100 protein-coding genes, 3 tRNA genes and 1 pseudogene (1 of these 104 running past the window's edge) are annotated in these 115,343 nt (G+C 66.4%); 44 read left to right on the plus strand and 60 right to left on the minus strand.

All coding sequences use genetic code 11. The annotated features are described in order from the left end of the window. Window positions 1–41 precede the first annotated feature (41 nt). The 3 genes and pseudogenes from KDW55_RS14930 to KDW55_RS14940 form a co-directional block, all read right to left on the minus strand. A pseudogene (locus KDW55_RS14930) lies at window positions 42–434 on the minus strand (anti-sigma factor); the annotation flags it as partial. Then, window positions 424–1,065: an RNA polymerase sigma factor gene (locus KDW55_RS14935; protein WP_212160133.1), complete on the minus strand. Its 642-nt coding sequence runs from the start codon at window positions 1,063–1,065 to the stop codon at window positions 424–426. The pseudogene KDW55_RS14930 and the gene KDW55_RS14935, both read right to left, overlap by 11 nt. Before the next feature lie 199 nt (window positions 1,066–1,264). After that, a complete protein-coding gene (locus tag KDW55_RS14940) occupies window positions 1,265–2,176 on the minus strand; it encodes a substrate binding domain-containing protein (protein ID WP_212160134.1) in 912 nt (303 codons plus the stop codon). Window positions 2,177–2,345: 169 nt separating this feature from the next. Between KDW55_RS14940 and gcl the strand changes: the two genes are divergently transcribed. The 4 genes from gcl to lysM all read left to right on the plus strand — a co-directional run bounded on the left by gcl (window position 2,346) and on the right by lysM (window position 6,851). Beyond that, entirely contained in the window at window positions 2,346–4,121 is a 1,776-nt protein-coding gene (gcl, locus tag KDW55_RS14945; protein WP_069241464.1) for a glyoxylate carboligase, read from the plus strand. Between the two features lie 44 nt (window positions 4,122–4,165). Further along, the gene (gene hyi, locus KDW55_RS14950) at window positions 4,166–4,975 is read left to right on the plus strand and encodes a hydroxypyruvate isomerase (protein ID WP_212147849.1); all 810 of its coding nucleotides are present in this window, start codon (window positions 4,166–4,168) and stop codon (window positions 4,973–4,975) included. 25 nt (window positions 4,976–5,000) lie between these two features. Then, the gene (locus tag KDW55_RS14955) at window positions 5,001–5,921 is read left to right on the plus strand and encodes a 2-hydroxy-3-oxopropionate reductase (protein WP_331458411.1); all 921 of its coding nucleotides are present in this window, start codon (window positions 5,001–5,003) and stop codon (window positions 5,919–5,921) included. Window positions 5,922–6,380: 459 nt separating this feature from the next. Beyond that, window positions 6,381–6,851 (plus strand): peptidoglycan-binding protein LysM, encoded by a 471-nt coding sequence (gene lysM, locus KDW55_RS14960; RefSeq protein ID WP_040144340.1) that lies wholly within the window; start codon window positions 6,381–6,383, stop codon window positions 6,849–6,851. Window positions 6,852–6,938: 87 nt separating this feature from the next. Here the strand turns inward: lysM and KDW55_RS14965 are convergent, their stop codons facing one another. Beyond that, window positions 6,939–7,961, minus strand: a complete 1,023-nt coding sequence (locus KDW55_RS14965; RefSeq protein WP_059547629.1) for an asparaginase — start codon at window positions 7,959–7,961, stop codon at window positions 6,939–6,941. A gap of 271 nt (window positions 7,962–8,232) precedes the next feature. On the opposite strand from KDW55_RS14965, the gene KDW55_RS14970 reads away from it, so the two are divergent. From KDW55_RS14970 to KDW55_RS14980, 3 genes are all read left to right on the plus strand, one after another. After that, on the plus strand, window positions 8,233–8,523 hold the full coding sequence (locus KDW55_RS14970; RefSeq protein WP_040144342.1) for a PsiF family protein: 291 nt from the start codon (window positions 8,233–8,235) through the stop codon (window positions 8,521–8,523). 326 nt (window positions 8,524–8,849) lie between these two features. After that, the gene (locus KDW55_RS14975; protein ID WP_059547630.1) at window positions 8,850–9,308 is read left to right on the plus strand and encodes a hypothetical protein; all 459 of its coding nucleotides are present in this window, start codon (window positions 8,850–8,852) and stop codon (window positions 9,306–9,308) included. A gap of 225 nt (window positions 9,309–9,533) precedes the next feature. Continuing rightward, window positions 9,534–10,121 (plus strand): YSC84-related protein, encoded by a 588-nt coding sequence (locus KDW55_RS14980; protein ID WP_040144344.1) that lies wholly within the window; start codon window positions 9,534–9,536, stop codon window positions 10,119–10,121. Between the two features lie 115 nt (window positions 10,122–10,236). Here KDW55_RS14980 and KDW55_RS14985 read toward each other — a convergent pair whose 3' ends face one another. The 9 genes from KDW55_RS14985 to mltG all read right to left on the minus strand — a co-directional run bounded on the left by KDW55_RS14985 (window position 10,237) and on the right by mltG (window position 18,829). After that, a complete protein-coding gene (locus tag KDW55_RS14985; RefSeq protein WP_040144345.1) occupies window positions 10,237–11,301 on the minus strand; it encodes a glycosyltransferase family 4 protein in 1,065 nt (354 codons plus the stop codon). A gap of 258 nt (window positions 11,302–11,559) precedes the next feature. Then, on the minus strand, window positions 11,560–12,738 hold the full coding sequence (locus KDW55_RS14990; RefSeq protein WP_212160136.1) for an AAA family ATPase: 1,179 nt from the start codon (window positions 12,736–12,738) through the stop codon (window positions 11,560–11,562). A gap of 32 nt (window positions 12,739–12,770) precedes the next feature. Next, entirely contained in the window at window positions 12,771–13,943 is a 1,173-nt protein-coding gene (locus KDW55_RS14995) for a mechanosensitive ion channel domain-containing protein (RefSeq protein WP_040144347.1), read from the minus strand. A 96-nt stretch (window positions 13,944–14,039) separates the two neighbouring features. Beyond that, the gene (locus tag KDW55_RS15000) at window positions 14,040–14,396 is read right to left on the minus strand and encodes a Rap1a/Tai family immunity protein (protein WP_006755340.1); all 357 of its coding nucleotides are present in this window, start codon (window positions 14,394–14,396) and stop codon (window positions 14,040–14,042) included. 121 nt (window positions 14,397–14,517) lie between these two features. Next, complete coding sequence (locus tag KDW55_RS15005; protein WP_212160137.1) at window positions 14,518–15,228, minus strand: ankyrin repeat domain-containing protein; 711 nt, start codon at window positions 15,226–15,228, stop codon at window positions 14,518–14,520. A gap of 43 nt (window positions 15,229–15,271) precedes the next feature. Then, window positions 15,272–16,051, minus strand: coding sequence for a TatD family hydrolase (locus KDW55_RS15010; protein ID WP_212160138.1), 780 nt, complete (start codon window positions 16,049–16,051; stop codon window positions 15,272–15,274). Window positions 16,052–16,129: 78 nt separating this feature from the next. Further along, window positions 16,130–17,158, minus strand: coding sequence for a DNA polymerase III subunit delta' (locus KDW55_RS15015; RefSeq protein WP_212160139.1), 1,029 nt, complete (start codon window positions 17,156–17,158; stop codon window positions 16,130–16,132). 31 nt (window positions 17,159–17,189) lie between these two features. Continuing rightward, window positions 17,190–17,810, minus strand: coding sequence for a dTMP kinase (gene tmk / locus KDW55_RS15020; protein ID WP_209824353.1), 621 nt, complete (start codon window positions 17,808–17,810; stop codon window positions 17,190–17,192). After that, on the minus strand, window positions 17,810–18,829 hold the full coding sequence (gene mltG / locus KDW55_RS15025; protein WP_040144352.1) for an endolytic transglycosylase MltG: 1,020 nt from the start codon (window positions 18,827–18,829) through the stop codon (window positions 17,810–17,812). Before mltG ends, tmk begins: the two co-directional genes overlap by 1 nt. Before the next feature lie 77 nt (window positions 18,830–18,906). Here mltG and KDW55_RS15030 point away from each other — a divergent pair, with 77 nt between their 5' ends. Both KDW55_RS15030 and KDW55_RS15035 read left to right on the plus strand, forming a co-directional pair. Further along, complete coding sequence (locus KDW55_RS15030; RefSeq protein ID WP_069241471.1) at window positions 18,907–19,941, plus strand: folate-binding protein YgfZ; 1,035 nt, start codon at window positions 18,907–18,909, stop codon at window positions 19,939–19,941. Window positions 19,942–20,021: 80 nt separating this feature from the next. Beyond that, complete coding sequence (locus KDW55_RS15035) at window positions 20,022–20,867, plus strand: NRDE family protein (protein ID WP_069241472.1); 846 nt, start codon at window positions 20,022–20,024, stop codon at window positions 20,865–20,867. A 24-nt stretch (window positions 20,868–20,891) separates the two neighbouring features. Here KDW55_RS15035 and KDW55_RS15040 read toward each other — a convergent pair whose 3' ends face one another. The 5 genes from KDW55_RS15040 to KDW55_RS15060 all read right to left on the minus strand — a co-directional run bounded on the left by KDW55_RS15040 (window position 20,892) and on the right by KDW55_RS15060 (window position 24,560). Then, complete coding sequence (locus KDW55_RS15040; RefSeq protein ID WP_069241966.1) at window positions 20,892–21,332, minus strand: GNAT family N-acetyltransferase; 441 nt, start codon at window positions 21,330–21,332, stop codon at window positions 20,892–20,894. Window positions 21,333–21,376: 44 nt separating this feature from the next. Continuing rightward, complete coding sequence (locus tag KDW55_RS15045) at window positions 21,377–22,336, minus strand: alpha/beta hydrolase (RefSeq protein ID WP_069241473.1); 960 nt, start codon at window positions 22,334–22,336, stop codon at window positions 21,377–21,379. Window positions 22,337–22,742: 406 nt separating this feature from the next. Next, the gene (locus KDW55_RS15050; RefSeq protein ID WP_069241474.1) at window positions 22,743–23,222 is read right to left on the minus strand and encodes a PaaI family thioesterase; all 480 of its coding nucleotides are present in this window, start codon (window positions 23,220–23,222) and stop codon (window positions 22,743–22,745) included. Next, window positions 23,219–23,533: a Dabb family protein gene (locus tag KDW55_RS15055; RefSeq protein ID WP_040144358.1), complete on the minus strand. Its 315-nt coding sequence runs from the start codon at window positions 23,531–23,533 to the stop codon at window positions 23,219–23,221. Before KDW55_RS15055 ends, KDW55_RS15050 begins: the two co-directional genes overlap by 4 nt. A 472-nt stretch (window positions 23,534–24,005) precedes the next feature. Beyond that, the gene (locus tag KDW55_RS15060; protein ID WP_069241475.1) at window positions 24,006–24,560 is read right to left on the minus strand and encodes a TetR/AcrR family transcriptional regulator; all 555 of its coding nucleotides are present in this window, start codon (window positions 24,558–24,560) and stop codon (window positions 24,006–24,008) included. A 212-nt stretch (window positions 24,561–24,772) separates the two neighbouring features. On the opposite strand from KDW55_RS15060, the gene KDW55_RS15065 reads away from it, so the two are divergent. Continuing rightward, on the plus strand, window positions 24,773–25,636 hold the full coding sequence (locus KDW55_RS15065; protein WP_212160141.1) for an NmrA family NAD(P)-binding protein: 864 nt from the start codon (window positions 24,773–24,775) through the stop codon (window positions 25,634–25,636). A gap of 129 nt (window positions 25,637–25,765) precedes the next feature. Here the strand turns inward: KDW55_RS15065 and KDW55_RS15070 are convergent, their stop codons facing one another. Beyond that, window positions 25,766–26,686, minus strand: a complete 921-nt coding sequence (locus KDW55_RS15070) for a LysR substrate-binding domain-containing protein (RefSeq protein WP_040144361.1) — start codon at window positions 26,684–26,686, stop codon at window positions 25,766–25,768. A gap of 328 nt (window positions 26,687–27,014) precedes the next feature. Between KDW55_RS15070 and KDW55_RS15075 the strand changes: the two genes are divergently transcribed. The 3 genes from KDW55_RS15075 (at window position 27,015) to KDW55_RS15085 (ending at window position 32,303) form a co-directional block, all read left to right on the plus strand. Further along, window positions 27,015–27,854, plus strand: a complete 840-nt coding sequence (locus KDW55_RS15075; protein ID WP_212160143.1) for an AraC family transcriptional regulator — start codon at window positions 27,015–27,017, stop codon at window positions 27,852–27,854. Between the two features lie 255 nt (window positions 27,855–28,109). Continuing rightward, window positions 28,110–29,405 (plus strand): amino acid permease, encoded by a 1,296-nt coding sequence (locus KDW55_RS15080; RefSeq protein WP_212160144.1) that lies wholly within the window; start codon window positions 28,110–28,112, stop codon window positions 29,403–29,405. 756 nt (window positions 29,406–30,161) lie between these two features. After that, window positions 30,162–32,303: a hypothetical protein gene (locus KDW55_RS15085; protein ID WP_212160310.1), complete on the plus strand. Its 2,142-nt coding sequence runs from the start codon at window positions 30,162–30,164 to the stop codon at window positions 32,301–32,303. Window positions 32,304–32,450: 147 nt separating this feature from the next. Here the strand turns inward: KDW55_RS15085 and KDW55_RS15090 are convergent, their stop codons facing one another. From KDW55_RS15090 to KDW55_RS15110, 5 genes are all read right to left on the minus strand, one after another. After that, window positions 32,451–33,851 (minus strand): sensor domain-containing diguanylate cyclase, encoded by a 1,401-nt coding sequence (locus KDW55_RS15090; protein ID WP_212147832.1) that lies wholly within the window; start codon window positions 33,849–33,851, stop codon window positions 32,451–32,453. A gap of 316 nt (window positions 33,852–34,167) precedes the next feature. Next, window positions 34,168–35,346 carry an acetyl-CoA C-acyltransferase gene (locus KDW55_RS15095; protein ID WP_212197988.1) on the minus strand — a complete coding sequence of 393 codons (1,179 nt, stop codon included), beginning with the start codon at window positions 35,344–35,346 and terminating at the stop codon, window positions 34,168–34,170. A gap of 42 nt (window positions 35,347–35,388) precedes the next feature. After that, on the minus strand, window positions 35,389–36,021 hold the full coding sequence (gene pncA / locus KDW55_RS15100) for a bifunctional nicotinamidase/pyrazinamidase (RefSeq protein ID WP_212147831.1): 633 nt from the start codon (window positions 36,019–36,021) through the stop codon (window positions 35,389–35,391). Between the two features lie 41 nt (window positions 36,022–36,062). Beyond that, window positions 36,063–38,147 (minus strand): 3-hydroxyacyl-CoA dehydrogenase NAD-binding domain-containing protein, encoded by a 2,085-nt coding sequence (locus KDW55_RS15105; protein WP_212197989.1) that lies wholly within the window; start codon window positions 38,145–38,147, stop codon window positions 36,063–36,065. A gap of 192 nt (window positions 38,148–38,339) precedes the next feature. Continuing rightward, window positions 38,340–39,983, minus strand: a complete 1,644-nt coding sequence (locus tag KDW55_RS15110; RefSeq protein WP_212197990.1) for a 3-(methylthio)propionyl-CoA ligase — start codon at window positions 39,981–39,983, stop codon at window positions 38,340–38,342. Window positions 39,984–40,147: 164 nt separating this feature from the next. On the opposite strand from KDW55_RS15110, the gene KDW55_RS15115 reads away from it, so the two are divergent. From KDW55_RS15115 to KDW55_RS15135, 5 genes are all read left to right on the plus strand, one after another. Next, on the plus strand, window positions 40,148–41,716 hold the full coding sequence (locus tag KDW55_RS15115) for a protein adenylyltransferase SelO (protein WP_059547650.1): 1,569 nt from the start codon (window positions 40,148–40,150) through the stop codon (window positions 41,714–41,716). 46 nt (window positions 41,717–41,762) lie between these two features. Continuing rightward, window positions 41,763–42,194, plus strand: a complete 432-nt coding sequence (gene msrB, locus KDW55_RS15120) for a peptide-methionine (R)-S-oxide reductase MsrB (protein WP_040144369.1) — start codon at window positions 41,763–41,765, stop codon at window positions 42,192–42,194. A gap of 124 nt (window positions 42,195–42,318) precedes the next feature. Next, on the plus strand, window positions 42,319–42,849 hold the full coding sequence (locus KDW55_RS15125; protein ID WP_011352350.1) for a septation protein A: 531 nt from the start codon (window positions 42,319–42,321) through the stop codon (window positions 42,847–42,849). A 1-nt stretch (window position 42,850) separates the two neighbouring features. Next, a complete protein-coding gene (locus KDW55_RS15130; RefSeq protein ID WP_040144370.1) occupies window positions 42,851–43,159 on the plus strand; it encodes a BolA family protein in 309 nt (102 codons plus the stop codon). Between the two features lie 18 nt (window positions 43,160–43,177). Then, window positions 43,178–43,960 (plus strand): peptidylprolyl isomerase, encoded by a 783-nt coding sequence (locus KDW55_RS15135; RefSeq protein WP_059547654.1) that lies wholly within the window; start codon window positions 43,178–43,180, stop codon window positions 43,958–43,960. A 214-nt stretch (window positions 43,961–44,174) separates the two neighbouring features. Here KDW55_RS15135 and KDW55_RS15140 read toward each other — a convergent pair whose 3' ends face one another. Both KDW55_RS15140 and purL read right to left on the minus strand, forming a co-directional pair. Then, the gene (locus KDW55_RS15140; RefSeq protein WP_040144372.1) at window positions 44,175–44,717 is read right to left on the minus strand and encodes an N-acetyltransferase; all 543 of its coding nucleotides are present in this window, start codon (window positions 44,715–44,717) and stop codon (window positions 44,175–44,177) included. Further along, entirely contained in the window at window positions 44,717–48,781 is a 4,065-nt protein-coding gene (gene purL / locus KDW55_RS15145; protein WP_069241482.1) for a phosphoribosylformylglycinamidine synthase, read from the minus strand. The genes KDW55_RS15140 and purL overlap by 1 nt, the downstream gene beginning before the upstream one ends. A gap of 362 nt (window positions 48,782–49,143) precedes the next feature. Here purL and KDW55_RS15150 point away from each other — a divergent pair, with 362 nt between their 5' ends. The 3 genes from KDW55_RS15150 to pgi all read left to right on the plus strand — a co-directional run bounded on the left by KDW55_RS15150 (window position 49,144) and on the right by pgi (window position 53,784). Beyond that, window positions 49,144–50,448, plus strand: a complete 1,305-nt coding sequence (locus KDW55_RS15150; RefSeq protein WP_069241483.1) for an FAD-dependent oxidoreductase — start codon at window positions 49,144–49,146, stop codon at window positions 50,446–50,448. Between the two features lie 54 nt (window positions 50,449–50,502). Further along, complete coding sequence (locus KDW55_RS15155) at window positions 50,503–52,050, plus strand: NAD(P)H-hydrate dehydratase (protein WP_069241484.1); 1,548 nt, start codon at window positions 50,503–50,505, stop codon at window positions 52,048–52,050. 111 nt (window positions 52,051–52,161) lie between these two features. Continuing rightward, complete coding sequence (gene pgi / locus KDW55_RS15160; protein ID WP_059547663.1) at window positions 52,162–53,784, plus strand: glucose-6-phosphate isomerase; 1,623 nt, start codon at window positions 52,162–52,164, stop codon at window positions 53,782–53,784. An 83-nt stretch (window positions 53,785–53,867) separates the two neighbouring features. Here pgi and KDW55_RS15165 read toward each other — a convergent pair whose 3' ends face one another. Next, window positions 53,868–54,569: an ABC transporter ATP-binding protein gene (locus tag KDW55_RS15165; RefSeq protein WP_069241485.1), complete on the minus strand. Its 702-nt coding sequence runs from the start codon at window positions 54,567–54,569 to the stop codon at window positions 53,868–53,870. On the opposite strand from KDW55_RS15165, the gene KDW55_RS15170 reads away from it, so the two are divergent. Then, complete coding sequence (locus tag KDW55_RS15170) at window positions 54,568–55,233, plus strand: arylesterase (protein ID WP_040144378.1); 666 nt, start codon at window positions 54,568–54,570, stop codon at window positions 55,231–55,233. The two genes, KDW55_RS15165 and KDW55_RS15170, sit on opposite strands and share 2 nt — an antisense overlap. Window positions 55,234–55,324: 91 nt before the next feature. On the opposite strand, the gene KDW55_RS15175 is transcribed toward KDW55_RS15170, so the two are convergent. From KDW55_RS15175 to tig, 7 genes are all read right to left on the minus strand, one after another. Further along, entirely contained in the window at window positions 55,325–57,259 is a 1,935-nt protein-coding gene (locus KDW55_RS15175; protein WP_212160152.1) for a SurA N-terminal domain-containing protein, read from the minus strand. A gap of 307 nt (window positions 57,260–57,566) precedes the next feature. Further along, window positions 57,567–57,643, minus strand: a tRNA-Asp gene (locus tag KDW55_RS15180). Between the two features lie 23 nt (window positions 57,644–57,666). Further along, window positions 57,667–57,742 (minus strand) — tRNA-Val (locus tag KDW55_RS15185). A gap of 216 nt (window positions 57,743–57,958) precedes the next feature. Next, window positions 57,959–60,382 carry an endopeptidase La gene (gene lon / locus KDW55_RS15190; protein WP_040144380.1) on the minus strand — a complete coding sequence of 808 codons (2,424 nt, stop codon included), beginning with the start codon at window positions 60,380–60,382 and terminating at the stop codon, window positions 57,959–57,961. Window positions 60,383–60,579: 197 nt separating this feature from the next. After that, a complete protein-coding gene (clpX, locus tag KDW55_RS15195) occupies window positions 60,580–61,851 on the minus strand; it encodes an ATP-dependent Clp protease ATP-binding subunit ClpX (RefSeq protein ID WP_006489345.1) in 1,272 nt (423 codons plus the stop codon). Window positions 61,852–62,015: 164 nt separating this feature from the next. Continuing rightward, the gene (gene clpP, locus KDW55_RS15200) at window positions 62,016–62,669 is read right to left on the minus strand and encodes an ATP-dependent Clp endopeptidase proteolytic subunit ClpP (protein WP_006496351.1); all 654 of its coding nucleotides are present in this window, start codon (window positions 62,667–62,669) and stop codon (window positions 62,016–62,018) included. A 140-nt stretch (window positions 62,670–62,809) separates the two neighbouring features. Further along, the gene (tig, locus tag KDW55_RS15205) at window positions 62,810–64,156 is read right to left on the minus strand and encodes a trigger factor (protein ID WP_040144381.1); all 1,347 of its coding nucleotides are present in this window, start codon (window positions 64,154–64,156) and stop codon (window positions 62,810–62,812) included. A 390-nt stretch (window positions 64,157–64,546) separates the two neighbouring features. Here tig and KDW55_RS15210 point away from each other — a divergent pair, with 390 nt between their 5' ends. From KDW55_RS15210 to KDW55_RS15220, 3 genes are all read left to right on the plus strand, one after another. Then, window positions 64,547–65,692 carry a glycerate kinase gene (locus tag KDW55_RS15210; protein ID WP_069241487.1) on the plus strand — a complete coding sequence of 382 codons (1,146 nt, stop codon included), beginning with the start codon at window positions 64,547–64,549 and terminating at the stop codon, window positions 65,690–65,692. Window positions 65,693–65,754: 62 nt separating this feature from the next. Continuing rightward, window positions 65,755–66,204, plus strand: a complete 450-nt coding sequence (locus KDW55_RS15215; RefSeq protein ID WP_040144383.1) for a MarR family transcriptional regulator — start codon at window positions 65,755–65,757, stop codon at window positions 66,202–66,204. A 44-nt stretch (window positions 66,205–66,248) separates the two neighbouring features. After that, complete coding sequence (locus KDW55_RS15220) at window positions 66,249–66,473, plus strand: hypothetical protein (RefSeq protein ID WP_156789023.1); 225 nt, start codon at window positions 66,249–66,251, stop codon at window positions 66,471–66,473. Here KDW55_RS15220 and KDW55_RS15225 read toward each other — a convergent pair. Next, window positions 66,446–67,444: a 2-dehydropantoate 2-reductase gene (locus tag KDW55_RS15225; RefSeq protein ID WP_069241969.1), complete on the minus strand. Its 999-nt coding sequence runs from the start codon at window positions 67,442–67,444 to the stop codon at window positions 66,446–66,448. The genes KDW55_RS15220 and KDW55_RS15225 overlap by 28 nt on opposite strands. 585 nt (window positions 67,445–68,029) lie before the next feature. Between KDW55_RS15225 and KDW55_RS15230 the strand changes: the two genes are divergently transcribed. The 3 genes from KDW55_RS15230 (at window position 68,030) to KDW55_RS15240 (ending at window position 70,695) form a co-directional block, all read left to right on the plus strand. Beyond that, window positions 68,030–68,260, plus strand: a complete 231-nt coding sequence (locus KDW55_RS15230; RefSeq protein ID WP_040144385.1) for a hypothetical protein — start codon at window positions 68,030–68,032, stop codon at window positions 68,258–68,260. Window positions 68,261–68,430: 170 nt separating this feature from the next. Then, window positions 68,431–68,718: a hypothetical protein gene (locus KDW55_RS15235; protein WP_040144386.1), complete on the plus strand. Its 288-nt coding sequence runs from the start codon at window positions 68,431–68,433 to the stop codon at window positions 68,716–68,718. 756 nt (window positions 68,719–69,474) lie between these two features. Continuing rightward, window positions 69,475–70,695 carry an acyltransferase gene (locus KDW55_RS15240; protein WP_212197991.1) on the plus strand — a complete coding sequence of 407 codons (1,221 nt, stop codon included), beginning with the start codon at window positions 69,475–69,477 and terminating at the stop codon, window positions 70,693–70,695. A gap of 1,047 nt (window positions 70,696–71,742) precedes the next feature. Here the strand turns inward: KDW55_RS15240 and KDW55_RS15245 are convergent. Beyond that, window positions 71,743–71,829, minus strand: a tRNA-Leu gene (locus KDW55_RS15245). A gap of 233 nt (window positions 71,830–72,062) precedes the next feature. Here KDW55_RS15245 and hpnD point away from each other — a divergent pair. Continuing rightward, window positions 72,063–72,896: a presqualene diphosphate synthase HpnD gene (hpnD, locus tag KDW55_RS15250; protein ID WP_040144431.1), complete on the plus strand. Its 834-nt coding sequence runs from the start codon at window positions 72,063–72,065 to the stop codon at window positions 72,894–72,896. Window positions 72,897–72,929: 33 nt separating this feature from the next. On the opposite strand, the gene KDW55_RS15255 is transcribed toward hpnD, so the two are convergent. The 3 genes from KDW55_RS15255 to KDW55_RS15265 all read right to left on the minus strand — a co-directional run bounded on the left by KDW55_RS15255 (window position 72,930) and on the right by KDW55_RS15265 (window position 76,137). After that, window positions 72,930–74,153, minus strand: coding sequence for a DUF1501 domain-containing protein (locus KDW55_RS15255; RefSeq protein ID WP_069241490.1), 1,224 nt, complete (start codon window positions 74,151–74,153; stop codon window positions 72,930–72,932). Between the two features lie 67 nt (window positions 74,154–74,220). Continuing rightward, window positions 74,221–75,738: a DUF1800 domain-containing protein gene (locus KDW55_RS15260; RefSeq protein WP_212160203.1), complete on the minus strand. Its 1,518-nt coding sequence runs from the start codon at window positions 75,736–75,738 to the stop codon at window positions 74,221–74,223. A 120-nt stretch (window positions 75,739–75,858) separates the two neighbouring features. Continuing rightward, entirely contained in the window at window positions 75,859–76,137 is a 279-nt protein-coding gene (locus KDW55_RS15265; protein ID WP_040144434.1) for a hypothetical protein, read from the minus strand. Window positions 76,138–76,404: 267 nt separating this feature from the next. On the opposite strand from KDW55_RS15265, the gene ompR reads away from it, so the two are divergent. The 4 genes from ompR to KDW55_RS15285 all read left to right on the plus strand — a co-directional run bounded on the left by ompR (window position 76,405) and on the right by KDW55_RS15285 (window position 79,874). Beyond that, the gene (gene ompR / locus KDW55_RS15270; RefSeq protein WP_004199523.1) at window positions 76,405–77,130 is read left to right on the plus strand and encodes a two-component system response regulator OmpR; all 726 of its coding nucleotides are present in this window, start codon (window positions 76,405–76,407) and stop codon (window positions 77,128–77,130) included. Between the two features lie 40 nt (window positions 77,131–77,170). Continuing rightward, complete coding sequence (locus KDW55_RS15275) at window positions 77,171–78,532, plus strand: ATP-binding protein (protein WP_040144435.1); 1,362 nt, start codon at window positions 77,171–77,173, stop codon at window positions 78,530–78,532. 189 nt (window positions 78,533–78,721) lie between these two features. Next, window positions 78,722–79,270: a peroxiredoxin gene (locus KDW55_RS15280; RefSeq protein WP_009691824.1), complete on the plus strand. Its 549-nt coding sequence runs from the start codon at window positions 78,722–78,724 to the stop codon at window positions 79,268–79,270. A gap of 76 nt (window positions 79,271–79,346) precedes the next feature. Then, window positions 79,347–79,874, plus strand: a complete 528-nt coding sequence (locus tag KDW55_RS15285) for a carboxymuconolactone decarboxylase family protein (protein WP_040144436.1) — start codon at window positions 79,347–79,349, stop codon at window positions 79,872–79,874. Between the two features lie 137 nt (window positions 79,875–80,011). Here the strand turns inward: KDW55_RS15285 and ispF are convergent, their stop codons facing one another. Both ispF and ispD read right to left on the minus strand, forming a co-directional pair. After that, complete coding sequence (gene ispF, locus KDW55_RS15290; protein ID WP_040144437.1) at window positions 80,012–80,497, minus strand: 2-C-methyl-D-erythritol 2,4-cyclodiphosphate synthase; 486 nt, start codon at window positions 80,495–80,497, stop codon at window positions 80,012–80,014. 28 nt (window positions 80,498–80,525) lie between these two features. Then, entirely contained in the window at window positions 80,526–81,236 is a 711-nt protein-coding gene (gene ispD, locus KDW55_RS15295) for a 2-C-methyl-D-erythritol 4-phosphate cytidylyltransferase (RefSeq protein WP_059547692.1), read from the minus strand. A gap of 19 nt (window positions 81,237–81,255) precedes the next feature. Between ispD and mfd the strand changes: the two genes are divergently transcribed. From mfd to KDW55_RS15310, 3 genes are all read left to right on the plus strand, one after another. Continuing rightward, complete coding sequence (gene mfd / locus KDW55_RS15300; protein ID WP_209820959.1) at window positions 81,256–84,813, plus strand: transcription-repair coupling factor; 3,558 nt, start codon at window positions 81,256–81,258, stop codon at window positions 84,811–84,813. Window positions 84,814–84,909: 96 nt separating this feature from the next. Beyond that, window positions 84,910–86,130, plus strand: coding sequence for an acetylornithine deacetylase (argE, locus tag KDW55_RS15305; RefSeq protein ID WP_040144440.1), 1,221 nt, complete (start codon window positions 84,910–84,912; stop codon window positions 86,128–86,130). A gap of 64 nt (window positions 86,131–86,194) precedes the next feature. Beyond that, complete coding sequence (locus KDW55_RS15310) at window positions 86,195–87,214, plus strand: threonine/serine dehydratase (protein ID WP_040144441.1); 1,020 nt, start codon at window positions 86,195–86,197, stop codon at window positions 87,212–87,214. Window positions 87,215–87,561: 347 nt separating this feature from the next. Here the strand turns inward: KDW55_RS15310 and KDW55_RS15315 are convergent, their stop codons facing one another. After that, window positions 87,562–90,081, minus strand: a complete 2,520-nt coding sequence (locus KDW55_RS15315; protein WP_212160204.1) for a penicillin-binding protein 1A — start codon at window positions 90,079–90,081, stop codon at window positions 87,562–87,564. A 437-nt stretch (window positions 90,082–90,518) separates the two neighbouring features. On the opposite strand from KDW55_RS15315, the gene KDW55_RS15320 reads away from it, so the two are divergent. The 4 genes from KDW55_RS15320 (at window position 90,519) to KDW55_RS15335 (ending at window position 93,926) form a co-directional block, all read left to right on the plus strand. After that, window positions 90,519–91,199 (plus strand): PspA/IM30 family protein, encoded by a 681-nt coding sequence (locus KDW55_RS15320; protein ID WP_212160205.1) that lies wholly within the window; start codon window positions 90,519–90,521, stop codon window positions 91,197–91,199. A 78-nt stretch (window positions 91,200–91,277) separates the two neighbouring features. Next, complete coding sequence (locus KDW55_RS15325; RefSeq protein WP_059547699.1) at window positions 91,278–92,462, plus strand: tetratricopeptide repeat protein; 1,185 nt, start codon at window positions 91,278–91,280, stop codon at window positions 92,460–92,462. A gap of 238 nt (window positions 92,463–92,700) precedes the next feature. After that, window positions 92,701–93,132 (plus strand): large conductance mechanosensitive channel protein MscL, encoded by a 432-nt coding sequence (gene mscL / locus KDW55_RS15330; protein WP_040144445.1) that lies wholly within the window; start codon window positions 92,701–92,703, stop codon window positions 93,130–93,132. A gap of 347 nt (window positions 93,133–93,479) precedes the next feature. Continuing rightward, window positions 93,480–93,926 carry a hypothetical protein gene (locus KDW55_RS15335; protein WP_175684806.1) on the plus strand — a complete coding sequence of 149 codons (447 nt, stop codon included), beginning with the start codon at window positions 93,480–93,482 and terminating at the stop codon, window positions 93,924–93,926. Window positions 93,927–94,002: 76 nt separating this feature from the next. On the opposite strand, the gene KDW55_RS15340 is transcribed toward KDW55_RS15335, so the two are convergent. Beyond that, complete coding sequence (locus tag KDW55_RS15340) at window positions 94,003–94,893, minus strand: NAD(P)-dependent oxidoreductase (RefSeq protein ID WP_212160206.1); 891 nt, start codon at window positions 94,891–94,893, stop codon at window positions 94,003–94,005. 145 nt (window positions 94,894–95,038) lie between these two features. On the opposite strand from KDW55_RS15340, the gene KDW55_RS15345 reads away from it, so the two are divergent. Further along, window positions 95,039–95,248, plus strand: a complete 210-nt coding sequence (locus tag KDW55_RS15345; RefSeq protein WP_006755984.1) for a dodecin — start codon at window positions 95,039–95,041, stop codon at window positions 95,246–95,248. A 223-nt stretch (window positions 95,249–95,471) separates the two neighbouring features. Continuing rightward, on the plus strand, window positions 95,472–96,401 hold the full coding sequence (locus KDW55_RS15350; RefSeq protein WP_040144447.1) for a LysR substrate-binding domain-containing protein: 930 nt from the start codon (window positions 95,472–95,474) through the stop codon (window positions 96,399–96,401). 141 nt (window positions 96,402–96,542) lie between these two features. Here the strand turns inward: KDW55_RS15350 and KDW55_RS15355 are convergent, their stop codons facing one another. Then, window positions 96,543–97,955 carry an 8-oxoguanine deaminase gene (locus KDW55_RS15355; protein ID WP_040144448.1) on the minus strand — a complete coding sequence of 471 codons (1,413 nt, stop codon included), beginning with the start codon at window positions 97,953–97,955 and terminating at the stop codon, window positions 96,543–96,545. Window positions 97,956–98,477: 522 nt separating this feature from the next. Between KDW55_RS15355 and uraH the strand changes: the two genes are divergently transcribed. Then, a complete protein-coding gene (uraH, locus tag KDW55_RS15360) occupies window positions 98,478–98,831 on the plus strand; it encodes a hydroxyisourate hydrolase (RefSeq protein ID WP_011657188.1) in 354 nt (117 codons plus the stop codon). 54 nt (window positions 98,832–98,885) lie between these two features. Further along, window positions 98,886–100,079 carry a urate hydroxylase PuuD gene (locus KDW55_RS15365; RefSeq protein WP_040144449.1) on the plus strand — a complete coding sequence of 398 codons (1,194 nt, stop codon included), beginning with the start codon at window positions 98,886–98,888 and terminating at the stop codon, window positions 100,077–100,079. Between the two features lie 99 nt (window positions 100,080–100,178). On the opposite strand, the gene KDW55_RS15370 is transcribed toward KDW55_RS15365, so the two are convergent. From KDW55_RS15370 to guaB, 16 genes are all read right to left on the minus strand, one after another. Then, complete coding sequence (locus KDW55_RS15370; RefSeq protein WP_212160208.1) at window positions 100,179–101,546, minus strand: hypothetical protein; 1,368 nt, start codon at window positions 101,544–101,546, stop codon at window positions 100,179–100,181. 201 nt (window positions 101,547–101,747) lie between these two features. Further along, a complete protein-coding gene (locus KDW55_RS15375) occupies window positions 101,748–102,260 on the minus strand; it encodes an ureidoglycolate lyase (protein ID WP_040144451.1) in 513 nt (170 codons plus the stop codon). After that, a complete protein-coding gene (gene alc, locus KDW55_RS15380; protein ID WP_069241499.1) occupies window positions 102,257–103,270 on the minus strand; it encodes an allantoicase in 1,014 nt (337 codons plus the stop codon). Before alc ends, KDW55_RS15375 begins: the two co-directional genes overlap by 4 nt. Before the next feature lie 62 nt (window positions 103,271–103,332). After that, window positions 103,333–103,854, minus strand: coding sequence for a 2-oxo-4-hydroxy-4-carboxy-5-ureidoimidazoline decarboxylase (gene uraD, locus KDW55_RS15385; RefSeq protein ID WP_040144453.1), 522 nt, complete (start codon window positions 103,852–103,854; stop codon window positions 103,333–103,335). Continuing rightward, complete coding sequence (gene puuE, locus KDW55_RS15390) at window positions 103,851–104,804, minus strand: allantoinase PuuE (protein WP_040144454.1); 954 nt, start codon at window positions 104,802–104,804, stop codon at window positions 103,851–103,853. The genes uraD and puuE overlap by 4 nt, the downstream gene beginning before the upstream one ends. A gap of 150 nt (window positions 104,805–104,954) precedes the next feature. Further along, a complete protein-coding gene (locus KDW55_RS15395; RefSeq protein WP_212160209.1) occupies window positions 104,955–105,791 on the minus strand; it encodes an aspartate/glutamate racemase family protein in 837 nt (278 codons plus the stop codon). 10 nt (window positions 105,792–105,801) lie between these two features. Next, window positions 105,802–107,286, minus strand: a complete 1,485-nt coding sequence (locus KDW55_RS15400; protein ID WP_212160210.1) for an NCS1 family nucleobase:cation symporter-1 — start codon at window positions 107,284–107,286, stop codon at window positions 105,802–105,804. Window positions 107,287–107,434: 148 nt separating this feature from the next. Further along, entirely contained in the window at window positions 107,435–108,130 is a 696-nt protein-coding gene (locus tag KDW55_RS15405; RefSeq protein ID WP_212160211.1) for a GntR family transcriptional regulator, read from the minus strand. Window positions 108,131–108,449: 319 nt separating this feature from the next. Further along, entirely contained in the window at window positions 108,450–109,388 is a 939-nt protein-coding gene (ldcA, locus tag KDW55_RS15410) for a muramoyltetrapeptide carboxypeptidase (protein ID WP_040144458.1), read from the minus strand. A gap of 107 nt (window positions 109,389–109,495) precedes the next feature. After that, window positions 109,496–110,077 carry a tRNA adenosine(34) deaminase TadA gene (tadA, locus tag KDW55_RS15415; RefSeq protein ID WP_212160212.1) on the minus strand — a complete coding sequence of 194 codons (582 nt, stop codon included), beginning with the start codon at window positions 110,075–110,077 and terminating at the stop codon, window positions 109,496–109,498. Then, window positions 110,074–110,475, minus strand: a complete 402-nt coding sequence (locus tag KDW55_RS15420; RefSeq protein WP_040144459.1) for a DnaJ family domain-containing protein — start codon at window positions 110,473–110,475, stop codon at window positions 110,074–110,076. Before KDW55_RS15420 ends, tadA begins: the two co-directional genes overlap by 4 nt. A 272-nt stretch (window positions 110,476–110,747) precedes the next feature. Beyond that, window positions 110,748–111,965 carry an MFS transporter gene (locus tag KDW55_RS15425; RefSeq protein ID WP_212160213.1) on the minus strand — a complete coding sequence of 406 codons (1,218 nt, stop codon included), beginning with the start codon at window positions 111,963–111,965 and terminating at the stop codon, window positions 110,748–110,750. A 252-nt stretch (window positions 111,966–112,217) separates the two neighbouring features. Next, the gene (locus tag KDW55_RS15430; RefSeq protein ID WP_212160214.1) at window positions 112,218–112,826 is read right to left on the minus strand and encodes a 2'-5' RNA ligase family protein; all 609 of its coding nucleotides are present in this window, start codon (window positions 112,824–112,826) and stop codon (window positions 112,218–112,220) included. 154 nt (window positions 112,827–112,980) lie between these two features. Continuing rightward, window positions 112,981–114,600, minus strand: a complete 1,620-nt coding sequence (gene guaA, locus KDW55_RS15435) for a glutamine-hydrolyzing GMP synthase (protein WP_212160215.1) — start codon at window positions 114,598–114,600, stop codon at window positions 112,981–112,983. A gap of 106 nt (window positions 114,601–114,706) precedes the next feature. Then, the gene (locus tag KDW55_RS15440; RefSeq protein WP_069241502.1) at window positions 114,707–115,312 is read right to left on the minus strand and encodes a hypothetical protein; all 606 of its coding nucleotides are present in this window, start codon (window positions 115,310–115,312) and stop codon (window positions 114,707–114,709) included. 6 nt (window positions 115,313–115,318) lie between these two features. Further along, a protein-coding gene (gene guaB / locus KDW55_RS15445) for an IMP dehydrogenase (protein WP_034207642.1) crosses the window boundary here: on the minus strand, window positions 115,319–115,343 show its 3' end. 1,436 nt of this gene lie beyond the right edge of the window; 25 of the gene's 1,461 nt are visible here — the last part of the coding sequence; the start codon falls outside the window, past its right edge — the gene reads right to left on this strand; the stop codon is at window positions 115,319–115,321.

Genomic DNA, 115,343 nt, shown 5'->3' on the forward strand with positions numbered 1-115,343 from the left:
ATACGAGATTAGGAACCGGGTCTCGTGGGCTCGGAGATGTGTATAAGAGACAGGCGCGGCCCGGGGCCGGCAACGGCCGGGCGAGCCGACGCGCCGCGCCCGGCCGGCCATGCAAACCAGCGGCGGGCACCCGGTCGCGGCCGCGATGACGCCGCGGCGCCCTCCGCCGCGGGTTCCGCCCGGGAAGCTCCGGGCGCCCGTTGCCGCTCTCCGCCCATCGCCGGCAGGCCCGCGAGAATGCCCGCACGCAGCGCGTCCGGCGCGCGGTGATAGTCGGCCTGCCGCACCGCGCGCGATAGCGCAACGATCCGCTCGCGTTCACGGCGGCAGGCGTCGCACCCTTCCACATGCCGCTGGACGCGCAACGCATCGGGCGCCGACAGCTCGCGGTCGACGTCCGCGTCCAGCAATGCGCGCGCTTCGTTACAGTCCATCGATCGCCTCCGATGCGGTTCCGCCCGCCGACGCTCGTCCCGGCGCGCTCGCGCGGGCCGGCGCCGCCGTGCCGGCCAGCAGCGCGGCGAGCCTGCGGCGGCCGCGCGCGAGCCGCGACATCACGGTGCCGACCGGCACGTCGGCAATCGCCGCGATGTCGCGGTAGCTCAAGTCCTCCATCTCGCGCAGCACCAGCACCTCGCGGTATTCCGGCGGCAGCTTCGCGAGTGCCGCGTTCACCAATCGCACGTTCTCGCCGCGCAGCAACTGCGCGAGCGGATCTTCCGTCGCCGGTTGCCAGTCGTCGGGCACGTCGGTGTCATCGAGCGTGTCGGGCAGCGCGACCTCGTGCGCGTGCGTGCGGCGGCGCCATTCCGTGTACCAGGTGCGGCGCACGATCGTCAGCAGCCACGGCCGTGCGTTATCGCCGCGGCATGAGTCGACGAACCGCAGCGCGCGCATGCACGCGTCCTGGACGACGTCGTCCGCGTCGCCCGCGTTGCCGCTCAGCCAGCGCGCGAGGTTGTACGCGGCGTCGAGGTGCGGCAGCACCAGCGCGCGAAACCGCTCGCCGCGCGCGAGCGCGTCGTTTTCCGCCTGCTCGTCGAACGCCTGTCCGGCTTGCCCCACATCACCTCCCTGGTCCCCGGCGGCCGCAACCGCACCCGTGTCGCATCGTTCTCGCGTCCGCAACCGCGCCCGATTTCACGCCTGGCGCCCGGACGGACCGCAGCGCGCGCCCTCGATGACCTTACCGCCGCTGCGTCGAGTTTATTCCCGCGTGATGCCGGTGAACTGCAAAAAATTCGGGCCGATACCGTCGCGCCCGTTACGGCGCGCTGCTCCAGTAGCCGGGGCGTGCATACGCTTCGCGCAAGTAGTCAATGAAATAGCGCACGCGCGCGGGCACATAGCGCTGCTGCGGATAGACCGCGAGGATGTCGTAGTCGGGCAGCGCGTATTCGTCGAGTACCGTCTCGAGTTCGCCGGTTTCGAGCTGCGCGGCAATTTCCCAGGTCGAGCGCCAGCCGAGCCCGATGCTTTCGGCGACCCAGCGGTGCAGCAGTTCGCCGTCGTTGCAGTCGAGATTGCCGGTCACGCGCATCGTCACGATCTTGCCGTGGCGCTGAAAATACCAGCCGCGGTTCTGGCCGCCCTGCAGGTTGAACGCGAGACAGTTGTGCTTCAGCAGGTCGTCGAGCGATTTCGGCCGGCCGTGCTTGCGGAAATACTCGGGCGTGCCGCACACGACGCGCCGGTTCGACGCGAGCTTCACCGCGACAAAGTTCGGATCGACCGAGCCGCCGATCCGGATCGACAGGTCGTACCCTTCCCGCACGAGATCGACGACGCGGTCGGTCAGATTGAACGACAACTGCATTTCCGGCTTGTCGACGAGGAAGCCGGGCGCATGCGGCGCGACGTGCTTGCGGCCGAATGCGGCCGGCGCGGACACGATCAGGTGGCCGCTCACCGCGCGCCGCCCGGCGGCCAGCTCGTTCTCGGCCTGGTCCCATTCGGACAGCAGCCCGCGGCAGCGTTCGAGGAACGCGGCGCCCTCCTCGCTGACCACCAGCCGCCGCGTCGAACGGTACATCAGCTTCACGCCGAGGCGCTTCTCGAGCGCATCGATGCGCCGCCCGAGGATCACCGGCGACACGCCTTCCTCGAGCGCGGCCGCCGCGAGGCTGCCCGCATCCGCGACCCGCACGAACGTCTCGATCTGCTTGAAACGGTCCATCTGTCGTCTCCACCGGCTCCGACGCCGGCGGAAAGCCCCGTCCGGCCGTCATTCCATACTTTTAGTTTCGAAATAAGCGACTTCGGCTGATCTTATCAAACCTTTCCCGCATCCCTAAAGTGTCCCCAACAGACCGATTCGCAAGATCCGACTATCCAAGGAGACATTCATGGCCAAGATGAGAGCCGTCGACGCAGCCGTACTCGTGCTCGAGAAGGAAGGCATCCAGACCGCGTTCGGCGTGCCGGGCGCCGCAATCAACCCGTTCTATTCCGCGATGCGCAAGTCGGGCGGCATCAGCCACGTGCTCGCGCGTCACGTCGAAGGCGCGTCGCACATGGCCGAAGGTTTCACGCGTGCCGCGCCCGGCAACATCGGTGTGTGCATCGGCACGTCGGGCCCCGCCGGCACCGACATGATCACCGGCCTCTACTCCGCGTCGGCCGATTCGATTCCGATTCTCGCGATCACCGGCCAGGCGCCGCGCGCGCGACTCTACAAGGAAGACTTCCAGGCCGTCGACATCGAGTCGATCGCGAAGCCGGTCACCAAGTGGGCCGTCACCGTGCGCGAGCCGGCGCTCGTGCCGCGCGTGTTCCAGCAGGCGTTCCATCTGATGCGTTCGGGCCGCCCGGGCCCCGTGCTGGTCGACCTGCCGATCGACGTGCAGCTTGCCGAAATCGAATTCGATATCGACACGTACGAACCGCTGCCGGTCTACAAGCCGGCGGCCACCCGCGCGCAGATCGAGAAGGCGCTCGCGATGCTCAACGACGCCGACAAGCCGCTGATCGTGTCGGGCGGCGGTGTGCTCAACGCGGCCGCTGAGGATCTGCTCGTGCAGTTCGCCGAAACGATCGGCGTGCCGGTGATCCCGACGCTGATGTCGTGGGGCGCGATTCCGGACGACCACCCGCTGATGGCCGGCATGGTCGGGCTGCAGACGTCGCATCGCTACGGCAACGCGACGATGCTCGCATCCGACTTCGTGCTCGGCATCGGCAATCGCTGGGCGAACCGCCACACGGGCAGCATCGACGTCTACACGAAGGGCCGCAAGTTCGTGCACGTCGACATCGAACCGACGCAGATCGGCCGCGTGTTCGGCCCGGATCTCGGCATCGTGTCCGACGCGAAGGCCGCGCTCGAACTGTTCGTCGCGGTCGCACGGGAATGGAAGACCGCCGGCAAGCTGAAGGACCGCAGCGCGTGGGTTGCCGAATGCCAGGAGCGCAAGCGCACGCTGCAGCGCAAGACCCATTTCGACAATGTGCCGGTCAAGCCGCAGCGCGTGTACGAAGAGATGAACAAGGTGTTCGGCCGCGATACCTGCTACGTGAGCACGATCGGCCTGTCGCAGATCGCCGCCGCGCAGTTCCTGCACGTGTTCAAGGCGCGCAACTGGATCAACTGCGGGCAGGCAGGTCCGCTCGGCTGGACGATTCCCGCCGCGCTCGGCGTGCGCGCGGCCGATCCGAGCCGACCGATCGTCGCGCTGTCCGGCGACTACGACTTCCAGTTCATGATCGAGGAGCTCGCCGCCGGCGCGCAATTCAAGCTGCCGTACGTGCACGTCGTCGTGAACAACTCGTACCTCGGGCTGATCCGTCAGGCGCAGCGCGCATTCGACATGGACTACTGCGTGCAGCTCGCGTTCGACAACGTCAACGCACCGGAGCTGAACGGCTATGGCGTCGATCACGTGGCGGTCGCCGAAGGCCTCGGCTGCAAGGCGCTGCGCGTGTTCAAGCCGGAAGAGATCGAGCCGGCGCTGCGCCAGGCGCAAACGCTCGCCGAACAGTTCAGCGTGCCGGTGGTCGTCGAAGTGATCCTCGAGCGCGTGACGAACATCTCGATGGGCACCGAGATCGACGCGATCAACGAGTTCGAGGAACTCGCCGAGAAAGCCGAGCACGCGCCGACCGCGATTTCGATGCTCGACTGATCCACACGCCATTTTTTGACTGACCGACCGAAGAGGCTTAGCTCATGCCGAAGTTCGCTGCAAACCTGACCATGCTGTTCAACGAAGTGCCGTTCCTCGATCGCTTCAAGGCGGCCGCGGACGCCGGCTTCGACGCCGTCGAGTTCCTGTTCCCGTACCCGTATGCGAAAGAGGAACTCGCCGAGCGCCTCGAGACCCACCGCCTGCGCCTCGTGCTGCACAACCTGCCCGCCGGCAACTGGGACCAGGGAGAGCGCGGGATCGCGTGCCTGCCCGATCGTGTCGGCGAATTCCAGGAAGGCGTCGGCCGTGCGATCGAGTACGCGAAGGCGCTGAAGGTGCCGCAGCTGAACTGCCTGGTCGGCATCCCGTCGGCGAGCACCGCGCGCGACAAGACCTTCGTCACGATCGTCGACAACCTGCGCTTCGCCGCCGATGCGCTCAAGCGCGAAGGCATCCGCCTGCTCGTCGAGCCGTGCAACAGCTTCGACATCCCGGGCTTCGCGCTGAACCGCTCGTCCGAAGGGCTCGACGTGATCCGCGCGGTCGGCTCGGACAACCTGTTCCTGCAGTACGACATCTATCACATGCAGCGGATGGAGGGCGAACTCGCCGCGACGATCGAACGCAATCTCGCGTCGATCGGCCACGTTCAGCTCGCAGACAACCCGGGCCGCAACGAGCCTGGCACGGGCGAGATCAACTACGCGTTCCTGTTCGCACTGCTCGACCGGCTCGGCTACGCCGGCTACGTCGGCTGCGAATACAAGCCGCGCACCACCACGATCGAAGGACTCGGCTGGCTCGAGAGCGTCGCCGGCCGCGCAGCGGGCTCGGCGCGCCGCGCAGCCTGACGTCCGCCCTTCCAACGGTTTCCCCATACACGCCCCTACAGGAGACTTCCACATGGCAACCATCGGTTTCATCGGCCTCGGCATCATGGGCGCGCACATGGCGCGCAACCTGCTCAAGGGCGATCATCAGCTCGTCGTGAACGGTGCGTTCCCGATCCCCGACGACCTGCGCGCAAGCGCGAAGGTCGTCGCCAACTCGACCGAAGTCGCGCAGCACGCGGACGTCATCATCTCGATGGTGCCCGACACGCCGGACGTGCGTAACGTGCTGTTCGCCGACGACGGCGTCGCGAAGGGCCTCACGGCCGGCAAGCTCGTGATCGACATGAGCTCGATCTCGCCGCTCGACACGCAGGAATTCGCGAAGCAGATCAACGCGCTCGGCTGCGACTATCTCGACGCGCCGGTGTCCGGCGGCGAAGTGGGTGCGCGCGAGGCGACGCTGACGATCATGGTCGGCGGCCCGGAGAAGGCGTTCGAACGCGCGAAGCCGCTGTTCGAAAAGATGGGCAAGAACATCACGCTCGTCGGCGACAACGGCGCAGGTCAGACCTGCAAGGTCGCGAACCAGATCATCGTCGCGCTGAACATCGAGGCCGTCGGCGAAGCATTGCTGTTCGCCGCCCGCTCGGGCGCCGACCCGGAGCGCGTGCGCCAGGCGCTGATGGGCGGCTTCGCCGCGTCGCGCATCCTCGAAGTGCACGGTGCACGCATGACGAAGCGCACGTTCGACCCGGGCTTCCGCATCGAGCTGCACCAGAAGGACCTGAATCTCGCGCTCGACGGCGCGCGCAAGCTTGGCCTCGCACTGCCGCACACGGCCAGCGCGCAGCAGCTGTTCAGCGTGTGCGCATCGCACGGCGGCAAGGCATGGGATCACTCGGCGCTCGTGCGTGCGCTGGAGATCATGTCGAACTTCGAGATCGGCCAGACGCCGGCCGCGTAACGCGGCTGCGGCAGCGCGCGTTTCGCTGCAACGGCAAACGCGCGCGACCAATAAACGCGAGCCGGCCGCGGCCGGTCGCATCGATGCGCGAGCACACGCGCATCACGTTGGGGCGCTCTGCCGCGTATCGCTGAAATGCGTGCGCGACGGGGCGAAAAAACGCCGCTCTGGGCTGAGAGCGGCGTGGTGGGGTCCGCAGCGGCACCCGGCGGCGCCGGGGAAGCCTTGGTCGGTCAGACGTCGTCGTCGGGTGTCCGCCTGTCGGATTTCGCGTATTACATTTCTTTACGTTCGTGCGCACGATTTTTCATGCAATCGTCGCGACGAACGCCTACACTTTCGCCACGCCTTTCGAGAAATCCGCCGCGCCAGCGCTCACTCCGGTGACCGCGCCCAGCGCGGTGTTTTTTTCGCCACTTCACGGCGCGTTTTCTTTTCAACCACCTAGGGAGTGCAGCGATGGGTCTTCTTTCGTTTATCAAAGAGGCGGGTGAAAAACTGCTGGGTCACGCTGACGCGCAAGCAGCGGAAGATCCGAATGCCGCAAACCAGACCGCGGCCGATGCGATCAAGAACTACATCAACACGCAAGGGCTCGATACGTCGAACCTGACCGTCGCATTCGACGGCGCATCGCGCACCGTCACGCTGTCGGGCAGCGTCGCCGATCTCGACACGAAGGCGAAGGTCAAGGTCGCGGCCGGCAACGTGCAGGGCGTCGCGGCCGTCAACGACGACGATCTGCAGCCGGACGATCCGGAAGTTCAGTACCACGACGTGAAGCCGGGCGACACACTGTCGGCGATCGCCAAGGAAGTGTATGGCGACGCGAACAAGTACCCGGTGATCTTCGAGGCGAACAAGCCGATGCTGTCGAGCCCGGACCGGATTTACCCGGGCCAGAAGCTGGTGATTCCGCCGCAGTCCTGAGCATTTGCGCAGTACTGACGCAAAAGGCAGGCCCGTGGCCTGCCTTTTTTCATGGGCGCCGCATGCCGCCCGCTCGGCGGCCGCCGTTCACAGCGTGTCGAATGCGCGCTGCAGCGCGTCGCGTTCGCGAATGCCGTTCGCGAGCGCGAGCATCAGCAGCACGCGCGCCTTGAACGGGCTGAGCGACCCGGCGCTCACGAAGCCGAGCGCATCGTCGTTGGCCGCACCGTTGCGCATCACGTGACCCGAGCCGACGCGCGACGCGCGCACCACGGCAACGCCCGCCTTCACCGCATCGGCAAGCGCCGCCTGCAGCGTCGCGTGGATCGACCCGTTGCCGGTGCCCGCAACGACCAGACCGCGCACGCCGGCCGCGACGAGCGCGTCGACGGCCGTGCGCGTGACACCTGCATAGCTCGCAACGACTTCGACCGGCGGCCACTCGGCCGCGATCGCGAGTTGCCCGTCGCGCGCACGCGTGACGCGGCGCGCGAATTCGACGCGGCCGTCCTGCACCCAGCCGAGCGCGCCCAGTTCCGGCGACTGGAATGCGTCGACGGCGTAGGTACTCGTTTTCACGACGTCGCGCGCGCCGTGGATCCGGTTGTTGAACGCGATGAGCACGCCCTGCCCGCGCGCGGCCGGGTGCGCGGCGACGCTCACCGCGTTCAGCAGGTTCAACGGCCCGTCGGACGACAACGCGGTGGCCGGCCGCATCGCGGCCGTCAGCACGACCGGCTTGTCGCCCTTCACGACCAGATGCAACGCATATGCGGTTTCCTCGAGCGTATCGGTGCCGTGAGTGATCACGATGCCGTCGATCGCCGGATCGGACATCAGGGCGTCGATGCGTGCTGCGAGCGTATTCCACAACGACAAGGCGAGATCCTTGCTGTCGATGCTCGCGACCTGCTCGGCGTCGACGCGCGCAACCGACGCGAGCGCCGGCACCGCGTCGAGCAGGAAATTGACGCCGAGCGCGCCGGCCTGATAACCGGCCGTGCTGGCGGCGTCCGGTGCGGCGCCGGCGATCGTGCCGCCGGTGGCAAGTACGGCGATGCGCGGCAGAGCCGGCGCGGGCGAAGGGGATGCGGAGTTCGGAGTATTCATGGCCGCGATTGTAATGGCTTGCGCCCGGCATCCGGTAGGTGCGGCACGAATGATCGCGGCTAGCGCCCCATGTCATGGTTTGTCCCGATCGCCGCCGCGCGCGCGCCGTCAACGGCCATGCGGGCCGCCGCGTTATTGAAATGCCGTTTTGGTGTTTTCACATTGATTTGCCATAATCGGAACGCGCGTCGCGATGCGACCCTGTTCGCGTCGTGCCGGGCTTCGTGACGGCGTCGATATAAAACGCAATTCACCCCATGGGAGTGTCGAAATGAAGATCCAATCGCTCGTAGCCGCACTGCTTCTCGGCGGCATGCTGGCTTCCCCCGCTTTCGCGGCGAACAGCCAGCAGGACAAGATGAAGGCCTGTAACACGCAGGCAGCCGGCAAGACGGGCGATGAACGCAAGGCGTTCATGAAGGACTGCCTGTCGGCCAAGCCCGCGAAGAAAATGACGCAGCAGGAAAAGATGAAGGCCTGCAACACGCAGGCTGCCGACAAGAAGGGCGACGATCGCAAGGCGTTCATGAAGAGCTGCCTGAGCAGCCAGCCGGCCGCCTGAGTTTCGGCGCTGCCGTCGCAGATGCCGCGCACCGCTTCGGCGGGCGCGGCATTTTTGTTTTCGTTGCACGCGCATCGACGTTTGCGGATGGCAGGCATGCCGTCGGCGCCGGCGCGCTTGCCGCGCTCCGCTGCCGAGCGCCGATACGAAGCCGCCCCCCCATCCCGGCTCGCCGCCACGGGCGCGCCGTCCGAATGCCGCCACATGGTGCGGCAATTCGCCGCGATTTCTTCTATGATGGCTGCAACGCGGCCCCTCCAAGTACAAGAAGCGCCATCGGGCCGCCCTCGACACGGACGCGCACGCCGCGTCAAACGGAGGCATGGATGGCATGGAGACAACACCGCTGGTTCCGCCGCTGGCTGATCGTGATCGTGTTCTGGGCCGTGCCCGTCGCGATCGTCGCCGTGCGCGAGATCCGCGAGGAAATGGCGTACAACAAGGCCGACCTGCAACTCGCGCTGACCACGTGGCAACTCACCGATGCGCAGCAGGCGGCCGGCGCAGCCGCGAAATGTCACGGCGATCCTGACACGGCGCGTGCGGCCGGCTGCCCGGCCGACGTGCTGGCCGCGAACGCGCCGCGCCAACAGGCGGCCCGCGATGAATACGTGGTGCGCCGCAATACGTTGGCTGGCTACCTGTGGCATGCATTCGTCGGCTACTGGGTCGTACCGGCCGCCTTCCTGTTCGGATGCGGCGTCGTGATCGCCCTCATCCGCCGCGCGCTGCGGCGGCCGCCGATCAAACCGCCCGCCCCGCCCGCGCCACCCGTCGCGCACTGACGCGCCATTCCCTCAATCCGTGGTTGCCTGCGTCGCCGCGCGAGCGCGCGACGCGGTCCCGCGCACGCGTCAATCCGTCCGTTGGTGCGCCGCGACAGCCCAAAACGATTTGACGCTTTTTCACGTACGAATGAAAAGGGGTTGTAATCCACTGTGATATAACTGCCGACGTGATCCGCTCCGTGAGCGAGACTCACTCCGAACGTCATCCGATGGAGAAGAACGATGCAAAAACGGACTCTTGTGCTCAAAGCCGCCGCTGCGCTGATCGTCGGTAGCCTCGCGCTCACCGGTTGCACCACCACCCCCGACAAGCCCGATAACGCCGCGACGAATGCGTCGAAGCGCCAGGCGATCGATTCGAGCGTCGACGCGACGCTGTCGCGGATGTATTCGACGGTCAAGGGTTCGCGCGAACTCGTCGCGAAGTCGCGCGGCGTGCTCGTATTCCCGGAAGTGCTCCAGGCGGGCTTCATCGTCGGCGGCCAGACCGGCAACGGCGCGCTGCGCGTCGGCGGCAGCACGGTCGGCTACTACAACACGTCGTCGCTGTCGGTCGGCCTGCAGGCCGGCGCGCAGTCGAAGGCGATCGTGTTCCTGTTCATGACGCAGCAGGCACTCGACGAATTCCGCAACTCGGACGGCTGGGCTGCCGGCGCCGGTGCATCGGTCGCGCTGGTGAAGATGGGCGCGAACGGCGCGGTCGACTCGAATACGGCCACCGCGCCGATCCAGGTCATCGTGCTGACCAACGCCGGCTTGATGGGCGACGTGTCGATCAACGGCACGAAGGTCACGAAGCTGAAGATCTGACGCCGCGGCGTCCTCGCCCGTGCGCACCGCGCGGGCAACGTGCAAACGGCGATGTCCTCGCGGGCATCGCCGTTTTTTCATCCGCGCGCGTCGGTGCATCGGCGCGTCGGTCAATTCAGGTCGTCGAATCGATCACCTTGAAGCGTGCGCGCTTCTGCGCGCGAATCAGCGACTGATACACGTCGACGTACTGCTGCGCCATCCGGCGCGACGTAAAGCGCTCCTCGAAGCGCTGGCGCACGCGCGCTCGCGGCAGCAGGTGCAGCCGGTTCACGGCGGCCACCGCGCTGATCTCGTCCTCGACGATGAAACCCGACACGCCCTCGTCCACCACTTCCGGCACCGCGCCGCGATTGAACGCGATCACCGGCGTGCCGCACGACATCGCCTCGATCATCACCAGCCCGAACGGTTCCGGCCAGTCGATCGGAAACAGGAGCGCATGCGCGCCCGACAGGAATTCGGCCTTCTGGTGATCGGCGATCTCGCCGATGAACTCGACGTGCGGCAGCGCGAACAGCGGCTTGATCTCGCGCTCGAAGTACTCCTCGTCGGCCGCGTCGATCTTCGCGGCGATCCGGATCGGCAACCCGCATTGGCGTGCGATGCGGATCGCGGTGTCGACACGCTTTTCCGGCGAGATTCGGCCGAGAAACGCAAGATAGCGCGGCTCCACCGGCTGCGGCATGTACATCGTGTCGGGCAGCCCGTGATAGACGGTCGTCTGCCATTTCGCCTGCGGCAGCGGCTGGCGCTGTGAATTCGAGATCGAGATCACCGGCGCGGTATTGAACGTATCGAACACCGGCTGCTGCTCGGGCAGGTCGAGCCGGCCGTGCAACGTCGTCACGAACGGCGTTTCCTGGCGGCCGAACACCGAAAACGAGTAGTAGTCCATGTGGAAATGGAGCACGTCGAAATCCTTCGCGCGGCGCGCGACAGTCTCCATCAGCAGCATGTGCGGCGCGACCCGGTCGCGGATCGACGAGTCGAGGCGCAGTGCGCGCGGCCATACCGGCTCGAGCTTCGCGCGGGTAGTCGAATCGCCGCTCGCGAACAGCGTCACGTCATGGCCGAGATCGACGAGCGCCTCGGTGATGTAGGAGACGACGCGTTCCGTGCCGCCGTACAGCTTCGGCGGCACGGATTCGGTCAGCGGGGCGATCTGCGCAATTCTCATGATCCACGTCTCCTGTGTCCTCGGGTGGCCGCCCGGGCGCGCGGGCGCCGTGCGCCCCGTTGCAGCACGCGGCCGGCGCCGCACCGGCCCGATATCTCATTATTATTCGCGATCCCGATGTCCGGAAGCGCCGGTCTTTCATTTTATGGAAGTTGTTACAGACAGGATACATTCGGCGCGGCGGCAACCCGCATCGGCCGATGCCGGGTCACGCGTCGTTGCCTGCTGTGGCAGGCACCTCATGCGCCGCGCCGCGTATCAGCGCGACGGCCATTTCCACGGCGGCAGGTCGCGCGCGTCCGCATCGACGAGCACAGTCGCGCCCAATTGCTTGTCGAGCACCAGCGACTCGCAGCCGGCCTCGCGTTCGAGCGTCGCGATGAGCCGGGCCGCATGCGACACGACCAGCACCTGCGAACGCCGGGCCGCCTGCGCGACGAGCCGGCCGAGCGCCGGCAGCAGATCCGGATGCAGGCTCGTTTCCGGTTCGTTCAGCACCATCAGCGCGGGGGGCCGCGGCGTCAGCAGCGCGGCCGCAAGCAGCAGGTAGCGCAGCGTGCCGTCCGACAACTCGGCGGCCGACAGCGGCCGCAACAGCCCCGGCTGCCGCATCAGCACGTCGAGGCGGCCGCGCCCGCCCGGATTGTCGATGTCGATCGATGCACCGGGGAACGCGTCGTCGATCGCCGCGTCGAGCGCGCCGGCGTCGCCGATCTCGCGGATCGTCTGCAGCGCGGCAGCCAGGTCCGCGCCGTCGTCCGCAAGCACGGGCGTATGCGTGCCGATGTGCGACTGCCTGGCCGGCGCTTGCGCGTCGGTCCGGAAATGATCGTAGAAGCGCCACGAACGGATCCGCTCGCGCACCGCGATCATCTCCGGCGCGCCGACCGGGTCGGCGAATTCCGTCATCATGCTGTCGAAGCTGGCGACCGGCTGCGGCACCGTATGCCACTCGCTGGAGCCGGTACGCGCGCGAATCTGCGCGCCGTGGCGGTCGACCAGCAGCGTCGACGGCCGCAGCAGCGCGCCGCTCCAGATGCATTCGCGCTTCACGACGGGGTCCAGACAAAACATCGATGCACCGTTCTTCACCGGCAGACCGAGATCGATCGCGTAGCCGAAATCGTCGCCCGCGAAACCCAGCTTCAGGCTCACGGGCCCGTTGCGCACGGTGCCGGTCACCGGCACGTCGCCGCTCAGCATCGCACGTGAAAAGCGCTCGGGGCCGGCCCATAGCGTCGACGGCAGCCCGCCTTCGCGCGCGAGCGACGGAATCACGCGGCCCTGCGCGGTGTCGGCGAGCAGCCGCAGTGCGCGATACACGCTCGACTTGCCGCTGCCGTTCGGCCCGGTGACGACGGTCAGCGCCGCGAGCGGCACGATGAGCTCGCGCAGCGAGCGGTAATTGGCGATGGCAAGCGTCTTCAGCGCGGTCATGAATTGGAATGGCGGCGGGTACCGGCTCGCGCTCAGCGGCCTTCGGTGACTTTCGGATCGGCCGCCGTGTTGGCCGCGGTGCTGGCGGCCGGCTGCCGCGCATGCGGGCGTTCAGGATTCGGTTCGCCGGGCGCCGACTCATGCGGATACAGCTCCATGCGGCTGCGCGGCAGGCATTGCGGATAGCGCGTTTGCAGGTACGCGATCAAGCCTTCGCGCACGCGGCAGCGCAAGTCCCAGCATGACGACGAATCGGCCGCGCTGACCAGCGCGCGCAGCTGCATCGTGCGCTCGGTCGCGTCGGTCACCTGCAGCACCTGCACGCGGCCGTCCCATTCGGGCGCCGCGTGGACGAGCCGCGCGAGCTCCTCGCGCAGCGGCGCGAGCGGCGTGCGGTAGTCGACCGACAGGAATACCGTGCCGATGATCTCCGAACTGTTGCGGGTCCAGTTCGCGAACGGGTTCTCGATGATCCACTGCAGCGGGACGACGAGCCGGCGCTGATCCCACAGCCGTACCGACACGAACGAACCGGTGATTTCTTCGATACGGCCCCACTCGCCCTGGATCACGACGACGTCGTCGATCCGGATCGGCTGGGTGAGCGCGATCTGCAGCCCCGCGATCAGGTTGCCGAGCACCGGCCGCGCGGCGATACCGGCGACAAGACCGGCAACGCCGGCCGACGCCAGCAGGCTCGCGCCGATCTGACGCACGTTCGGAAACGTCATCAGCGCGCCGCCCGTGCCGATGATCACGATCAGCACCATCACCGTGCGCACGAGCACCTTCGCCTGCGTGTGGATGCGCCGCGCGTGGAGATTGTTGGCCGTATCCATCGGATGGGCCTGGATGATCGCGTCGCCGACGCCGGCCACGAGCCGCACCAGCAGCCAGGTCAGCGACACGATCGAGCCGACCGCGGCCGCGCTGCGCATCCCGCGCACGAACGACATGCCTTCGTCCGCCTGAGTCCACAGGAACTCGAGGGCGAGCAGCGCGAGCGTGACGAGCGACGGTTTGTCGATGTAGCGCAGGATCACGCTCATCAACGGATACGGCTGCGCGATGCGCTTGACGATCCGTGCGCCGAGCCGATGCACGAGCACGACCGCAAGCACCACAAGAATCGACACGACGAGCGTGCCGAGCCACGTATGCAACGGCGCATCGGCGATGCGCTGGAATTCCTCGATTGAAATCATCGGCGCCCGGGATCCTTCGGTTATGACGCGCGGCGGCGTCGTCCTGGATGCGTCGGCGATGTCCGGGCGATGCGCGCGCCCGAACGCGGCGTCAAATCAGCTGCCGCCCCTGCATGGAAACGCCTTGCCGAGACCGAGCGACACCGCGGTGCTCGCGTTGTAGTCGGCCAGCTTCGGGTTCTCCGCGATGTACTTGCGCACCGCGTCGGTCATCTGCTGCGCCCGGATGTCGGGCGGCAGGCAGAAATACTGCCCGACGCGCGGCCCGGTGGTACCGCCGATCGCGTCGATGGTGTTGTAGACGCCATCGGCGGCGCCTTCGATGTAGGCCGCGCACGACGCCCGCGACTTGACGTCCGTCTTCGCGCACAGCCGGTCGAGATCCGCGCCCGTGAAAGCCGCTGCCGACAACGGCACGGCAAACGCCGCGGCACAAAACATAGCCCGCAACATGGTGTTCCTTATGTCAATGCGGCGCGAGGCCGCTCACTGCACTGACCGGCGCGGCGGCAACCCTCGCGCGGCCGGCCGGATTCCAGCCGGTCGCGCGTGTTTCGCCCCCGCGCCGAAACCGTCATTTTGCACTCTTTTGGGCATCTGCCGGCGCAGATGCACCGATGCGCACCGTCCGCTTGCTCAGGATGTCGATCGCATCGGGCGCCTTGTAGTGCTTCGCGAACTCGAGCGCGGTGATCCCGAGCTGGTTCTTCACCTGCGGATCGGCACCCTGGTCAAGCAGCAGATTGACCGTCGACGCATGGTTGCCGCGCGCGGCCATCATCAGCGGCGTCGTGCCGTTCGGCGACGCGGTGTCGATATACGCGTCGTGGTCGAGCAGGATCTTGACGACCTCGTCCTGACCATTGGTGGCCGCGTAGTGCAGCGGCGCCCAGCCCTTCTTGCTGACTTCCGCGCCCTTGTCGATCAGCAGTTTCACGAGCCCGACGTCGCCGTTCAGCGACGCGAGCATCAGTGCGTTCTCGCCGGCCTTGTCTTCCATCTCGAGATCGACGTTCGGCGTCGTCGCGAGCGCGGCGGCAACCTTGTCGGACTTCTCGCGCGCGGCGATCACGAGCAACGGATCGCCGTTCGGCGCGAGCGTGTTCGGGTCGAGCTTGCCGCTCTTGAGCTGCTTGCCGATGTCGTCGATGTCGTCGAACTTGACCGCCTTCACGATCGCGTCGAGCGACTCGGCATGCGCGCCGGCGGCGGCAAACAGGCCGCTCGCGACGAGGGCGGCGGCAACGAGTGCGCGCTTGGGCAGGGTTGTGGTCGGCTTCGTCATTGTTGTGGGCTCCTTCCCTGGGTTGTCGGCTGGCCGCGCGTCGTCAGCGGGCGATCTTGAACAGCCGGAAAAAGTTCTGTGTCGTCGCATCGGCGAGCGCCTCGACGGCGATCCCGCGCTCGGATGCGATAAAGCGTCCGACATGGCTCACGTACGCAGGTTCATTCGGCTTGCCGCGATACGGCACCGGCGCCAGGTATGGCGAGTCGGTCTCGATCAGCAAACGGTCAAGCGGCACGCGCCGCGCGACGTCCTGCACGTCGGTCGCGTTCTTGAACGTGACGATGCCGGACAGCGAGATGTGGAAGTTCTGCGCGAGCGCCCGTTCGGCGACCGGCCATGGCTCGGTGAAGCAGTGCATCACGCCGCCCGGCACGTCCGCGCGCTCCTCGGCCATGATCCGCAGCGTATCTTCCGACGACGACCGCGTATGGACGATCAGCGGCTTCATCGTCGCCGTCGCCGCGCGGATATGCGTGCGGAAGCGGTCGCGCTGCCACTCCATGTCGGCGATCGAGCGGCCTTCGAGGCGGTAGTAGTCGAGGCCCGTCTCGCCGATCGCGACGACCTTCGGGTGCGCCGCGAGCTCGATCAGCTCCGCGAGCGTCGGCTCGCGCGCGTCCTCGTGATCGGGATGCACGCCGACCGACGCATACACGTTGTCGTGCGCCTGCGCGATCGCGAGCACGTCGGGGAGCGTCTCGAAGTCGACCGACACGCACAGCGCGTGCGTGACGTCGTGCTCGCGCATGTTTTCCAGCACGGCCGGCAGCCGGTCGGCAAGACCCTTGAAATTGATGTGACAGTGAGAATCGACGAACATCGTGTTTCCTGAATTCGTAAGGCAGGCGCTACACGCACGCCGCCATTCGTTTCCGCACTCGCAGGAAGCAATTCGCGCTCACGCGAACATTTCCCGATAACCGAGAAACAGTTCCTCGAATACGAGCCGGGCATTGAGCGGATGATTCTCGACCATCCGCTGGCGCGTCACGGCCTTCATGAAGCGCGCGAACGCATTTCCGTCCACCGCTTGCGCGCAACGCGCGAGCGCGGCGGCCTGCATCGGGAAGTAGCGCGGCGCGCCCGCCATCCGTTGCGCGAGCAGATCGTACAGCCAGCGCTGCAGCCAGCCGAGCACGAGCGGCACCGGCAGCTTCTGCAGCGTCTCGCCGCATGCGAACGGATCGCACGCGGCGCCGGCCGCGAGCTGGCCGAGCGTGAAATCGCGCAACGGCCGGTTCTCGTCGCTCGCAAGCGCCAGCGCCGCGAGCGGCGCGCCGCCGGCTTCGGCGAGCAGCGCGCGCGCGTCGTCGACGCCCTGCGCCGCGAGCCATGCCGCCGCCGCGTCGGGCGCGGGCACCGTCATCGGCCATTGCCGGCAGCGGCTGATGATTGTCGGCAGCAGCCGGTCGATACGCGCCGACACCAGCAGGAATACGACGCCGGACGGCGGCTCCTCGAGCGTCTTCAACAGCGCGTTCGACGCCGCGACGTTCAGCGCCTCGGCCGGATACAGCACGACGACGCGCGCGCCGCCGCGGTGCGAACCGACCCCGCAGAAGTCGAGCAACGCGCGCACCTGCTCGATCTTGATTTCCTTGCTCGGAGCACGGGTTTTCTTGCCGCCTTCGTCGGCATCGGCCGGCTTCGCGTCGTCTGCTGCGCCCGGGGCCTCACCCGCGAGCGCCTCGGGCAGCACGATCCGGTAGTCCGGATGGTTCCCCTGCGCGAACCACGTGCACGCCGCGCACGCGCCGCACGGCTCGCCGTTCGGCCGCGGCGCCTCGCACAGAAAACCCTGCGCGAGGTGCTGCGCGAACTGCAGCTTGCCGATTCCGGCCTGACCGTGCAGCAGCAGCGCATGCGGCCATTGCGCGCGCAGTTGCTGCAGGCGGTTCCAGTCGTCGGTCTGCCACGGATAGATCATCGGGTGCTTCCTTCGGGTGACGGCATTCGGGTTACAGCGCGGCCAGCACGCGCTCGAGCTGCCGGCGAATGTCGGAGATCGTCTGCGTCGCGTCGACGATCGCGAAGCGGTGCGGCGCCTCTTGCGCGCGCCGCAGGTATTCGGTGCGGGTGCGCGAGAAGAACGCGTCCGACTCGCTTTCGAACTTGTCGGGCATGCGCGCGGCGCCCCGGCGCTCGCTCGCGACCTGCGGCGCGACGTCGAACAGTACCGTCAGGTCGGGCTGGAAACCGCCCTGCACCCAGCGCTCGAGCGCTTCGAGCTTGTCGCGCGGCAACCCGCGGCCGCCGCCCTGGTAGGCGAACGTCGCGTCGGTGAAGCGATCGGACACGACCCAGTCGCCGCGCGCGAGTGCGGGCTCGATCACGAGCGCGAGGTGCTCGCGGCGCGCGGCGAACATCAGCAGCGCTTCGGTCTCGAGATCCATCGGCTGGTTCAGCAGAATCTCGCGCAGTTTCTCGCCGAGCTGCGTGCCGCCCGGCTCACGGGTGACGACGACCTGCCGGCCGACCGCGGCGAGCTTCGCCTGAAGACGTTCGCAGAACCATTGCAGATGGGTGGTCTTCCCCGCCCCGTCGATGCCCTCGAACGTGATGAATTTACCGCTCGCCATTATTGACCTCGTATGTATTTGTCCACGGCCTTGTTGTGGTCGCCGAGCGTATCCGAGAACACGCTCGTACCGTCGCCCTTCGCGACGAAATACAGCGCGCTCGTCTGCGCCGGATTGATCGCCGCCTGCAGAGACGCGACGCCCGGCAGGGCGATCGGTGTCGGCGGCAGCCCGCGACGCGTATAGGTATTGTAGGGAGTGTCGGCCTGCAGGTCGCGCTTGCGCAGGCGTCCGTCGTACGCGTCGCCGAGGCCGTAGATCACCGACGGGTCGGTCTGCAGCGGCATCCCGATGCGCAGCCGGTTCGCGAACACGGCCGCGACGAATGCGCGGTCGGCCGCATGCCCCGTTTCCTTCTCGACGATCGATGCGACCGTCAGCGCTTCGTAAGGCGTCTTGTACGGCAAGCCGGGCGCGCGCGCGGCCCATGCTTCGTCGAGGCGCGTCTGCATCAGATGGTATGCGCGCCGGTAGATGTTCAGGTCGGTCGTGCCCTTGTCGAACAGGTAGGTGTCCGGGAAAAACAGCCCTTCGCCGCTGCCGCGCTGGATCGCGCTCTCGGGCGCACCGATCGCGCGCAGCAGCTCGGCGTCGCTCATGCCGGCCGTCGCATGCGCGAGATCGGGGTTGCCGTCGAGCTCCGCGCGCATCCGCTTGAACGTCCAGCCCTCGATCACTGTCGCGACGTACTCGTTCACGTCGCCGCGCGCGATCTTCTGCAGCACGTCGTACGGCGTGATGCCGGTCTTGAATTCGTAGTTGCCGGACTTGAGCCGGCTCGACAGCCCGAGCACGCGCGTCATCGCGACGAAGCCGAACGGCTCGATCGGCACGCCGCCGCGCTTGAGCTGCAGCGCGACGCTTTTCACGCTGCTGCGCGGCTTGATCGTGACATCGAGCGACGCGGCGGAGAGCAGCAGCGGCCGGGTCGCCCAGTAATATCCGCCGCCCGCGACGGCAGCGGCCACAACGACGGCCAGCGCCACGATCGTCGCGGCGCATTTCTTCAGTAGGGACATGGAAACGAGACTCAGGTAAGACCCATATAATACTTGCTCGCCTTCGTCAAAGTCAGGGTTGACTGTTCCCTCATTCCATGAGCACACCGTTCGCTTCACCGGCTGCCCAGCCCGCATCCGCGTCGCTCCCCGTTTTCCCCCGTCCGTCCGCCGCCGATTTCGACGCGCCGGGCGCCTGCATGCCGCTGCCGCAGTTCGGCGTGATCGACGTCGCCGGCGACGATGCCGCGACGTTCCTGCACAGCCAGCTCACCAACGACATCGAACATCTCGATGCGGCGAGCGCGCGGCTGTCCGGCTATTGCTCGCCGAAAGGCCGCCTGCTCGCATCGTTCCTTGCGTGGCGCGCGGGACACGGCGTGCGCCTGCTGGTCTCGAAGGACGTGCAGGCCGCCGTGCAGAAACGCCTGTCGATGTTCGTGCTGCGCGCGAAAGCCAAGCTCACGGACGCGAGCGACACGCTCGCCGTGGTCGGCTTCGCGGGCGACGTGCGCGACGCGCTGTCGGGCGTCTTCGATGCGCTGCCCGACGGCGTGCACGTGAAAGTCGACGGCCCGGCCGGCGCGCTGATCCGCGTGCCGGATGCGGCCGGCCGCAAGCGCTACCTGTGGATCGGGCCGCGCGATGAAGTCGACGCGCGCGTCGCCGCGCTTGCCGGCACGCTGCCGGTCGTGTCGCCGGCCGTGTGGGACTGGCTCGACGTGCGCGCGGGCGAGCCGCGCATCACGCAGCCGGCGGTCGAGCAGTTCGTGCCGCAGATGGTCAACTTCGACGTGATCGGCGCGGTCAACTTCCGCAAGGGCTGCTACCCGGGCCAGGAAGTCGTCGCGCGCAGCCAGTACCGCGGCACGATCAAGCGCCGCACCGCGCTCGCGCACGTGGCCGCCGACACCGACACCGCGCAGGCCGGCATCGAGCTGTTCCACAGCGACGACCCCGGCCAGCCTTGCGGGATGGTCGTCAACGCGGCGGCCGCGCCCGCGGGCGGCGTCGATGCGCTCGTCGAGATCAAGCTTGCCGCGCTCGACAGCGGCACGGTCCATCTCGGTTCGGCAGACGGTCCGCCGCTCGCGTTCGACACGCTGCCGTACGCGTTCCCGACGCAAGCGTGACGCACTGACAACCCCATTCGCACGCCGGTTCGCGGATCATTGCGACCGGCGCCCGATGTTTCCTGCGAGAGATTCGCCCGATGTGTCTGATTGCCTTCGACTGGCAGCCTGATGCCGCCGCCGGTCCCGTCTTTACGCTGGCCGCCAACCGTGACGAATTCTTTCGCCGGACGAGTGCGCCGCTTTCGTGGTGGGAGGACGTGCCGGGCGTGCTGGCCGGCCGCGACCTCGAAGCCGGCGGCACCTGGCTCGGCGTGTCGCGCGACGGCCGCTTCGCGGCGCTGACGAACTACCGTGCGCCGTTCGACATCCGCGCGGGCGCGCCGACCCGCGGCAAGCTCGTATCCGACTTCCTCGGCGGCCCGTCCGTCGCGCCGCTCGATTACCTTGGCCAACTTGCCGAGCATGCAGCGGTGTACAACGGCTTCAACCTGCTGGTCGGCGACTGGAAGCGGCGCGAGCTCGCGTGGTTCTGCAATCGGGCGGCCGAAGGCGAAACCGCCGTCGCCGCGCCGGTCGCGGTCGACGCCGGCGTGCATGCGCTGTCGAATGCGCAGCTCGATACGCCCTGGCCGAAAGTCGTGCGCAAACGCGCCGAGCTCGGCACGCTGCTGACCGACAATCCGACACCGTCGCTCGACGAGCTGATCGAGCTGATGCGCGATCCGCGCGTCGCGGACGACGCCGCGCTGCCGCACACCGGCATTCCGATCGAGCGCGAACGCGCGCTGTCGGCCGCGTTCATCGAGACGCCGGAATACGGCACGCGCGGCACGACCGCGCTGCGCGTGACGATGAAGGAAGGCGTGCGGCTGACGGTCGACATCAAGGAGCGCTGCGACGACGACGGTTCGCACCGCACCGTCCGCCCCGGCACGTTCGAGCGTGCGTTCACGTTCGACATCGACGCGACGCGGCCGCGCTGAAGCCGCCCGGGCCGCGCCGTCGCGCTACGGCGCGCGCGCCATCTCGACGTGCGGCACGCCGAGTTCGACGAACGGTTCGCCGATCGCCGTGAAGCCGTGCCGCACGTAGAACGACACCGCGGCGTCCTGCGCGTACAACCGCACGAGCGGTTCGCCGCGGCGCCGCGCGGCCGCCAGCAGCGCGTGCAGCACTGCCGAGCCGGCGCCCTGCCCGCGTGCATCGGCGAGCACCGCGACGCGGCCGATCGTGCCGGACGGCAGCAGCCGCCCGGTCGCGACCGCCCGACGTGCGCCCGTTGCCGGATCGATCCGGTAAGCCACCGCATGCACTGACAACGGATCGTCGTCGTCGAGCTCCCATTCCGGCGGGATCCGCTGCTCGCGCACGAACACCGCGTCGCGAATGCGCGCGGCGTCGGCGCCCAGCGCCGTCCAGTCGCCCGTTTCCACGAAGCTGTCGGTCATCGCTCTCTCCGCGCGGCGTCGCGCGCCGCCGTCCTCAACCGCCGTCAAATGTCGTCGAATGCGGCCTTCAGCGCCGCCACCGCATCGGCATGGGCAGCCCGCACCTCGGGCACGTAGCCGCCCATCTTGAAGAACTCGTGAATCATCCCCGGATAGCAGACGAGCGTGACCGCATTGCCCGCCGCGCGCAGTTTGTCCGCGTACGCGGCGCCCTCGTCGCTGAGCGGATCGTATTCGGCCGTCGCGATCCATGCCGGTGCGACGCCGGCGAACGACGGTGCGCCGCGCGTGCCGTCGAGCGGAGCGAACCGCCAGTCGTCGCGGTCCGAGCGATCGCGCACGTATTGCGTGAAGAACCACTGGATCGTGTCCTGCGTCAGCAGGTAGCCGTTCGCGAGCCGCGCGTGCGAGTCGGTGCGCTGGTGGCCAGTGACGCCGGGATAAATCAACAACTGCAGCGCAAGATCGATGCCTGCGTCGCGCGCGAGCACCGCGCATACGGTCGCGAGCGTGCCGCCGGCGCTGTCGCCGCCGACGGCGAGCCGCGCGGCGTCGATGCCGAACGCGGCCGCCTCGCCATGCAGCCAGCGTAACGCATCGTCGGCGTCATTCACCGCTGTCGGAAACTTGTGTTCGGGCGCGAGCCTGTAATCGACCGACAGCACCGCACACTGCGCGTCGCGCGCGAACATCCGGCACAGTGCGTCGTGCGTATCGACGCTGCCGACCGTGAAGCCGCCGCCATGGTAATAGACGAGCGCCGGCAGCGGTTCGGCGAGGCTGGGCTCGACCGGCATGAAGAGCCGCGCACCGATCGTGCGGCCATCGCGGGTCGGTACGACGCAGGCCTCGACCGCGTGCATCGGCGCGGGTGCGACGTCGAGGATCGGCGCGCTTTTCTCGTACGCGGCGCGCGCCTGCTGCGGCGTCTGGTGGTGATAGGACGGGCGTTTCGCGCGCTCGACCATGTCGAGCACCTGGGCGATCTTCGGATTCAGCGGCATCGGTGAGGACGGCGCATGCGGCGCCGTAAGCGGACAAGCGTCACATGATGCCATGCGCGGGTCGCACGGGCTGGACCGGCTGCTTGCCGCGCCCGCGGCCGTTCAGGCGCAGCGAACGCTTCCGGTGCGCGCGCCAGCTCGGATGCAATCGTCTCGCGGCCATGCAGCGGCTTCGTCGCGACGCGCTCACCCCGCTCGGCGAGCGCGTGTGCGCGGCGCGTCGATGAGCCGGACATTGTCGCCGCTCGCGCCGCCGTGCAGGCGCGATACGAGCAGGATCCGGCGATTGACCGTGTGCATTGCCGGCTCCAGGCCCATTCGCACCGGATCGCCGTCCGGCCGCGCATCCGTGCCGCGAAACGAAACGGCCCTGCCATCGCTCAGGCAGCGCCGCGCCGTTCAATACCTACGCGTCGCTCGGGCCGGGCTGCGCATCAGGCGCCGTGCGCGTGCGCTGCCGCTTGATGTCGCGACCCACCGCGAGGCGCCGCATGTACTTGAACGTGCCGAGCGCCTTCGCGACGAAATTGCCGTCGCTGTCGCGCACTTCGCCTTCGCAGTACGCCATCGTCGTCGACCGATGCATCACGCGTCCATACGCGCGCAGCTCGCCGCGCCCCGGCTGCATGAAGTTCACCTTCATCTCGACCGTAACGACGCCGACACCGTCGTCGGTCAGGCTGCGCGCGGCCATCGCGAGCGCGATGTCCGACAGCGTCATCGTCACGCCGCCGTGCGCGATGCTCCACGTATTCATGTGCCGCTCGTCGAGCGGCAGCACGATCTCGCTTGCGCCATCCTTCGCGGAAATCAATCGGACGCCGAGCAGATCGACGAACGGACTTTCGATCGACGGGCCGGCCGTCGGAGATGCCGCGTCGCTCATCGTGCGCTGTCACAAACGTAGTCGACGCACTGCCGCGATTCGGCCACCGCGGCAACGAATTTCTTCACTTCCTGGTGCACCGGGTGCACCTGGTATGCGTCGAGCGCGGCGCGGTCCGCGAAATCGGATACGAGCACGACATCCGACGTCGCTTCGAGGCCCGGCGTCGCAACCCCGACGTCGATCTGCAGGATGCCCGGCACGAGGTCGCGGCAGCCTTCGAGCTTTTCCTTCATCTTCAGCGCGTTTTGCGCACGCGTGCCGCCTTCGGCCGATTCCTTCAGCTTCCACATGACGATATGTCTGATCACTTCGTTCGCTCCTGTTCGTGTTGGTTCGGCGATTCGCCTGTCACCCTTGCCAGTCGGGCGCCCTATACCCGCCCATTGTTCGCTTGCGTTCGCCTGAAATCGCATCCCGCCGATAAAAATGCGGGGCACTTCAACCATCCAGACGATCCCCTTTTTCACCGTGCCACTTACCGACAGCAAGATCGACAAGTGAAGGCAGACGACAAGCCTACCAAACTTGCCGACGGCAATGGGCTGTATCTGACGGTGAAGCCGCCCGGCTCCACGCTTTCGTGATACCCATGAAAAATCGCCGGGAAGAAAAACGTCGTCGCGAGCGGCGAGTATCCCGCCATCCGCGTTGAAGCCAAGCGCGTGGCACGCGACGATGCCCGCGAACGTGTCGGAAAGGGGCCTAGCCCCGTCCCATTCATGAATGGCAGCGCAACGAAGTCAGCGACGCGGATCAGGCGCCTCGGCCAGCAGACGCAGATCAGTCCAGCGCCGCTCGTGTTTCGCGAAGAATTTCGTGCGACAGTTCGGGGTCGTCGACCGCCCGAGCCAGGACGAGGGCTCCGACGATGCTCGAGAGTATGTGAATCGCATCGCGACGCGCGTGTTTCTTCCTCGCCTTCGCATCAGACTCGGCCAAGCGTTCGAGCATGCCCTCGACATGCCGCGTGAAGGCCGGTTGCGCTGCTGGCTGGCGCGCAATCTCGCCGGCCAATCCTGCCATCATGCATCCGTTCCCCCTCTCGTCGCGATGTTGCTCGGTGAGGTACCCGTCAAGGTATTGAGCCCTCGTCTCGCCGCGAGCCGTGCCTTGCCTCATGGACTCGAGCGCTTTGCCCGAAGTGTCTTCGATGCTCTTCGCGATCAGGTCCTCCTTCGACTCGAAGTGATGGTAGAAGGCGCCATGAGTGAGGCCGGTTGCCTTCATGATTTCACTCAGGCTGACGCCGGAAAACCCGTATTCGCGAAACAGAATGGATGCCTGCTCGAGGATGCGGGCATGTTTTTCTGCCGTCTCTTCTGGCGGGTAACGCATACGTCCTCCAAAAACTGCAAAGAAAATGATTGACGGGAAACAGTATAGTCATCATGCTTCACGAACGAAAGCATGATGGTCATCATGTTTGAAGCCCGCTTTCCTGGCACGTTGGGGCGCGCGTGCAACTTATAACATGATGACCGTACTGCTTAAGCGTTGGGGCCGGCGCGCAAGCCGGGCCCGGGATTCCTTGCTTTCAGGAGATTGACATGAAGAAGTTTCTCGTCACGGGTTCCACTGGTGCGACAGGCGCTCCTACCGTTCGTCTGCTGCTGGACCACGGCCACGCGGTCGCGGCGTTAGTACGTCGTGAAGACGATCGTTCCGACGCGCTGAAGCGAATGGGCGCACAAATCGTTACCGGGGACATGTTGAAGATCGAAGACGTTCGCCGTGCGATGCACGGTGTCGATGGCGTCTACTTCTGCTATCCGTTGACGCAGGGTGCGGTGGAAGCGACGGCGATACTCGCGCAGGCGGCAAGCGAGCATGGTGTGAAGCAGATCGTGTATATGTCGCAGCGGCAATCGCGCCCGCACGCGCGCAGCCCGGCAACGATGAGCCACTGGCTATCCGAGCGAATCCTCGACAGATCCGGTGTCCCGACAGCGCATCTGCGCGTCAATTTCTTTGCCGAATGGATGCTGTACATAGCGGCCGAGATCCGCGCCGGTCGCTACCTGACACCGTTCGATCCGGAAAGCCGCTTCGTGCCCGTCGCGGCAATCGATATCGCGCAAGTGGTCGTGAAGATTCTCGAAAATCACGAAGCGTTCGGTAGCGCGATCATTCCCGTCACAGGCCCGACTGAAGTCAGCCACATCGAACTCGCGGGCATTCTCGCGAGGACGCTTGAAAAAGAGATTCGCTTCGAACAGGTGTCGCCGGATGAATTCGTAAAGGCCCTCGGGCTCGATCGCGACCCTTCGTTTGCCGCCCACTTCACGGCAGTCAGGATCGATCAGCAGGAGCAACTGCTTGCCGGCGTCGAGAAGATCACCGAGGAGATCATCGGTCGGCCGCTGACAACGCCCGAGCAGTTTATCGAAGCGCATCGCCAACATTTGGCGTGAATTGACTGCGGTCGATCATTCGGGCGGCTGCGAGGTCGCAATGGGCTCGGTGGGAGGAATCCGGCATTCGGGACAGGATGTCCTCCCGATCGAGCGAGCCGACGCCGATGTGCGAGACCCGCATTCGCTTCAGGTAGCGATGCTGCGCGTGCTGAAAAGCCTCGATATCAGGTCGATCTGATCCAGTTGTTCGATCCACCATCTCAGCGCACGTCCCGTCTTGTCCTCCCGCCAGCCGAGGTAGCAGTTCGTGTGCGCCCGCACGCCTGTCACCTGGCGCTCGACGAGCTTGCCCTGCCGTATCAACTCCTCGGCGACGGGCGCGGGCAGCATGCCGACGGCAATGCCTTCGCAAAGCAGGTCGATTTTGGCGGCCAGATTCGGTACGACGATGACCGGTTGCCCGTCGTGAATGGCCACCGATCTCGGCTCGAGGTCGCGCGAGGTATCGCTGATGACGACGCCGCGATGACTTGAAATTGTGCCGCTATCCAGCGTCTCTTCGATCACGGCAAGCGGATGATGAGGCGCCACGACAAAAACGTGACGCAACAGGCCGATCGGCCTTGCCGCAACGTGGGGCGCGTGTGGCGGCTCGCCCGCGGCGCCGATCGCGAGATCCGCTCGCCCCGTCACGAGCGCGTCCCATACGCCACCGAGCACTTCGGTCGATAAACGAAGCCGTGTCGTCATCTTCATTTCGTAGAAGGCGCGCACGTGCGGCCACAACGACGCGAGCGGAAGAATCTCGTCGACACACAGCCTGAGCTCGGCCTCCCAACCCGCATGGACACTTCGAACCTTCCTCTCCAGTTCCTGCCCGGCTCGGAGCAAACGACGACCGTCGTCGACGAGCAGCCGCCCCGCCTCCGTCAATTGTGCACGTCGGCCGCGGCGATCAAACAGGGCGACGTCGAGATCGGCCTCCGTCTTTTGCACAAGGTAAGTCAATGCAGACGGTACGCGATGAAGCAGCACCGCTGCCTCCGCGAACGTGCCCGCCCGATCTATCGCATCGAGCACCTCGAGAACTTCAAACGACAACTTCAAAGCATTTACCTGTTAGATAGGCCCGTGATGATCGACGCAGCGCTTGGCGCGTCGGCTGGTCGAGGCTTCATCGCGGCTATGGCGACTTAACGCGCCCGCCGTCGCGGCTCGCGCGGCTGCGGGGGCGCTATTCTTGCAGGCACCACGACGCTTTGCCACTATTACCCGGATCGCCCACGTCCGCCTGGCCGGTCTTTGGGGCACTGATACGTAGACATTTCGACATTTCACCGATGGATGGAAGGCGCACGGTCGACTGCGGCTACAATGGTTCGCAGGTACTTCTGCGGCGTCAAGCCTCAGTTCAACGCGCTTTCGATACTCGACCGTGCCCCGCAACGATCCAAGAAACCACGCCTCTTTCTGGTTCAGCGCCCATACGCCGGGCCTGAGCTTGATGAGGGCCGATTTCACCACCCAGCAGTACGCACCGCACGTCCACGATGGATTTGTCATTGCGGTCACGGAGTCGGGCGGATCGATTATAAAGAGCCGGGGTGTGACCGATGAAGCACGGACATCGAAGCTGCTCGTCTTCAATCCGGAAGAAGCGCATTCGGGTTCGATGGGATGGAGCGAGCGCTGGCAGTACCGGTCGCTGTATCTTGCGGACGGGGCGATCTCGGCGATCGCGGACGGTCTCGGTATCGACGATGCGCCGTACTTCATCCGAAACGTCTTCGATGATCCGGATCTCATCGGCTATTTTCTGAAGCTGCACGTGTTGCTCGAAGCGGGAAACGACGTTTTTCGCGAGCGCGAACTGCTTTTCTCTACCTTCGGGCGGCTGTTTCAACGTCATGGTTCGGGCAGCAAGCGCATTGAGCCAGCACCTCGCGACCGCACGCTGCTTCGCGCGGTAACGGATCTCATCCACGACCGGTACGCAGAAGCGTTGCTGCTGGAAGACTTGAGCGCTGCCGTGGGTCTGACACCGTTCCAACTCATCGGTCTTTTCAATCGTTGCTTGGGGTTGACTCCTCACCTGTATCTGACGCAGGTGAGACTCATGGAAGCGCGTCAACGACTGATGAAAGGTGTGCCGATCGCAGATGCGGCCGCGTCGACAGGGTTCTACGATCAAAGTGCGCTAACGAGAAACTTCAAGCGCTGTTACGGGATCACCCCGTCACACTTTGCTGCAGCAGTGGCCCAGCAACGCCACTGAAGAAACGGCGTAGCGCCGCAATTTTTGCCAATACGCGGCTCGCCTCCGCTCAGACAATCGGGCTTTCGAATCCACATCGGAAGTCATCATGGTTGCTATCTGGCGCGAACAACGCCGCACTTTCCTCGAATCCAGTCGTCCAACGGCGGCCTCCAGCCTGCCGCCAGACCGACGCTTCTGCATTCGCGCGGTCGGCAATCCCAACGAAGGTCCGCAAGCGTTCTTGGCGCGCGACAGCGTTGCGGGAGCGACGCCATGAGCGCCGACGCCCGCAGCACGGAACGCGCACGCCTGCGGCGCGCGCTTGGATTGCAAGGAGCGGTGGCAGTAGGCGTCGGGGGAACGATTGGCGGGGGCATCTTCGTTCTCGTCGGGCAAGCCTCTGCACTGGCAGGGCCTGCGGCGCTGCTTTCGTTTGCGCTCGCGTTCGTCGCCGCGGTCGTAATCGCCCTGCCATACGCAGAATTGGCCTGCCGGTATCCGCAGGCGGGCGGTGGCTATGCGTTCGTGCGCGAAGTGCTTGGAAGCCGCTGGGGTTTCATGATGGGCTGGATCTTCTGCGGCTCGTACGTTTTCGTCAGCGGCTACGTGACGCTGGGATTCGGCGGTTACCTGAATGTGCTGACTGGTCTACCGCAAGTCTGGTGTGCGGTCGCGCTCGTGTTTGCATGTGTGCTGGTCAACGCACGGGGTGTCGAAGCCGCTGGCAAGGCTCAAGTAATTGTCATCGGTCTGGCGATCGCCGGTTTGCTGGGCTTTGCGGCAGCCGGAGCGCCTGCAATTCAGTTGACGCGGCTTACCCCATGGGCGCCGGGCGGGTTCACGGGGATACTGACGGGCGCACTCGTCGCGTTTCTCGCGTTCGGCGGTTTCGATATGGTCGCGGCGGCCGGCGAAGAGATCGACCGGCCAGAAAAAAACCTGCCCCGCGCAATCCTTCTCACCCTTGCGATTGTGCTCGGCATTTACCTCGTAGTCGCATTTACCGCGTTGGGCACCGTCGGTTGGCGCACGCTCGGCGCTTCCCCCGCGCCACTCAGCGCCGCTGCACGACAATTCATGGGGGACTCGGGCAGGCGGCTCGTCGCTGCTATTGCCGTCGTCACGACCGCGGCTACGGCAAACGCGGTGCTCGTCGTCACGTCGCGGATCATTTTCGCGATGGCGCGCGATGGTCTGCTGCCTTCCCCATTGGCGCGAGTCGATCCGAAAACCGGGACACCCGATATCGCGACGATCGTCAGCGGCGGCATGCTGATCACGATGGCCTTATTCGGCTCCTCATCCAGCGCAACAGCCGTAGGCGGCTTCCTTTACGTGCTGCATTTCGTCCCGCCGCTGCTCGTCCTGGTGACGTTGCGTCGAGACAAAAGCGTATCGCCTGTATTCAGAATGCCACTGCCTCACATTCTGTTGCCGCTTGCGTTTGTCATGACCGCGCTGCTGCTCGTGGCGAGCGGAACGAAAGGGATTTCGGGTGGAGCGATCTGGATCGTCATGGGCTTGCTCGCTTGCTCGAATAGGCGGAAAAGCCGTCGAGATGGACATTGATCAAGATATGCCGGACACCGAGTGTGGGCCGCTAACCGGATAACAGCGCGTCGGCCGGAAGTACTTCACCGTCCGCTCAGCGTCGATCACGACCCTTCATGCGGCCATAGCCGTGGCTCGCCATCGGCACCGACCGGCCCTCCTCGTCGGCAATGGCGCAGCCGTGCATCGCAGAGGGCGGGAACGCGCGTTGCTCGGCGCGCTTCGCGCCTTATCGCACGACCATGACAGATGAACCGTACCATTCATTTCCATCCGGCTGCGCGGGCGGCTGCAAACCGCCATTCGACCTTGCTTCCATCAATCACTATCGGCTCTGATTATCTCTTTTCATCGCCCTGCATTTTTTACCGCACGCGCGAGTAACAATTACGATTTATTGGCAAATAAAATACCCGAAAATTCATCGAGGAACATTGACTTCGACTTTCATCGAAATTTAGAATCCCCTACAACGCTTTGATCGGATTTTTCGTCGCTGCGAGAGCATGTGCCTTCGCTCAGGCCGTTCGGCCGGGCGAGTCCGCTCACCCCGCGACTTCACCCGTGTGGCAACGCATTACGCGCCCTTTTGCATTTCTTTTCGGTATTTGTCGCTTATCCGATTAATCGCCGCCCAATTCGCGTCCGAGCATTACCCGCCACCGATTCAACGGCATTTTCATAATGCCTGCAATGCAACATGAAGCGGAACGCATCTCCGCTCGCTCGAACATTCCGATAAAAAATGCAGTCGTCAGGAGGGTCGTCATGAACATGCACCGTTTCACGAAATCGCTGTGTGTCGGCTTCGTCTGCGCAGGCCTGCTCGCGGGTTGCAACGACGATGACGTCCGGTCGAACAGCCCGCCGTCGAACACGGCCGCGCTGGCGTTCCGGATGGATACCGGCGGGCAGATCAATGCGTTCTACCGGCAGGACAAGGTCGCCGCGCATCTGCTGGTGCGCTCGTCGACGAAGCCGCGCCTGCTCGTGGTATTTCCGGCTGGCAACAGCGGCACCGGGCTATGGTTCGACGATACCGCCCAGCCGGTGAACTGGAGCCTCGATACACAGCCGTCCGCGCTGTCGGCGCCCGACACGCACGGCCGCCCGCAATACGGAATCGGGGCCGACGTCTCGGTCGACACCGCTGCGCTGACGGTTCGCCAGGGGTTGCTCGGCAACGTGCGCTTCCTGCGCGACTTCAACGGCGGCGCGACGATCCCGCCGGAGATCGTCACCGCGCCGGCGATCCAGGGCAGCGCGGTGCAGTGGCAGCGCGACCGGATCGACGGCGCGCCCGGCTACACGCTGCGCATCACGCTGCGCGACGGCGGCAGCATCGCGCCGGCCGCAGGCGGCAAGCTCGAGCTGCGGGCAGCACCGGGTTCGCATACGCTGAAACTGCACGTCGACGCGCTGTCGGGCGAGACACCGTTGTCGCCGATCACGCGCGCCGACCTGTTTGCGCCGTCCGTGAACCCCGATCCGGTCAGCCAGAACGTGCTCGAATTCCTGAGCTTCAACGACAAGCTGCTGGCCGGCTCGTGGCAGTACGACACGTACTTCGGCCGCGACACGCTGATTTCCGTGCGCATGCTGATGCCGGTGCTCGAACCCGCGGCGATCGAGGCCGGCTTGTCGTCGGTGCTGAGCCGGCTGTCGAGCGACGGCAAGGTCGCGCACGAGGAAGGGATCGGCGAATTCGCGCTGGTCGACAACGCAAAGCACGGCCGCCCGAACGACGCGACGCCAACCTACGACTACAAGATGATCGACAGCGACTACCTGCTCGCACCGATCGCGGCGGCCTGGCTGATCGACGACCCGCGCGGCCAGGCGCGCGCGGCCGCCTATCTCGCGCAACGCGGCAGCGACGGCCAGACCAACGGCAGCCGGCTCGTCGTGAATCTGCTGCACGTTGCGGCCACCGCGCAGCCGTTCGCGCAGCAACCGGCGGTCGCGAACCTGATTCACCTGCGGCCCGGCGAAATCGTCGGCAATTGGCGCGACAGCACCGACGGGCTCGGCGGTGGCGTCTACCCGTACGACGTGAATGCGGTGCTCGTGCCGGCCGCGCTGCGCGCCGCGAACGCGTTCCTGGCGCGCGGCCTGCTCGATCCGTACCTCGACGCCGGACAACGCACGACGCTCGCGAACACGGCAGCCCAGGCCGCCACATGGGAGCAGCAAGCGCCGCCGCTGTTCCAGGTCAGCGTACCCGCCGCGCAGGCCGCAACCGACGTGTCGGCCTACGCGCCGTCGGCCGGCGTGCCGGCCGGCACCGCGCCGAGCGCGCCGCTCACGTTCTATGCGCTGTCGCTCGACCAGCAAGGCGCGCCGATCCCGGTGATGAATTCCGACGGCGGGTTCGCGCTGCTGTTCGGCACGCCGCCGGACGACGAACTGCAGCGGATCGTGGCCGACGTCACGCGGCCATTCCCGACGGGGCTCGTCACGGACGTCGGGATGCTGATCGCGAACCCCGCTTATGCAAGCCAGACGTTGTGGCCAAAGTTCACGAGTTCCGCCTATCACGGCGCGGTGATCTGGTCGTGGCAGCAGGCGATGTGGGCCGCGGGGCTCGACCGGCAACTCGCGCGCCAGGATCTGTCGGCCGCGACGCGCACGCTGCTCACGCAGGCGCGGCAGACGATCTGGCAGGTGATCTCGAACGGCCGCGACATGCGCACATCGGAGATGTGGACGTGGTCGTACGCGAACGGCAAGTACCAGACCGATGCGTTCGGCACGCGCAGCGCCGATGCGACCGAGGCCAATGCGGCGCAGCTATGGAGTACGACGTATCTTGCGATCCGCGACCCGCAGCTGCGCACCGGCAAGTACTGGTGGCAGGCATCGCAGCGGCTGGAGGACGCGCAACCACGCACCGCCGCGGCCATTGCCGCGCGCTAGCGACGCGCCGGTGAAACAAAAGCACCGCATTCGAATTCGGGTGCGGGGCTTCAATCGGATCGTCCACGAAACGGATCGACGCGGCATCGCGTCCGCGGGCATCGTTCTCGCGCGTCAGATGGCCGAATCCGCAGCGTTCGCGCGTCGTCAGTGCGCGACCACGCGATTGCGCCCGTCGCGCTTCGCCTGATACAGCCGCTCGTCCACCGCGCGCAGCAACGCATCGACCGTGCTGCCATCGACGCCGTATTGCGCGACACCGACGCTGACCGTCACCTGCACGCGCTTGAAATCCAGCCCGAACGGCGAACTCGCGATCGACGATCTCACGCGTTCGGCGGTCATCCGTGCGCCTTCGAGCGGCATCTCCGGCAACAGCGCCATGAACTCCTCGCCGCCGACCCGCGCGAGCGCCCCCGCTGGCCGAATCGCTTCGAGACATTGGCGCACGACGCCGCGCAACACCTCGTCGCCGATCTGGTGACCGTACGCGTCGTTGATGTTCTTGAAGTTGTCGAGATCGAGCGCCAGCAGGCAGAACGGCGTGCCGTCGCGCTCCGCGCGCACGATCTCGCGCTCCACCTGCGCGATGAACTGGCGGCGGTTCGACGCGCCTGTCATCGGGTCGGTCGCGGCCATGTACTCGAGTTTCTGGTTCGTGCGCCGCAACTCCTGCAGCGCGCTCTCGGTGCGCGCCATCGATTCCGACAACCGGCTCATCAGGTCCTGCTGGCTGTAGATCGCGGAAAACGAGCGTGTCGTCTGAAGCGCCTGCACGACGCCGTAGCTGAGCAGGAAGAAGCCGCCCGCGAAGATCGCGTGCGCGAGCCACCACATGTGATTCCACGGTTTGCCGAGCAGGAACGCGACCGACGACAGCGCGAACGCCATGATCGACACGCCGTAGATGACCATCAACGGCGAGCGGATGCGCCGCGCGAGCAGCACGCCGATGTTCACGAGCGAAAGCACGAGCGCGCCGCCTTCCATCGACGTGCGCGTGCCGTACGCGCCCGCGACCGGCGAATAGGCGATGTACGCGACCGCCGCGTCGATGACCAGGAACAGCACGACCCACGGCAGCCACGTGCGCGCACGCGTACGCTTGTCGACGCGGTCGGGCGGCTGCGCATACGACAGCATGCCGGTCAGCAGCAGGATCGACATCACGAGACGCGACGCCGGCCCGTACAGCAGGAACAGCCAGATGTTGTGATGCGCCATCCCGGTGAAGAGGCCGTGCAGCGCATAGATCATCGCGAAGCCGAGAAAGCCGAGCGTCAGCCAGCGCAGCAGCGGCTCGCCGGACGCGCGGTAGCACACCCAGGTCACGTAGGTGACGAACGCGCCCTCGAGCGTTGCGGCCGCGATAGCGAGTTCATGAAATGCGTGGCTCTCGAACACGACGTGCGGGTCGCTGAAGAACCACAGATAGGCAATCAGATAGGCCGGCAGCAACGCGAATCCGACCAGCAGGCATTTTGCGTAGAGCCTCGCGGCCGCGCTGACGACCCGCGGCGGCTCCCCGGCTGCATAGGCTGTGCTCAATTTGGTCCCCGTTTCGGTCTGCTGCGTGGTTCGAACGTCCACGGTGCCGGAAACGCGCGCTGCATCGTCTTCGCCGGCTACCGGAAGCGCGTCGCGCGCGCCGATGCGACACGCGCGTTGGCCCATCCCGCCGAAAGGCAAATGTCAGAGCAAGTATAGGTGGCGCAATTCGTTTGACAAGTAAGGGGAAACGGCACCCTCTCCCCTGCGCCCTTTGCGTCGCGATCGTGACGAATCGCTGCCGAATCCGGCCGATGCGCGCGTCGGGGCGGCCGCCTCCATCGCCACGGAAGTCGCGGCCGCCGCCGATTTAACGTCAGACGATTTCGAACAGCCCGGCTGCGCCCTGCCCGCCGCCGATGCACATCGTGACGACCACGTATTTCACGCCGCGTCGCTTGCCTTCGAGCAGCGCATGGCCGGTCAGGCGCGCGCCGGACACACCGTACGGGTGCCCAACCGCAATCGCGCCGCCGTTCACGTTCAGCCGGTCGTCAGGAATCCCGAGTGTGTCGCGGCAGTACAGCACCTGCACCGCGAACGCTTCGTTCAGCTCCCACAAGCCGATGTCGTCGACCTTCAACCCGGCCTGCTTCAGCAGCTTCGGCACCGCAAACACCGGGCCGATCCCCATTTCATCCGGCTCGCAACCGGCCACCGCGAAACCGCGGAACACGCCGAGCGGCTGCAACCCTTCACGCTGCGCGACGTCCGCGTTCATCACCACGCACGCCGACGCGCCATCGGAGAACTGGCTCGCGTTGCCGGCGGTGATCACGCCGCCGGGCACGGCCGAGCGGATCTTCGACACGCCTTCGAGCGTCGTGTCGGGCCGGATGCCTTCATCGGCCGACACGGTCACTTCCTGCGTGAACAGGCGCCCCGTCGCCTTGTCGGCAATGCCGGCGCGCACGGTGATCGGCACGATCTCGTCGTGGAAGCGCCCGGCTTCCTGCGCGGCCGCGGCCCGCTGTTGCGACTGCACACCGTACGCGTCCTGCCGTTCCTTCGAGATCCGGTAGCGCTTCGCGACGTTCTCGGCCGTCTGCAGCATGTTCCAGTAGATCTCCGGCTTGTGCTCGACGAGCCAGCCTTCCTGGATCATGTGCCGGTTCATCTCGTTCTGCACGCACGAAATCGATTCGACGCCGCCCGCGACGTACACGTCGCCCTCGCCCGCGATGATCCGCTGCGCGGCGAGCGCGATCGTCTGCAGCCCGGACGAACAGAAACGGTTCACCGTCATCCCGGGCACGCTTACCGGCAGCCCCGCGCGCAGCGCGATTTGCCGCGCGATGTTGGCGCCGGTCGCGCCTTCGGGGTTCGCGCAGCCCATGATCACGTCCTCGATGCGCGCCGGGTCGAGCTTCGCGCGCTCGAGCGCAGCCGCGACCACATGGCCGCCGAGCGTCGCACCATGCGTCATGTTGAAGGCGCCGCGCCACGATTTCGCGAGCGGTGTGCGTGCGGTCGATACGATTACGGCTTCGGTCATGCGAGTCTCCTTCGGTCCTGCTTCATGTCGGATGGGGATGCGCTACGCCGCCGGGCGCGCGCCCGCGGACGTCACATGCGCGACGCCCGCTGCCTGCATCTGATGCCATGCGTGCGCGAGCGACCCGTTCAGGTCGATTGCGCGGCACGCATCGTTGATCACCGCGGCCTCGAAGCCCGCCGCGCGCGCATCGAGCGCCGACCACGCGACGCAATAGTCGGTCGCGAGCCCGCAGCACCACACGCGCTTCGCGCCCAGCTCGCGCAGATAGCCGGCGAGCCCCGTACGCGTCGTGCGATCGGCTTCCACGAACGCGGAATAGCTGTCGACCTGCGCGTCGCCGCCCTTGCGGATCACGAGCCGCGCATGCGGGATGTCGAGGTCGCGATGCAACGCCGCGCCTTCGGTGTCCTGCACGCAGTGCACGGGCCACAGAACCTGCTCGCCGTACGGCAGCGCGAGCGTCGAAAACGGTTCGCGCCCGGGATGGTTCGCCGCGAACGACACGTGCTCGCGCGGGTGCCAGTCCTGCGTCAGCACGACGTGATCGAAGCGTCGCGCGAGCGCGTTGATCACCGGCACGACCGCGTCGCCGTCCGGCACGGCGAGTGCACCGCCCGGCATGAAGTCGTACTGCACGTCGATCACGAGCAATACGTCGTCGCTGCGTTTCATTGCGTTTCTCCTTGCTGGCTTGGCCGTGCGGTCACGGGCCGTCAGCCGTTGAATCCGCGTCCGGCTTTCGCCAGTTCGACGATCGACGGAGCGATCTGCCACGCGTCGCCGTTCGGCGCGGCCGCGTAGCGTCGGATCGCACGCTCGACGTTGTAGAGTCCGACCATGTCCGCGTACAGCATCGGGCCGCCGCGCCACAGCGGGAAGCCGTAGCCGGTCAGATAGACCATGTCGATGTCGGACGCCTTCGACGCGATCTTCTCCTCGAGAATCTTCGCGCCTTCGTTGACGAGCGCGTACACGAGACGCTCGACGATCTCGTCGTCGCCGATGTTGCGCCGCTCGACGCCGCGCTCTTTCGAGTACGCGACGACCATTTCGTCGACGAGCGCCGACGGCTTCGCTTTGCGCTCGCCCGGCACGTAGTCGTACCAGCCGCCGCCCGTCTTCTGGCCGAAGCGGCCCAGCTCGCACAGGCGATCGGCGATCTTCGAATAGTGCAGATCGGGCTTCTCGACATAACGGCGCTTGCGAATCGCCCAGCCGATGTCATTGCCGGCGAGGTCGCTCATCCGGAACGGCCCCATCGCAAAACCGAACTTCTCGATCGCGCGATCGATCTGCGCGGGCAGCGCGCCTTCCTCGAGCATGAACAGCGCCTGGCGGATGTACTGCTCGATCATCCGGTTGCCGATGAAGCCATCGCACACGCCCGATACGACCGCCGTCTTGCGAATCTTCTTCGCGACTGCCATCACGGTGGCGAGAACGTCGTTCGCAGTTCGCGCGCCGCGCACCACCTCGAGCAGCTTCATCACGTTCGCGGGGCTGAAGAAGTGCATGCCGACGACGTCCTGCGGACGCTTCGTGAACGAAGCAATCTTGTCGACGTCGAGCGTCGACGTGTTCGACGCAAGGATCGCGCCGGGCTTCGCCACCGCGTCGAGCTGGCCGAACACCTGTTCCTTCACGCCGAGCTCCTCGAACACGGCTTCGATAATCAGGTCCGCGTCGTTCAGGTCGTCGTAGGACAGCGTCGGCGTGATCAGCGCCATGCGCGCGTCGAGCTTCTGCTGCGTGAGCTTGCCCTTCTTGACCTGCGCGTCATAGTTCTTGCGGATCGTCGCGAGGCCGCGGTCGAGCGCTTCCTGCTTCGTTTCGAGCAGCGTGACGGGCAGGCCCGCGTTGACGAAGTTCATCGCGATCCCGCCGCCCATCGTGCCCGCGCCAACGACACCGACGCGGCGAATGTCGCGCACCGGCGTATCGGCCGGCACGTCGGGAATCTTGCTCGCCGCGCGCTCGCCGAAAAACGCGTGCCGCAGCGCGCGGCTTTCCGGTGTCATCATCAGCGCGACGAAGCCGTCGCGCTCGGCGATGCTGCCCTTGTCGAAGCCGTTGAGCACGCCGGCCTCGATCGCGTCGATGCACTTGTGCGGTGCGGGGAAGTTCGGCGCGGCGGCCCGCACCGAATTGCGCGCGAACTGGATGAAGCCAGCCGCATTCTCGTGGGCGATCTTGCGATCGCGCACACGCGGATGCGGCCCGCTCCCCGCGCCGACCTTGCGCGCGAATGCGACGGCAGTCTCGAGCAGATCGGCGTCGGCCATGGCGTCGAACAGCCCGCTCGTCGCGAGTTGCTCGGACGGCACCGGCGCGCCCGACACGATCATGTTCAGCGCGGTTTCGAGCCCGACCGCACGCGGCAGCCGCTGCGTGCCGCCGGCCCCCGGCAACAGGCCGAGCTTCACTTCGGGCAACGCAATCTGCGCACCGGGCGCCGCCACGCGATAGTGCGCGCCGAGCGCGAGCTCGAGGCCGCCGCCCATCACGACACTGTGCAACGCCGCGACGACCGGCTTCGCGCTCGCCTCCACCGCGCGAATCACGGTGTGCAGCGTCGGTTCCTGCAGCGCCTTCGGGGTATTGAATTCGGTGATGTCGGCGCCGCCCGAGAACGCGCGGCCCGCGCCGGTCAGCACGATCGCCGTGACGGCCGGATCCTGCGCGGCGCGATCGAGCGCGTCCATGACGCCCTGGCGCGTCGACAGGCCGAGCCCGTTGACGGGCGGATTGTTGAGCGTGATGACGGCGACGCCGTCGCGAGTCGAATAATCCACTGCCATCTGCCTGCCTCCATGCATCGCGCGCCGGGGTGGCTGCGCTTCATTGTGCGCGGTCGAACGGCCGAACGGGCCGCATGTCCGGATCGAACGGAGGCAGCATACAACGAAAAAGCACGGTCGTTCAATTTGAATTTTTGTTCCGGTCCGGGGCCGGATCGGGCGACCGTGCGGCCGGCTATCGGCGGCCCGGAATTACGGCGCGCAGACGGCCGTCGGCAACACGTAATCGCGGAACGTCTCGCGCAGCTTCAGCTTCTGCAGCTTGCCGGTCGCCGTGTGCGGCAGCGATTCGACGAACACGACGTCGTCGGGCACCCACCACTTCGCGACCTTGCCTTCGTAGAACGCGAGCAATGCGTCGCGCGTCAGATTCGCGCCGTCGCGCGGCACCACGACGAGCAGCGGCCGTTCGGTCCATTTCGGATGCGCGCACGCGATGCATGCGGCTTCGGCAACGTCCGGATGGGCGATCGCGACGTTCTCGATGTCGATCGAGCTGATCCATTCGCCGCCGGACTTGATCACGTCCTTGCTGCGGTCGGTGATCTGCAGGAAGCCGTCCGGGTCGATCGTCGCGACGTCGCCGGTCGGGAACCAGCCGTCCACGAGCGGCGACGTATCGCTCTTGAAGTAGTGATCGATGACCCACGGCCCGCGCACCTGCAGCTCGCCGAATGCGACGCCGTCCCACGGCAGTTCGTGACCATCGTCGCCGACGATGCGCATGTCGACGCCGCAGATCACGCGCCCCTGTTTCTCCAGCAGCCGGCGCTGCACGTCGAGCGGCCGCTGCGACTGCGCCCAGTTCAGCTTCGCGAGCGTGCCGAGCGGCGACAGCTCGGTCATCCCCCACGCGTGAATCACGCGCACGCCGTATTCGTCCTCGAACGTGCGCAGCATCGCGGGCGGACACGCCGAACCGCCGATCACCGTGCGGTTCAGCGTCGAGAACCGTACGCCGGCCTCGCGCATGTAGTTCAGCAAACCGAGCCATACGGTGGGCACGCCCGCGGAGAAGGTCACGCGCTCGGCCTCCATCAGTTCGTACAGCGACTTGCCGTCGAGATCCTTGCCCGGCAGCACGAGCTTGCCGCCGGTGAGCGGCACCGCGTACGGCAGCCCCCACGCGTTCACATGGAACATCGGCACGACGGGCAGCACCGCGTCGAGCGCCGACAGGTTCATCGCATCGGGCAGCGCGGCGCCGTATGCGTGCAGCACCGTCGAGCGATGCGAGTACAGCACGCCTTTCGGATTGCCGGTGGTGCCGGATGTGTAACAGAGGCCCGATGCCTGGAGCTCGTCGAGGCGCGGCCAGTCATAGCGACCGTCCTCGGCGTCGACGAGCGTTTCATAGCACAGGTAAGGCGTCGCGCCCGACGGCAGGTGCGCGGCGTCGGTCATCGCAATCCAGCCCTTCACGTGCGGGCACTGCGGAGCGATCGCGTCGACGAGCGGCGCGAAATTGATGTCGAAGAAGACGTAGCGGTCTTCCGCATGATTGACGATGTAGGCGATCTGCTCGGGAAAGAGGCGCGGGTTGATCGTGTGGCACACCGCGCCCATTCCGCCGATTCCGTAATAGGCCTCCAGATGCCGGTAGCCGTTCCACGCCAGCGTGCCGACGCGCTCGCCCGTTTCGACGCCCAGCCGCGCGAGCGCCTGCGCAACGCGTTTCGCGCGCTGCTCGCAGTCGCGGTACGTATAGCGATGCAGGTCGCCTTCCACGCGTCTCGACACGATCTCCGTGTCGCCTGCGTAGCGCGCGGCATGCGCGATCAGCGACGACACCAGCAACGGCATGTCCATCATCTGGCCCAGCAACGGCTTACCCATCGTCTTGTTCTCCCTGAACGACGCGAATCGGTGACCAGCCTCGAAGCGGTGCGCCGGCTTGCAGCCCGTCCACGGCCGGGACCGGCGTTGCGCGGCGCGTGCGGGCCGCCATGCGGGCGGCGCGACGCCGCCTTACAATATCGGCTTACCCAGAGGCGCTCAACATGTCGTTTTCCCGAAGCGCAGCCGATGCGGCTGACACCCTCCCCGACCTCGCCGCGACGCTCGGCGCGCCGGCCGCCGGCGCGTTCGTCACGCTCGGCGACGCGTTTCATACGCGATTGCCGGCCGCGCCGCTGCCCGCGCCGTACGTCGTCGGCTTTTCCGATGAAGTCGCGCGGCTGCTCGCGCTGCCTGCCTCGGCCGCGGCGCGAGCGGATTTCGCCGAGCTGTTCGCCGGCAATCCGACGCGCGACTGGCCCGCGAGCGCGCTGCCGTATGCGTCCGTGTATTCCGGCCACCAGTTCGGCGTGTGGGCCGGCCAGCTCGGCGACGGACGCGCGCTGACGATCGGCGAACTGCCAGGCACCGACGGCCGGCGCTACGAACTGCAGCTCAAGGGCGGCGGCCGCACGCCGTACTCGCGGATGGGCGACGGCCGCGCAGTGCTGCGTTCGTCGATCCGCGAATTCCTGTGTTCGGAAGCGATGCATCACCTCGGCATTCCGACCACGCGCGCGCTCACGGTGATCGGCTCCGACCAGCCGGTCGTACGCGAGGAGATCGAGACGTCGGCAGTGGTCACGCGGGTGTCGGAGAGTTTCGTGCGCTTCGGCCACTTCGAGCACTTCTTCTCGAACGACCGCCCCGATCTGCTGCGCCAGCTTGCCGATCACGTGATCGAGCGTTTCTATCCGGGCTGCCGCGATGCGGACGATCCGTATCTCGCGCTGCTCGAAGCCGCGACGCTGCGCACGGCGGAGCTCGTCGCACAGTGGCAGGCGGTCGGCTTCTGCCACGGCGTGATGAACACCGACAACATGTCGATCCTCGGCCTGACGATCGACTACGGCCCGTTCGGCTTCATCGACGCGTTCGACGCGAACCACATCTGCAACCACTCCGACACGAGCGGCCGTTACGCATACCGGATGCAGCCGCGCATTGCGCACTGGAACTGCTACTGTCTCGCGCAGGCGCTGCTGCCGCTGATCGGGCTGCAGCACGGGATCGCCGACGACGATGCGCGCGCCGAGCGCGCGGTCGAAGACGCCCAGGCCGTGCTCGCGAAATTTCCGGAACGCTTCGGCCCTGCACTCGAACGCGCGATGCGCGGGAAGCTCGGCCTCGAGCTCGAACGCGACAACGACGCGGAACTCGCGAACAAGCTGCTCGAGACGATGCACGCAAGCCGCGCGGATTTCACGCTGACGTTTCGCCGGCTCGCGCAGATCTCGAAGCACGACGCGAGCCGCGATGCGCCTGTTCGCGACCTGTTCATCGACCGCGATGCGTTCGACGCATGGGCGAACCTCTACCGCGCGCGGCTGTCCGACGAGACGCGCGACGACGCGGCCCGCGCGGCCGCGATGAATCGCGTGAACCCGAAATACGTGCTGCGCAACCATCTCGCCGAAGTCGCGATCCGGCGCGCGAAGGAGAAGGATTTTTCCGAGGTCGAGCGGCTCGCGCAGGTGCTGCGCAGGCCGTTCGACGAACAACCGGAACATGAAGCGTATGCGGCATTACCGCCCGACTGGGCCGGGTCGCTCGAAGTGAGCTGCTCGTCGTGACACCACGACTCGTCCGACCCGACCGACCGATCAGGAGAACCCTCACATGTCACACGATTCCGACGACAAAACCTACCCGTATCAGAAAGACGACGCCGAACTTCGCCGGCGCCTCACGCCGATGCAGTACGAGGTCACGCAGCATGCGGCGACCGAGCGTGCGTTCACCGGCGAATACACCGACACCGAAGATCCGGGCATCTACAAATGCGTGGTCTGCAGCACGCCGCTGTTCGAGTCGGGCGCGAAGTTCCATTCGGGCTGCGGCTGGCCCAGCTACTTCAAGCCGCTGAACGGCGAGGTGATCGACGAGAAGATCGACCGCTCGCACGGGATGGTGCGCGTCGAAGTCCGCTGCAACCATTGCGGCGCACACCTCGGTCACGTGTTCGAGGACGGCCCGCGCGACAAGACCGGTTTGCGGTACTGCATCAATTCGGCTGCGTTAAACTTCGAGTCCCGACCCGAAAACGAATGAGCGGCGCCGGACGGATCGGTCGGGCAGCGTTGCCGGCTGCCCCGATCCCGGACGGTGACGCCTGGCGGGTCCCCACAACGGTGAAAGGCCGCGCGATGCGGCCTTTCACGCAGCTGCGAGCGCCATGAAATTCCTGTTCGATCTGTTTCCGATCATCCTGTTTTTTGCCGCCTTCAAGGTCTGGGGCATCTTCACCGCCACCGCGGTCGCGATCGTCGCGACGCTGGCCCAGGTCGCATGGGTCGCCTTCCGGCACCGGAAAGTCGACACGATGCTGTGGGTCAGCCTTGGCGTGATCGTCGTGTTCGGCGGCGCCACCCTCGTCCTGCATGACGAGAAATTCATTCAATGGAAACCGACTGTGCTGTACTGGCTGTTTGCGATCGGGCTGCTCGCCGCGCGCTATGCGTTCGGCAACAACCTGATCGAGAAGATGATGGGCAAGCAGCTCACGCTGCCGCACCCCGTGTGGGACAAGCTGAACGTCGCATGGGCGCTGTTCTTCGCGGTGCTCGGCGTCGCGAACCTGTACGTGGTGCACAACTTCACCGAATCTCAGTGGGTGAACTTCAAGCTGTTCGGCACGACGGGCGCGATGGTCGTGTTCATCATCCTGCAGAGCCTGTGGCTCACGAAGTACCTGAAGGACGAATGACATGACCGACGTCTTTTTGAACGCCTCGCCGGACGAGCGCATCGCACTGATCGAAGCGCGCCTCACCGCGTCGCTCGCGCCGCTGTCGCTCGCGGTGCGCGACGACAGCGCGCAGCACGCCGGTCACGCCGGCGCCGCCGCCGGCGGCCATTACACGGTGACGATCGTGTCGGCCGCCTTCGCTGGCAAGCCACGCGTCGCACGTCACCGGCTGGTGTATGATGCGCTCGCTGATGCGATGCAGCGCGGCATTCACGCGCTCGCGATCGTGGCGTACACGCCCGAAGAATTCAACGAATCTTCAATCTAGTCTCAACAGGAATTCCCGATGATCCTGAAATCCCCCCGCCTGTGGGTCGCGGCGGCTGCTTTTGCAGCGGCACCGGCATTTGCCCAGAACATCGCCGTCGTCAACGGCACGCCGATTCCGAAGTCGCGCGCCGACGCGATGGTTGCGCAGCTCGTCCAGCAAGGACAGACCGACAGCCCGCAGCTTCAGCAGGCCGTGCGCCAGGAACTCGTGAACCGCGAAATCCTGATGCAGGAAGCGATCCGCGAAGGCATCCCGAACCGTCCGGACGTGAAGGCACAGGTCGCCGTCGCGCAGCAGACGGTCGTGCTGCGCTCGATGATCGAGAGCTTCCTGAAGAAGAACCAGCCGACCGACGCCGAAGTGAAGGCGCGCTACGACGATCTCGTCAAAGGCGCCGGCGGCAATCGCGAGTATCACCTGCACCACATCCTCGTCGAAAGCGAGCAACAGGCGAAGGACCTGATCGCGAAGATCAAGGGCGGCGCCAAGTTCGAGGATCTGGCGAAGCAGTACTCGAAGGATCCGGGCTCGGGCAAGAACGGCGGCGACCTCGACTGGTCGGACCCGAAGGCGTACGTGCCGGAATTCGCGGCGGCCGCCCAGAAACTGCAGAAAGGCCAGATGACCGATGCGCCGGTGAAGACGCAGTTCGGCTGGCACATCATCCGCGTCGACGACATCCGCGACATCGCACCGCCGCCGTTCGACCAGGTGAAGGCGCAGATCGCGCAGCAAATCGTGCAGCAGAAGCTGCAGGCGTTCGAGGAAGGGCTGCGTCAGCAGGCGAAGATCCAGTAACGCCGGCGAAGCTCGCCCGCGCAAAGGCCGCTCCGTGTGAGCGGCCTTTTTGTTTTTCGTACCGGCTCGCGTATGGAGCGACTCGCACGGGGCGACGAGCACGACCGACTTGCGGGCATGCGGCACGTCGACGCATCGGTCGGGAAACGAAAAAAGCCGCTCGACGCGGCTTTTGTGAACGGTGACACGGCAAGCGGATTGGCGCTGCGGCCCGCTACACCCGATGAAACACGTCGTGGTAACGAACCGCGCCCGACGGCTGCGGCGCGGTTTCATCGAATGCAAGCGCTTGGAAATACGCGCGCGCCGCGCCCGTGAATACGAGATCGCCGGACGGCACGAAACCGAAACGCGTGTAGTACGACGGCTCGCCGAGCACGACGCAGCCGCGTGCACCGAGCCGCCGCAACGCGTCGAGCCCCGTGCGCACGAGCCCCGCACCGACACTCTGCCGCCGGCATTCGGGCCGCACCGCGAGCGGCGCGAGCCCGTACCAGCCGTGACTGCCGGCCGGCTCGCCGCCGATCGACACTGGCGAGAACGCAACGTGGCCGATCACGCGCTCATCGCGCTCCGCGACGAGCGACACGCTCAGCGCGCCGTCCGCGCGCAGCGTGTCGACGATCTGCCGCTCGAGTTGGCCCTGCTGCGGCGCGTCCGCGAACGCGGCAACGATCACGCGACCGATCGCATCGACGTCGCTCGCGCGCTCGTCGCGCAGCGTGACGATGTCGACCGGCGCGTGCGGATCGAACATTAGCCGATCCAGCGGCGTGCGTTGCGGAATACGCGCATCCACGGGCTCGCGTCATCCCAGCCTTCCGGATGCCAGCTCATCGTGACCGTGCGGTGCACGCGCTCCATGTGCGGCATCAGCACCGAGAAGCGCCCGTCGGCCGTCGTGACCGACGTGATGCCGGCCGGCGAGCCGTTCGGGTTGAACGGATAGCGTTCGGTCGCTTCGCCACGGTGGTCGACATAACGCATCGCGACCGCAACGCGCTCGATGTCGCCCTGCTGCGAGAAGTCCGCATAGCCCTCGCCGTGCGCGACGGCAACCGGAATCCGCGAGCCTTCCATCCCGGCGAAGAAGATCGACGGCGACTTCTCGACTTCGACGAACGAGAAGCGCGCTTCGAATTGCTCGGACTTGTTGCGCGTGAACTTCGGCCACGCTTCGGCGCCCGGGATCATCGACGCGAGGCTCGACAGCATCTGGCAGCCGTTGCAGATGCCGAGCGCGAACGTGTCGGGGCGCGCGAAGAACGCGGAGAACATGTCGGCGAGGTTCGCGTTGAAGCGGATCGTCTTCGCCCAGCCTTCGCCGGCGCCCAGCACGTCGCCGTACGAGAAGCCGCCGCACGCGACCGCGCCCGCAAAATCGGCGAGCGTCGCACGGCCCGCGAGCAGGTCGCTCATGTGCACGTCGTGCGCGTCGAAGCCCGCGCGGTCGAACGCGTAGGCCGTTTCGAGGTGCGAATTCACGCCCTGCTCACGCAGGATCGCGACGCGCGGGCGCGCGCCCGTCGCGATGAACGGCGCGGCGACATCGTCGGCCGGGTCGAAGGTCAGCACCGGCGAAATGCCCGGGTCGGCCGCGTCGAGCAGCGTGTCGTATTCGGCGTCCGCGCAGGCCGGATTGTCGCGCAGGCGCGCGATGCGCCAGCTGACTTCGCTCCACGCCCGATGGAGTTCGACGCGCGGCGCATCGAACACCTTCTTCGCATCGCGATACACCTCGATCATGTCGCGATCGTTGACCGTGCCGATTACGTGCGAGCACGCCGACAGGCCGAATTCGCGCAGCGCGGCGAGCACCGCGTCGCGGTCGGCCGCGCGCACCTGCACGACGGCGCCGAGTTCTTCGGAGAACAGCGCGCGCAGCGTGCGATCCTCGCGGCGGCCGCTCGTCTGCTTTGCCCAGTCTTTTGCGTCGCCGTAGTCGGATTCGTGGTTCGGGTCGAGCGTCAGCATGTCGACGTTGAGCGACACGCCTGCATGGCCCGCGAATGCCATCTCGCACACCGTCGCCCACAGGCCGCCGTCCGAGCGGTCGTGGTACGCAAGCAGCTTGCCCTGCGCGTTCAGCGACTGGATCGCGTTGAAGAACCGCTTCAGGTCTTCCGGGTCGTCGACGTCCGGCGTCTCGTCGCCAACCTGTTGCGTGACCTGCGCGAAGATGCTGCCGCCCATCCGGTTCTTGCCGCGGCCGAGATCGATCGCGATCAGCACGCTGTCGCCCGCATCGGCGATGCGGCGCAGTTGCGGCGTCAGATGGCGGCGCACGTCGTCGACCGGCGCGAACGCGGAGATGATCAGCGACACCGGCGACACCACTTCCTTCGCGACGCCCTGCTCGTCCCATTTGGTCTTCATCGACAGCGAATCCTTGCCGACCGGGATGCCGATTCCGAGCGCCGGGCACAGCTCCATGCCGATCGCCTTGACCGTGTCGAACAGCGCGGCATCCTCGCCGGCCGTGCCGCATGCGGCCATCCAGTTCGCCGACAGCTTCAGCTTGTCGAGCGACGCGATCGGCGCGCTCGCGATGTTCGTGATCGCCTCGCCGACGGCCATGCGGCCCGACGCCGGTGCGTCGATTACAGCGAGCGGCGTGCGCTCGGCCATCGTCATCGCCTCGCCCTTGAAGCCCGCGTAGTCGAGCGCGGTCACCGCGCAATCGGCCACCGGCACCTGCCACGGGCCGACCATCTGGTCGCGAACCGACGTGCCGCCGACCGAACGGTCGCCGATCGTGATCAGGAACGACTTGCTGCCGACCGTCGGATGCTTCAGCACGTCGACCGCGACTTCCGACAGCGCGATGCCCGTCACGTCGACAGGCGCGCGCTCGACCGCGACGCGCGTGACGTCGCGGTGCATGCGCGGCGGCTTGCCGAGCAGCACTTCCATCGGCATGTCGACCGGGAATTCATCCGCGCCCGTCGCTTCGTCGTCGACGAGGCGCAACTGGCGTTCGTCGGTCGCGACACCCACCACCGCGAACGGGCAGCGCTCGCGCGCGCAGATCGCTTCGAAACGCGGCAGGTCGGCCGGCGCGATCGCCAGCACGTAGCGCTCCTGCGCCTCGTTCGACCAGATCTCGCGCGGCGACAGGCCCGATTCCTCGAGCGCGACCTTGCGCAATTCGAAGCGCGCGCCCTTGCCCGCGCCATCGACGATCTCGGGGAACGCGTTCGACAGGCCGCCCGCGCCGACGTCGTGAATGCTCAGGATCGGGTTTTCCGCGCCGAGCTGCCAGCAGCCGTTGATCACTTCCTGCGCGCGCCGCTCGATTTCCGGGTTGCCGCGCTGCACCGAGTCGAAGTCGAGTTCGGCCGTGTTGGCGCCGGTCGCCATCGAGCTCGCCGCGCCGCCGCCCATGCCGATGCGCATGCCGGGGCCGCCGATCTGGATCAGCAGCGAACCGGCCGGCACGTCATGCTTGTGCGTGTGTTGATCCGCGATGTTGCCGAGGCCGCCCGCGATCATGATCGGCTTGTGATAGCCGCGCACCTGGCCGCCGACGTTCTGCTCGTACACGCGGAAGTAGCCGCCGAGGTTCGGCCGGCCGAATTCGTTGTTGAACGCGGCGCCGCCCAGCGGGCCGTCGATCATGATCTGCAGCGGCGACGCGATGCGGTCCGGGCGGCCGTACGGGCCGTGCTGCTCGTTCGGGTTGCGCTCGGCGATCGGCTGCGCGGCGTCGCGGTCGTTTTCCCACGGCTGGCGGGCATCCGGCAAGTCGAGGTTCGACACCGTGAAGCCGGTGAGGCCGGCTTTCGGACGCGCACCGCGGCCCGTCGCGCCTTCGTCGCGGATTTCACCGCCCGCGCCGGTCGCCGCGCCGGGGAACGGCGAGATCGCGGTCGGGTGGTTATGCGTCTCGACCTTCATCAGCGTGTGCGTGAGCTCGGTGTGGCGGCCGTAGCGCTGGCCGGGCTCGCCCGCCGCGCCCGCGTTGCGCGGGAACCAGCGCTCGGCTTCGGCGCCCATCATGATCGACGAGTTGTCCGAATACGCGACGATCGTGCCCTGGGGGCTCACCTTCTCGGTGTTGCGAATCATCGCGAACAGCGACATGTCCTGCTCCTGCCCGTCGATCGTCCACTGCGCGTTGAAGATCTTGTGGCGGCAATGCTCGCTGTTCGCCTGCGCAAACATCATCAGCTCGACGTCGGTCGGGTTGCGTTCGAGCTTGCGGAACGCGTCGACCAGATAGTCGATCTCGTCGTCGGCGAGTGCGAGGCCGAGCTCGACGTTCGCCTGCTCGAGCGCGGCACGGCCGACACCCAGCACGTCGACGGTCGACAACGGCTTGGCCGGCAGTTCGTCGAACAGGTGCTTCGCATCGTCGCGCGCGGCGACCACGCTCTCGGTCATCCGGTCATGCAGCGCGGCGGCAACCGCTGCGCGCGCGTCGTCGGACAGCGCCTTCTTGCCGCCGAGCAGGCCCGACTTCAGCGTGACCGTGAATTCGATGCCGCGCTCGATACGGCGCACCTGCGTGAGGCCGCAGTGCTGCGCGATGTCGGTCGCCTTGCTCGCCCACGGCGAGACCGTGCCGAAACGCGGCAGTACGACGAAGGTCTCGGCCGTTCCCTTTTCGGCCGCCGGCTCGAACGGCGCGCCATAGTGCATCAGCGCGTCGATGCGGGCGTTGTCGTCAGCCGACAGCGGCTCGGCCGCATTGACGAAGTGCAGGAACTGGCCGCGCACCGCGACGATGTTGGCGTCGATTTGCCTGAGCGTGTCGAGCAGGCGGGTTTGACGGAAATCGGAGAGGGCCGAAGCGCCGGGAAAACACGAGAAGTGAGCCATGGGCTGGACTGACGTCGATGAGTCGCGCGAGGTGGCGACGTGGGGCGAAAGGAAGGCCGTAATTATACCCGGAAGTCGGTCGTCCCAGACCGGTCGATCCGCACCCGTCGCGCACCGCGACGGTGCAGCGCGCCGGCCGCGCGACGCCGCTCCGGGAAACCGCCGCCCGGGCCGGCACGCGCGGCGATCGCAGCCCATGGCCGCACGACGGCGCGACCGGCGTGGGTGCGCGACGCCGGCCGGCGTGGGTGCGCGACGCCGGCCGGCGCGATTTTGGCGCTATCATTCGCGGTTCACCGGGCCAGCGGCCCGTCAGCGAATTCTCACCGGGCGGCCCACGCCGCCCGTCATCGAAGCAATCCATGGATGTCATCGTCATCGGCGGCGGAATCAGCGGCGTCGCCACCGCCTACCAGCTGCGCGCGGCCGGCCATCGCGTGTGCGTGGTCGAACGCCACGCAACCGTCGCGCAGGGCGCAACCTACGGCGACGGCGGCATGCTGCTCCCGAGCCCGCTCGACGTCTGGTTCGGCCCGACCTTCATGCGCGGGCGCCAGCCGCGCGACACCGGCATCGTCTACAAGCCCGGCTTCAACGGCGGCGTGCGCCGCTTCGTCAAGCAGCTCGCCACGCTGCGCGAGCCCGACGCCTTCGCCGCGCAGTACGCGCGGCTGCGCCCGTTGATCGATGCGTCGCGCGACACCCTCGCCGACATCGAGGCGCGCTTCGGGCTCGAATTCGAGCAGAAGCCCGGCATCCTGCACGTCGTGCGCGAGCCGCGCGACTGGGATGCACTGCAGCCGGCGCTCGACCTGTTGCGCACGCTCGACCAGCCGTACCGCGTGCTCACCGCCGACGAATGCGCGGCGCTGGAACCGTCGGTGCCGGCCGAGCCCGGCTTCGCCGGCGGCGTGCTGCTCGACGCCGAACGCACCGGCAACGGCCCGTTGTTCGCGAAGCTGGTCAGACAGGCGCTCGACGAGCACGGCGTGCAGTTCCGTTTCGGCGCGGACGTCGCCGCGATTCGCGTCGACCACGGCCGCGTGGCGGTCGAACTCGCGCCGGCCGGCGGCGGCCGGCACACGGCGAAGGCACACGAAGTCGACGTGATTGCGGCCGATGCGATCGTGGTCGCGGCAGGCGCAGGCAGCCTGCCGCTGCTCGAGCGGCTCGGCTGGCAGCTGCCGCTGCATCCGGTGCGCGTCCATACGCTGACCGCGCCCGTTGCGTACGAAGAACATGCACCGCACCTGAGCGTCGTCGATTCGATCAAGCGGATCTCGATCACGCGGAGCCACCAGCGGCTGCGTATCGGGGGCGCCGCCGTGCTGCAGAGCGCAGCCGACACCGCGAAGCCCCTGCCCGAGCACCTATCCGAGACCACGCTCGCGCTGCTGAGCCAGGCCGTGCACGACTGGGTGCCGGGCGCCGCGCGGATCTCCGCCGCGCTGTCGTGGCAGGGCACGCAGCTGCTGTCGCCGGACGGCCTGCCGGTCGTCGGTCCGACCCCGCATCCGCGCGTGTTCGTCAATTTCGGCCATGGTCCGGCGGGTTGGGGGCTCGCATGCGGCTCTGCTAGAGTGGTGACCGATTACGTCGGCGGCGACACGCAGCAGTGGCCCGCCGATACGCTGGCCGCACTGAGCGCCGCGCGCTTCGCGACCTGACCGCCGCGGGCGCTTGCCGGGGCGGCCCCCTCTTCCCGCCGCCATGATCCCGCGATGACGAACACCCGCCCGCTTCCCGACTCCACCGCTCCGCTGCCGCTGCTGCGCGTCGCCGACCTGCGGGCGGCCGAAGCCGCCGCAGCCGCCGGACTGCCGCCGCACACGCTGATGGGCCGCGCAGGCGCGGCGGCCGCGCGCTGGCTGTCCGAGCGTGTGGCCGGCGACGACCGCGCGGTGTGGTTCGCGGTCGGCCCCGGCAACAATGGCGGCGATGCGCTGGTGGCCGCGGTGCAGCTGCAGCAGCTCGGCGTAGCCACGCAGGCGTGGATGCCGGTGCCGGTCAAGCCCGACGATGCGCAATGGGCGCTCGAACTCGCGCGCACCGCCGGCGTACCGCTGTCGGCCGAGCCGCCCGCGTCGCTCGACGATTACGCGTGGGTCGTAGACGGCCTGTTCGGCATCGGCCTGGGCCGCCCGCTCGACGGCCCGTTTGCCGAGCAGGCCGCGCGCATCGCGGCGCACACGCGCGGCGGCGGCCGCGTGCTCGCGCTCGACGTGCCGAGCGGGCTGGACAGCGATACGGGCCGGGTCGTCGGCGCGGGCATTGCGGTCGCGGCCACGCACACGCTCACCTTCATCGGCGCGAAACCGGGCCTGTACACCGGCGACGGCCGCGACCTCGCCGGCCACATCGACATCGCGACGCTCGACGTTGCGCCGCCCGCCGCGCCTGCGGTCGTGCTGAACGCGCCCGCACTGTTCGCCGCGGCGCTGCCCGCGCGTGCGTTCGCGTCGCACAAGGGCACGTTCGGCAGCCTCGCCGTGCTCGGCGGCGACACCGGCATGTGCGGCGCGCCGATTCTCGCCGCGCGCGCGGCGCTGTTTGCGGGTGCCGGCAAGGTGCATGTCGGTTGTCTCGGCTCCGGCGCGCCGCCGTACGATCCGCCGTTTCCCGAACTGATGCTGCATCCGGCCGGCAGTCTGACGCTCGATGCGATGTCCGCGATCGCCGCCGGCTGCGGCCTCGGCACGCGCGACGCCGCCGCGGCGCTCGTGCGCGACGTGCTTGCGCACGACATCGCGACGCTGCTCGATGCCGATGCGCTGAATCTCGTCGCCACGCACGCCGACCTCGCGGCAGCGGTCGCCACGCGCGGCGCGCGCGGCCATGCGTGCGTGCTGACGCCGCATCCGCTCGAGGCCGCACGCCTTCTCGGCTGCGACACCGCGGCGATACAGCACGATCGCCTGGCCGCTGCACGCTCGCTCGCCACGCGCTACGCGAGCATCGTCGTGCTGAAGGGTTCGGGCACGGTGATTGCGGCGCCCGACGGGCGCCTGACGATCAATCCGACCGGCAATGCCGCGCTCGCGACCGGCGGCACCGGCGACGTGCTCGGCGGCCTGATCGGCGCGTTGCTCGCGCAGCGCGTGGCCCCGTACGAAGCAGCGCTCGCGGGCGTCTACCTGCACGGCCTCGCGGCCGACACGCTGACCGCGAAAGGCACGGGGCCGGTCGGCCTCACCGCGGGCGAACTCGCGCCGATGGTGCGCACGCTGGTCAATCGCCTTTTTTACCCGTCGCGGCGCGCCGACATATAACGCCGCTATACTGAGTGCCCCGCCGCACGGCGGGCCCGCTCGTCCGCCGGCTTTACGCTCCCGATGCGCCGGCGCGGCATTCCTCCCGATTCACGCTTCACTCGAACCGCCATGACGCTGAATTCGCTCCCCGCCTGGACTGCCCTTCAATCCCACTTCGAACAAATCCGCCATGCGCGGCTGCGCGACTGGTTCGCGCCGGAAAACGACCGCGCGCCGACCCGCGCCGAACGCTTCACGATTCCGGGCGGCGGCCTCGCGGCCGATTTCTCGAAGAACCGCATCAACGACGACACGCTGCGCCTGCTCGTGCAACTGGCCCGCGAAGCGGGCGTCGAAGCGCGCCGCGACGCGATGTTCGCCGGCGAGATCGTGAACCCGACCGAAGGCCGCGCAGCGCTGCATACCGCACTGCGCGCGACCGACCCGCACGCGCCGTTCCATGCGCAGGTCAGCGCGGAGCGCGCGAAGATGGCGACCTTCGCGCGCGCCGTGCGCAGCGGCGTGTGGACCGGTTACACCGGCAAGCGCATCCGCCACGTGATCAACATCGGTATCGGCGGCTCGGATCTCGGACCGAAGATGGTTACGCACGCGCTGCACCACGTCGCGACGCCGGAGATCTCGACGCACTTCGTGTCGAACGTCGACGGCGCCGATCTCGCGCGCGTGCTCGAGCAGGTCGATCCGGAGGAAACGCTCGCGATCATCGTGTCGAAAACCTTCACGACGCTCGAGACGATGACGAACGCACGCTCGCTGCGCGACTGGTTCGTCGCGCGCGGTTGCCCGGAGGATGCGCTCGCGAAGCACTTCGTCGGCGTGTCGGCGAATCCGGCCGAAGTCGTGAAGTTCGGCATCGCGGCCGACAACGTGTTCGAAATGTGGGACTGGGTCGGCGGCCGCTATTCGCTGTGGTCGGCGGTCGGCCTGTCGATCATGATCGCGATCGGGCCCGAGCAATTCGACGAACTGCTCGCCGGCGCGAACGACATGGACCGCCATTTCCGCGAAGCGCCGCTCGAGCGCAACCTGCCGGTGCTGCTCGGCCTGATCGGCATCTGGTATCGCAACTTCTTCGGCTCGCAGAGCTACCTCGTCGCGCCGTATTCGGAAGCGCTTCACTACCTGCCGTCCTACCTGCAGCAGCTCGAGATGGAAAGCAACGGCAAGTCCGCGCGGCTCGACGGTTCGTTCGTCGACTACCCGACGTCGGCGGTCACGTGGGGCGAGCCGGGCACCAACGGCCAGCACGCGTTTTTCCAGATGCTGCACCAGGGCCCGACGATCGTGCCGATCGACTTCATCGCGGTGCTGACGCCCGAACATCCGCTCGCCAGCCATCATCCGAAGCTGCTGGCGAATTGCTTCGCGCAGAGCGAAGCGCTGATGCTCGGCCGCACGCTGGAAGAAGCACGGGAGGTCGCCGGCCCCGGCAAGGAAGCGCTCGCGCCGCATCTGACGTTCCCCGGCAACCGCCCGACGACGACGCTGCTGGTAGACGCGCTGACGCCGCGCGCGCTCGGCGCGCTGATCGCGCTCTACGAACACAAGGTGCTGGTACAGGCCACGGTGTGGGACATCAATCCGTTCGACCAGTGGGGCGTCGAGCTCGGCAAGATTCTCGGCAAGGTCGTGGAAGCGGACCTGTCGGCCGAGTCGGTCGATCCGGCGAAGCACGATTCGTCGACGACCGCGCTGATCGAGCGCGCCCGCGCGGCGCTCAAGCGCTGACGCGACGGCGTCATGCGAACACCGGCCGCACGAGGCAATCTGCCCTTCCGTGCCGTGCGGCCGGCACGAAAACCCCGTGACTGCTACACCGCGTGCGGCGCAACGATGCGTCCGGCATCGATCGTGATCGTCGTCGCGCAGCGCCGCGCGAGTTCGGTGTCGTGCGTGACAAGCACAAGCGTCGCGCCGTGCGTGCGGTTCAATTCGAACATCAGGTCGATGACAGCATGACCGGTTGCCGCGTCGAGGCTGCCGGTCGGTTCGTCGGCAAACAAAATCGCCGGATGCGTGACGAACGCGCGCGCGAGCGCAACGCGCTGCTGCTCGCCGCCCGAGAGCAGCTTCGGATAATGTGCGGTGCGTTCGCCGAGCCCGACCTGCACGAGCAGCGCCCTCGCGCGATCGGCCGCTTCGCGCGCACTGATGCCGCCTTGCAGTTCGAGCGGCAGCATCACGTTCTCGAGTGCCGTCAGGTGCGGCATCAACTGGAACGACTGAAACACGAACCCGACCGCTCCGTTGCGCAGCGCCGCGCGCTCGTCCTCATCGAGCTGGTCGAGCGCGCGGCCGAGCAAGCGAACCGTGCCGCTCGTCGCGCTGTCCAATCCCGCAAGCAGGCCGAGCAGCGTCGATTTGCCGGACCCCGATGCCCCGACGATCGCGAGGCTGCTGCCCGCGCGTACGACAAACGAGATGCCGTCGAGGATCGTCAGCGCGCCCGTTGCATCGGCAACCTGCTTGCATACGTCATGGACTTCGATGATCGGATCGGTAATCTTGAACATGGACACGACATTCCGCTGGAAAAGACGCGCGGCGCTGGCCGCATTGCTTGGCACCGCGCTCGCAGCAACCATGCCTGCGCGCGCCGCGACCGCGGCATCGGGTCAGCCCGCGCTCGTCGTGCTCGGCGACAGCCTGTCGGCCGAATACGGACTGCCGCGCGACACCGGCTGGGTTGCGCTGCTGCGGCAGCGGCTCGCGGCCGAGCGAATCGATTATAGCGTCGCGAACGCGAGCGTCAGCGGCGACACCACGAGCGGCGGCCGTGCGCGGCTGCCTGCGGTGCTGCAGCGGCTCAAGCCGTCGATCGTCGTCGTCGAGCTCGGTTCGAACGATGCGTTGCGCGGCGTACCGCTTGCGACGACCGAGCAGAACCTGCGCGACATCATCGCCGACGCGCGCAACGCACACGCGAAGGTCGTGCTGGTCGGCATGTACGTGCCGCCGAACTACGGGCCCGACTATACGCAGAAATTCCACGCGGTCTATACGAGATTGTCGAAGGAGCTGGGCGTCCCGCTCGTGCCGTTCCTGCTGGCCGGCATCGAAAACAAGCCGGAAATGTTCCAGCCGGATCAGATGCATCCCGCGCAACAGGCACAGCACATCCTCCTCGACAACGTCTGGCCCGCGCTGAAACCGCTGCTCGGCAAGCCGCGCGGTTGAGCCGCACGCGTGGCGCCCCCCTGAAAGCAGAAAGCCCCGCGTCGAGCGAGGCTTTCTATCGTTGCGCGCGAAACCGGAAGCGGTGCCGTGCTTAGCTGCCGCCGTCCTGCGACTGGCTCTGCGTGGTGCCGTACAGCTTCACCTTCGAGCGGTCGCGCAGTGCGGCGAGATACGCTTCGCCTTCGCTTTGCGCTTCGACCTGCGCCATCTGCTGCTGCGCGGCCGCAAGTTGCTGCGGATCGACGGCCGTACCCGCGATCACCGCGTTCACGCGATAGATCGCATAGCCGTCTGCGCCGAGGTCGACGCCGACGTATGCCGGCAGCGTTTTCGCGTCAACCTTGTAGACGGCGCTCAGCGCAGCCGGCGTCAGTCCTTGCGATTGCGTGCGCGATACCTTCTGGACGGCCGCGAAGCCGTCGGTCGACTTCGATTTCTGCAGTTCGGCCAGCTTCGCCGCGCCGTCCTTCTTCGCGAGTGCGGCGGCCTGCTCGGCGACGACCTTCTGACGCACCGCGTCCTTGATCGCATCCAGTGCCGGCACGGCGGCCGGCTTGTAATCGGTCACGCGCGCGGAGATCAGCGTGTTGTTGCCCACGTCGATCGCTTGCGTGTTGTTCTGGTTCTTCACCGAGTCGCTCGCGAACACCGCAGCGAGGAATTTCGGATTGTTCAGCGGGCTCGTCGGCGGCAGTTGCGGATTCGGCGTCGGCGTGACGGTGGCCGTCTGGATCGTCAGCTTGTACTTGTCCGCCGCCGGCTGCAGCGACTTCGCCTTTTCATACACGGTCGACGTAAAGCCTTCCGCATTGTCCGAGAACGCCTTCGCCGCGTATTGCTGCTTCAGTTGCGCCGCGATCTGGTCCTTCACGTCCGCGAACGGCTTGACCACCGACGGCTTCACTTCCGTGGCCTTCAGGATGTGGAAGCCGAGATCCGACTGTACGACACCGCTCACGTCGCCCTGCTTCAGCGCGAATGCCGCATCGTCGAACGCCTTGCCGCCCGCCGTCGAGCCGCGCGTGATGAAGCCGAGATCGCCGCCCTTCGCTGCCGACGGCGCGTCCTGCGAGTTCTTCTGTGCAATCTGCGCGAACTGGTCCGGGTGAGCCTTCACGTCAGCCAGCAGCTGCTCGGCCTTCGCCTTTGCCGCGGCCTTGTCGGCGGCGCTGGCGTCGCTGGCTGCCGCGATGAAGATGTGGCTGATGCGCACCTGTGCTTCCGAACGGAAGTGCGTCGGGTTGTCGTCGTAGAACTTCTTGATGTCGGCATCGGTCGGCTGCGCGCTCGCAGCGGCAGCGGCCGGCGAATAGACGAGATACTGGATCGTTGCGGTTTCCGGCGTCGCGAAGCTCTGCTTGTGCGCGTCATAGTATGCGGCGAGCTGCGCGTCGGTCGGCTGCACTTTCGCCGCGTAGTCGCTCGCCTTCAGCACGAGCGCCTGCACTTCGCGCTGCTGCGCGGCGAGTGCCGACAGACGTTCGGCCGGACCCTTCGGCGTGAAAGCGCTCGAGACGATGCTCGCCGGGATCTGCTGCAGTGCGAGGCTGTAACGCACGCGCTCCTGGTACTGCTCGGGCGTCATCCCCTGGAACGACAGCAGCTGCGCATAGCGTTCGACGTCGATCGAGCCGTCGGGCTTCTTCAACGACGCGATCATCGGGTCGCTCATCAGCGCGTCGCGCACCGCGTTGTCGGACGCAGTGAGGTGCAGGCGTTGCGTCTCGTCGGCCAGCACGCGTTGCTGGATCAGGCCGTCGAGCACTTGCTTGCGATGCTCGGGCGTATCGAACATCTTGATGTCGAACTGCCCACCGAGCGCCTGGCGCGCCTGGTCGATCTGCTGACGGAACGCGCCGTCGAATTCGATCCGCGTGATCTTGTGCCCGTTGACCGCCGCGACGTTCGCGCTGTCGTCGAAGAAACCGCGGAAACCTTGGATCCCGACGAAACCCAGCCCCGGCAACACGATCAGGAGCAGGAGCGCCATCATCAGGCGCTGGTGATTACGGAAGAAATCGAGCATGCGTGACGGGAAAATTGGACAAAACGACCGATATTACAACATACGGGATGGGACGGGAAAAAACGCGGTACGCAACGGACGACGCAAATGAAAAAGCCCGCGTAACGCGGGCTTTTTCATTTTCTGGCGGAGCGGACGGGACTCGCCTACATCCCGCAGGCCGCGGTTGCGCGTGCACGCGCAACCCTTCGAGTCCCGCCGGAAGCCGCGCAGGCGGCTTCCTCCGCTCCGCGGTCACGCGCACGCAAGCGTGCGCCTCCGACGATACAAATGAAAAAGCCCGCACGAGGCGGGCTTCTTCATTTTTTGGCGGAGCGGACGGGACTCGAACCCGCGACCCCCGGCGTGACAGGCCGGTATTCTAACCGACTGAACTACCGCTCCTTGGTCTGGCTGAATCGTGAAACTGGTGGGTGCTGAGGGGTTCGAACCCCCGACCTACGCCTTGTAAGGGCGCCGCTCTACCAGCTGAGCTAAGCACCCGTTTCCGATTCGTTCTGGCTGCGATCTGCGTTTCGGCATCAACAACCAGCGAGCCCGCAAGTTTAATTCATCCCCGATCAATTTGCCAAGCCCGCACGCAAATTTTTTTATGCACCGACGAACGCGCGAGAACACCGAACGTCGATGCACATAAAAAAACCCGCGGCACGCACCGCGGGTTTTCGTCAACGACCGTCAACGACGGCGTTCAGGCTCTCAGTGTTTGACCACTTCGGTCGAGCCGGCATCCTTCGCCGCATCGCCAACCGGTGCCGCAGCCTTCGCCTCTTCTTCCGGCGGCAGCGGCGTCGGCGTACGTTCGAGCGCGAGCTCCAGAACCTTGTCGATCCAGCGGACCGGCACGATCTCGATCGCGTTCTTCACGTTGTCCGGAATGTCCGCGAGATCCTTCACGTTCTCTTCCGGGATCAGCACGAGCTTGATGCCGCCGCGATGCGCAGCCAGCAGCTTTTCCTTCAGCCCGCCGATCGGCAACACTTCGCCACGCAGCGTGATCTCGCCGGTCATCGCGACATCGGCACGCACGGGAATGCCCGTCAGCACCGACACCAGCGCGGTCGTCATCGCACCACCGGCGGACGGACCGTCCTTCGGCGTCGCACCTTCCGGCACGTGGATGTGGATGTCCTGCTTCTCGAACGCTTCGTCCTTGATGCCAAGACGCCGCGAACGCGAGCGCACGACCGAACGCGCAGCCTCTACCGACTCCTTCATCACGTCGCCGAGCGAACCCGTGCGAATCACGTTGCCCTTGCCCGGCATCACCGCGGCTTCGATCGTCAGCAGGTCGCCGCCGACTTCCGTCCATGCAAGGCCCGTCACTTGCCCGACCTGGTTCTCCTTCGCCGCAAGACCGAAATCGTACTTGCGCACGCCGAGGAACGTATCGAGGTTCTCGCCGTCGACCTTGATCGCGCCCGATGCCTTCTTCAGCAGCAGCATCTTCACGACCTTGCGGCAGATCTTCGACACTTCCCGCTCGAGCGAACGCACACCGGCTTCGCGCGTGTAGTAACGGATGATGTCGCGGATCGCCTGCTCGGTGACCTCGATCTCGCCGTCCTTCAGGCCGTTGTTCTTCTTCTGCTTCGGCAGCAGGTAACGCTGCGCGATGCTGACCTTCTCGTCTTCCGTATAGCCCGACAGACGAATCACTTCCATCCGGTCGAGCAGCGGCGGCGGGATGTTCAGCGAGTTCGACGTCGCGACGAACATCACGTCCGACAGGTCGAAGTCGACTTCGATGTAGTGGTCGGCGAACGTGTGGTTCTGTTCCGGATCGAGCACTTCGAGCAGCGCCGACGACGGATCGCCGCGGAAATCCATGCCCATCTTGTCGACTTCGTCGAGCAGGAAGAGCGGATTGCGCACACCAACCTTCGCGAGGCTCTGCAGGATCTTGCCCGGCATCGAACCGATGTACGTACGGCGGTGACCGCGGATCTCGGCTTCGTCACGCACGCCGCCGAGCGCCATCCGCACGAACTTGCGGTTCGTCGCGCGCGCGATCGACTGGCCGAGCGACGTCTTGCCGACGCCCGGAGGCCCGACGAGGCACAGGATCGGCGCCTTGACCTTGTCCACGCGCTGTTGCACCGCGAGGTATTCGAGAATGCGTTCCTTCACCTTCTCGAGGCCGAAGTGATCCTCGTCGAGCACCTGTTCGGCGTTCGACAGATCGTTGTTGACCTTGCTCTTCTTGCGCCACGGCAGGCCGATCAGCGTGTCGATGTAGTTGCGCACGACGGTCGCTTCCGCCGACATCGGCGACATCAGCTTCAGCTTCTTCAGCTCGGCATCGGCCTTTTTCTTCGCTTCCTTCGGCATGCGCGCGGCGTTGATGCGCTTCTCGAGTTCCTCGAGATCCGCACCTTCCTCGCCTTCGCCCAGTTCCTTCTGGATCGCCTTGACCTGTTCGTTCAGGTAGTACTCGCGCTGGCTCTTTTCCATCTGGCGCTTCACGCGCCCGCGGATGCGCTTTTCGACCTGCAGGATGTCGATCTCGGCTTCGAGCTGCGCGAGCAGGTGCTCGAGGCGCTCGATGACCGGGAACATCTCGAGGATGTGCTGCTTCTGGTCGAGCTTCAGCGGCAGACGCTCGGCGATCATGTCGGCGAGGCGGCCTGCCTCGTCGATACCCGACAGCGACGTGAGAATCTCCGGCGGGATCTTCTTGTTCAGCTTCACGTACTGGTCGAACTGCGACACGATCGCACGGCGCAGCGCTTCGGTTTCAGCGCTGTCGGCATGGTCGGGTTCGAGCGGCATCACTTCGCAGGAGAACTGCGTCTCCTGTTCTTCGATCGACAACGCCTTCGCGCGCTGCAGCCCCTCGACCAGCACCTTCACGGTGCCGTCCGGCAGCTTCAGCATCTGCAGAATGTTGGCGATACAACCGACCTCGTACATGTCCTTTTCGGTCGGTTCGTCCTTGGCCGCGGTTTTCTGGGCGACGAGCATGATGTGCTTGCCGCCTTCCATCGCTGCTTCGAGGGCCTTGATCGATTTCGGCCGGCCCACGAAGAGCGGAATCACCATGTGCGGGAAAACGACGACGTCCCGCAGCGGCAGCAGCGGGAGCGTGATGCGTTCCGGCGGGAGAAGTTGGGTGCCTGACATTTCATTTCCCCATGAGTGGAATCAATTGTTCGGTAATTGAGGCCGCCACAACGAATTGCAAGCCTTCAAGTGCGGGAAATATTCGGTAAGAAAGTAACCACCGCGTGTCGAGTCAGAGTTACCCACAAGATAAACGAAAAAAAGCCGCCCACGGACTCATGAACGGCCTTTTTCGCAGAACATCGTCGGCAAGCCGGTCAGTTCGAACCCGCCACCTTCGGCGTGTCCTCGTAGATCAACAACGGTTTGCCGTCGCCATCGATGACGTTCTCGTCGATGATGACCTTGCTGACCCCTTTCATCGTCGGCAGTTCGTACATCACGTCGAGCAACGCCTGTTCGATGATCGAACGCAAACCGCGCGCGCCGGTCTTGCGGCGGATCGCCTTGCGTGCGACTGCCTGCAGCGCGCCCGGCCGGATTTCCAGCTCGACGCGCTCCATCGCGAACAGCTTGTGATATTGCTTGACGAGCGCATTCTTCGGCTCGACGAGGATCTTCATCAGCGCGGCTTCATCGAGCTTGCCGAGCGTCGCGACCACCGGCAGGCGGCCGATCAATTCGGGGATCAGACCGAATTTGATCAGGTCTTCCGGTTCCGTTTCGCGCAGCACTTCGCCCGCGTCGCGCTCCTGCTTGCTCTTGACCGTCGCGCCGAAGCCGATGCCCGTCTTTTCCGTACGATCGGTGATTACTTTCTCGAGGCCGTCGAACGCGCCGCCGCAGATGAACAGGATGTTGGTCGTGTCGACCTGGATGAAGTCCTGGTTCGGGTGCTTGCGGCCGCCCTGCGGCGGCACCGACGCCATCGTGCCTTCGACGAGCTTCAGCAGCGCCTGCTGGACGCCCTCGCCCGACACGTCGCGCGTGATCGACGGGTTGTCGGACTTGCGGCTGATCTTGTCGATTTCGTCGATGTAGACGATCCCGCGCTGGGCCTTGTCGACCTCGTAGTTGCAGTTCTGCAACAGCTTCTGGATGATGTTCTCGACGTCTTCGCCGACATAGCCGGCTTCGGTCAGCGTCGTCGCGTCGGCGATCACGAACGGCACGTTGAGCAACCGCGCGAGCGTCTGCGCGAGCAGCGTCTTGCCGGAGCCCGTCGGGCCGATCAGCAGGATGTTGCTCTTCGACAGCTCGACGTCGTCCTTCTTGTCGAGATGCTTCAGGCGCTTGTAGTGGTTGTACACGGCCACCGCGAGGATTTTCTTCGCGCGCTCCTGGCCGATCACGTACTGATCGAGGATGTCGCGAATTTCCTGCGGGCTCGGCAGATCGGACCGGGACAGGCTGGCCTCGACGCCGGCGGCAGCCGCCTCGTCGCGAATGATCTCGTTGCAGAGATCGATGCACTCATCGCAGATGAACACCGACGGGCCTGCGATGAGTTTCTTCACCTCATGCTGGCTCTTCCCGCAAAACGAGCAATACAACAGCTTCTCGCTGTTCGAACCTTTTTTGTCCGCCATGAATGTAGAGCCTCCGGACAGGTAAATGACATGATACGCCGATTGCTCCGAACGCCGCGCCTAGGGCGCGACCGGAGCCGGCTGGATGCGCTTGCCGCAGATGCTCAGGGCACTCGGGACATTGCCGGGGCACCGCGCAAATCGGGGCGGCACCCCACTTAAGCTCACGGGCGCTTCAGCAGCACCTGGTCGATCAGCCCGTACGCCTTCGCGTCCTCGCTCGACATGAAGTTATCACGGTCGGTGTCGCGCGCGATGCGCTCGACGTCCTGGCCCGTGTGCTGCGCGAGCAGGTTGTTCAACCGTTCCTTCAGGTAAAGGATTTCGCGCGCCTGGATCTCGATGTCGGACGCCTGGCCGCGTGCGCCGCCGAGCGGCTGGTGAATCATCACGCGCGAGTTCGGCAGAGCAAAACGCTTGCCTTTCGCGCCCGATGCGAGCAGGAACGCGCCCATGCTGGCCGCGAGACCCATGCAGAGCGTCGACACATCCGGCTTGATGAACTGCATCGTGTCGTAAATCGCCATGCCCGCCGACACCGAGCCGCCAGGGCTGTTGATGTAGAGGCTGATGTCCTTGTCGGGATTCTCGCTCTCGAGGAACAGCAATTGCGCGACCACGAGATTGGCGGTCTGGTCGTTCACTTCGCCGACCATGAACACCAGGCGCTCCTTCAGGAGACGCGAATAGATATCGTACGAACGCTCGCCGCGGCCGCTCGTTTCGACGACGATCGGCACCAGCCCCAGCGCTTGCGCCTCGAAACCCTGCGGCGCGTTCGAAGCAAGCATGTCCAGCAATTCAGCGCGAGTGATCATTCAATGAACCTTGTTCGAATGGAAAATTGAACGGAGGGAAGCCGCCCGCTCAATCGCCATATTAATGGCAACCGTGCGCTTGACGTAAAAACGGCGTGCGGGCCGTCGCTCCGACAGCCGGCACGCCGCTAGAGCGACACTTACGCTTGCGCCGATGCGCTCGCGAGTGCCTCGAAGCTCACTTCCTTGTCCGTCACCTTTGCCTTGCCCAGCACGAAGTCGACGACGTTGCTTTCAACGACGAACGCTTCCATCTCGGCGAGGCGCTGCTGGTTCGAATAATACCAGCGGACCACTTCCTTCGGGTCTTCGTAGCTCTTCGCGAACTCGTCGACTTCCGCGCGGATCTGCTCCGGCTTCGCTTCGAGACCGTTCGCCTTCACGAGTTCGGCCAGCACGAGGCCCAGCTTCACGCGACGTTCGGCCTGCTCGGCGAACATTTCGGCCGGGATCGGTGCGTCCTTCGCGTTCGGCACGCCGCGCTGCGCCAGATCCTGGCGAGCCATTTCGACGAGGCGTTGCTGATCCTGCTCGATCAGCGCCTTCGGCACGTCGAGTTCGGAAATCTTCAGCAGTGCGTCCATCACCTGGTTCTTGACGATCGCCTGCGTGCGACGCTTCGCTTCGCGCTCGAGGTTTTCCTTGATTTCGGCGCGCATCTTCGTCAGATCGCCGTCTTCGATGCCGAGCGACTTCGCGAATTCGGCGTCGATTTCCGGCAGGTGCGGCCACTCGATCTTCTTCATCGTGACCGTGAACTGCGCCGTCTTGCCGGCCACGTCCTTGCCGTGATAATCGTCCGGGAACTTCAGGTCGAACGTGCGCGATTCACCGGCCTTCAGGCCGAGCGCCGCCGTTTCGAATTCCGGCAGCATGCGGCCTTCGCCGAGCACGAACGGGAAGTCTTCGGCGGTGCCGCCCTGGAACGCGACGTCGTCGATCTTGCCGACGAAGTCCACCGTCACGCGGTCGCCGTTCTTCGCCGCGGTGTCCGCGCCGCCGTCGCCGTGCTCGCCGGCTTCGCCGCGTGCGTGGTAGTGCACGCGCTGCTTGCGCAGGATGTCCAGCGTGCGGTCGATTTCAGCATCGCCGATCGTCGTCGTCGAGCGCTCGACTTCAGCCGTCGCCAGATCGCCGATCTTCACTTCCGGGTAGACCTCGAACGTCGCGTTGAATGCGTATGCATCGTCAGCTTGCTCCTGCTTCGGCTCAAAGCTCGGCTGACCGGCGACGCGCAGGTTTTCCGCGCGGCTGATCGTGAAGAATTCCTGGCCGATCTTGTCGCTCAGCACTTCCGCTTCGACCTGACCCGCGTATTGCTGGGCAACCATCTTCAGCGGCACCTTGCCCGGGCGGAAACCCGGCATGCGAACGTTCTTCGCGAGTTTCTGGATACGGGCGTCGATTTCCTTCTGCACGGTGTCTTTCGGCAGGGAAATCGTCACGCGGCGTTCAAGCTTGCCGAGGTTCTCAACAACGTTAGCCATGGCTTCAATCGTCCTAAAATTATTCGAGCGAATCGGGTTTTCCTTGCCGTGCCTGCCTGCGGCGTGAAGTGACGGTCACGTTCACACGCCGCGCCGGAGCGCCACGCCATCCCTGCACGCGCCGGATGGCTAGCGCAAGCGGCTCGGAGCACGGCTTTGGCCGGAAGAATCGACTATTCTAGCAAACAATTTTCCTCGTACCGCCAGATCGGCTCGACGTACGCACATACCCGCCTTACCGCCCGGCCCCTTTTAGCGACCACGCGCGCGGATCGCCGCTATGCCGCACACCGTATCCTCCGCGGCCCCGTCATCCTGTAAGCTCCAAATGACGGTGCGCCGCGCGCGCGGCGCACATTGCCCACACCAATCACGCCTTCCGGAGACACCATGCCGCACCATCCGTCCGCGCCTGTCGTCGTCATCGCGCCCGATTCGTTCAAAGGCTCGCTTTCCGCCGAGCAGGTCGCGGACGCGATCGCCACCGGCATCCGCCGCGCCCGCCCCGACGCGATCGTGCGCTGCTGCCCGATGGCCGACGGCGGCGAAGGTACGCTCGACGCGATGCTGGCCGGCGGCGGCACGCGGCGCACGCTGCGCGTCGCCGGCGCATCGCTCGCGGCGCGCGACGCGGCGGTCGGTGTGATCGACGCGCGCAGTGCGATCGTCGAGACGGCCGAGATCGTCGGGATCACGGATCCGATCGGCATGAGCGTGCCGGTCGATGCGCGCAGCACGCGCGGGATGGGCGAGGCGATCCGCATGCTGCTCGACGAAGGCGTGCGCCGCTTCTTCGTCGCGCTCGGCGGCAGCAGCACCAACGACGCGGGCGCGGGCCTGCTCGCCGGTCTGGGCTTGCGGTGCTTCGACACGGCCGGGAAGCCGATCGAACCGGTGCCCGCGCGGCTCGCCGATATCGCACGAGTCGACGTGTCGGCGCTCGATCCGCGCCTGAAGGACGCGGAATTCATCGGCATGTCCGACGTCGACAATCCGCTGACCGGATCGCACGGCGCGACCGCGGTGTTCGGCCCGCAAAAGGGTGTGACGCCGGCGCAGGTCGCGACGCTCGACGCTGCGCTCGGCCGCTTCGCCGACCTGCTCGAGGCCGCGCTCGACCGGCGCGGCCGCGATTTGCCAGGCGCAGGTGCCGCGGGGGGGCTAGGATTCGCGCTCCACATGCTGGGCGCGCAGTTCGAGGCCGGTGCGGAGGTCGTCGCGCGGCAGGTCGGGCTCGATGCGGCGCTCGCGGGCGCCGATTGGCTGATCACCGGCGAAGGCCGCTCGGATGTGCAGACGCTGCACGGCAAGGCACCGTTCATCGCATGCCGCCACGCGCGGGCAGCGGGCGTGCCGGCGTCGCTGCTGTCGGGCGCGGTCGACCCGGCCGCGCTGCCGCGCCTGACCGAACATTTTTCCGGCTGCTTTTCGCCGGCGCCGGGGCCGATCACGCTCGACGTCGCGATCCGCGACGCCGCGAATCTCCTTGCGAACGAAGCGGAACAGTTGACACGGCTGAAGTACGGCGCACACTGACCGTTGACCCGAGCGCGCGATACAGGAACAATCGGGCCCGCCCTTTTTCTTCAGGATTCGACATGAAAGGCCGTCAAGCCGGGCTCGATCAGTTTCTGACCTATCGCCTCCATGCGCTCACGAAGCGATCCGACCGCGGGATCGCTGATGTCTATCGGCGCAAGCTCGACATTTCGCTGCCCGAGGCGCGCGTGATCGCCGCCGTCGGCGCGTTCGGGCCGTTTTCGATCATGGATCTCGCACGCCACACCAACCTCGACAAGAGCCAGGCGAGCCGCGCGGCCGAGGCGCTGCTGCGCCAGGGGCTGCTCGAGCGCAGCGCCAGCGACGAAGACGGCCGAATCGTGCTGATCGCGCTGACCGCCGACGGCCGTGCGCTGCATCGCAAGATCATGCCGATCGTGCGCAAATGGAATGAAGGCTTGCTCGCGTGTCTGTCCGACAGCGAGCGCCAGACGTTCGAGCGGCTGCTCGACAAGGTGGTCGCGCACGCGGTCGAACGCGACGAGTGACGCGGCGCACGGCGCGCGGTTCATGCCGCGACCGCGTCGCACCGGTGTGGAACCACCCGCCGCAAACGTTTTACGCACTGTCGTGCGACTCGGCTACTTTCTTTTTATTCAGACGAATCCTGCAGATCACCGGCATCGGACGCCAGCATGACGGCGCGAGCGCGGCGATCTTCCACCGCAGCGCACGCAACGAATCCCTGCCCGCCGTTCAGGCGATTTCCGCTGCTGCGCCGCGCTTCCACTATAGCCCGCTGTTCGCCGCACGCTGACGCAATAGCCCCAGCACCGCATCGCAGTACGGTGTCGGCACGTCGAGCTTGCGCCCGAGTTCCGGAAACACGCCGAGGATCGGCCCGATCTCGAGGGCTCGGCCGGCTTCGAAATCCTGCAGCATCGACGTCTTGAACGCGCCGAGCTTGCGCGTGACCGCGATTCGCTCGGGGCCGCTCATGCCCGTATCGAGGCCGAGTTTCGCGCCGATCGCTGCGGCCTCTTCCATCATCCGCAGCGCGAGCGCCTGCGTGAATGGATCGTCGAGCAGTTGTTCGGCCGTCGACCCCGTCAAAGCGCTGAGCGGATTCATGTTCATGTTGCCCCAGAGCTTGGCCCAGATCTCGGTGCGAATCGCCGACGTGGATTCGACGTCGAAGCCGCCTGCGGCGAGCGCCGTCGCGAACCGCGCGGCCGGCGCGTCGAGCCGCGCAGCGGGCGCGCCCACGATCAGCCGGTTGCCGCGGCCCCGCCGCACGACGCCCGGCGCATCGGTGCTCGACGACAGATGCACGACGCAGCCGATCGCCTGCGCGGGCGGCAACGCCGCCGAAACCGCGCCACCCGGATCGACCGCGTCCAGCGGCACACCGTCGACCGGGCCGGCGAGCCCGTGCGTGAACCACCACGGCAGCCCGTTCATCGCGGCGACGATCACCGTGTCGGGGCCAACCAGCGGCGCAATACGCGCGGCCAACGCCGGCAGTGCGTGCGCTTTCAGCGCAATCACGACGTAGTCCTGCACGCCGAGCGCGCGCGCGTCGTCGGTCGCGCGCACCGGAACGGATGACACGGTCCCTGCCTCGTCGATTACGCGCACACCGTGCGCGTTCAGTGCGTCGAGCGTCGCGCCGCGTGCGTACGCGCTCACCGCCATGCCAGCCCGCGACAGCGCGGACGCCAGCAATCCGCCGATCGCGCCGACACCGACCACCGCCGCGCGCACCGACCCTGAATTCGTGTCGTTCATGATGAAAATCCGTCCACCGGGAGATGACGAGCATAGCGCCCAATGGTTGCGGATACAACTATTCATCGACGTGCGGCACGCGCATATGCACGGCGTTTCTGCCACGCTGCCGTACGACCGATTCAGCGTGACATACCGCTCGCCTTTGCCGGTTCGTCGCGAGTCGCGGCACCCGGCGCGGCCGCGGACAGCCTGGGCGGCGCGATCGATCGGCGGCGCGGCCGCCCGATGCGGGATCACTTCTTCGAAACGGCTCGCGTCGACGTCGCTGAATCGGCGATTCAGGGCCCGCCGGTAAATCGACATGAACGTGAGCGCGCACGCGCACATCAGTTGCCCGAGCCCGTATTTCACACACCGGGCCCGAAGCCGTGCGTCGACGCCCGGCTCGCTGACCAACCAGCTCACCGCGCGGCCGCGCGCGCCGAGCAGCGCGCGATTCGCGAGCGGACCGCGATCGCACACGCGCTTCCAGTCGCTGAAGAACGCGTGCGGCAGCCGGTACGGGACGCCGCGGCTCTTGCGCGATTCGTGCGGATGGGGTCTCCTGTGCCTTTACATACGTCAGGCTTTGCCCCTCCTCAGATGAACTCGTCTCAGCGCGATCCCGACACCAACGACAAAGCGCGCCGCCAGCCGTCCAGGCTGGCACTGAATATCGCGGCCGTGCTGGTCGGCCTCATCACGTTCGCGATCGGCGCGGGGTGGTTGATCTACAGTTGGATCGTCGATCGCGAAGCGCAGTACTTCGCGATACCGCTGGTGTTCTCGGTACCGGTGATCGTGGCGGTCGCGGTGCGGAGTTTCTGGGATTAGGCGAGCCGGAAACGACGAAGCGCCTCGGTCGGGCAACGCACGGCGCTTCGTATCGTGTTTGTTGCAAGCGCCGCGCCGCGCTTTGCTTGCGGGGGCATCACAGACCAGGAGGGGGGCACGGATTGGGGGCTGCCCCTTGATAACCGCCAGCGACGCCAGCCAGCGCGGCGGTGGCCAACGACGTGCCGACCGCTTTCAACACGCTCTCGGCCGACAACGGCTCGCCGCTCGATATCATGCGTCCTGAATACGCCGAGCATATGGACGACGAGGCAACCGTCTTCGCTGGGCTGGCACTCCAGGCGATATTGTCGGCAGGTGTACTAGCGAAGGCCGGCGCGGCCAGCAGCGGCGCCAGCATGATTGGAATGCGTGCGATGTGCTTCATCGGCAGATCCTCGGTGCGGTTATGCTTCTTTGTTGTAGGCAAAGTGAACACGATTATTACACGCGGCTGATTTTTCAGGCGCCCCCCGGAAGCGTGACAAGAAAACCCGTATCAATAAAAAGTAAAAGGCGCTGCGATCAGCCGACAGGCAGCGCTTTTTCGCCAATGCCCGGCGACACGGGCGCGCTCGACTTCTGGTGACGCGATGAGTCGCGCACCGGGCACCGGAAATAGTTCTCGCTCGAGCAGCTTCATCGCCGGGGCAGCGTGTCGCTCGCTCACCGCGCCCTTCTTTTGCTTATACAACTTCCGTGCGAAAGGCTCCACCGAGTTCGAGCAGTCCAGGCTGCGCCGAGTCTTCGCGCGCCTCCATTCAAGCGATGAGTGGAGGCCGGCGCGCAATTTGTCATTACTCTATCACTGGCCTTCCAGCGGCCAACAAGGTCACCGTCGGATAGAACCAGGCGGCCATCCGATTCTCCTGCTCATCAATGCGATACATCACCTGCCAGTACTTCGAGTCGTTGGGCATACCCACAAGATATATGCCGTTGCCGGCGGCCCGCTTGTAGGACTTTCGCGGGACTTGGCCGCTCGGACAGCGACATCGCGGGCATTTGAGCGCGGAGGCATTTGGATCCCCCTGATCGGGAAAATTGCCCCCCCCTGCGATGCCGCCGGGTTACCCGGGTCAGAACAGGGAACGTCGGGCACGGCTGACACCAAAGAGTCCGGCAAGTGTTCGACTCACCGGGCTTTGGGGCCAAACATTGAATGCTTGGGGACATATGTGGCGCGTGAGGCCGGACTCGAATCAATGCGCAGTATGGTACGTCTGCAGGCGCGCGACGAATATTTGAGAGAACGCACGCGCCTCTCGCAGTCACCCCGTGATGTAACATCCTGCCTGATCATAAAATCTGAGGACAGCATGAAAGGGCCGAATACCCGGCTGGAATACCTTGACGCGCTACGCGGCTGGGCAGCATTCGCGGTTATCGTGACGCATGTGGGCAGCCAGATGGGCGGCGACATTAACCTGCTGACGATGGACGGCGCGCGCGGCGTGCAACTGTTCTTCATGCTCAGTGCCTTCACCCTGTTCCACACACACAACCGTCTCCATGCCAGCGAGCGGGCCGCCAGCTTTTTCATCCGGCGGTTCTTCCGGATCGCGCCAATGTTCTATGCGATTGTGGCGCTCCTCGTCGTCTTTCCGCTCGTGCCGCGTCAGCATGTGACGGACGGCCATGCGCTCGCGCTCCTGACTTTTACGCACGGGTTCTTTCCGTCCTACATCGGCAGCTTCATGGACGTCGAATGGTCGCTTTCGCACGAGATGGTGTTCTACGCCTTCGTGCCGCTGCTGTTCCTCGCGATCCGCAGTCTACCGGTGGCGCTCGTCTGGATTGTGGGCGCACTTCTTGTCGGCGGCTACGCGACGGACGGACTTGTGGCACACCCAAGCCTGTTTGCGAGCAACGTCGGCTTTCCCTTCTTCTGGTTCCCCAACCAGTTTGCGGCGTTCTTCTTCGGCATCGCGCTCTATTTCACTGCGAGAAAGCCGATCGGCCGAGAATGGGGCTTGCCGCTGCTGATCGTTGCCGTCTGGTTCGGTTGGGCACTGCACGTCGGTGGCGATATCTACACCTTCCCGCGCCACCAGCTCTGGAACGTCGCATTCTTTGCGCTCGTTCTGGCATTGCATGCGCGTCCGTTCGGGCTGCTCGTGAACCGGGCGACGGTGCATTTCGGCAAGGTAAGCTATAGCGTGTATCTGCTGCATCTGCCCGTCCTGTTCTCGGTCGAGCATTTCACGATGCATCAGGGAATGGACAGGCCCGTGACCGCAGTCGTCAATCTCGTTCTGACGACTGCGATCGTCTGGCCACTGGCGACGCTGACTTACCGCGCCGTCGAGTTGCCAGGCATTGAACTCGGCAAGAGGATCATCGCGCGGCTGTTCGGTCGCGCTTCGACCCCTCGACCTCAGTCTGAAGGACTTGAACCGCTTTCGAGGGAATCGCGTTCGTCTCAGCATAGTTGACGCGCAGCCTCTCAAGATCGCTTTTGTCGATGCCGCCGAATTCGACACCCGCTCCGGTGACGGCCGCATCCACGTCGCGAGCGATGACGCCCAGTACCGCTTTTTGTCGCCATGCTCGCAGTGGTAGGCCTGCGGCGCTCCCGGCATGAAGATCGGGAGCGTCGACGGCAGCGGCTTGAAGCCCTCCTTTTGCCTGCGATCGGATGTCTGGATCATGCCGTGTGCGGCCCATGTCGCCGACCAGCGCGGCCCCGTATTCCCGAGCACATACGCGTGTCGAATTTGGGCGCCAAGGCGTTGTTCATCTGGATCAACCCGACGCCCGTACCGGCGATCCAGACGTGACTACTGCTGTCGAATGCGACGTTGTGAAGTGGGCCGTCGTTGTCTTGCGCAGTCAGCCAAACGCGGTTCGGGATAGCCGTTCAGGCGGCCGACGAAAGCGGCGTGACGCCCGTGAAATGGATGCCGACCGCATGGGTGGCTGCGCGCCGCGCACCGTAGGCGAATTGCTCCTTTCGCAGTAGCACGTTCCGGCGGTCTGCGGCGAATCCGCGCAATCGGGCATCACGCCATTCCGCGAGATCGGGAGTCGTCACATGGACTAGTGTCTTGTCGGCCAGGCTGGGAAGCGGCCGATGAAACCACGCAGCCGCATCGATCCGGGCATGCGCCGCGTTTCGCCGGGACTATCTCACCGGTGTAGCGACCGAAGATGGCTCGGAAGGTGTAGCCGTTGTGCGGCCCGCTCGCACAATTCACGCTCGGGCGCCGCCGCTCATGCCGTGGCTCGCGCTGCGTTCGAAAGGTCTGTTGATCGCGAGCCGTTGGCTGGCCGAATCGGGCTTAACCGAAATCGCGCACGCCAACCGTCTTTGCAAGAAGTAGTGGAGGCACCGGGGCAGTGCGTTGAGGGATCTTGCATACTCGACCGCCCGACTATCACCCGAGAGCGTGATTCGTGCTGTACCTCCGTACAGCGGCGCGAGCGCTAATCCGTTGATTTACCGAGCATCGACATATGCTGTCGAACCCGTTCAAAGCTGATGGTGCGTGAGGCCGGACTCGAACCGGCACACCCTTGCGGGCGTCAGGACCTAAACCTGGTGCGTCTACCAATTTCGCCACTCACGCGATTTCCGTCACCCGACCGCGCGGCACGCAAGATGCGCTCTCCACGCGCCCGCGGCGCCATGCCGATACGAAACCGGCATGCCCGATCAGGCGAGCGCGAGATTCTACCCGATCTCCGCCGCATTGTCTCGTCCCGCCGGCACGCGCGAAAGCGCGGTGCTAGAATGCCGCGCTCAACGTGCCGGCTACGCGCCCGCCCGCGTCCCCCGAACCCGTCCGCGACGATCCCATCCGTGAACTTCGACGACTACTGTCAGCAAAAGGCCGCCCCCGCCGGCTCAAGCGCCTACTACGCGCTGCGCCAGGCGCCGCTCGCGACGCAGGCGCGCGTCACCGCGCTATTCGCGCTGCGTCGCGAACTCGAGGAAACCGTCAAGGAAACCAGCGATCCGACCGTCGGACACACGAAGCTCGCGTGGTGGCACAAGGAACTCGCGGCGCTCGCCGCCGGCGAACCATCGCACCCCGTTACGAAGGCGCTGGCGCACCACCATCCGGCGATCGCCACCGAAGCCGACGCGCTGCGCACGCTCGTCAACGGTTACGGAATGGACCTCGAACAGGCGCGCTATCTGGATTTTGCGAACCTGCAGCGCTACATCGCGCAGGTCGGCGGCACGTTCGCGTCGCTCGTCGCGCGCGCGAGCGCCGCGAATCCGGCAGAGCCGCAACCGTGGGCAGCGAACGCCGGCCACGCGCTGATGCTCGCGCAGTTCGTGCAAGAGCTCGGCAACGATGCGCGCCACGGCCGCATCTATCTGCCGATCGACGAACTGCAGCGCTACAACGTGACCGCTGCCGACCTGCTGAACCGTCGCTACAGCCCCGCCTTCACCGAGCTGCTGCGGTTTCAGACCGCACGCGCCCGTGACGCGCTCGCGGCCGCCGACGCGGCGATTCCCGCATCGGAACGCCGCGCACAGCGCACGCTGCGCGCGCAGATCGCACTAGCCCGCGCACTGCTCGACGAAATCGAGCGCGACGGCTATCAGGTGCTGCATCAACGCATCGCGTTGACGCCGATCCGCAAGCTGTGGATCGCGTGGCGCGCCGCGCGCCGCCGCTGATCGGCAGCGCAGCGCAGCGCGACGCCCCGCCCGTCACGCCCGGAGCAACGGCAGCGTATCGAAGCGCTGCTGCAGCACGCGCGTCGCATCGAGCCCCCACCACGGCCCAAGCACGGTCGCATAGAGCTGCCGAAAATCGACTGCGACCGGCAGGTTGCCATTGCCGTCGACACGCGCGAGCGCGGGCGGTGCGCCGTACAGCCCGCCCGCGACGCGCCCGCCCATCACGAAATGCGGCGCGGCGGTGCCATGATCGGTACCGTTGCTCTGGTTCTCGCGCACGCGCCGCCCGAATTCCGCATACGTCATCACGAGCGTCTGGTTCCAGCGTCCGAGCTCGATCAACGCGCCGCGCATCGCGCTCATCCCTTCTGCAAACTGCTTGAGCAGCGCGGCGTGCTGCCCCGGCTGATTCTGGTGCGTGTCGAATCCGTTGAGGGTAAGCCGCAGCACGGCGACGCCATCCTGCGCGCCCGGTCCGGACGCTTCGCAGGCCGCCAGCACCTGCATCGCGGTCTTCACCGACGTACCGAACGTGCCCGCTGGAAAGGCCGTCCTGAACTCGCGCATCCCGCCGCGCGGGCGCAGCCGGTCGGCCGCCTTCACGATGTCGTTCTCGACGTCGATGATGTGCGCAAGCGCCGGATTCTGCTCGCGCAGCGACGAAGGTTCGGCCAGCCGGGCCGCACGGATGAACTGCGCGGGATTGACGAGCGCGATCGCGCGTGCGCCGTTCGCGAGCGGCCCCATCTCGGCGCTGCCGAGCACGACGCCGTCCGCGGCGAAACCGGGCGGCACGGGCGCCTGCGCGAACGTGCGCGTGAGCCAGCCCTCGTGCAGGTACTGATCGGCGCGCGAAGCGGTATCCCAGATCTCGATCGAACGGAAATGCGACAAGTTCGGCTGCGGATAGCCGACGCCCTGCACGATCGCGACCTGGGCGTCGCGCCACAGCGGCATCAACGGCGCCAGCGCCGGGTGCAGCCCCGTCTGCGCATCGAGCTGCAGCACCTGGTCGCGCTTCACGCCGATGCTGCGCCGGACCTCGTAGTAAAGCGGATCCGCATATGGCACGACCGTGTTGAGACCGTCATTGCCGCCCTTCAGCTCGACGAGGATCAGCACGTTCGCGTACCCGGCTGCCGGTTGCCGCCCAGTCACGTCCGTCACGGCCGCCGCTCGCGCGGGCGGCTGCCACAACGATACGCCGGCCGCGGCGGCAGCGCCCGTCAGCGTCAGAAAATCACGTCGGTTCATCGTGCATCCTTCGGTTCGCCATGCGCGAGCGTCGCTGCTGCAACGCGACGGTCGATCGTCGTTTCCGTCATTTCAGTTGATAGGCCGGATCCATCAGCAACGCCTCCAGATACGCACTGCCGGTCGAATCCGTATCGATCGCCGCGACCGGCGACACCGGCAGCACCGCGTGCTGAAGCTGCAGCTCGGTCGACAGCCCTGCAATCGCCTGCGGTCGCGCGCGATACTGCGCGAGCCAGCGCTCGAGGTCGAACCGCAAGCCGCCGCGGGGGGGCCTGGTTGGCGCAGCCTGCATACCGACGACCGGAGCAGTATCCGCCACCGGTACCGGCGTCACGTGCGGCCGCGCATTCGGTGCATGCGGCGCACTGGACGCGATCGCATGCGCGGGTGCCCGCATGCCGACCGTCTCGGTCGCGCGAAACAATTGTTCGACGAACTGCTTGCGCGCGAGCAGCGTGGTGCTGTTGATCCACATCGCGCCGCCAGGCCAGCCCTTCACGTTCGGCGGATAGAAAAGGTTCTGCCCGAGCGTGCGCACGGTGTTTGCAAGCATCTGCGGATCGCCGTACGCGACGTCGAAGAGCCGCACCGATCCGACGACGAACTCCACCGGCGACTTGACGAGCACGCCGCGGTTGCGCGGATCCCAGAATGCGTCGGTCGACCACAGTGCGGCGAGCGCCGCGCGAATGTCGTAGCCGCTCGTGCGAAACCGTTCGGCCACGCCGTCGAGCACGTCGGCATCGGGCGTATCGGACACGAACTCGCGCCACAGCTTGCCGGCGATGAAGCGCGCGGTGCCGGGCTGCTTCAACAGGATGTCGAGGAATGCGTCGCCGTCGAACGCGCCGATCTCGCCGAGTATCGTCTTGTCACCCGCGTCGTGCCATTCGGGCCGCACCGTGAAACGAAGCGTGTCGGGATCCACGCTCCAGCCGGTCATCGCGCGCGCGGCTTCGGTCACGTCGTGCTGCGTGTAATGCCCTTCGCCGAGCGTGAACAGCTCCATCACTTCGCGCGCGAAATTCTCGTTGGGCCGCCCCTTGCGGTTGCTCGCGCCGTCGAGATACTGAAGCATCGCCGGATCTTTCGCGACCGCATGCAGCAGCGTGCCGAAGTTGCCGAGCGCCTCGCGGCGAAACAGCGCATGCTGCGCGGCCATCGTCTGCGGATACGGGACCTTGTCTTGCCCGGACGTGAAATGCCCGTGCCAGAACAGCGTCATGCGTTCGGTAAGCGGCGAAGGCGTCGCGATCATTTCGTTGACCCACGCCGCGCGCAACGCATCGTAGCGGCGATTGCGTTCGCGCTGCTCGTCGCGCCGCATGTCGGGCGTCATTGCCTGCCGCTGCGCACGGGTGGGCGGCAGCTCCGCGACCCAGTCGGGCCAGGTCGTCACGGGCTCGCGACGGACGTCGCCGAGCACGTCGGCCACGGCCTGCGCACGCGTGATGCCGACGATGCGTGCGACGTCGGCCGGTGCGGGAGTGAAGCCGGTACGGCTCAGGAAGAACAACGCATCGTCGGCGTCGAGCGGCGTCTGCATCGCGCGCGATGCCGCGGCGGCGGCGTTCGCTTTCATCGTCGTGGGCTCCCGGAACGCACCGGCGGTGCGGATGCCGGTTCAACGGCGGCACGCATGCGAAAGTTGACCGAAAAATTGCTACGGAATCTTTCCGCGGCAGCGGAACGCGCGCAGGGATCAGCGCTTGTACAGCTCGCGAACGGCGTCCTCGATGTGCTGGCGCAGCAGGTGGCGCTCCTCGGGGGTCATGTGTCCGTCGCGGCGGCGCTGTTCGAGATCGGGGGGCACCGCTGAACGGACCGCCGCGTCCGCAGCGCGGTCGGATTGCGGCGCCTTGCCGCGCTGCAGCTTGCGCGACGAGGCGCCCGGCTCCGGGCGCTGCGCATACGCGAAGTTCGACGCATATGGACCGGCAAGTGCGATCGTCAGCATCAGTGCAATCCGGGCAGATCGCATGACCGTCCTCGCTTCTCTGGTCGATTTGTTCCCTTCGTCACGCGGCAACCGGTTACCTCTGGTACTTGAAAAACCCTGCGGAATTCGGGCGTACAAAGATGAAAGATGGAGTGCAGGGGAGTATCTACCGAATTTCGGCTTCGAGTAAAGGAATCTCTATAGCGTGCCTTTACTCCGCGCGACACTACGGGTAAATTTTGTAACGGACTGTAACGCGCGAAAATACGCGACCGTGCGTAATTTCCCATTCGCGATAAGATGCCGCTCATGGAAACGAAAAACCCCTCCAAGATTCTCGTCGTCGACGACGACCCGCGCCTGCGCGATCTGCTGCGCCGATATCTCGGCGAGCAGGGTTTCAACGTATACGTCGCGGAGAACGCGACCGCGATGAACAAGCTCTGGGTGCGCGAGCGCTTCGACCTGCTGGTGCTCGACCTGATGCTGCCCGGCGAGGACGGCCTGTCGATCTGCCGCCGCCTGCGCGGCAGCAACGACCGCACACCGATCATCATGCTCACCGCGAAGGGCGAGGATGTCGATCGAATCGTCGGTCTCGAGATGGGCGCCGACGATTACCTGCCGAAACCGTTCAACCCGCGCGAACTGGTCGCGCGCATTCACGCGGTGCTGCGCCGCCAGGCGCCGGCCGAGTTGCCGGGTGCGCCATCGGAAACCACCGAGGTGTTCGAGTTCGGCGAATTCTCGCTGAACCTCGCGACGCGCACGCTGACGAAGTCCGGCCAGGAGATTCCGCTGACCACCGGCGAATTCTCCGTGCTCAAGGTGTTCGCACGTCACCCGCGCCAGCCGCTGTCGCGTGAAAAGCTGATGGAGCTTGCGCGCGGCCGCGAATACGAAGTGTTCGACCGCAGCCTCGACGTGCAGATCTCGCGCCTGCGCAAACTGATCGAACCCGATCCGGGCAGCCCGCGTTTCATCCAGACCGTCTGGGGCCTCGGCTACGTGTTCATCCCGGACGGCGCTGCCTGATCTCCCTTCTTTCCGGTTTCGCCCGCCCACGGCCCGTCCCATGCGTATCGACCGGCGCCTTCTGCAGCTCGCGTTCGGCGGGCTGTTCTGGCGCACCTTCCTGCTGATCGCGCTGCTGATCTCGGTCAGTCTCGCCGCGTGGTTCCAGAGCTTTCGCGTGATCGAGCGGGAGCCGCGCGCGCAGCGCGTCGCGCTCCAGCTCGTCGCGGTCGTGAAACTCACGCGCACCGCCCTGCTCTATTCCGATCCCGACTTGCGGCGCGCGCTGCTGCAGGATCTGGAGAGCAACGAGGGCGTGCGCGTGTACCCGCGCGAGAAAACCGACAAGTTCAAGCTCCAGCCCGACGAATCGCTGAACCGTCTGATCGAACACGACATCCGCAGCCGGCTCGGGGACGATACCGTGATCGCGCAGTCGGTCAACGACATCCCGGGCGTGTGGATCAGCTTCAAGATCGACGACGACGATTACTGGGTCGCGCTCGATCGCGACCAACTGGACAACGTCACTGGCCTGCAGTGGGCCGGCTGGGGGTTGTTCGCGCTCGCGCTGTCGCTGTTCGGCTCGGCGTTCATCACGAGCCTCGTGAACCGGCCGTTCTCGCGACTCGCGCTCGCGGCGCGCCAGGTCGGTTCCGGCCAGGCACCCGATCCGCTGCCCGAGCGCGGGATGGGCGTCGCGGCCGAGACCAATCGCAGCTTCAACCAGATGGTGCGCGACCTCGAGCAGCTCGAGGCCGATCGCGCGCTGATGCTCGCCGGCATCTCGCACGACCTGCGCACGCCGCTCGCGCGGCTGCGGCTCGAAACCGAAATGAGCCCATCCGACCAGGCGACGAAGGACGCGATGGTCGACGACATCGAGCAGATGGACCGCATCATCGCCGCCTTTATCGACTACGCGCGGCCGACGCAGCGCAAGCCGGAGCCGGTCGACCTGTCGTCGATCGCGCATGAAGTCGCCGCGCGCGTGTCGAGCGAGGATGGTGTCGAGATCCGCACGCGCCTCGCGCCGAGCGCCGTGATCGAAGCCGACGAAACGGACATGCGCCGCGTGATCGGCAACCTCGTCGAGAACGCGCGCAAATACGGGCAGAGCCGCGACGACGGGATTTCGCGCATCACGCTCGAGACGCGCGTAACGCACGCGCGCGTCGAGCTGTCGGTGAGCGACGAAGGTCCCGGGATTCCCGAAGATCAATTGCCGCTCGTGATGCGGCCGTTCTACCGCGTCGACACGGCGCGGACCAAGGCGGACGGCACCGGCCTCGGCATGGCGATCGTGCTGCGCCTTGTCGGCCGCTATCGCGGTGCGCTGCGCCTGCGCAACCGCAGCCCGGAAGCAGGCCTCGAAGTCACGCTGGAATTCCCCGGCGCCGGCAAGGCGCGTGCGGCGGCGTGACGCGCTCGCGCACGCTTCTTGCGCGCCACACTATCGGCGCGGTTGAAAAAAACTATGAGTTTCCTTAGTCAAAATCTATTGAATCGTTTTGGTAATAGTGTTATAGTCTGACCCATGCTGTCACATCAACGTTGCAGCACCGAGGTAGCTTGATTCAGTCTTCTTCCCAACTCACACAGGAGTATCCGCATGAAAACCGTGGGCGATAAACTCGAAGCATTCACCGTCGTAGCCGCGAAGCCGGGCTTCAACAATCACGAGGAAAACGGCCAGTCGGCGTTCGAGACCGTCACCGAAGCGTCGTTCCCGGGCAAGTGGAAGATCATCTACTTCTATCCGAAGGACTTCACGTTCGTGTGCCCGACGGAAATCGTCGAATTCGCAAAGCTCGCGAAGCAGTTCGAAGAGCGCGACGCCGTCCTGCTCGGCGGCAGCTCGGACAACGAATTCGTGAAGCTCGCATGGCGCCGTGAGCACAAGGATCTCGACAAGCTGAACCACTACTCGTTCGGCGACGTCAAGGGCGAACTGATCGACCAGCTCGGCGTGCGCGACAAGGAAGCCGGCGTGGCCCTGCGCGCGACGTTCATCGTCGATCCGGACAACACGATCCAGCACGTTTCGGTGAACAACCTGAACGTCGGCCGCAGCCCGGAAGAAGTGCTGCGCATTCTGGACGGCCTGCAAACGGACGAACTGTGCCCGTGCAACCGCGCAGTCGGCGGCGCAACGCTGTAAGCGCATCGATGCACGAAGCCCGCGGCGTACCTTCTGCCTGCGGGCTTTTTTAACGGCCAACCCATAGGAGATATCAATGGAATTCATCGACTCGATTAAAGCACGTATCCCCGACTACGCGAAGGACATTCGCCTGAACCTCGACGGCACGATTTCGCGTTCGTCGCTCGAGGGCAACGATGCGGTCGGCGTGGCGCTGGCGGCGGCCGTTGCGGCGAAGAGCACGGTCCTCGTGAAGGCGATCCGCGAAGCCGGCGTGCTGTCGCCCGAAGAGACAAACGCGGCGCTGACGGCCGCTGCGCTGATGGGGATGAACAACACCTGGTATCCGTATGTCGAGATGGCCGACGACGCCGATCTGAAAACACAGCGCGCCGAGCTGCGTATGGGCGCGTATGCGTCGCACGGCGGCGTCGACAAGCGCCGGTTCGAAATGTACGCGCTTGCCGCGTCCATCGTCGGCAAGTGCCACTTCTGCGTGAAGTCGCACTACGCGTTGCTGAAGAACGAGCAAGGCATGACGACGACGCAGCTGCGCGACGTCGGCCGCATTGCGTCGGTCATCAACGCCGCCGCGCAGGTGATCGCCGCCGAAGGCGAATAAGCGGCGGCGCGTCGCCGTACCGGCCGGCGCGCCAAACGAAAATGCCACGCAAGCGCGTGGCATTTTTTCATTCCGGCGACGCAATGGCCCGAACGCCGGGCGCCGTTTGCGGCCGGCGTCGAGCCGGCCTCGGGCGCTCACGCGTGCTGCTTCACCAGCAGCGCCGCGGCCTGTGCCTCGATCCCCTCGCCCCGGCCGAGGTAGCCGAGCTTCTCGTTGGTCTTCGCCTTCACGTTCACGCGATCGAGCGGCACCCCGAGATCGGCAGCAATGTTTGCGCGCATCCCGTCGATATGCGGCGCGAGCTTCGGCGCCTGCGCGATCACGGTGCTGTCGACGTTCTGGATCGCGAAGCCGGCCGCCTTCACGCGCGCCGCGCACTCACGCAGCAGCACGCGGCTGTCCGCACCCTTGAACGCCGCATCGGTGTCGGAGAAATGACGGCCGATGTCGCCGAGCGCCGCCGCGCCGAACAGCGCATCGGTGATCGCGTGCAGCAGCACGTCGGCGTCCGAGTGGCCGAGCAGGCCGCGCTCGTACGGGATCGTCACGCCGCCGATGATGAGGGTGCGCCCTTCGACGAGCTGGTGCACGTCGTAGCCTTGTCCGATTCTGAAATCCATGCGTATTCCGATTGAGATGAGATGAATGTCAGGAAGCGTTCGCGGGGCGCGCGAGAATCGCTTCCGCGAGCGCGAAATCTTCCGGGTACGTGACCTTGAAGTTGCGCAGGCTGCCCTGCACGACGCGCGGCGTATGGCCCGCCCACTCGATCGCGCTGGCCTCGTCGGTCAGGTCGTGCCCTTCCCGCTGCGCGCGCAGGATTGCGTCGCGCAGCATGCCGATGCGGAACATCTGCGGTGTCTGCGCCTGCCACAGCGCGTCGCGCGATTCGGTGCGCGCGATCGCGTCACCGCCGGCCGGCACGCGCTTGAGCGTATCGGCGACCGGCAGTGCGACGATTCCGCCCACCGGATCGTCCTTCAGCGTCGCGACCAGCGTGCGGATCAGCCCGGGCGTGATGCCGGGCCGGGCGGCGTCGTGCACGAGCACCCAGTCCTGGTCGGTCGCGCCGAATTCGGCCAGCTCGAGCAGCCCGTTGAGCACCGATGCCTGGCGCGAGCCGCCGCCGCAGCGGCGCACCGCGAAGCGCAGGCCCGCGAAGCGGCGCGCATCGAAGTGCGTGTCGTCGGGCGCGAGGACGACGAGCGTCTGCGCGAATTCGCTGCACGCGTCGAACGCGGCGAGCGTGTAATGCAGAAGCGCGCGACCGGCCAGCGTGCGATATTGCTTCGGCACGGCCGAACCGGAGCGGCTGCCCGTGCCGGCGCAGGGAATCAGGGCGAAAAGTCGGGGAGTCACGAAAGAAAACGCCGGAAAGGTGAAATCGAGAAGCGGATTTTATAATAGGTCTTTCGTCTCGACCGGCGCGCCGTGCCGCGCCCGTGCCCGCCACCCTGCCGTCCCTATGCCAGACAACGCTTCCATCCCGTTCGCCTCGCCCGTCGCCCGCGTCAAACCGGGCCAGCGGTTCGCCTTCGACGGCGCGCACGGCTCCGCCGACGCGCTCGCCATCGCCCGCTATCTCGCCGACAACCGCGACGCGGTCCCGCTTCTCGCGGTGATCTGCGCGAACGCGGTCGACGCGCAGCGGCTGTCGCAGGAAATCCGCTACTTCTCGCCGGACGCGCGCGTGCGCCTGCTGCCGGACTGGGAGACGCTGCCGTACGACACGTTCTCGCCGCACCAGGATCTCGTGTCCGAGCGTCTCGCGACGCTGCACGACCTCGGCGAGGGCCGCTGCGACATTCTGCTCGTGCCCGCGACAACCGCGCTGTACCGGATGCCGCCCGCGTCATTCATGGCCGCGTACACGTTCGCGTTCGCGCAAGGCGAACGGCTCGACGAAGCGAAGCTGAAGGCGCAGCTCACGCTCGCCGGCTACGAGCACGTGAGCCAGGTCGTGCGGCCCGGCGAATACTGCGTGCGCGGGTCGCTGATCGACCTGTATCCGATGGGCTCGCCGCTGCCGTACCGGATCGACCTGTTCGACGACCAGGTCGACTCGATCCGCGCGTTCGACCCCGATACGCAGCGCAGCCTGTACCCGGTCCGCGACGTGCGCCTGCTGCCGGGTCGCGAATTTCCGTTCGACGAGGCAGCGCGCACGGCATTTCGCAGCCGCTGGCGCGAAACCTTCGAGGGCGACCCGAGCCGCGCGCCGATCTACAAGGACATCGGCAACGGCGTGCCGTCGGCCGGTATCGAGTATTACCTGCCGCTGTTCTTCGACGAAACGGCTACGCTGTTCCACTACCTGCCGCAGGACGCGCATCTGGTGTTCGCCGGCGATCTGGAAGCGTCGATCCGCCGCTTCACCGCCGACACGAAGCAGCGCCACGCGTTCCTCGCGCACGATCGCGAACGGCCGATCCTCGAGCCGCAGCGCCTGTTCCTGTCGGACGAGGACTTCTTCGCGTTCGCGAAGCCGTTCGCGCGCGTCGTGCTGCCCGCGCAGCCGGCCGGCGGCTGGGCGACGGCGCTGCCCGAGCTGACCGTCGATCGTCATGCGGACGACCCGCTCGCCGCGCTGCGCACGTTCGTCGAATCGTCCGGCAAGCGCGTGCTGCTGACGGTGGAATCTGCCGGCCGCCGCGAAACGATCCTGCAACTGCTCGCCGAGCATCGCCTGCGCCCCGCGTCGAACGACCACTTCGCAGGCTGGCTGGAAAGCGACGCGCCGTTCGCGCTCGGCGTCGCGCCGCTCGCGAACGGCTTCGCGATCCCGGGCGAAGGCTACGCGGTCGTCACCGAAACCGAGCTGTACGGCGCGCTCGGCCGCCGCGCCGGACGCCGCCGGCAGGAACAGGCAAGCAACGTCGACGCGATGGTGCGCGACCTGTCGGAGCTGAAGGTCGGCGATCCCGTCGTGCACGCGCAGCACGGGATCGGCCGCTACATGGGCCTCGTGTCGATGGATCTCGGCGAAGGCGAGACCGAATTCCTGCACCTCGAATACGCGGGCGAAAGCAAGCTGTACGTGCCGGTCGCGCAGCTGCACGTGATCTCGCGCTACAGCGGCGCCGATCCCGACAGCGCGCCGCTGCACGCGCTCGGCTCCGGCCAGTGGGAGCGCGCGAAGCGCAAGGCCGCGCAGCAGATCCGCGACACGGCCGCCGAGCTGCTGAACCTGTATGCGCGCCGCGCGGCGCGGGAAGGCCATGCATTCGCGCTGGAGCCGCGCGACTACGTGAAGTTCGCGGAGAGCTTCGGCTTCGAGGAAACGCCCGACCAGGCCGCGGCGATCGCGGCCGTGATCGGCGACATGACGAGCGGCAAGCCGATGGACCGCCTCGTGTGCGGCGACGTCGGCTTCGGCAAGACCGAGGTGGCGCTGCGCGCGGCGTTCATCGCGGTCATGGGCGGCAAGCAGGTCGCGCTGCTGTCGCCGACCACCCTGCTCGCCGAGCAGCACACGCAGACCTTCGCCGATCGTTTCGCCGACTGGCCGGTGCGTATCGTCGAGCTGTCGCGCTTCAAGACGACGAAGGAAGTGAACGCGGCGATCGCGCAGATCAACGAAGGCAGCGTCGACATCGTGATCGGCACGCACAAGCTGCTGTCGTCGGACGTGCAATTCAAGCGGCTCGGCCTCGTGATCATCGACGAGGAGCACCGCTTCGGCGTGCGCCAGAAGGAAGCGCTGAAGGCGCTGCGCGCGGAAGTCGACGTGCTGACGCTGACCGCGACGCCGATCCCGCGCACGCTCGGGATGGCGCTCGAAGGGTTGCGCGATTTCTCGGTGATCGCGACTGCGCCGCAGAAGCGGCTCGCGATCAAGACCTTCGTGCGTCGCGAGGAAGAAAGCGTGATCCGCGAGGCGATGCTGCGCGAACTGAAGCGCGGCGGCCAGGTGTACTTCCTGCACAACGAGGTCGAGACGATCGAGAATCGCAAGGCGAAGCTCGAGGAACTCGTGCCCGAAGCGCGCATCGTGATCGCGCACGGCCAGATGCACGAGCGCGAACTCGAACGCGTGATGCGCGATTTCGTCGCGCAGCGCGCGAACGTGCTGCTGTGCACGACCATCATCGAAACCGGCATCGACGTGCCGAGCGCGAACACGATCATCATGCACCGCGCGGACAAGTTCGGCCTCGCGCAGCTTCACCAGCTGCGCGGCCGCGTCGGCCGTTCGCACCACCAGGCGTACGCGTACCTGCTGGTCCACGATCCGCAGTCGCTCACCAAACAGGCACAGCGCCGGCTCGAGGCGATTCAGCAGATGGAAGAACTCGGTTCGGGCTTCTATCTCGCGATGCACGACCTCGAGATCCGCGGCACCGGCGAGGTGCTCGGCGACAAGCAGTCGGGCGAGATCCACGAGATCGGCTTCCAACTGTATACCGACATGCTGAACGACGCGGTGAAGGCGCTGAAGAACGGCAAGGAACCCGACCTCACCGCACCGCTCGCCGCGACGACGGAAATCAACCTGCACGCGCCCGCGATCCTGCCGGCCGACTACTGCGCGGACGTGCAGGAGCGGCTGTCGCTGTACAAGCGGCTTGCGAACTGCGAGCACGGCGACGCGATCGACAGCATCCAGGAAGAGCTGATCGACCGCTTCGGCAAGCTGCCGCCTCAGGCGCACGCACTCGTCGAGACGCATCGGCTGCGGCTCGCCGCGAAGCCGCTTGGCATCGTGAAGATCGACGCGAGCGAAGCCGCGATCGGGCTGCAGTTCGAGCCGAATCCGCCGATCGATCCGATGCGCATCATCGAGATGGTGCAGAAGCACCGCCACATCAAGCTCGCGGGGCAGGACAAGCTGCGCATCGAAACGCGCTCGCCCGATCTCGCGATCCGTGTGTCGACGATCAAGGAAACGTTGCGCGCGCTCGCACCGCGCGTGGATGTGGCGAGCGCAGCACGTTGACCTCACGGCCGCGATGCTGCACCGCATCGCGGCCGGCGAAGGCGTGCAGACGCGTTTTTGAGTATGATTTTCCCATTCCTCAGACGGAGTTTTGCCATGTCCACTCTCGACGCGCCGGCGCCGTCCGCCGCCGACCAAGGCGACGCTTCGCTCGTCAGCCTGCCCTGGATCAAGCAGCTGGTGTCGATGGACACGACGAGCCGCGTGCCGAATCTCGGCCTGATCGAAACGGTGCGCGACGCGCTCGCCGCGCAAGGTATCGAGTCGACGCTCACGCACGATTCGCGCGAAGGCTGGGCGAACCTGTTCGCGACGGTGCCCGCGCACGACGGCTCGACCGACGGCGGCATCGTGCTGTCGGGCCACACCGACGTCGTGCCGGTTGACGGCCAGCAGTGGGACAGCAACCCGTTCGCGCCGGAGCTGCGCGACGGCCGCCTGTACGGCCGCGGCACCTGCGACATGAAAGGCTTCATCGGCGCGGCGCTTGCGCTGCTGCCCGACATGCAGGCGACGAAGCTCGCGAAGCCGATCCATTTCGCGCTGTCCTATGACGAGGAAATCGGCTGCGCGGGCGCACCGCTGCTGATCGCCGATCTCGTCAAGCGCGGCGTGAAGCCGTCCGGCTGCATCGTCGGCGAGCCAACCAGCATGCGACCGATCATCGCGCACAAGGGCATCAATGCGTACCGCTGCTGCGTGCGCGGCCACGCGGCACACTCGTCGCTGACGCCGAAGGGGTTGAACGCGATCGAATACGCGGCGCGGCTGATCTGCCACATCCGCGACATCGCCGAGCGCTTTCGCGCCGAAGGGCCGTTCGACGCGCTGTACGACGTGCCGTTCACGACCGCACAGACGAGCACGATCCAGGGCGGCAACGCAATCAACACTGTGCCGGCCGAATGCCGGTTCGACTTCGAATTCCGCAACCTGCCGACGCTCGACCCCGAACAGATCTTCGCGCGCATCGAAGCGTATGCGCAGGAAACGCTGCTGCCGCAGATGCGGCGCGAGCACCCGAACGCGGCGATCGAATTCTCGAAAATCGCCGCGGCGCCGGGGCTCGACGCGACCGAACAGGCCGCAATCACGCAGCTCGTGCGCGCGCTGACGGCCGACCAGGACAAGCGCAAGGTCGCGTACGGCACCGAGGCCGGGCTGTTCGAACGCGCGGGGATCCCGAGCGTCGTCTGCGGGCCCGGCAACATCGAGCAGGCGCACAAGCCGAACGAATACGTCGAGCTCGCGCAGCTCGCCGCATGCGAGCAGTTTCTGCGCAAATTCATCCGCAGCATGTCGGTCGACGCACACTGACTGCCCGCGCCGCCGCCTGCCCGCGTGCGCGGGCAGGCTCCCTCCCGCCCCCACCCGCCACGTCATGTCGAACGAACAACAGGGCACTGCCCATACGACGATCGACGGCGAGCCGATCCCGACGCTCGACGAAATCGCCGCGCAGCACTTCGCGTTGTCGCCGTGGGTCGCACGCACGCCGGTGTTCGAGCGCGCCGACCTGCCGTCCCTCGAGGGCACGCACGTCAACTTCAAGTTCGAGCTGCTGCAGGCAAGCGGCAGCTTCAAGGCGCGCGGCGCGTTCACGCACCTGCTCGCGCTCGACGAGGCGCGCAAGAACGCCGGCGTCACCTGCGTGTCGGCGGGCAATCACGCGGCAGCCGTTGCGTATGCGGCGATGCGGCTCGGCAGCAGCGCGAAGGTCGTGATGTTCCATACCGCGAGCCCCACGCGCATCGCGCAGTGCAAGCAGTACCGCGCGGAAGTCGTGCTCGCCGGCAGCGCATCGCAGGCTTTCGACCTCGTGCGGCGCATCGAGGCCGAGGAAGGCCGCTTCTTCATTCATCCGTTCAACGGCTATCACACGATTCTCGGCACCGCGACGCTCGGCTACGAATGGGCGACGCAGACGCCCGATCTCGACGCGGTGATCGTGCCGATCGGCGGCGGCGGCCTCGCGGCCGGCATGGCGACCGCGCTGCGGCTCGCGAATCCGCGCGTGCACGTATATGGCGTCGAACCGGAAGGCGCCGACGCGATGAGCCGCAGCTTTGCGGCGAATCACACGATCAAGATGAGCGCGATGCAAACGATCGCCGATTCGCTGATGGCGCCGCACACCGAGGAATACAGCTACCAGCTGTGCCGGCGCCACGTCGACCGCATCGTCACCGTATCCGACGACGCGTTGCGTGCGGCGATGCTGTTCCTGTTCACGCATCTGAAGCTGTCGGTCGAACCGGCGTGCGCGGCGCCGCTCGCGGCGCTGCTCGGCCCGCTGCGCGAAACGCTGCAGGGCAAGCGGGTCGGCATACTGCTGTCCGGCACGAACACCGATCCGGCGACGCTCGGCATGCATCTCGCGCACGCGACGCGGCAGCGCTGACGCCCCGCACGCCGGTGAGGGTTATCCCCAGTTTATGTTGACAGCCCTGTTGATAACCCCGCGCACAAGCACGCAAGTGATTGAGTGCGCAGCGTTTTATGCGCGCACGGCGCGCAGGCCGCGAAATAGGCAGATGCCGCCGCCGAATGCGCGTATCGCGGCACGGCAACGTGCAATGCGGCAAGCGCTCGGCAGGCGCGCCCCGGTCGGCATCACACTCATCCCGCCCTGTTCGTCGTCCTGATGCGGCGTCCGCCGCCTTGGCGGCTTGCCCGCCACGCGTGTGCGACACGCAAAAAAACGGGCGCCCGAAGGCGCCCGTCGTATCAGACCAATCCGCGTGCCGCTTACTTGCTCTCGAACATGTCCATGATCTGCTGCTTCTCCTGCTGCGTGACAGGCGGCGGCGTGAGGCCCGCAGCGCCGGCCGAGCCGAGCGCATCGTTCGCGCTGATTGCGTTGTCGGCCGGATTGATGTCCACGCTGCCGACGAAGCCGTTGCCCGGCGTGCGGTCAGAGTAGTACAGCTCGCCGTCGATTGTCGTCAGGCCGTCCGGCATCGGCATCTGCTGCTCGGGCACGCCGTTGAGCGCAGTGCGCATGTAGTTCACCCAGATCGGCAGCGCGAGCTGCGCGCCGAATTCGCGGCTGCCGAGGGTCTTCGGCTGGTCGAAGCCCATCCATGCGACCGCGACGAGCGACTGCTGGTAACCCGCGAACCAGCCGTCCTTCGCGTCGTTCGTCGTACCGGTCTTGCCCTGCAGGTCGCTGCGACCGAGCACGTTGGTGCCGGCACCCGTGCCGGCCGTCGCGACCGTATGCAGCAGGCTGTTCATCACGTACGCATTGCGCCCTTCGATCGTGCGCGGCGCGGTGCCGCCTGCGATGACCGGCTGCGCCTTCTGCAGCGGCTGGCCGCGCGCGTCGTCGACCTCCGCGATCAGATAGGGATCGACCTTGTAGCCGCCGTTCGCGAACACTGCGTAGCCGGCCGCGAGCTGCAGCGGCGTGACGAGCCCGGCGCCCAGCGCCATCGGCAGATACGGCGGGGTCTTCGCCGGATCGAAGCCGAAGCGCTGCGTCACGTACTGCTGCGCGTACTGCGTGCCGATCGACGCGAGAATCCGGATCGATACGAGGTTCTTCGACCGCTGCAGCGCGGTGCGCATCGACATCGGGCCGTCAGGCTGGTCGTCGTCCTTGGGCTCCCATGCAGTGCCGCCCGGCACGCTAGGCGGGAAGTACAGCGGCGCGTCGTTGATGATCGTCGCCGGCCCCATCCCCTTGTCGAGCGACGCCGAATAGATGAACGGCTTGAACGATGAACCCGGCTGGCGCCACGCCTGCGTCACATGGTTGAACTTGCTCTTGTTGAAATCGAAGCCGCCGACGAGCGAGCGGATCGCACCGTCCTGCGGCGCGATCGCGACGAGCGCGCCTTCGACCTGCGGCAGCTGCACGACCTGCCAACCCGTCTTGCCATCCTTCATCACGCGCACGATCGAGCCCGGCTTGATGCGCAGCGTCGCGTTCGCGCGCGGGCTCAGCGCGCCCGACACGAAGCGCAGCCCGGCCGGACCGATCGTCGTCGTCGCGCCGCCGACGAACTGCACGTCGACCGCGCTCGGCGACGCCGACAGCACCACCGCCGATTGCAGGTCGCCGTTATCCGGGTGATCGGCGAGCGCGTCGTCGATCGCCTCGTCGCGCTCGTCTCCGGCCGCCGGCAGGTTGATCGAACCTTCCGGCCCGCGATAGCCATGGCGGCGCTCGTAATCGAGAATGCCGCGGCGCACGGCCTGATATGCCGCTTCCTGGTCGGCCGAGTTGATCGTGGTCGTGACGGTCAGCCCGCGCGTGTAGGTTTCGTCCTTGTACTGCTGGTACATCATTTGCCGCACCATCTCGGCGACGTATTCGCCGTGCACCGCGTACTGGTTGCCCGGCGTGCGCACGTGGATCTCTTCCTTCACCGCCTGGTCGTACTGCGGCTGCGTGATGTAGCCGATTTCGAGCATGCGCTTCAGGATGTACTCCTGGCGCACCTTCGCGCGCTTCGGATTGACGACCGGGTTATACGCGGACGGCGCCTTCGGCAGCCCCGCGAGCATCGCCGCTTCGGCGAGCGTGATGTCCTTCAGGTCCTTGCCGAAATACACGCGCGCTGCGGCCGCGAAGCCGTACGAGCGCTGGCCCAGATAGATCTGGTTCATGTACAGCTCGAGAATCTGGTCCTTCGTCAGCGCGCGCTCGATCTTGTACGCGAGCAGCATTTCGTAGATCTTGCGCGTGTAGGTCTTCTCGCTCGACAGGAAGAAGTTGCGCGCGACCTGCATCGTGATCGTGCTCGCGCCCTGGCGCGCGCCGCCGTGCATCAGGTCGGCCACGCCCGCGCGCAGGATGCCGAGGAAATCGACGCCGCCGTGTTCGTAGAAGCGATAGTCCTCGATCGCGAGCACCGCTTTCTTCATCACGTCGGGGATGTCCTGGAAGCGCACGAGGCTGCGGCGCTCCTCGCCGAACTCGCCGATCAGCACGTGATCCGCCGAGAACACGCGCAGCGGCACCTTCGGCTGATAGTTGGTCAGCGCATCGAGCGACGGCAGTTGCGGCGCCATCACGACGAGCGCATAGCCGACGATCAGCGCGCCGACGACCGCGAGCGTCGCGAACAGGCCGACGAACCACAGCGCGACGCGCGAGCCGAACGAGGGACGGCCGCCGCTCCCGCTTGCGCGGCGCTGCTGCGCGCCGCGATCGTCGCCGTGGTCGTCATCGGGGTAATAGGCGCCCGACGGCGAACGGCGCAACGTGTAGTGAGGTTCGTTCCGGTCGGAAGGAGAAGACGGTCGTTTGATAATTGGCATGTCGGAATGGCGGGCAGACGAGGTGCCCTCGGACGCATGCGGAAATGCAAGCGGATGAATCAGAGTGGGTGCATCTGGCAACTGTCACGTCGACAGACCGCGCCGCGCGGCGATCCGTTCCCGCGACGTGACAGCGCATTTTAATGAAATCGACCGGGCGGCTTCGCGATTTTTTGTAAAAATTCCCGCGCGAGCGTGAAGGGTCGAACGTATTGGCCGCCTGCTCGGCCTATGATGGGCATGCAACCGTGCGCACGCGGCGGCGTTTCTTTCAGGTGCGAAAGGTTCGCATGCGCGGTGCACGCACCGCTTGAACTGCCGCGCTTAAGCCGTATTTAAGGGGCCGGCGGTGTAATATCCGCCAGCTCACGCGGGTCGGATCCGATTCGCGACGGGCACTGCCGCTCACGCGGCGCCTTTCAACCACGGAGGATTTCATGTCGCTTTTCGACTCTATTTCGCGCACGATCAAAGGCCTGCTGAACGACGCGGCCGACTCGGTACAGGATCCGTCGCGCGACGCACGGCAGATCGTGCGGGAGCTCGACGACAGCATCGGCCGCGCCGAGAATTCGCTGATCGAGATCGAAGCACAGGTCGCGACCCAGCGCAGCAAGCGCGATGCAGCCGACGACAAGGTGAAGAAGTACGAGGACGGCGCCAAGCGCGCCCTGCAGGCCGGCGACGAAGCGCTCGCGCGCGAGGCGCTCGCCGCACAGGCTAACGCCGAAGCCGAACGCGACGCGCTCGCGGCCGAACTCGCCACCCTCGAACCGTCGGTCGAGAAGCTGAAGGGGCAGATCGCCGACATGCGTCAGCGCCGCAACGACCTGAACGCACGCTCGAACATCCTGCAGGCGAAGCAGGAAATCGCGCAGGCGAAGGACGTCGCGGCAAGCGCATTGGGCGGCATCGGCGGCAAGAACCTGTCAGAAGACTTCCAGAAGCTCGAGGACAAGGTCGCGCTGCAGAACGCACGCTCGGACGCACGCCTGAATTCGGCCGACACGTCGAGCGGCAAGGCGCTCGACGACAAGCTCGCCGCGCTGAACAAGGGCCCGTCGGTCGAGGACCGCCTCGCCGCGCTGAAGAAGCAGCTCGACGCGCCCGCGCAGTAACGGCCACCGCGCCGCTGCCCATTGGGGCCGCGGCGCGCACCGATCGTCAGGAGACGGGCGCTCGCGCCCGGTTCGACCATGAAGAAATCTCTCGCCGCACTTGGCTTCTCGCTGATGCTGCTGTCGTCCGCCGCATTTGCGGTCCCGTCGCTGCAGCAAGTCGAGCAGTCGATCGCACAACGCGACTGGCAGCGCGCCGACACGCAGCTGTCGCAAGTCATCGACGCCCATCCGAACAACGCGCATGCGCGCTACCTGTACGCGCAGGTGCTGGACCGTGAAGGCCGCGCATCCGACGCACTCGCACAGCTGCAGAAAGCGAAGTCGCTCGATCCGCAATTGCGCTTCACCGACGCGACGCGCTTCGCGCAGACCGAATCGCGCATTCGCGCGGATGCCGCGCGCATCGCGGGCAACGCGCCGGCCGCGACACAGAGCGGTGCGTTGCAATCGTCGCTCGCGCCGACGGTGCCGCCGGCTAAACATGGCCCGTCGACCGGCATGTGGATCGGCCTCGGGCTGATCGTCGCGATCGTCGCGCTGGTGCTGCGCTGGACGCTGCGGCGTGCGCGCAAGGCCGACGACGGCCGCGCCGACGACGAACGCCGCACGCAGTTAAAGCGCGCGACCGACGTACTGAACGACATCCGTCCGCTGAAGCTCGATGCGAAGCTGTCGACGGCGCCCGGCGCCGCCGCGCTCACCGGCGAGCTCGAAGGCATCGAGAACGACGCACGTACGCTCGTCGAAACGCTTTCCAACGGCAAGAACCCGGTGCCGCCCTATCGGCTCGACGAACTCGAACAGCGTCATGCGAGCGTGAAGGCGCGCGTCGAAGGCCGGCCCGATCCGGCCGCGCAACCGGCGGCGCCTGCAAGCGGCAGCGGCTCCGTGTACGCGCAGGAAGCAGATCGCGTGACCGGCGCGCAAGGCCAGCCGTATCAGCAGCCACCGTACCCGCAACAGCCATATCCGCCGCAGTATCCGCAACAGCAGCCGCCTGTCGTAATCCAGCAAGGCGGTGGTTTCGGTGGCGGCATGGGCGGGCTGCTGACCGGCGTGCTGCTCGGCGAAGCGATGTCCGGCGGCCGCGAGCGCGTGGTCGAACGCGACGTGATCGTCGACGATCAGCGCCGGCGCCAGGAAAGCAACGATCCGGGCTTCGACCTCGGCCGCGGCGACGATTCGAACTGGAGCGACGGCAACGGCGGCGGCGTCGATCTCGGCAGCAACGACGACGGCTGGACCGACGACAACACCTGAGCATCGAGCATGCGGGCGCCGGCCTGTCACGCGGCGCCCGCTGTCGTGTACTCCGCGCTTCCTGTCAATTCCGCTCGGGCCGCCCCCCTGATTTGTCAATCATTTCAAGATGGGCTACCGGCAATGGGGCACGTTCGCTATCATGCGGCACATCGGCGTGCCTCCGATCCCACCAGACGCTTCGCAGCCCTGCGCGTCGCGGCACGCCTCCCGTCGCCCAACCAGGAGAAAGCCGCTCATGAGCATAATCAAGGAATTCAAGGAGTTCGCCGTCAAAGGCAACGTGATGGATCTCGCCGTCGGCGTGATCATCGGTGGCGCATTCTCGAAGATCGTCGACTCGGTCGTAAAAGACCTGATCATGCCGGTGATCGGCGTACTGACCGGCGGTCTGGATTTCTCGAACAAGTTCGTTCTGCTCGGCACCATCCCGCCGTCGTTCAAGGGTAATCCCGATTCGTTCAAGGACCTGCAGGCCGCGGGCGTCGCCGTATTCGGCTACGGCTCGTTCATCACCGTGGCGATCAACTTCGTGATCCTGGCGTTCATCATTTTCCTGATGGTGAAATTCATCAACAAGCTGCGCAAGCCGGAAGCAGCCGCACCGGCCGCGACGCCGGAAGACGTGCTGCTGCTGCGCGAGATCCGCGATTCGCTCAAGCAGCGCTGAGCATCGCGCCACGCCGCAGTCGCCGGGCCCGCCACGTGCGGGCCTTTTCGTTTTTCACGGGCACGCATCGTGCGTCGCCGCAAGCGGGCCTTCACACTTTTTTGTGACGCGCGAATGCACGCGCGGGAAAAGCAGGTCTATGATGGAGACTAAACGACAGTACGGGCGCCAAGACGCTGGCTGTGTCGATCATCGTGGCAGGCGGGTCGACGGGAGACATTGATCGTCGTACCGCACGAGTGCAGCATTTTCGTGTGCTATAAAGGATCGACATGCGGCGTACATAGCCGGGAGTGGGTCGCATGAAAGTGCCGCATTTCTTGCAATTGTTTTTGAGGCGAGTGTTTATGTCCTTCCCGAAAAAACGTCGACGTGCGCAACAGGATGGCCAGGAGTCATTCCTCGCGGTATTGCGTCACGCGAAACCGTTCGCACAGCTCGACACCAAGATTGCCCGCGCTCGTGCGCAGGACGAACCCGTCCTCTACGCGCATGTGCTGCCCGGCCTCGACGTGCTCCTGTGCAGCGTGCGCGGCGCGCAGCCGCCCTACCCGGCCATCGCCGAATTGCGCAAACGCTGCATCGAATCGATCGCCAACGCACTCGAGCAGCCGCTCGACGGCCTCGAGAACGGCGGCTACTGGTATGAGGCGAACGGCTTCGGCTTCCTCGTATTCGCGAGCCGCGCCCGCGCGCGCATCCTGCCCGAATTTGGTGCAGGCACGAAGGCGAGCCTGCGCGGCGGCCTCGGGCGTCAGAACGCAGGCGACACGACACCGCGTTCACTCGGCTGACGATACCGACACGATGGGCCGCCTCCGCGCGGCCCATCGGCCATTCAGGTTTCCCGTTTCGCCGTTGCCGCGATCATCACGCCCCGCCGCGCCGGTGGCCTGGCCGCACGATGTCGATGAACGCGGCGAAATCGGCACCGGCCAGTCCTTGCGCCGCCCCCAGCCGCAATACCTGCTGCACCGTCGCCGATACCGGCATCACCGCGCCCGTGTCCCGCGCCGCGTCGGCAATTGCATCGACGTCCTTCTGAAACGTGGCAAGCGCGCCGATCGACGGGTGGCCGCCCGACGTCATCCGCGGCACGAACGTCTGCAACAGCACCGAATCCGCCCAGCCGCCCGCGAGTGCATCGGCCAGGCGAGCGGCATCGATGCCGCTTGCCTGCGCGAGCCCGACCGCCTCGGCGATCGCGGTCACCGTCGCGGTGACGATCGCCTGGTTGCACAGCTTCGCGGTCTGGCCCGCGCCGGCGCCGCCCATGTGCGTAATGCGTGACGCGTACGTGTCGATCAACGGTCGCACCGCGTCGAGGTCGGCCGCAGCGCCGCCCGCCATCACCGCGAGCGTGCCTGCTTGCGCGCCGGGCACACCGCCCGACACCGGGGCATCGATCCAGCCGACGTTCAGTGCGGCCGCGCGCGCCGCATAGTCGCGCGTCGCGGCGGGTGCAATGCTCGAATGGTCGACGATGCGCGTCAGCCGGCGCGCATTCGCATCGCCGGCAAGGAGGCCGTGTTCGCCGAATACGACATCGCCAACCGCACGGCCGTCGAGCACGCATACGAACACCGTATCGACGCGCTCGGCCAGTTCGCGCGGCGTGTCGACCACCTGAGCGCCGTCCTGTTCCAGCGCTTCGGCCTTGCCGCGCGTGCGGTTCCATACGCTGACCCGATGGCCCGCGGCCAGCAAATGCCGAATCATCGGCGCGCCCATCAATCCCGGTCCGCAAAATCCGACTTCCACGATCGTCCTCGTCTCCAATTTGGGTTGCACTTGGCGCCCATCATACCTATCACTCAAGAAGCCGGACACGCGCGGCGCCGCTGCGGGCCCGCACCTTGCACCGGCTGCACACATCGACACACGTCGACATCACAGGGAGCGCATCATGAGCGACCACGTCTACAAGCTGATCGAACTGACCGGCTCGTCGCGGCAATCGTGCGACGACGCCATCCGCAACGCGATCTCGAAAGCAGGCAAGACGCTGCACAACCTGCACTGGTTCCAGGTGACCGAAACGCGCGGCCACATCGAAGGCGACCAGGTGATCCACTGGCAGGTCACGCTGAAGGTCGGCATGCGCATCGACGACTGACGCGCCGCGCGCGTCACGCGCGGCGCCGGACCTGCCGGATGCGTGCAACGCGCATCCGCACGACGTCGCGTCCGCCTGCATTCCACCCGTTCGGCCTTCTTCGCGAGGCCCGGCCGGTGAGCGTCTGCGGGTATCCATCTCTTGACGCTGGTTTTCGTTCATATTAAAAACCATATACCCACCTCCCCCCTCGATCAGCCCGGACATATAAACTGGAGAAACCATGAGTCAGCAACGCGAGGCGATCGACACGTACCTCTTGCGCGTCTTGCACACCTTGTTGATGGAGCGCAGCGTCACGCGCGCGGCCGTCAAACTGAACCAGTCGCAGCCGGCGATCAGCGCCGCACTGCGGCGCCTGCGCGACATCACCGGCGACCCGCTGCTGGTGCGCGGCAAGTCCGGCATGGTCCCGACCGAATACGGACTGCGCCTGCTCGAGCCGGTGCAGAATGCGCTGCGCGAAATCGAGCGCATCAAGTTTCAACAGCACAATTTCGATCCGGCCACGTCGATCCGCTGCTATCGGATCGGCTGTCCCGACTACCTGAACGTGCTGTTCGTGCCGACGGTCGTCGAACGATTCCGCCAGGCCGCGCCGAATGCGACACTCGAGTTTCACTCGCTCGGCCCCGCGTTCGACTACGAGCTCGCGCTGGAAGACGGCAAGCTCGACATCGTCGTCGGCAACTGGCCGGAGCCGCCCGAGCAACTGCACCTGTCGAATCTGTTCGTCGACGAAATCGTCTGCCTGATGAGCAATACGCACCCGTTCGCGAAGCGCGGCGGGCTCACGCTCGACCAGTACCTGAACGCGCCGCATCTCGCGCCGACGCCGTACTCGGTCGGCCAGCGCGGCGCGATCGACGTGCACCTCGCGCGCGAACGGCTCAAGCGCCACGTGGTCGTCACGCTGCCGTACTTCAACCTCGCACCGTACGTGCTGGTGAAGTCCGACCTGATCTTCACGACGACGCGCCTGTTCGCCGATCATTACGCGAAGTTCCTGCCGCTGTCGGTCGTGCCGGCGCCGCTCGATTTCCCGCCGATGCAGTACTACCAGCTGTGGCACGAACGCTGCCACTACTCCGACGAAGTGCGCTGGCTGCGCGGCCTCGTCGCGGAAGCGACCCGCACGCTGATCGAGGCGTGATCGCATCCGGCGCGCGCCGCGCGCACCGGTCGTGCGGTCGCGCAATGACCCGGTGCGCTGCGCGGCCGGTGGCGGCCGCAGTCGGCGGCCCGCGGTGCGCGCGCGCCGCGCAACGGCCGGCGGGACCGCCCCGCCGATGCATCAGCGCGACGCTTCCACCAGCGCGTGCGCGAGCGCGTTGTGACGTTCGATGATCGGAGGCAGATCGAGCGTCGCGACGCGCCCTTCACGTACCACCACCTTCCCGTTCACCACCGTGTACGCCGTCTGCGACGGCGCGCAGAACACCAGCGCCGCGACCGGATCGTGCAGCGCGCCCGCGAACAGCGGCTGGCGCAGGTCGAATGCGGCGAAGTCCGCAGCCATGCCGGGCTTCAGCGCGCCGATGTCGTCGCGGTTCAGCACCTTCGCGCCGCCGAGCGTCGCAATCTCGAGCGCCTCGCGTGCAGTCATCGCATCGGGTCCGAAGCCGACCCGTTGCAGCAGCAGCGCCTGACGCACTTCCGCGACCATTTGCGCGCCGTCGTTCGACGCGGAACCGTCGACGCCGAGGCCGACGGGCACACCCGCAAGCCGCATTTTCTTCACCGGCGCGATACCGGACGCGAGCCGCATGTTCGAGCACGGACAATGCGCGACGCCGGTGCCGGTGCGCGCGAACAGCCCGATGCCCGCATCGTCGAGTTGCACGCAGTGCGCGTGCCACACGTCGTGGCCGACCCAGCCGAGATCTTCCGCGTATTCGGCGGGCGTCATCCCGAACCTTTCGCGGCTGTACGCGATGTCGTTGGCGTTCTCGGCCAGATGTGTGTGCAGCGACACGCCGTAGTCGCGTGCGAGCACGGCCGCGTCGCGCATCAGGCCGCGGCTCACCGAAAACGGCGAGCACGGCGCAACGACCACGCGCAGCATCGCGTAGCGGCCTTCGTCGTGATAGGTCTCGATCAGGCGCTGCGCGTCGCGCAGGATGTCGGGCTCGCGCTCGACGACCGAATCCGGCGGCAGCCCGCCGTCGCGCTGGCCGACACTCATCGCGCCGCGGCTCGCGTGAAAGCGCATGCCGATCCGGTGCGCGGCGCCGATGCTGTCGTCGAGGCGGCTGCCGTTCGGATAGATGTACAGATGGTCGCTCGACGTCGTGCAACCCGACTGCAGCAGCTCGGCCATCGCGGTCAGCGTCGACACTTCGATCATCTCCGGTGTCAGATGCGCCCAGATCCGGTACAGGTTCGTAAGCCAGCCGAACAGCTCCGCGTTCTGCGCCGCCGGCACCGCGCGCGTGAGGCTCTGGTACATGTGGTGGTGCGTGTTCACGAGCCCGGGGATCACGAGGTGGCCGCGCAGGTCGAGCACTTCGTCGGCCGTGTCGGGCAGCTCGGCGCTCGAGCCGACCGCGACGATCCGGTTGTCTTCGATGTACAGCCCGGCATCGCGCAGTTCGCGACGCGCGTCATCCATGGTCACGAGCACGTCGGCGTGCTTGACCAGCAGGGTTTTCGGGCGGGATGAGGATGGGTGCGGCGCGCGTGCGCCGGCGTGCTGCTCGAGGTTCATGCGTTCTCCGCGTCGTTCCGCCCCCGGGAACCGCTCCCGGAGGCCATCACAAAGCCGTTCGAACGCTGATTCGCGGCACGCCCCGGTGCCTGCGTCCGTTCGAACGCGCTGGCCCGGTTACCCGGCGTGCATGCCGTCTTCGGGGTACACGCGGACTTGAGCCCGACGCGCACGGCCGCAGCATCGCGCAAGCGCGCGCCGCGCACAATGCGCGATCCGGAATACCGCGCTTCACGGATCCGATATGTTACGCCGCGCGCAGGCCGCGCCAGCCGCGGTAATGCGAGGCGATCCGCTGCCGCAACCGGATGCCCGGCGACCGTCGACAGCCGTTCATGCGCGGCGCATTATCTTTGATATCGCGCCCGTATTTGCGCGGGGAACCTTTTTACAATGCCTGCACGGCGCTCGCTTCAATCTCGCCGACGGGTATGTAGCCACGTGACGTGGAGCCTCGATCCGCCGCACAGTCAATGGATCGAGCTGCCGCCGAACCTCGCATTCACACAAGGACAACTGCGAATGGGAAAGCTCACTACCCACGTACTCGATACGGCACACGGTCGCCCTGGCGCCGCCATCAAGGTGGACCTCTACGCGCTCGACGGCGAATCGCGCCGCGCGATCAAGACCGTGCTGACCAATAGCGACGGCCGCTGCGACGAACCGCTGCTCGAAGGCGCGGCACTCGCCGCCGGCGAATACGAACTCGTGTTCCATGCCGGCGACTACTTCGCGTCGCTCGGCGTGAAGGTGCCGGAACCGCGCTTCGTCGACCGCGTCGTGCTGCGCTTCGGCATCGCGGACACTGCATCGCACTACCACGTGCCGCTGCTCGTGTCGCCGTGGTCGTACAGCACCTATCGCGGCAGCTGACACACGCATCGGCGCCCCGCATCAAACACAACGAATTGAGTCTGGAGGAGTTTCATGGAAGGCTTCATCACCGACTGGCTGAACCTCGCGCTGCGATGGCTGCACGTCATCGTCGCCATCGCGTGGATCGGCGAGTCGTTCTATTTCGTCGCACTGGACAACAGCCTGAAACCGCCGACCGACGCGAACCAGCGCAAGCGCGGGGTGTTCGGCGAGCTGTGGCACGTGCACGGCGGCGGCTTCTACAACATGCAGAAGTACACGGTCGCCCCGCCGGAAATGCCCGAGGACCTGCACTGGTCGAAGTGGCCGTCGTACACGACGTGGCTGTCGGGCTTCTCGCTGTTCTTCGTGCTGTACCTGCTCGCACCGAACACGTACCTGATCGACAAGAGCGTGCTCGACATGGGCCCCGTCGTCGCAGTCGCATCCGCACTCGGCTTCCTCGCGGCCGGCTGGATCGTCTACGACTCGCTGTGCCGGATCCTCGGCACCAACGATCGCGTGCTCGGCATCTGCGTCGGCGTCTACGTCGTGATCGCCGCTTACCTCGCCTGCCACATCTTCGCTGGCCGCGCGGCGTACCTGATCGTCGGCGCGATGCTCGCGACGATCATGTCGGCGAACGTGTTCTTCGTGATCATCCCCGGCCAGCGCAAGATGGTCGACAAGATGCTCAAGGGCGAAGAGCCGAACCCGATCTACGGCAAGCGCGGCAAGCAGCGTTCGGTGCACAACACGTACTTCACGCTGCCGGTCGTGTTCGCGATGCTGTCGAACCACTATGCGATGACCTACACGAACAAGTTCAACTGGGTCGTGCTCGTGCTGATCATGCTGGCTGGCGCGCTGATCCGCCAGTTCTTCGTGATGCGTCACCGCGGTCAGCAGCTGTGGTACCTGCCGATCGGCGGCGTCGCGCTGCTGTCGGGCGCGCTGGTGTGGACGATGCCGAAGCCGGTCGCGCCGGAAGCGCAGGCGGCGAACGCACCGAAGGTCGCGATCAACGACATCATGCCGATCCTGCAGCAGCGCTGTGTCGAGTGTCACTCGGCGAAGCCGACGCTGATGGGCAGTGCGCCCGCCGGCGTGATGTTCGATACGCCCGACGAAGTATCGAAAAACGCGCAGCGAATCTACGAACAGGCCGTGCGCCTGAAGGCGATGCCGATCGGCAACGTCACGCACATGACCGACGACGAGCGCGTGAAGCTCGCCGCGTGGTTCGAGGGTGGCGCGGCGAAGTAAGCGCTACGTTTGCACGTCGCCTGAACGACAGGCCCGCTTCGGCGGGCCTGTTTTTTTTACGTGGTCGTGCCGCCCCGACGGCAACGTCGAGCCGCACGGTCAGCCCGCCGCATAACGCGACGCGTAGCTTGCCTTGCGTGCAGCAAGCTGAGCGGCCCGCTCCGCCGGCGTGACATAACGCATCGTCGCAGGCAGGACCGAGCGCAGGTTCGCCAGCTTCACGAGCGTCGCATGCGCGGACGGCGCCGCGCCGGTCGACGCCGCGGGCACACCCTGCCAGCGCAGGTTCAGAAAGCCTGCGTGGATGCCGACCGTATCCACCCAGTTGTAGACGCCCGGATCGGTCGGTGACACGACGAACGTGAACGTACCATCCGGATTCGCCACCGCCTGGCGATTGTTCAACGACTGCGTGTGATCGACGTAGTCGGTCGTGATCAGCCAGCGGCCGTATGCGGGTGCGATGAAGTACTTCGCGCCGCCAAGGTCGACCTGCACCACCAGCGCTTCGTCGTCGGCAATCCGGAATGCGCTGTAGGTGGCCGCCTGCGTCGACAGGCGTCCGGCGGAACCGCCGAGCGACACGGGCGGAATTGTATTGACCGGCTGTGCGTTCGCGAGCGCGTTGTAGCCGGCGAACGTGCCGCCATTGGCGACTTGCGCGGCCAACCTGGCGATCATGTCGTGCCTGGTCGGCGCCGCTGCCGTCGAAGCGCCTGACACGCGTTCGACGGACAGATCGTCGAATTGCTGCACGCCCCATTCACCAACGGTATCGCGAATGAAAAACGACGACGCCGTCGTCGGCAACGTAACGTGATTGCCGGTGCCGTCCGCCGCGCCCGAATCGGCGGTGATGACGAAGCCGCCGTCCGCTTCGACGCGCAGTTGATCGCCGCTCAGATTCGACAGCGTCGTGTGACGGCCATCCCACAGGCTGACGTTGCTGTCGACCGGTCCGTCGCGATGCACCCTGCCGCGAATCACGTAACGCAGCGCGGGGTCGACCGGAAAGCTCCGATAAATCGTGTCCGGATTGTCGAACGTCGTGCGCGAGCCGGGTACGTCGATGCCGAACCACTTGTGCGGCGCGGCAAGCCCCGAGATCATCTTCGGTGCATTCGGGTCCTGGTTCGTGATCGCAAGTGCGCTCGACATCGCCGATTCATCGACAGCCGTCTGCAGATAGGCGAGCGACTCGTCCGGTACGCCGCCGACCGCCTGGGCGGCGGCCAGCCATTGCGCCTTCAGCGTCGCCTTCGCCTGCACGACCGCAGGCGCGTTCACCAGCTCGAGCGCGAGCTTTTCTGCGGCAATCTGGTCGGGTGTCGCGAGCGGATTCGCGCTGCGCGCTGCGTTCGTGCCTGTCGCGGCGAAGACGTCGCCGTCGCTGCCGCCGCAGCCGGCGAGCGTCAGCACGGCCGCCGCCATTGCAGCGGCCGCGACGATCGGGATTCTTCGGTTCATGTCGGGATGTTCGTGGGGCGAGGACGACGTTGGAGGATCCGGAACACATCGGCCCGACGGGCCGACAAAGCGCTCAAGATACCGGTCCCGGCCTTCGCGGCGAACCAACGATACGGAATATGCCAAGTCTCGGCGCGCGGCCCCAAAACGAACAAAGCCCGCGCATCATGCGCGGGCTCGCCGGACAACGCAGGTTCAAACTCAGGCCGTCACTGCATCGAGCGCGTCCTCGGTGAGCCACAGCGATTCAGGCAGGTCCTGCTCGTTCAGGTTCAACCCGTCGCCGCCGCGATCGACGACGATGAAGTCGCTGACGCCGCCCAGCGCGATCAACGGGTGATGCCACACGCCCTTCGCGTAGTTGACGCCCTGCCACCCGCTCGTCACGAACGCGCGAATCTTCGAAGGATCGAGATCGCCGGCGGGCGCGACGACGACCAGATACGGCTGGTCGTTCAGCGGCACGAACGCCTGGCTGCCAAGCGGATGGCGCTCGAGCATCTTCACTTCGAACGGCAGCGTGCGCGGCTGGCCGCGGAACAGGTTGATGAGCGTGCGGCCGTTTTCATCCGCCACGTCGACGTTCGCGAGATCGTGAAAGCGGGTCGTCGTGCCGAGATTGATCGGAATCTGCTTCGCGCCTTCGGTCTCGATCACGTCGCCGAACGGTGCGAATGCTGCTTTGGTCAGCGGTTCGATTGCAAGCGTCTTCATTTGTCCAGCGTCCCCCACAGACGCAAGCGCGACACGCCGCCGTCCGGAATGATGTTCAGGCGCACGTGGGTCACCGGGCCCAGCGATGCGATGTCCTGTTCGAAGTAATGCTGCTTGTCCATCTGGAGCTTCTGCTCGCCGAGCAGCACCGGCCAGAACATCGATTGCGTAATCAGCGAGGTGTCGGTGCCGCCGGACACATACGCCGCCTGGATCGAGCAGCGGTCCGGATAGTTGCCCTTGAAGAACGCGGTATCGACTTCGATCTTGCGGATCACGCCCGGCTGCGCGAGCGCGATGATCGCCCAGTCGTTGCCCGGTTCGCGGCGGCGGCGCGTTTCCCAGCCGTCGCCCATGTTCACGCCGCGGCCGGGCAGCAGCAGGTTCGACGCGACGCCGAAGTGCTGGTTGTTCGCGGCCACCACGTAGCCGCCGTTTTCCATCGCTGCGAGGTCGAACAGCTCGGTCGCGCTCGCGCCCGCCCAGTCGAGTTGCGGCTGACCGTACACGCGCAGGCGCGCGATGCCGCCGTCCGGGTAGATGTTCACGCGCAGATGCGTGAACGCACGTGCGTCGCTTGCCGCGACGTAGTGATGGCTGTTGCCCTGCAGCGTCGTCGACGGCACGATCTCGACCCACTCGGTCGCGTGCGTCGGCGCGCCGTCGGCCACGAAAGCGGCCTCGACCGATGCGGCCGGGGGGAAGTTGCCGGTGAAATGGCTCGTGTCGATGTCGAAACCCTTGATCACGCCCGGCCGCGCGAGCTTGACGATGCACCAGTCGTAGCCCGTCGTCCGCTTGCGGCGCGTCTCCCAGCCGTCCATCCACTTGCCATGGTCGTCGTACTTGCCCGGGATGAACACCGCCGGCTCCGGGTTCAGCATCCGCTCCTTCGGCGCGAAGAAGTCGTCGCTCGCCTCGAGCGCCTGCGCGCCGAGACGCGGGTCGGCAAGGTTCACGTAGCGCCGCGTGAAATCGGGGGCATCGGGATCGAGAAGCGGAACAGCCATGATGTTTCCTTGTTTCAGTGATGCGATCGGGCCGCTGCGACGCAGCAGCCCGCGTTGCGGTGTCACGCGTCGATCAGGTCGTCGAGGCGAAAGCGTGCGATCCGGTAGATCTGGTCGAGGCTGGCGCGCAATTCCTCGTCGCGCGAATGATTCACGCGCGACTCGAAGTTCGCGATGATGCCGTGGCGGTCGTAGCCGCGCACCGCGAGGATGAACGGGAAACCGAATTTCTCGCGATACGTGCGGTTCAGCGTCAACAGCTTGTCGAACTCTTCCTGCGTGCACTGGTCGAGGCCCGCGCCGCTCTGCTCGCGCGTCGACTCGGCCGTCAGCTCGCCGCGCACCGCGGCCTTGCCGGCCAGTTCCGGGTGGGCGTTGATCAGCGCGAGCTGGCGCGCGTCGCCTGCGGTTTCGACCGCGTCCGACATCGTCCGGTGCAGCGCGTCGATGCTCGCGAACGGCCGCTTGCCCGCCGCAACCTCGGCCACCCACGGCGAATGTTCGAAGATCCCGGACAGCGCCGCGACGAATGCGCCCGGCGCCATCGTGTTCAGTTGCTCCAACGTGTAACGCATCGCCTTCATGCTTTCCCTTCGTTTCGATGATTGGGCTGATACGGATGATGTTCGCGCCAGTGACGCGCGATATCGACACGGCGCGTCACCCATACGCGATCGTGCTTCTCGATGTGATCGAGGAAACGCTGCAGCCCGCGGAAACGCCCAGGCCGGCCCAGCAGCCGGCAGTGCATGCCGATCGACAGCATCTTCGGCGCATCGTCGCCCTCCGCGTACAGCACGTCGAACGCGTCGCGCAGATACTGGAAGAAGTGATCGCCCGTGTTGAAGCCCTGCGGCGTCGCGAAGCGCATGTCGTTCGTGTCGAGCGTGTACGGCACGATCAGCTGCGGCGTCGTACCGCCGCCCGACACTTCGACGTCCATCCAGAACGGCAGATCGTCGCCGTAGTTGTCGGAGTCGTACAGGAAGCCGCCGTATTCGGCGACGAGACGATGCGTGTTAGGGCTGTCGCGGCCGGTGTACCAGCCGAGCGGACGCTCGCCCGTCACGCGCTCGATCGCTTCCATCCCGAGTCGCATGTGCTCGGCCTCGAGCTCGGGCGTCATGCTCTGGTAGTGAATCCAGCGCCAGCCGTGGCACGCGATCTCGTGACCGAGTTCGACGAACGCACGCGCAAGCTCCGGATGACGTTCGATCGCCATGCCGACACCGAACACCGTCAGCGGCAGCCCGCGCTTCTCGAATTCGCGCAGGATGCGCCACACGCCCGCACGCGACCCGTACTCGTAGATCGATTCCATGCTCATGTGGCGGTCTGGATACGCGGCCGCGCCGACGATTTCGGACAGGAACTGTTCGGAGCCCGGATCGCCGTGCAGCACGCAGTTCTCGCCGCCCTCCTCGTAATTCAGCACGAATTGCACGGCAACACGGGCGCGCCCGGGCCAGTTCGCCTGCACGGGATGGCGGCCGTAGCCGATCAGGTCGCGAGGATAGTTGGGATCGAGTGACATGGGTTCGAAATGCGGCGAAAGCGCGCTGAAATAATGGGTTCGCATCGGCCGGCGCAGGCGCCGGAGGCCGGCCGCGCGGGCCGATGCGATGACGGCCCAGTGTAGCGAAAAGGTTCATACGCGCCCATACAGCCGCGCAGATAGTGCGTGTCAGACGGAGTGTATGTGCGGCTGCGGCAAATCCGGCCCGGGTTCCCCCACGCCGTTGCCGTTGCGCGCGGCGGCGTCCGGCGGCACGGCTGCCGACGCGTCGTCCGGCGGGCTGAAGCGTGCGAATTCGCCGTCATAGCGCTTCGGCAGCGGCCGCGCATAATCGCCGCGCTTCGCGGTCGCGAGGCGCAGCGACACGAGCGCCTCGGCCCATTTCACGGCTGCCGTGACGCCCTCGACCACCGGCGCGCCGATCTGCTGCTCGATCTCGTGCGCGAATTCGGCCATCCCCGCGCAGCCGAGCACGATCGCGTCGGCGCCGTCCTCGTCGAGCGCGCGCCGGCATTCGTCGACGATGATCCGCCGTGCGGCCGAACCTGGCCGGTCGAGCTCGAGCACCGCGACGTCGGTCGCGCGTACGTTGCGGCAGAACCGCTTCATCCCGTAGCGTTCGGCGAGATGCCACGCCATCCCGCAGGTGCGCGCAAGCGTCGTGACGACCGAGAAGCCCGGCGCGAGCACGCTCGCCGCGTGCATCGCCGCCTCCGCGATCCCGATCACGGGCCCGCGGGCGACCTCGCGCGCCGCGTACAGTCCGGGATCGCCGAAACACGCAATCACGTACGCATCGAAGCCGTCACGCTCGCCCTGCGCGATCTCGGCGAGCAGCCCGGGCGTCGCGAGCGCCTCGTCGTAATAGCCTTCGATCGACGGCGGCCCCATCGGCGGGCTCACCGCGACGATCGCCGTGCCCGCGGCCGCGACCTCGCGCGCGCAGCGGCCCATCGCATCGGTCATCCGCTGCGTCGTATTCGGATTGATCAGCTTGATCTTCATCGCGCGCTCCTCACGACTTCGTGCTAACGAGCAGCCGGTAGAACGCGAAACCGAGCGCCGCGCCGATGAACCACGAGAAGTTCGCGAGCGCCTCCCAGCCCGGCATCATCACGCAGATCACGGCAATCACCGCGGCCGGCAACAGCGCGGCGAGCGCGCGGCGGTTCACGCCGCCCGTGTACCAGTAGCTGCCGCTCTCCGACATCGTGTACAGGTCGTCGCGCACGAGGCGGCCCCGCTTCACGAGATAGAAGTCGGCGATCAGCACGCCGTACAGCGGGCCGATGAACGCGCCGAGCACGTCGAGCGTGTAGTGGATCACCGCCGGATTGTTGAACAGGTTCCACGGCGTGATGAAGATCGACGCGACGGCCGCGAGCATGCCGCCCGCGCGCCAGCTGATCAGCCGCGGTGCGACGTTCGAGAAATCGAACGCGGGCGACACGAAGTTCGCGACGATGTTGATGCCGATCGTCGCGATCGTGAAGGTCAGCGCGCCGAGGATCACGGCGGTCGGATGGTCGATGCGGCCGACCGTCGCGACGGGATCGGTGATCAGTTCTCCGAATACCGGCAGCGTCGCGGCCGTGGTGATCACCGTGACGAGCGAGAACGCGAGGAAGTTGACCGGCAGCCCCCAGAAATTGCCGCGCTTCACGTCGCCGAACGTGCGGCAGTAGCGCGAGAAGTCGCCGAAATTCAGCATCGGCCCCGAGAAATACGACACGACGAGCGATACGGCCGTGATCATCACCGGAATCACTTCCGCGCCGTGATATTTGACGCCGCCGAGGTTGATCCCGATGTTGCGCCAGCCCGCACGCCACACCATGTAGCCCGCCAGCATGAACATCACGACGTAGACTGCCGGCCCGGCGAAGTCGATGAACTTCTTGATCGTCTCCATCCCGTTCCAGAACACGAATGCCTGCAGCACCCACAGCAGCATGAAGCCGGCCCACCCGAGCGCCGACAACCCGAGAAAGCCGTAGCGATGGACGTCCGCGTAAGGCATCCATTGCGGAAAGAACTTCAGCACGACGATCACGAGCGCGCTGGACGCGAGATAGGTCTGGATGCCGTACCACGCGATCGCGATCAACCCGCGAATCACGGCCGGCACGTTCGCGCCGAGCACGCCGAAGGTTGCGCGGCATGCGACCGGATAAGGCACGCCGATTTGCTGGCTCGGCCGCGCGATCAGGTTGCACAGGCGGTTCACGATCGTGATGCCGACGATCAGCGCGATCAACACCTGCCAGCTTGTCAGACCGAGTGCGAACAGGCTGCCCGCGAACACGTACCCGCCGACGCTGTGCACGTCCGACATCCAGAACGCGAAGATGTTGTATGCCCCCCATGTCTGATTCTTCAGGGGTGCCAAATCTTCGTTGTACAGACGTGGACTGTAACCGTCCGGCAACGCGGGGCCGCCGCCCTCGCCGCCTTCTTCCGCCGGATACGCGCTGTCGTGCGCCACACTGAACTGAGCCATGACTTCTCCTTGATGCGGCCGTGCGGCCGCTCCACCGTCATCGATATCGCTCCGGATCGTCGCCCGGAGTCGGACTGGCGGCCGGCGGCGCAAACCGCCGGCCTGGATTGCTCTTGTCGTGTGGCGCGCGGCCGGTTCGCGTCGCCGCTCAGGCGCCGCCGAACACCTCGCGCAAATCGACCTGCCCTTGCGCGGGCCGGTCCAGCATCTTCAGTTCGACATGCTGCAGGTGGTGCGCCATCAGCGCCGCCGCCCGCTTCGCGTCCCCCGCTTCCAGCGCGGCCAGGATCTCGTTGTGATCGTCGAACGAGCACGGACTGCGGCCGTGCGATTCGTACAGTGCCGACATCAGCGTCGAGCGTGCGACGAGCCCGTCGAGGCACTCGCAGAGCGTCGCATTGCCGACCAGCGCGGCGAGCGCCGTGTGGAATTCGCCCGACAGGCGGATCCACGCCGCGAAGTCGTGCCGCTCGAACGCGCGACGTTCCTTTTCGATCAACGCGGCGACGCCCTTCAGCCGCTTCGCGCCCGGCCCTGTCGCGAGCCGCTCGACGACGGCCAGTTCGATGATCCGGCGCATCTCGAACACCTCGTGCACATCCTGCAGCGTCGGACTCGCGACGAACGCACCGCGGTTCGGTTCGAGATCGACCAGCTTGTCGGTCGCGAGCTGCGCGAGTGCCTGCCGGATTGTCCCGCGCTTCACGCCGAATACTTCGCAGAGCTGCGCCTCCGTCAGCTTCGCGCCGGGCGCGAGCCGATGCTCGAGGATCGCGGTGCGGATCCGCTCGGCGATCGCTTCGGGGCCGGGCGTGCCGGACGGAGGGGAATCGGGCGCGTTCATGTTATGCCTCGTGTGATGGTCCTCATCCTAGGACGGACATAAAGATTGTCAACAATTCTTTTGGCTTATTGCGCACAATCAGCGTGCATCCGGTCGTACGAAATGGGTGCGCAATGCACGAAATCCAGGCACGACAAGCCTTTGATGCTTGTCCATGGCCGTTCATGGTGTATACCCGCCCGTTATTTTGTTGACAAAATTGGTGCACACCACGAAGTCGACCCAGTTTGGATGGATCGAAATTTTGGACCGTTAGTTGCGTATCGTATTGAAGAAAAAGGCGGAAGTCCCGCCTTTCGATGGTATCCGCCAATCCGGCTCAACCGAGATGCGGATAGTCCGACAGCGTCAGCCGGAAACCGTGCGCGTTCGCGACGAGCTGCGCTTGGGCGCCGAACGGCAGCGTCAGCAGATCGGGCACATGACCGAACTGCAGCCCCGTGACGACGGGAATTCCGACCACCGAGCGCACCTGGTCGATCATCGCCTGCATGTCGTAGCCGTTGTCGTACTCGAACGGCCGGGCACCCGTGAACTGCCCGAGCACGAGCGCCTGCTGGCGCGCAAGCAGCCCCGACAGGTGCAGCTGGTAAATCATGCGTTCGATCCGGAACGGCTGCTCGTTCACGTCCTCGATGAACAGGATGCCGCCGTCGATGTCCGGCATGTACGGCGTGCCGATCAGCGACGTCAGGATCGCGAGGTTGCCGCCCCACAGCGTGCCCGTCACGTTCGCCGTCTGCACCTGCGGCGCGTCGGCGACGATCGTCGTGGTCGGCTGCGACAGCGTCTGCCAGAAATGCCGCATCGTGAAGTCGCTTGGCGTCTCCGCGCCGAAGTCGGCCGACAGCATCGGGCCGCCGAACGTCTTGATGCGCGCCTTCGCGTACAACGCGAGCTGGATTGCGGTGAAGTCGCTGTGCCCGACCAGCGCGATCGGCTGGTCTCGCAACCGGCGCTCGAGCCCGCGGTAGTCGAGGCCGTGCAGGATCCGCGCGGCCCCGTAGCCGCCCCGCACCGCGAGCGCGATGTCCGGCAGCGGCCGCTCCGGGTCCGCCAGACGGTTCAGGTCGCCGGCACGCTCGCCGTCGGTGCCGCCGAAGCGCTGGAAGCGCCGCTGCGTCGCCTCGAGGTTCTCGATGCGATGCTGCGCCACGCTCAGGCGCTCCAGCGCGCGATTGATCGCGTCGGGATCATGCGGATAACCGGACGGCGCCAGCAGGCGGATGGTGTACGACGCGGCGGACTGGAAGGACATGGCGGAAGGTATCGGGTTCGTCAAACCTGCTTAGAGGGCCTGAACCGTCACGGGTTCATCGAAGCGCACGCGCCGCCCGCTCGGGGCCACGGCCGCGGCCGGGACGGTCATGCCGCGCCGGCTTCGGCGTCGCGGGCAAGCCGGGCCTCACGCAGCGCGCGGCGGCGCTCGGCGAAGAACGACTTCAGCGCCGCACCGCATTCGTCGGCGAGCACGCCGCCAGCCACTTCGGTATGGTGATTGAGCTGCGGATTCGCGAACGCATCGATTACGCTCCCGCATGCGCCGGTTTTCGGATCGGAGGCACCGTAGACGACGCGCGCGATCCGTGCGTGCATGATCGCGCCCGCGCACATCAGGCACGGCTCGAGCGTCACGTACAGCTCGCAGCCCGGCATCCGGTAGTTCTGCAAATGCTGCGCGGCCATGCGCAGCGCAGCCATTTCCGCGTGGGCAGACGGATCGTGACCGCCGATCGGGTGATTGAAACCGCGGGCGATTACTTCGTCGCCGCGCACGAGCACGGCGCCGACCGGCACTTCGCCGGCCGCCCGCGCCTCTTCCGCGGCGGCCTGCGCGAGCCGCATGAAATGCACGTCGCGCGCCGACACCGGCGCGGCCTCGGGAACGGGAGAGTCGGAAGGGACAGCAGATGCAGCGGCCGCGTCAGGCAGCGTGTCGGCCCTCACATCGTCCCCGCTTCGGCGGACGCATCGTCGAGCCCGCGCTCGCACAGACGTTCCGCGATGCGCCGGCAATAATCGCGCGGCATCACCATCGGGCCGCCACGCAGCGATTCGAGCGCCATGTCGAGCGCGAGGATCTTCGCCTGCAGCCGGCAGCGTGCGGCCCGGTCGCTAACCGCCTGCAATTCGTCCTGCAGGTTGCGCAGCGCGCGCAGTTGTTCGACGGCCGGTGGCACGAACCCCGCATTCTTGAGGATACGGTTGGCCACGCGTACCTCCTCGGGTACGAGCAGGTCGTCATCCAGCGCCTGCGGCGCGCCGGTACCCGGCAAATCGTCGAACTCGCCCCGCGCGGCGGCGGCGGCGATACGTTGTTCGACCAGTGCGTCAAGCAATCTCATCAGTCAATCGGAGCAAATGCGGCAGGCGAATTCTAGCAGGGTGACGTGCGTATGACAGGCCCTTCGAATGCATGTTCGACATTGCGTTTTTAGGGCACGAATCGCCGCGCATGCGTGCCGATCGCGGCGACTTGCCGCTGTGCTGCGACGCAGCGGGCTCCGCGCGAATTCGATGCCGCGCATGCACGCGATGTCGGGCGCGATATTTTTAGTTTCGTCATGCCGGACCGGCGGTCGTCACCCCGCGGAACTCGTCGCTCACCACGGCCCGATCACGCGGCAACGGGCCGCCGGCGCTCGCGCGGGAACGGCCGGAACATCGTCGCCACGCCGCATGCGCCGACACCGATCGCGAACGATCCGACGTAAAGCCAGCCGTAGCTGCCGAATGCATCGACGATCAGCCCGCCCGCGACCGGCCCCGCCGCCATCCCGAGGCTGCCGGCCATCGCGCACCCGCCGATCACGGTGCCCATCATCCGCAGCGGGAAATTCTCGCGCGCGAGCACCGCGTAGAGCGGCATCACGCCCGCATAGATGAAGCCGAACAGCGTCGCGACCGCGTAGAAGCCGTCGAGCGTGCGTACGAAGTAGTAGCCGAGCGCGCCCAGCGCCTGCGCGAGCAGTCCGGCGACCAGCATGCGCTTCGCGCCAACGCGGTCGCCCAGCAGCCCGAATGCGATCCGCCCGCCCATGCCGGCGAGCCCCTCGACGCTGTAGATCGACACCGCGGCGATCAGCGGAATCCCGCAGCTGACGGCGTAGCTGACCGTGTGGAAAATCGGGCCCGAGTGCGTCGCGCAGCAGAAAAAGTTGGTGAGCAGCAAAACGATGAACTGCGGCGAGCGCAGCGCGGCGCCTGCCGACAGCGGCACGGCCGCCGGCCCGCCTGCGTTCGCCGGTTCGGCGTGCGCCGTATCCAGCGCGGGCGCGCGCCGCACGAGCAACGATGCAGGAATCATCACAACCGCTGCCAGCACGGCGATCAGCAGCATCGACGTGCGCCAGCCGTGCGCCGACACGAGCCACGCGGCGAGCGGCGACATCGTCATCGGCGCCATCCCCATACCCGCCGACACGAGCGATACCGCGAGGCTGCGGTGCGTGTCGAACCAGCCGGTCACGCACGCCATCATCGGCGCGAAGATCGCTGCCGTTGCGCTGCCGACGGCCAGCCCGAACATCAGCTGGAACGCGAGCAGCGATGGCGCGCGGCTCGCGAGCGCCAGGCTCGCCGACAGCAGCACGGCACCCGTGATGACCACCGCGCGCGTGCCGATCCGGTCCGACAGGCTGCCCCAGCCGATGCTCGCGAACGCCATCGCGACGAAGCCGAGCGTCATTGCGGCGGAGATGCCGGTCATCGACCAGCCGGTGTCGCGTGCGATGGCCCGCAGAAACACGGGCAGCGAAAACATCGCACCGATCGCGACGCAGCTCAGCACGCCGCCCGCGGCGACGATCACCCAACGGTAGCGGGAATCACGCATCTGGCATCTCCTTTCTCCCGGTCTGCCGCGGGCTGGATGACGAAAGGGCGAATCGCGCTCGGTTCGCAACCTGCCGTCGATACCGATACGACGCACCACATGTCGAAAAATCGACACGCTCGGCGTGCGCCGACGCAAAAATCCGCTCGTCGCCCCATCGGTGCGGCCGACAACCGGCAGATCGACGGGCTCTCGCCGGCTTCTCGGGAGCCGGCGCCGCAGTGATTCCCGCAACGATGCGAAAGCGCGGCATCAATCCGGCGATGACCGCGACGACCCCGCACCCGCCAACGGCCAGCGCTCGACGATGTCGTAGCGGGTTCGGCCGAGCCAGCTGTGGATCATCACGAATTCGGACACGATCCAGGAAATCGGCTCAATCCTGTAGCGGCCGAGCCGTCGCTGCCCGTACAGCAACGTCATGTGAGGCGTGAAACGCGCGCGCGACACGCGCAGCCCCGCTTCGCCGAGCGCACCGCGGAGCCGTTGCCGAAACGCAACCAATTGGTCGAGCCCCGCGTCGCCCGTCAGCACCAGCGGGCAATGCGCGGGCCGTCCGTTGAAACTGACTAACTGATCGAAGGTGACGCGGAACGACCGCGCATCGATGCGGCGAGCCGCGGCGCACGCGCGGGCGAGCGTGGCGCCCGGCAGACGAGCAAAATCGCCGAGCGAATACAGCGTCACGTGCAGCCGCCCGGCGTGCAGCAGCCCGCGCCCGCCCGCATTCTCGCCATGGAGCCGCTGCGCGATGCCGGCGAGCCGCACGGCAGTGTCCGGGTCCGGCATCGCCGCGAAGAAAAAGCGGTGCTCGGCAACGGGAGGCGGCACATCAAGGCCGGGAAAGGTCAGCTGGATCACGGCAGCATGGTTAATACGCCGATGAACGAGCGTCCATTATGATTAATCGGACGAATCTGCGCATCGCGCAAAAAAACGCCCGGCAGGTTTCCCTGCCGGGCGTTTGCAGCGTTCGACGCCGCGACCGCCTACCGGTGCGCGGCCCGGCGCCGGATCACTCCCACTCGATCGTCGCCGGCGGCTTGCCCGAAATGTCGTACACGACCCGGTTGATGCCGCGCACTTCGTTGATGATCCGGTTCGACGCCCGGCCGAGCAGCGCGTACGGCAGGTGCGCCCAGTGCGCGGTCATGAAGTCGGTGGTCTGCACCGCACGCAGCGACGTCACGTAGTCGTACGTGCGGCCATCGCCCATCACGCCGACCGATTTCACCGGCAGGAATACCGCGAACGCCTGGCTCGTCAGGTCGTACCACGTCTTGCCGACGTCGGTTTCGCCGCACAGGCCCGCCGCCGCGTCTTGCGCGGTAGCGGTCGTGCCGCGCAGCTCTTCGATGAAGATCGCATCCGCACGGCGCAGCAGGTCCGCGTATTCACGCTTCACTTCGCCGAGAATCCGCACGCCGAGGCCCGGGCCCGGGAACGGATGGCGGTACACCATCTCCGGCGGCAAGCCGAGCGCGACGCCCAGTTCGCGCACTTCGTCCTTGAACAGGTCGCGCAGCGGCTCCAGCAGCTTCAGACCGAGCGTTTCCGGCAGGCCGCCGACGTTGTGGTGGCTCTTGATCGTCGTCGCCTTCTTCGTCTTCGTGCCGCCCGACTCGACCACGTCCGGATAGATGGTGCCCTGCGCGAGCCACTTCGCCTTCGACAGCTTCTTCGCCTCGGCCTGGAACACCTCGACGAACTCGCGGCCGATGATCTTGCGCTTCTGCTCGGGATCGGTCACGCCGGCCAGATGGCCGAGGAACTGCTCGGATGCGTCGACGTGCACGACTTTCGCATGCAGGCGGCCCTCGAACATGTCGAGCACCATCTTGCCTTCGTTCAGGCGCAGCAGGCCGTGGTCGACGAACACGCAGGTCAGCTGGTCGCCGATCGCGCGATGGATCAGCGCAGCCGCCACGCTCGAATCGACGCCGCCCGACAGGCCGAGAATCACTTCCTCGTCACCGACCTGCTCGCGAATCTTCGCGACGGCTTCCTCGATGTGGTTCTTCATGATCCAGTCGGGCTTCGCGCCTGCGATCTGCAGCACGAAGCGTTCGATGATCTGGCGGCCCTTCACCGTGTGCGTGACTTCCGGGTGGAACTGCACCGCGTAGTAGCCGCGCGCCTCGTCGGCCATGCCGGCGATCGGGCAGCTCGGCGTCGACGCCATCAGCGCGAAGCCCGGCGGCAGCTCGGCAACCTTGTCGCCGTGGCTCATCCACACCTTGAGCATGCCGTGGCCTTCGGCGGTCTTGAAATCCTCGATGCCGTCAAGCAGGCGCGTATGGCCGTGCGCACGCATTTCCGCATAGCCGAATTCGCGGTGATCGCTCCACTCGACCTTGCCGCCGAGCTGAACCGCCATCGTCTGCATGCCGTAGCAAATGCCGAGCACCGGCACGCCGAGATCCCACACGGCCTGCGGCGCGCGCAATTGGTGGTCTTCGTACGTGCTTGCGTGGCTGCCCGACAGGATCACCGCCTTCGGCGCGAACTCGCGGACGAACTCGTCGGACACGTCGTTCGGATGGATTTCGCAGTAGACGTGCGCTTCGCGCACGCGGCGCGCGATCAGTTGGGTGACTTGCGAACCGAAGTCGAGAATCAGGATTTTGTCGTGCATGGCTGCGGACGGGATGAAGATGATAAGAAAAGCAGCGCACGAAGCGCTGCGTCAAAAGCATGGACAGCGGCGGCGCGCGGCAGGCGGCTCGCGCGACGCATGCCGGTCAATCCTGCGACGGCGGGCGCGCGTCGAACGCAACGCTGCCTGACGCTCGGTCGGATGCTGCCGACGGAGCTGCCGTGGCCGGCGCGGCCGGCGCCGGACGGCCGACCGCCGGCTCGACCCGCTGCGGCCGCGCTGCGGACGGCACCGGCTCGGCCGGACGCTTCGCGTCCCGAATCTCGAGCGCCTGTGCGCGTTCCGCCCGCTCGCGCCGCCGCACGGCCGATGCGAGCCGCACGCCGCCGAGCCCGAGCACGATCAGCACGATGCCCGCCATCGCCGACAGCACGCGGCCGGCGGCCGCGAGCGCGGGGCCGTTGCCGGTGCCGAGCGACCATACGACCGTCAGTACGCCGATCAGCCAGTTCACATGGCCGACCGCGCGCGCGACGGGCGCCGTGAGGTCGCCGTTGACCGCCGCATGGAACGCGAGCCACGCGAGCCCGAGCAGCGCAATGCCGAACGCCTGGCCGAGCATCGCCGGCTGGATGTTCGCGAGCCGCAGCGCGTCGAACAGCGCCTGCCACGGCGTCAGCACGAACAGCACGCCGAACGCCAGCAACAGCACGGCATCGACGATCAGCACGGCGCGCAACAGCGGTTTCATCGGCGATCAGTCCACGTGGTAGTTCGGCGCT

Origin of the sequence: Burkholderia sp. AU19243 (genome assembly GCF_018148075.1) — a bacterium.
Taxonomy (GTDB): Bacteria; Pseudomonadota; Gammaproteobacteria; order Burkholderiales; family Burkholderiaceae; genus Burkholderia; species Burkholderia latens_A.

Coding starts and splice junctions, on each gene's coding strand:
- KDW55_RS14940 (WP_212160134.1), bottom strand. CDS start 2,176: ATGGACCGTTTCAAGCAGATCGAGACGTTCGTGCGGGTCGCGGATGCG.
- gcl (WP_069241464.1), top strand. CDS start 2,346: ATGGCCAAGATGAGAGCCGTCGACGCAGCCGTACTCGTGCTCGAGAAG.
- hyi (WP_212147849.1), top strand. CDS start 4,166: ATGCCGAAGTTCGCTGCAAACCTGACCATGCTGTTCAACGAAGTGCCG.
- lysM (WP_040144340.1), top strand. CDS start 6,381: ATGGGTCTTCTTTCGTTTATCAAAGAGGCGGGTGAAAAACTGCTGGGT.
- KDW55_RS14965 (WP_059547629.1), bottom strand. CDS start 7,961: ATGAATACTCCGAACTCCGCATCCCCTTCGCCCGCGCCGGCTCTGCCG.
- KDW55_RS14970 (WP_040144342.1), top strand. CDS start 8,233: ATGAAGATCCAATCGCTCGTAGCCGCACTGCTTCTCGGCGGCATGCTG.
- KDW55_RS14975 (WP_059547630.1), top strand. CDS start 8,850: ATGGCATGGAGACAACACCGCTGGTTCCGCCGCTGGCTGATCGTGATC.
- KDW55_RS14980 (WP_040144344.1), top strand. CDS start 9,534: ATGCAAAAACGGACTCTTGTGCTCAAAGCCGCCGCTGCGCTGATCGTC.
- KDW55_RS14985 (WP_040144345.1), bottom strand. CDS start 11,301: ATGAGAATTGCGCAGATCGCCCCGCTGACCGAATCCGTGCCGCCGAAG.
- KDW55_RS14990 (WP_212160136.1), bottom strand. CDS start 12,738: ATGACCGCGCTGAAGACGCTTGCCATCGCCAATTACCGCTCGCTGCGC.
- KDW55_RS14995 (WP_040144347.1), bottom strand. CDS start 13,943: ATGATTTCAATCGAGGAATTCCAGCGCATCGCCGATGCGCCGTTGCAT.
- KDW55_RS15000 (WP_006755340.1), bottom strand. CDS start 14,396: ATGTTGCGGGCTATGTTTTGTGCCGCGGCGTTTGCCGTGCCGTTGTCG.
- KDW55_RS15005 (WP_212160137.1), bottom strand. CDS start 15,228: ATGACGAAGCCGACCACAACCCTGCCCAAGCGCGCACTCGTTGCCGCC.
- KDW55_RS15010 (WP_212160138.1), bottom strand. CDS start 16,051: ATGTTCGTCGATTCTCACTGTCACATCAATTTCAAGGGTCTTGCCGAC.
- KDW55_RS15015 (WP_212160139.1), bottom strand. CDS start 17,158: ATGATCTATCCGTGGCAGACCGACGACTGGAACCGCCTGCAGCAACTG.
- tmk (WP_209824353.1), bottom strand. CDS start 17,810: ATGGCGAGCGGTAAATTCATCACGTTCGAGGGCATCGACGGGGCGGGG.
- mltG (WP_040144352.1), bottom strand. CDS start 18,829: ATGTCCCTACTGAAGAAATGCGCCGCGACGATCGTGGCGCTGGCCGTC.
- KDW55_RS15030 (WP_069241471.1), top strand. CDS start 18,907: ATGAGCACACCGTTCGCTTCACCGGCTGCCCAGCCCGCATCCGCGTCG.
- KDW55_RS15035 (WP_069241472.1), top strand. CDS start 20,022: ATGTGTCTGATTGCCTTCGACTGGCAGCCTGATGCCGCCGCCGGTCCC.
- KDW55_RS15040 (WP_069241966.1), bottom strand. CDS start 21,332: ATGACCGACAGCTTCGTGGAAACGGGCGACTGGACGGCGCTGGGCGCC.
- KDW55_RS15045 (WP_069241473.1), bottom strand. CDS start 22,336: ATGCCGCTGAATCCGAAGATCGCCCAGGTGCTCGACATGGTCGAGCGC.
- KDW55_RS15050 (WP_069241474.1), bottom strand. CDS start 23,222: ATGAGCGACGCGGCATCTCCGACGGCCGGCCCGTCGATCGAAAGTCCG.
- KDW55_RS15060 (WP_069241475.1), bottom strand. CDS start 24,560: ATGCGTTACCCGCCAGAAGAGACGGCAGAAAAACATGCCCGCATCCTC.
- KDW55_RS15065 (WP_212160141.1), top strand. CDS start 24,773: ATGAAGAAGTTTCTCGTCACGGGTTCCACTGGTGCGACAGGCGCTCCT.
- KDW55_RS15080 (WP_212160144.1), top strand. CDS start 28,110: ATGAGCGCCGACGCCCGCAGCACGGAACGCGCACGCCTGCGGCGCGCG.
- KDW55_RS15085 (WP_212160310.1), top strand. CDS start 30,162: ATGCACCGTTTCACGAAATCGCTGTGTGTCGGCTTCGTCTGCGCAGGC.
- KDW55_RS15095 (WP_212197988.1), bottom strand. CDS start 35,346: ATGACCGAAGCCGTAATCGTATCGACCGCACGCACACCGCTCGCGAAA.
- pncA (WP_212147831.1), bottom strand. CDS start 36,021: ATGAAACGCAGCGACGACGTATTGCTCGTGATCGACGTGCAGTACGAC.
- KDW55_RS15105 (WP_212197989.1), bottom strand. CDS start 38,147: ATGGCAGTGGATTATTCGACTCGCGACGGCGTCGCCGTCATCACGCTC.
- KDW55_RS15110 (WP_212197990.1), bottom strand. CDS start 39,983: ATGGGTAAGCCGTTGCTGGGCCAGATGATGGACATGCCGTTGCTGGTG.
- KDW55_RS15115 (WP_059547650.1), top strand. CDS start 40,148: ATGTCGTTTTCCCGAAGCGCAGCCGATGCGGCTGACACCCTCCCCGAC.
- msrB (WP_040144369.1), top strand. CDS start 41,763: ATGTCACACGATTCCGACGACAAAACCTACCCGTATCAGAAAGACGAC.
- KDW55_RS15125 (WP_011352350.1), top strand. CDS start 42,319: ATGAAATTCCTGTTCGATCTGTTTCCGATCATCCTGTTTTTTGCCGCC.
- KDW55_RS15130 (WP_040144370.1), top strand. CDS start 42,851: ATGACCGACGTCTTTTTGAACGCCTCGCCGGACGAGCGCATCGCACTG.
- KDW55_RS15135 (WP_059547654.1), top strand. CDS start 43,178: ATGATCCTGAAATCCCCCCGCCTGTGGGTCGCGGCGGCTGCTTTTGCA.
- KDW55_RS15140 (WP_040144372.1), bottom strand. CDS start 44,717: ATGTTCGATCCGCACGCGCCGGTCGACATCGTCACGCTGCGCGACGAG.
- purL (WP_069241482.1), bottom strand. CDS start 48,781: ATGGCTCACTTCTCGTGTTTTCCCGGCGCTTCGGCCCTCTCCGATTTC.
- KDW55_RS15150 (WP_069241483.1), top strand. CDS start 49,144: ATGGATGTCATCGTCATCGGCGGCGGAATCAGCGGCGTCGCCACCGCC.
- KDW55_RS15155 (WP_069241484.1), top strand. CDS start 50,503: ATGACGAACACCCGCCCGCTTCCCGACTCCACCGCTCCGCTGCCGCTG.
- pgi (WP_059547663.1), top strand. CDS start 52,162: ATGACGCTGAATTCGCTCCCCGCCTGGACTGCCCTTCAATCCCACTTC.
- KDW55_RS15170 (WP_040144378.1), top strand. CDS start 54,568: ATGGACACGACATTCCGCTGGAAAAGACGCGCGGCGCTGGCCGCATTG.
- KDW55_RS15165 (WP_069241485.1), bottom strand. CDS start 54,569: ATGTTCAAGATTACCGATCCGATCATCGAAGTCCATGACGTATGCAAG.
- KDW55_RS15175 (WP_212160152.1), bottom strand. CDS start 57,259: ATGCTCGATTTCTTCCGTAATCACCAGCGCCTGATGATGGCGCTCCTG.
- lon (WP_040144380.1), bottom strand. CDS start 60,382: ATGTCAGGCACCCAACTTCTCCCGCCGGAACGCATCACGCTCCCGCTG.
- clpX (WP_006489345.1), bottom strand. CDS start 61,851: ATGGCGGACAAAAAAGGTTCGAACAGCGAGAAGCTGTTGTATTGCTCG.
- clpP (WP_006496351.1), bottom strand. CDS start 62,669: ATGATCACTCGCGCTGAATTGCTGGACATGCTTGCTTCGAACGCGCCG.
- tig (WP_040144381.1), bottom strand. CDS start 64,156: ATGGCTAACGTTGTTGAGAACCTCGGCAAGCTTGAACGCCGCGTGACG.
- KDW55_RS15210 (WP_069241487.1), top strand. CDS start 64,547: ATGCCGCACCATCCGTCCGCGCCTGTCGTCGTCATCGCGCCCGATTCG.
- KDW55_RS15215 (WP_040144383.1), top strand. CDS start 65,755: ATGAAAGGCCGTCAAGCCGGGCTCGATCAGTTTCTGACCTATCGCCTC.
- KDW55_RS15225 (WP_069241969.1), bottom strand. CDS start 67,444: ATGAACGACACGAATTCAGGGTCGGTGCGCGCGGCGGTGGTCGGTGTC.
- KDW55_RS15230 (WP_040144385.1), top strand. CDS start 68,030: ATGAACTCGTCTCAGCGCGATCCCGACACCAACGACAAAGCGCGCCGC.
- KDW55_RS15240 (WP_212197991.1), top strand. CDS start 69,475: ATGGTACGTCTGCAGGCGCGCGACGAATATTTGAGAGAACGCACGCGC.
- KDW55_RS15255 (WP_069241490.1), bottom strand. CDS start 74,153: ATGAACCGACGTGATTTTCTGACGCTGACGGGCGCTGCCGCCGCGGCC.
- KDW55_RS15260 (WP_212160203.1), bottom strand. CDS start 75,738: ATGAAAGCGAACGCCGCCGCCGCGGCATCGCGCGCGATGCAGACGCCG.
- KDW55_RS15265 (WP_040144434.1), bottom strand. CDS start 76,137: ATGCGATCTGCCCGGATTGCACTGATGCTGACGATCGCACTTGCCGGT.
- ompR (WP_004199523.1), top strand. CDS start 76,405: ATGGAAACGAAAAACCCCTCCAAGATTCTCGTCGTCGACGACGACCCG.
- KDW55_RS15275 (WP_040144435.1), top strand. CDS start 77,171: ATGCGTATCGACCGGCGCCTTCTGCAGCTCGCGTTCGGCGGGCTGTTC.
- KDW55_RS15280 (WP_009691824.1), top strand. CDS start 78,722: ATGAAAACCGTGGGCGATAAACTCGAAGCATTCACCGTCGTAGCCGCG.
- KDW55_RS15285 (WP_040144436.1), top strand. CDS start 79,347: ATGGAATTCATCGACTCGATTAAAGCACGTATCCCCGACTACGCGAAG.
- ispF (WP_040144437.1), bottom strand. CDS start 80,497: ATGGATTTCAGAATCGGACAAGGCTACGACGTGCACCAGCTCGTCGAA.
- argE (WP_040144440.1), top strand. CDS start 84,910: ATGTCCACTCTCGACGCGCCGGCGCCGTCCGCCGCCGACCAAGGCGAC.
- KDW55_RS15310 (WP_040144441.1), top strand. CDS start 86,195: ATGTCGAACGAACAACAGGGCACTGCCCATACGACGATCGACGGCGAG.
- KDW55_RS15315 (WP_212160204.1), bottom strand. CDS start 90,081: ATGCCAATTATCAAACGACCGTCTTCTCCTTCCGACCGGAACGAACCT.
- KDW55_RS15320 (WP_212160205.1), top strand. CDS start 90,519: ATGTCGCTTTTCGACTCTATTTCGCGCACGATCAAAGGCCTGCTGAAC.
- KDW55_RS15325 (WP_059547699.1), top strand. CDS start 91,278: ATGAAGAAATCTCTCGCCGCACTTGGCTTCTCGCTGATGCTGCTGTCG.
- mscL (WP_040144445.1), top strand. CDS start 92,701: ATGAGCATAATCAAGGAATTCAAGGAGTTCGCCGTCAAAGGCAACGTG.
- KDW55_RS15335 (WP_175684806.1), top strand. CDS start 93,480: ATGTCCTTCCCGAAAAAACGTCGACGTGCGCAACAGGATGGCCAGGAG.
- KDW55_RS15345 (WP_006755984.1), top strand. CDS start 95,039: ATGAGCGACCACGTCTACAAGCTGATCGAACTGACCGGCTCGTCGCGG.
- KDW55_RS15350 (WP_040144447.1), top strand. CDS start 95,472: ATGAGTCAGCAACGCGAGGCGATCGACACGTACCTCTTGCGCGTCTTG.
- KDW55_RS15355 (WP_040144448.1), bottom strand. CDS start 97,955: ATGAACCTCGAGCAGCACGCCGGCGCACGCGCGCCGCACCCATCCTCA.
- uraH (WP_011657188.1), top strand. CDS start 98,478: ATGGGAAAGCTCACTACCCACGTACTCGATACGGCACACGGTCGCCCT.
- KDW55_RS15365 (WP_040144449.1), top strand. CDS start 98,886: ATGGAAGGCTTCATCACCGACTGGCTGAACCTCGCGCTGCGATGGCTG.
- KDW55_RS15370 (WP_212160208.1), bottom strand. CDS start 101,546: ATGAACCGAAGAATCCCGATCGTCGCGGCCGCTGCAATGGCGGCGGCC.
- KDW55_RS15375 (WP_040144451.1), bottom strand. CDS start 102,260: ATGAAGACGCTTGCAATCGAACCGCTGACCAAAGCAGCATTCGCACCG.
- alc (WP_069241499.1), bottom strand. CDS start 103,270: ATGGCTGTTCCGCTTCTCGATCCCGATGCCCCCGATTTCACGCGGCGC.
- uraD (WP_040144453.1), bottom strand. CDS start 103,854: ATGAAGGCGATGCGTTACACGTTGGAGCAACTGAACACGATGGCGCCG.
- puuE (WP_040144454.1), bottom strand. CDS start 104,804: ATGTCACTCGATCCCAACTATCCTCGCGACCTGATCGGCTACGGCCGC.
- KDW55_RS15395 (WP_212160209.1), bottom strand. CDS start 105,791: ATGAAGATCAAGCTGATCAATCCGAATACGACGCAGCGGATGACCGAT.
- KDW55_RS15400 (WP_212160210.1), bottom strand. CDS start 107,286: ATGGCTCAGTTCAGTGTGGCGCACGACAGCGCGTATCCGGCGGAAGAA.
- KDW55_RS15405 (WP_212160211.1), bottom strand. CDS start 108,130: ATGAACGCGCCCGATTCCCCTCCGTCCGGCACGCCCGGCCCCGAAGCG.
- ldcA (WP_040144458.1), bottom strand. CDS start 109,388: ATGTCCTTCCAGTCCGCCGCGTCGTACACCATCCGCCTGCTGGCGCCG.
- KDW55_RS15420 (WP_040144459.1), bottom strand. CDS start 110,475: ATGAGATTGCTTGACGCACTGGTCGAACAACGTATCGCCGCCGCCGCC.
- KDW55_RS15425 (WP_212160213.1), bottom strand. CDS start 111,965: ATGCGTGATTCCCGCTACCGTTGGGTGATCGTCGCCGCGGGCGGCGTG.
- guaA (WP_212160215.1), bottom strand. CDS start 114,600: ATGCACGACAAAATCCTGATTCTCGACTTCGGTTCGCAAGTCACCCAA.
- KDW55_RS15440 (WP_069241502.1), bottom strand. CDS start 115,312: ATGAAACCGCTGTTGCGCGCCGTGCTGATCGTCGATGCCGTGCTGTTG.